The organism is Pseudomonas sp. Pme6b, assembly GCF_058129925.1.
Genome location: NZ_CM176704.1, coordinates 1,374,216 through 1,488,707, shown reverse-complemented (window position 1 = coordinate 1,488,707; position 114,492 = coordinate 1,374,216). Strand labels below are relative to the sequence as shown.

The 114,492-nt window shown below is 58.5% G+C and carries 106 protein-coding genes, 1 other RNA gene and 2 pseudogenes (2 of these 109 running past the window's edge); 40 read left to right on the top strand and 69 right to left on the bottom strand.

The window, feature by feature from the left end; translation table 11 throughout:
- From AC4ANE_RS06750 to AC4ANE_RS06730, 5 genes and pseudogenes are all read left to right on the top strand, one after another.
- A pseudogene (locus AC4ANE_RS06750) lies at positions 1-1,264 on the top strand (putative bifunctional diguanylate cyclase/phosphodiesterase); it begins 789 nt to the left of the window's first position.
- Between the two features lie 169 nt (positions 1,265-1,433).
- Positions 1,434-2,792, top strand: coding sequence for an imelysin family protein (locus AC4ANE_RS06745; RefSeq protein WP_002555009.1), 1,359 nt, complete (start codon positions 1,434-1,436; stop codon positions 2,790-2,792).
- Between the two features lie 199 nt (positions 2,793-2,991).
- On the top strand, positions 2,992-3,879 hold the full coding sequence (locus tag AC4ANE_RS06740; RefSeq protein WP_031597530.1) for a DUF4123 domain-containing protein: 888 nt from the start codon (positions 2,992-2,994) through the stop codon (positions 3,877-3,879).
- Positions 3,876-7,343, top strand: a complete 3,468-nt coding sequence (locus AC4ANE_RS06735) for a toxin VasX (protein WP_002555011.1) — start codon at positions 3,876-3,878, stop codon at positions 7,341-7,343. Before AC4ANE_RS06740 ends, AC4ANE_RS06735 begins: the two co-directional genes overlap by 4 nt.
- 352 nt (positions 7,344-7,695) lie before the next feature.
- Positions 7,696-8,385: a DUF6708 domain-containing protein gene (locus AC4ANE_RS06730; protein ID WP_306102558.1), complete on the top strand. Its 690-nt coding sequence runs from the start codon at positions 7,696-7,698 to the stop codon at positions 8,383-8,385.
- Between the two features lie 43 nt (positions 8,386-8,428).
- Here the strand turns inward: AC4ANE_RS06730 and AC4ANE_RS06725 are convergent, their stop codons facing one another.
- A complete protein-coding gene (locus AC4ANE_RS06725; RefSeq protein ID WP_002555012.1) occupies positions 8,429-9,058 on the bottom strand; it encodes a pyridoxamine 5'-phosphate oxidase family protein in 630 nt (209 codons plus the stop codon).
- A gap of 206 nt (positions 9,059-9,264) precedes the next feature.
- Here AC4ANE_RS06725 and AC4ANE_RS06720 point away from each other — a divergent pair, with 206 nt between their 5' ends.
- The 3 genes from AC4ANE_RS06720 to AC4ANE_RS06710 all read left to right on the top strand — a co-directional run bounded on the left by AC4ANE_RS06720 (position 9,265) and on the right by AC4ANE_RS06710 (position 12,958).
- Positions 9,265-10,692, top strand: coding sequence for a di-heme oxidoreductase family protein (locus tag AC4ANE_RS06720; protein WP_002555013.1), 1,428 nt, complete (start codon positions 9,265-9,267; stop codon positions 10,690-10,692).
- 78 nt (positions 10,693-10,770) lie between these two features.
- Entirely contained in the window at positions 10,771-11,835 is a 1,065-nt protein-coding gene (locus AC4ANE_RS06715; RefSeq protein ID WP_031594997.1) for an imelysin family protein, read from the top strand.
- Positions 11,836-11,851: 16 nt separating this feature from the next.
- Positions 11,852-12,958 carry a DUF1513 domain-containing protein gene (locus AC4ANE_RS06710; protein WP_002555015.1) on the top strand — a complete coding sequence of 369 codons (1,107 nt, stop codon included), beginning with the start codon at positions 11,852-11,854 and terminating at the stop codon, positions 12,956-12,958.
- A gap of 24 nt (positions 12,959-12,982) precedes the next feature.
- Here AC4ANE_RS06710 and AC4ANE_RS06705 read toward each other — a convergent pair whose 3' ends face one another.
- The 5 genes from AC4ANE_RS06705 to colR all read right to left on the bottom strand — a co-directional run bounded on the left by AC4ANE_RS06705 (position 12,983) and on the right by colR (position 16,777).
- Positions 12,983-13,210, bottom strand: coding sequence for a hypothetical protein (locus AC4ANE_RS06705; protein WP_002555016.1), 228 nt, complete (start codon positions 13,208-13,210; stop codon positions 12,983-12,985).
- Positions 13,207-13,929: a lipopolysaccharide kinase InaA family protein gene (locus tag AC4ANE_RS06700; RefSeq protein ID WP_002555017.1), complete on the bottom strand. Its 723-nt coding sequence runs from the start codon at positions 13,927-13,929 to the stop codon at positions 13,207-13,209. Before AC4ANE_RS06700 ends, AC4ANE_RS06705 begins: the two co-directional genes overlap by 4 nt.
- 4 nt (positions 13,930-13,933) lie before the next feature.
- Complete coding sequence (locus AC4ANE_RS06695; RefSeq protein WP_002555018.1) at positions 13,934-14,614, bottom strand: class I SAM-dependent methyltransferase; 681 nt, start codon at positions 14,612-14,614, stop codon at positions 13,934-13,936.
- 200 nt (positions 14,615-14,814) lie between these two features.
- Positions 14,815-16,104: a sensor histidine kinase gene (locus AC4ANE_RS06690; protein WP_002555019.1), complete on the bottom strand. Its 1,290-nt coding sequence runs from the start codon at positions 16,102-16,104 to the stop codon at positions 14,815-14,817.
- Positions 16,094-16,777: a two-component system response regulator ColR gene (gene colR / locus AC4ANE_RS06685; protein ID WP_002555020.1), complete on the bottom strand. Its 684-nt coding sequence runs from the start codon at positions 16,775-16,777 to the stop codon at positions 16,094-16,096. The genes AC4ANE_RS06690 and colR overlap by 11 nt, the downstream gene beginning before the upstream one ends.
- Before the next feature lie 177 nt (positions 16,778-16,954).
- Between colR and AC4ANE_RS06680 the strand changes: the two genes are divergently transcribed.
- A complete protein-coding gene (locus AC4ANE_RS06680) occupies positions 16,955-17,695 on the top strand; it encodes a phosphatase PAP2 family protein (protein ID WP_002555021.1) in 741 nt (246 codons plus the stop codon).
- Between the two features lie 80 nt (positions 17,696-17,775).
- Here the strand turns inward: AC4ANE_RS06680 and groL are convergent, their stop codons facing one another.
- From groL to AC4ANE_RS06665, 3 genes are all read right to left on the bottom strand, one after another.
- Entirely contained in the window at positions 17,776-19,419 is a 1,644-nt protein-coding gene (gene groL / locus AC4ANE_RS06675; protein ID WP_002555022.1) for a chaperonin GroEL, read from the bottom strand.
- A 49-nt stretch (positions 19,420-19,468) separates the two neighbouring features.
- Complete coding sequence (locus AC4ANE_RS06670; RefSeq protein WP_002555023.1) at positions 19,469-19,762, bottom strand: co-chaperone GroES; 294 nt, start codon at positions 19,760-19,762, stop codon at positions 19,469-19,471.
- Positions 19,763-20,016: 254 nt separating this feature from the next.
- Positions 20,017-20,511, bottom strand: a complete 495-nt coding sequence (locus AC4ANE_RS06665) for an FxsA family protein (RefSeq protein ID WP_002555024.1) — start codon at positions 20,509-20,511, stop codon at positions 20,017-20,019.
- A 278-nt stretch (positions 20,512-20,789) separates the two neighbouring features.
- On the opposite strand from AC4ANE_RS06665, the gene AC4ANE_RS06660 reads away from it, so the two are divergent.
- Positions 20,790-21,548, top strand: coding sequence for an SDR family oxidoreductase (locus tag AC4ANE_RS06660; RefSeq protein ID WP_002555025.1), 759 nt, complete (start codon positions 20,790-20,792; stop codon positions 21,546-21,548).
- Positions 21,549-21,601: 53 nt separating this feature from the next.
- Here AC4ANE_RS06660 and AC4ANE_RS06655 read toward each other — a convergent pair whose 3' ends face one another.
- Entirely contained in the window at positions 21,602-22,609 is a 1,008-nt protein-coding gene (locus AC4ANE_RS06655; RefSeq protein ID WP_002555026.1) for a DUF481 domain-containing protein, read from the bottom strand.
- Positions 22,610-22,773: 164 nt separating this feature from the next.
- Between AC4ANE_RS06655 and AC4ANE_RS06650 the strand changes: the two genes are divergently transcribed.
- Genes AC4ANE_RS06650 through AC4ANE_RS06640 form a run of 3 tightly spaced genes read left to right on the top strand, consistent with a single transcriptional unit; the run spans position 22,774 to position 25,096 of the window.
- A complete protein-coding gene (locus AC4ANE_RS06650) occupies positions 22,774-23,130 on the top strand; it encodes an MGMT family protein (RefSeq protein WP_002555027.1) in 357 nt (118 codons plus the stop codon).
- Positions 23,131-23,184: 54 nt separating this feature from the next.
- Complete coding sequence (locus AC4ANE_RS06645) at positions 23,185-24,735, top strand: AmpG family muropeptide MFS transporter (RefSeq protein WP_002555028.1); 1,551 nt, start codon at positions 23,185-23,187, stop codon at positions 24,733-24,735.
- Between the two features lie 28 nt (positions 24,736-24,763).
- Positions 24,764-25,096, top strand: coding sequence for a hypothetical protein (locus AC4ANE_RS06640; protein ID WP_002555029.1), 333 nt, complete (start codon positions 24,764-24,766; stop codon positions 25,094-25,096).
- 60 nt (positions 25,097-25,156) lie between these two features.
- Here the strand turns inward: AC4ANE_RS06640 and AC4ANE_RS06635 are convergent, their stop codons facing one another.
- The gene (locus tag AC4ANE_RS06635) at positions 25,157-25,987 is read right to left on the bottom strand and encodes a mechanosensitive ion channel family protein (protein ID WP_003363993.1); all 831 of its coding nucleotides are present in this window, start codon (positions 25,985-25,987) and stop codon (positions 25,157-25,159) included.
- Positions 25,988-26,112: 125 nt separating this feature from the next.
- Positions 26,113-26,592, bottom strand: a complete 480-nt coding sequence (locus AC4ANE_RS06630) for a YajQ family cyclic di-GMP-binding protein (RefSeq protein ID WP_002555031.1) — start codon at positions 26,590-26,592, stop codon at positions 26,113-26,115.
- 169 nt (positions 26,593-26,761) lie between these two features.
- On the opposite strand from AC4ANE_RS06630, the gene AC4ANE_RS06625 reads away from it, so the two are divergent.
- Genes AC4ANE_RS06625 through AC4ANE_RS06615 form a run of 3 tightly spaced genes read left to right on the top strand, consistent with a single transcriptional unit; the run spans position 26,762 to position 30,357 of the window.
- Positions 26,762-27,682, top strand: a complete 921-nt coding sequence (locus tag AC4ANE_RS06625) for a putative 2-dehydropantoate 2-reductase (RefSeq protein ID WP_002555032.1) — start codon at positions 26,762-26,764, stop codon at positions 27,680-27,682.
- A 44-nt stretch (positions 27,683-27,726) separates the two neighbouring features.
- Positions 27,727-29,763 (top strand): sensor histidine kinase, encoded by a 2,037-nt coding sequence (locus tag AC4ANE_RS06620; protein WP_002555033.1) that lies wholly within the window; start codon positions 27,727-27,729, stop codon positions 29,761-29,763.
- A gap of 15 nt (positions 29,764-29,778) precedes the next feature.
- Positions 29,779-30,357, top strand: a complete 579-nt coding sequence (locus AC4ANE_RS06615) for a cob(I)yrinic acid a,c-diamide adenosyltransferase (RefSeq protein ID WP_002555034.1) — start codon at positions 29,779-29,781, stop codon at positions 30,355-30,357.
- A gap of 182 nt (positions 30,358-30,539) precedes the next feature.
- Here the strand turns inward: AC4ANE_RS06615 and AC4ANE_RS06610 are convergent, their stop codons facing one another.
- The 4 genes from AC4ANE_RS06610 to secA all read right to left on the bottom strand — a co-directional run bounded on the left by AC4ANE_RS06610 (position 30,540) and on the right by secA (position 36,242).
- Complete coding sequence (locus AC4ANE_RS06610) at positions 30,540-31,490, bottom strand: Nudix family hydrolase (RefSeq protein ID WP_002555035.1); 951 nt, start codon at positions 31,488-31,490, stop codon at positions 30,540-30,542.
- A 2-nt stretch (positions 31,491-31,492) separates the two neighbouring features.
- The gene (locus AC4ANE_RS06605) at positions 31,493-32,119 is read right to left on the bottom strand and encodes a glutathione S-transferase family protein (RefSeq protein ID WP_002555036.1); all 627 of its coding nucleotides are present in this window, start codon (positions 32,117-32,119) and stop codon (positions 31,493-31,495) included.
- A gap of 57 nt (positions 32,120-32,176) precedes the next feature.
- A complete protein-coding gene (gene argJ / locus AC4ANE_RS06600; protein WP_002555037.1) occupies positions 32,177-33,394 on the bottom strand; it encodes a bifunctional glutamate N-acetyltransferase/amino-acid acetyltransferase ArgJ in 1,218 nt (405 codons plus the stop codon).
- Positions 33,395-33,503: 109 nt separating this feature from the next.
- A complete protein-coding gene (secA, locus tag AC4ANE_RS06595; RefSeq protein ID WP_460408759.1) occupies positions 33,504-36,242 on the bottom strand; it encodes a preprotein translocase subunit SecA in 2,739 nt (912 codons plus the stop codon).
- A gap of 305 nt (positions 36,243-36,547) precedes the next feature.
- On the opposite strand from secA, the gene AC4ANE_RS06590 reads away from it, so the two are divergent.
- Complete coding sequence (locus AC4ANE_RS06590) at positions 36,548-37,003, top strand: DUF721 domain-containing protein (protein WP_002555039.1); 456 nt, start codon at positions 36,548-36,550, stop codon at positions 37,001-37,003.
- Positions 37,004-37,120: 117 nt separating this feature from the next.
- Here the strand turns inward: AC4ANE_RS06590 and lpxC are convergent, their stop codons facing one another.
- From lpxC to rsmI, 18 genes are all read right to left on the bottom strand, one after another.
- Positions 37,121-38,032, bottom strand: coding sequence for a UDP-3-O-acyl-N-acetylglucosamine deacetylase (gene lpxC, locus AC4ANE_RS06585; RefSeq protein ID WP_460408758.1), 912 nt, complete (start codon positions 38,030-38,032; stop codon positions 37,121-37,123).
- A 112-nt stretch (positions 38,033-38,144) separates the two neighbouring features.
- Positions 38,145-39,332 carry a cell division protein FtsZ gene (ftsZ, locus tag AC4ANE_RS06580; RefSeq protein WP_002555041.1) on the bottom strand — a complete coding sequence of 396 codons (1,188 nt, stop codon included), beginning with the start codon at positions 39,330-39,332 and terminating at the stop codon, positions 38,145-38,147.
- Positions 39,333-39,432: 100 nt separating this feature from the next.
- Positions 39,433-40,689, bottom strand: a complete 1,257-nt coding sequence (gene ftsA / locus AC4ANE_RS06575; RefSeq protein ID WP_002555042.1) for a cell division protein FtsA — start codon at positions 40,687-40,689, stop codon at positions 39,433-39,435.
- Between the two features lie 14 nt (positions 40,690-40,703).
- A complete protein-coding gene (locus AC4ANE_RS06570) occupies positions 40,704-41,573 on the bottom strand; it encodes a cell division protein FtsQ/DivIB (RefSeq protein ID WP_002555043.1) in 870 nt (289 codons plus the stop codon).
- 3 nt (positions 41,574-41,576) lie between these two features.
- A complete protein-coding gene (locus tag AC4ANE_RS06565; protein ID WP_002555044.1) occupies positions 41,577-42,536 on the bottom strand; it encodes a D-alanine--D-alanine ligase in 960 nt (319 codons plus the stop codon).
- Positions 42,533-43,993 carry a UDP-N-acetylmuramate--L-alanine ligase gene (gene murC, locus AC4ANE_RS06560; RefSeq protein WP_002555045.1) on the bottom strand — a complete coding sequence of 487 codons (1,461 nt, stop codon included), beginning with the start codon at positions 43,991-43,993 and terminating at the stop codon, positions 42,533-42,535. Before murC ends, AC4ANE_RS06565 begins: the two co-directional genes overlap by 4 nt.
- The gene (gene murG, locus AC4ANE_RS06555) at positions 43,986-45,056 is read right to left on the bottom strand and encodes an undecaprenyldiphospho-muramoylpentapeptide beta-N-acetylglucosaminyltransferase (protein WP_002555046.1); all 1,071 of its coding nucleotides are present in this window, start codon (positions 45,054-45,056) and stop codon (positions 43,986-43,988) included. Before murG ends, murC begins: the two co-directional genes overlap by 8 nt.
- Positions 45,046-46,260, bottom strand: a complete 1,215-nt coding sequence (ftsW, locus tag AC4ANE_RS06550) for a putative lipid II flippase FtsW (protein ID WP_002555047.1) — start codon at positions 46,258-46,260, stop codon at positions 45,046-45,048. Before ftsW ends, murG begins: the two co-directional genes overlap by 11 nt.
- Positions 46,257-47,603 (bottom strand): UDP-N-acetylmuramoyl-L-alanine--D-glutamate ligase, encoded by a 1,347-nt coding sequence (gene murD, locus AC4ANE_RS06545; protein ID WP_002555048.1) that lies wholly within the window; start codon positions 47,601-47,603, stop codon positions 46,257-46,259. Before murD ends, ftsW begins: the two co-directional genes overlap by 4 nt.
- Before the next feature lie 5 nt (positions 47,604-47,608).
- Positions 47,609-48,691: a phospho-N-acetylmuramoyl-pentapeptide-transferase gene (mraY, locus tag AC4ANE_RS06540; protein WP_002555049.1), complete on the bottom strand. Its 1,083-nt coding sequence runs from the start codon at positions 48,689-48,691 to the stop codon at positions 47,609-47,611.
- Positions 48,691-50,061, bottom strand: coding sequence for a UDP-N-acetylmuramoyl-tripeptide--D-alanyl-D-alanine ligase (locus tag AC4ANE_RS06535; protein WP_002555050.1), 1,371 nt, complete (start codon positions 50,059-50,061; stop codon positions 48,691-48,693). Before AC4ANE_RS06535 ends, mraY begins: the two co-directional genes overlap by 1 nt.
- Positions 50,054-51,517: a UDP-N-acetylmuramoyl-L-alanyl-D-glutamate--2,6-diaminopimelate ligase gene (locus tag AC4ANE_RS06530; protein WP_002555051.1), complete on the bottom strand. Its 1,464-nt coding sequence runs from the start codon at positions 51,515-51,517 to the stop codon at positions 50,054-50,056. The genes AC4ANE_RS06535 and AC4ANE_RS06530 overlap by 8 nt, the downstream gene beginning before the upstream one ends.
- Positions 51,517-53,247, bottom strand: coding sequence for a peptidoglycan D,D-transpeptidase FtsI family protein (locus AC4ANE_RS06525; RefSeq protein ID WP_002555052.1), 1,731 nt, complete (start codon positions 53,245-53,247; stop codon positions 51,517-51,519). Before AC4ANE_RS06525 ends, AC4ANE_RS06530 begins: the two co-directional genes overlap by 1 nt.
- Positions 53,244-53,537: a cell division protein FtsL gene (ftsL, locus tag AC4ANE_RS06520; protein ID WP_002555053.1), complete on the bottom strand. Its 294-nt coding sequence runs from the start codon at positions 53,535-53,537 to the stop codon at positions 53,244-53,246. Before ftsL ends, AC4ANE_RS06525 begins: the two co-directional genes overlap by 4 nt.
- Positions 53,534-54,475, bottom strand: coding sequence for a 16S rRNA (cytosine(1402)-N(4))-methyltransferase RsmH (gene rsmH / locus AC4ANE_RS06515; RefSeq protein ID WP_002555054.1), 942 nt, complete (start codon positions 54,473-54,475; stop codon positions 53,534-53,536). The genes ftsL and rsmH overlap by 4 nt, the downstream gene beginning before the upstream one ends.
- 2 nt (positions 54,476-54,477) lie before the next feature.
- Positions 54,478-54,933 (bottom strand): division/cell wall cluster transcriptional repressor MraZ, encoded by a 456-nt coding sequence (gene mraZ, locus AC4ANE_RS06510; protein ID WP_002555055.1) that lies wholly within the window; start codon positions 54,931-54,933, stop codon positions 54,478-54,480.
- A 308-nt stretch (positions 54,934-55,241) separates the two neighbouring features.
- Positions 55,242-55,599: RNase P RNA component class A (gene rnpB, locus AC4ANE_RS06505), an RNA gene on the bottom strand.
- Positions 55,600-55,696: 97 nt separating this feature from the next.
- Positions 55,697-56,566: a 16S rRNA (cytidine(1402)-2'-O)-methyltransferase gene (rsmI, locus tag AC4ANE_RS06500; protein ID WP_002555056.1), complete on the bottom strand. Its 870-nt coding sequence runs from the start codon at positions 56,564-56,566 to the stop codon at positions 55,697-55,699.
- Positions 56,567-56,847: 281 nt separating this feature from the next.
- Here rsmI and AC4ANE_RS06495 point away from each other — a divergent pair, with 281 nt between their 5' ends.
- The 4 genes from AC4ANE_RS06495 to AC4ANE_RS06480 all read left to right on the top strand — a co-directional run bounded on the left by AC4ANE_RS06495 (position 56,848) and on the right by AC4ANE_RS06480 (position 60,371).
- Complete coding sequence (locus tag AC4ANE_RS06495) at positions 56,848-58,662, top strand: penicillin-binding protein activator (RefSeq protein WP_002555057.1); 1,815 nt, start codon at positions 56,848-56,850, stop codon at positions 58,660-58,662.
- A complete protein-coding gene (locus tag AC4ANE_RS06490) occupies positions 58,662-59,033 on the top strand; it encodes a YraN family protein (protein ID WP_005745001.1) in 372 nt (123 codons plus the stop codon). Before AC4ANE_RS06495 ends, AC4ANE_RS06490 begins: the two co-directional genes overlap by 1 nt.
- 169 nt (positions 59,034-59,202) lie before the next feature.
- Positions 59,203-59,796, top strand: a complete 594-nt coding sequence (locus tag AC4ANE_RS06485; RefSeq protein ID WP_002555059.1) for a phosphoheptose isomerase — start codon at positions 59,203-59,205, stop codon at positions 59,794-59,796.
- A complete protein-coding gene (locus tag AC4ANE_RS06480; protein WP_002555060.1) occupies positions 59,793-60,371 on the top strand; it encodes a BON domain-containing protein in 579 nt (192 codons plus the stop codon). Before AC4ANE_RS06485 ends, AC4ANE_RS06480 begins: the two co-directional genes overlap by 4 nt.
- Positions 60,372-60,431: 60 nt before the next feature.
- On the opposite strand, the gene AC4ANE_RS06475 is transcribed toward AC4ANE_RS06480, so the two are convergent.
- The 4 genes from AC4ANE_RS06475 to rplM form a co-directional block, all read right to left on the bottom strand.
- Positions 60,432-60,842, bottom strand: a complete 411-nt coding sequence (locus AC4ANE_RS06475) for a ClpXP protease specificity-enhancing factor (protein ID WP_002555061.1) — start codon at positions 60,840-60,842, stop codon at positions 60,432-60,434.
- Positions 60,843-60,859: 17 nt separating this feature from the next.
- Positions 60,860-61,477: a glutathione S-transferase N-terminal domain-containing protein gene (locus AC4ANE_RS06470; RefSeq protein WP_004656548.1), complete on the bottom strand. Its 618-nt coding sequence runs from the start codon at positions 61,475-61,477 to the stop codon at positions 60,860-60,862.
- Positions 61,478-61,758: 281 nt separating this feature from the next.
- Complete coding sequence (gene rpsI / locus AC4ANE_RS06465) at positions 61,759-62,151, bottom strand: 30S ribosomal protein S9 (protein WP_002555064.1); 393 nt, start codon at positions 62,149-62,151, stop codon at positions 61,759-61,761.
- A gap of 14 nt (positions 62,152-62,165) precedes the next feature.
- Positions 62,166-62,594 carry a 50S ribosomal protein L13 gene (gene rplM, locus AC4ANE_RS06460; protein ID WP_002555065.1) on the bottom strand — a complete coding sequence of 143 codons (429 nt, stop codon included), beginning with the start codon at positions 62,592-62,594 and terminating at the stop codon, positions 62,166-62,168.
- 454 nt (positions 62,595-63,048) lie between these two features.
- Between rplM and AC4ANE_RS06455 the strand changes: the two genes are divergently transcribed.
- Positions 63,049-63,996, top strand: coding sequence for a GlxA family transcriptional regulator (locus tag AC4ANE_RS06455; RefSeq protein ID WP_162836990.1), 948 nt, complete (start codon positions 63,049-63,051; stop codon positions 63,994-63,996).
- Between the two features lie 58 nt (positions 63,997-64,054).
- On the opposite strand, the gene zapE is transcribed toward AC4ANE_RS06455, so the two are convergent.
- The 3 genes from zapE to AC4ANE_RS06440 all read right to left on the bottom strand — a co-directional run bounded on the left by zapE (position 64,055) and on the right by AC4ANE_RS06440 (position 67,230).
- Positions 64,055-65,149 carry a cell division protein ZapE gene (gene zapE / locus AC4ANE_RS06450; protein ID WP_002555066.1) on the bottom strand — a complete coding sequence of 365 codons (1,095 nt, stop codon included), beginning with the start codon at positions 65,147-65,149 and terminating at the stop codon, positions 64,055-64,057.
- 62 nt (positions 65,150-65,211) lie between these two features.
- Positions 65,212-66,561 (bottom strand): tryptophan--tRNA ligase, encoded by a 1,350-nt coding sequence (locus AC4ANE_RS06445; RefSeq protein WP_002555067.1) that lies wholly within the window; start codon positions 66,559-66,561, stop codon positions 65,212-65,214.
- 39 nt (positions 66,562-66,600) lie between these two features.
- The gene (locus tag AC4ANE_RS06440) at positions 66,601-67,230 is read right to left on the bottom strand and encodes an alpha/beta hydrolase (RefSeq protein ID WP_031595000.1); all 630 of its coding nucleotides are present in this window, start codon (positions 67,228-67,230) and stop codon (positions 66,601-66,603) included.
- 145 nt (positions 67,231-67,375) lie between these two features.
- Here AC4ANE_RS06440 and AC4ANE_RS06435 point away from each other — a divergent pair, with 145 nt between their 5' ends.
- On the top strand, positions 67,376-67,819 hold the full coding sequence (locus tag AC4ANE_RS06435) for a Z-ring associated ZapG family protein (protein ID WP_002555069.1): 444 nt from the start codon (positions 67,376-67,378) through the stop codon (positions 67,817-67,819).
- A gap of 202 nt (positions 67,820-68,021) precedes the next feature.
- On the opposite strand, the gene cysN is transcribed toward AC4ANE_RS06435, so the two are convergent.
- From cysN to AC4ANE_RS06420, 3 genes are all read right to left on the bottom strand, one after another.
- Positions 68,022-69,920, bottom strand: coding sequence for a sulfate adenylyltransferase subunit CysN (gene cysN, locus AC4ANE_RS06430; RefSeq protein ID WP_002555070.1), 1,899 nt, complete (start codon positions 69,918-69,920; stop codon positions 68,022-68,024).
- 10 nt (positions 69,921-69,930) lie between these two features.
- Positions 69,931-70,848 carry a sulfate adenylyltransferase subunit CysD gene (cysD, locus tag AC4ANE_RS06425; RefSeq protein ID WP_002555071.1) on the bottom strand — a complete coding sequence of 306 codons (918 nt, stop codon included), beginning with the start codon at positions 70,846-70,848 and terminating at the stop codon, positions 69,931-69,933.
- A 153-nt stretch (positions 70,849-71,001) separates the two neighbouring features.
- Positions 71,002-71,760 (bottom strand): Nif3-like dinuclear metal center hexameric protein, encoded by a 759-nt coding sequence (locus AC4ANE_RS06420; protein WP_002555072.1) that lies wholly within the window; start codon positions 71,758-71,760, stop codon positions 71,002-71,004.
- A gap of 111 nt (positions 71,761-71,871) precedes the next feature.
- On the opposite strand from AC4ANE_RS06420, the gene algW reads away from it, so the two are divergent.
- Entirely contained in the window at positions 71,872-73,032 is a 1,161-nt protein-coding gene (algW, locus tag AC4ANE_RS06415; RefSeq protein WP_002555073.1) for a Do family serine endopeptidase AlgW, read from the top strand.
- Positions 73,033-74,218: 1,186 nt separating this feature from the next.
- On the opposite strand, the gene hisC is transcribed toward algW, so the two are convergent.
- The 10 genes from hisC to AC4ANE_RS06365 all read right to left on the bottom strand — a co-directional run bounded on the left by hisC (position 74,219) and on the right by AC4ANE_RS06365 (position 82,219).
- Positions 74,219-75,271: a histidinol-phosphate transaminase gene (hisC, locus tag AC4ANE_RS06410; protein ID WP_002555075.1), complete on the bottom strand. Its 1,053-nt coding sequence runs from the start codon at positions 75,269-75,271 to the stop codon at positions 74,219-74,221.
- Entirely contained in the window at positions 75,271-76,617 is a 1,347-nt protein-coding gene (gene hisD, locus AC4ANE_RS06405; protein WP_002555076.1) for a histidinol dehydrogenase, read from the bottom strand. Before hisD ends, hisC begins: the two co-directional genes overlap by 1 nt.
- A gap of 124 nt (positions 76,618-76,741) precedes the next feature.
- Positions 76,742-77,377: an ATP phosphoribosyltransferase gene (hisG, locus tag AC4ANE_RS06400; protein ID WP_002555077.1), complete on the bottom strand. Its 636-nt coding sequence runs from the start codon at positions 77,375-77,377 to the stop codon at positions 76,742-76,744.
- A gap of 154 nt (positions 77,378-77,531) precedes the next feature.
- Entirely contained in the window at positions 77,532-78,797 is a 1,266-nt protein-coding gene (gene murA / locus AC4ANE_RS06395) for a UDP-N-acetylglucosamine 1-carboxyvinyltransferase (protein WP_002555078.1), read from the bottom strand.
- Between the two features lie 22 nt (positions 78,798-78,819).
- A complete protein-coding gene (locus AC4ANE_RS06390; RefSeq protein ID WP_002555079.1) occupies positions 78,820-79,059 on the bottom strand; it encodes a BolA family protein in 240 nt (79 codons plus the stop codon).
- 114 nt (positions 79,060-79,173) lie between these two features.
- Complete coding sequence (locus tag AC4ANE_RS06385) at positions 79,174-79,479, bottom strand: STAS domain-containing protein (RefSeq protein WP_002555080.1); 306 nt, start codon at positions 79,477-79,479, stop codon at positions 79,174-79,176.
- The gene (locus AC4ANE_RS06380; protein WP_002555081.1) at positions 79,476-80,126 is read right to left on the bottom strand and encodes an MlaC/ttg2D family ABC transporter substrate-binding protein; all 651 of its coding nucleotides are present in this window, start codon (positions 80,124-80,126) and stop codon (positions 79,476-79,478) included. The genes AC4ANE_RS06385 and AC4ANE_RS06380 overlap by 4 nt, the downstream gene beginning before the upstream one ends.
- A 19-nt stretch (positions 80,127-80,145) precedes the next feature.
- Positions 80,146-80,613, bottom strand: coding sequence for an outer membrane lipid asymmetry maintenance protein MlaD (gene mlaD / locus AC4ANE_RS06375; RefSeq protein ID WP_002555082.1), 468 nt, complete (start codon positions 80,611-80,613; stop codon positions 80,146-80,148).
- Complete coding sequence (gene mlaE, locus AC4ANE_RS06370; RefSeq protein ID WP_002555083.1) at positions 80,613-81,410, bottom strand: lipid asymmetry maintenance ABC transporter permease subunit MlaE; 798 nt, start codon at positions 81,408-81,410, stop codon at positions 80,613-80,615. The genes mlaD and mlaE overlap by 1 nt, the downstream gene beginning before the upstream one ends.
- The gene (locus AC4ANE_RS06365; RefSeq protein WP_002555084.1) at positions 81,410-82,219 is read right to left on the bottom strand and encodes an ATP-binding cassette domain-containing protein; all 810 of its coding nucleotides are present in this window, start codon (positions 82,217-82,219) and stop codon (positions 81,410-81,412) included. Before AC4ANE_RS06365 ends, mlaE begins: the two co-directional genes overlap by 1 nt.
- Positions 82,220-82,523: 304 nt before the next feature.
- On the opposite strand from AC4ANE_RS06365, the gene AC4ANE_RS06360 reads away from it, so the two are divergent.
- The 10 genes from AC4ANE_RS06360 (at position 82,524) to AC4ANE_RS06315 (ending at position 89,564) form a co-directional block, all read left to right on the top strand.
- Positions 82,524-83,498 (top strand): KpsF/GutQ family sugar-phosphate isomerase, encoded by a 975-nt coding sequence (locus tag AC4ANE_RS06360; RefSeq protein ID WP_002555085.1) that lies wholly within the window; start codon positions 82,524-82,526, stop codon positions 83,496-83,498.
- Positions 83,498-84,037: a KdsC family phosphatase gene (locus AC4ANE_RS06355; protein WP_031595003.1), complete on the top strand. Its 540-nt coding sequence runs from the start codon at positions 83,498-83,500 to the stop codon at positions 84,035-84,037. The genes AC4ANE_RS06360 and AC4ANE_RS06355 overlap by 1 nt, the downstream gene beginning before the upstream one ends.
- A gap of 8 nt (positions 84,038-84,045) precedes the next feature.
- Positions 84,046-84,618 carry an LPS export ABC transporter periplasmic protein LptC gene (lptC, locus tag AC4ANE_RS06350; protein ID WP_002555087.1) on the top strand — a complete coding sequence of 191 codons (573 nt, stop codon included), beginning with the start codon at positions 84,046-84,048 and terminating at the stop codon, positions 84,616-84,618.
- Positions 84,605-85,153 (top strand): lipopolysaccharide transport periplasmic protein LptA, encoded by a 549-nt coding sequence (gene lptA, locus AC4ANE_RS06345; protein ID WP_002555088.1) that lies wholly within the window; start codon positions 84,605-84,607, stop codon positions 85,151-85,153. The genes lptC and lptA overlap by 14 nt, the downstream gene beginning before the upstream one ends.
- Positions 85,154-85,879, top strand: coding sequence for an LPS export ABC transporter ATP-binding protein (gene lptB, locus AC4ANE_RS06340; protein ID WP_002555089.1), 726 nt, complete (start codon positions 85,154-85,156; stop codon positions 85,877-85,879).
- A gap of 182 nt (positions 85,880-86,061) precedes the next feature.
- The gene (locus AC4ANE_RS06335) at positions 86,062-87,555 is read left to right on the top strand and encodes an RNA polymerase factor sigma-54 (RefSeq protein WP_002555090.1); all 1,494 of its coding nucleotides are present in this window, start codon (positions 86,062-86,064) and stop codon (positions 87,553-87,555) included.
- Positions 87,556-87,630: 75 nt separating this feature from the next.
- The gene (gene hpf, locus AC4ANE_RS06330) at positions 87,631-87,939 is read left to right on the top strand and encodes a ribosome hibernation-promoting factor, HPF/YfiA family (protein ID WP_002555091.1); all 309 of its coding nucleotides are present in this window, start codon (positions 87,631-87,633) and stop codon (positions 87,937-87,939) included.
- An 11-nt stretch (positions 87,940-87,950) separates the two neighbouring features.
- A complete protein-coding gene (gene ptsN / locus AC4ANE_RS06325; protein WP_002555092.1) occupies positions 87,951-88,415 on the top strand; it encodes a PTS IIA-like nitrogen regulatory protein PtsN in 465 nt (154 codons plus the stop codon).
- A 2-nt stretch (positions 88,416-88,417) separates the two neighbouring features.
- Positions 88,418-89,275 (top strand): RNase adapter RapZ, encoded by an 858-nt coding sequence (rapZ, locus tag AC4ANE_RS06320; protein WP_002555093.1) that lies wholly within the window; start codon positions 88,418-88,420, stop codon positions 89,273-89,275.
- A gap of 16 nt (positions 89,276-89,291) precedes the next feature.
- Positions 89,292-89,564 (top strand): HPr family phosphocarrier protein, encoded by a 273-nt coding sequence (locus tag AC4ANE_RS06315; RefSeq protein ID WP_002555094.1) that lies wholly within the window; start codon positions 89,292-89,294, stop codon positions 89,562-89,564.
- Positions 89,565-89,748: 184 nt separating this feature from the next.
- Here AC4ANE_RS06315 and AC4ANE_RS06310 read toward each other — a convergent pair whose 3' ends face one another.
- The 7 genes and pseudogenes from AC4ANE_RS06310 to pmbA form a co-directional block, all read right to left on the bottom strand.
- The gene (locus AC4ANE_RS06310) at positions 89,749-90,360 is read right to left on the bottom strand and encodes a superoxide dismutase (RefSeq protein WP_002555095.1); all 612 of its coding nucleotides are present in this window, start codon (positions 90,358-90,360) and stop codon (positions 89,749-89,751) included.
- 1 nt (position 90,361) lies between these two features.
- On the bottom strand, positions 90,362-90,823 hold the full coding sequence (locus tag AC4ANE_RS06305; RefSeq protein WP_002555096.1) for a DUF2753 family protein: 462 nt from the start codon (positions 90,821-90,823) through the stop codon (positions 90,362-90,364).
- Positions 90,824-90,857: 34 nt separating this feature from the next.
- Positions 90,858-92,234, bottom strand: coding sequence for a class II fumarate hydratase (locus AC4ANE_RS06300; protein WP_002555097.1), 1,377 nt, complete (start codon positions 92,232-92,234; stop codon positions 90,858-90,860).
- A pseudogene (locus AC4ANE_RS06295) lies at positions 92,227-92,630 on the bottom strand (FagA protein). The gene AC4ANE_RS06300 and the pseudogene AC4ANE_RS06295 overlap by 8 nt, the downstream one beginning before the upstream one ends.
- A 562-nt stretch (positions 92,631-93,192) precedes the next feature.
- On the bottom strand, positions 93,193-93,948 hold the full coding sequence (gene istB, locus AC4ANE_RS06290) for an IS21-like element ISPsy14 family helper ATPase IstB (protein WP_002552598.1): 756 nt from the start codon (positions 93,946-93,948) through the stop codon (positions 93,193-93,195).
- A 20-nt stretch (positions 93,949-93,968) separates the two neighbouring features.
- Positions 93,969-95,483, bottom strand: a complete 1,515-nt coding sequence (gene istA / locus AC4ANE_RS06285; RefSeq protein ID WP_054082386.1) for an IS21 family transposase — start codon at positions 95,481-95,483, stop codon at positions 93,969-93,971.
- Positions 95,484-96,301: 818 nt separating this feature from the next.
- Positions 96,302-97,648 (bottom strand): metalloprotease PmbA, encoded by a 1,347-nt coding sequence (gene pmbA, locus AC4ANE_RS06280; RefSeq protein ID WP_002555099.1) that lies wholly within the window; start codon positions 97,646-97,648, stop codon positions 96,302-96,304.
- Positions 97,649-97,755: 107 nt separating this feature from the next.
- On the opposite strand from pmbA, the gene yjgA reads away from it, so the two are divergent.
- Positions 97,756-98,277 carry a ribosome biogenesis factor YjgA gene (gene yjgA, locus AC4ANE_RS06275; RefSeq protein ID WP_003364101.1) on the top strand — a complete coding sequence of 174 codons (522 nt, stop codon included), beginning with the start codon at positions 97,756-97,758 and terminating at the stop codon, positions 98,275-98,277.
- Between the two features lie 48 nt (positions 98,278-98,325).
- Here the strand turns inward: yjgA and tldD are convergent, their stop codons facing one another.
- The 8 genes from tldD to mreB all read right to left on the bottom strand — a co-directional run bounded on the left by tldD (position 98,326) and on the right by mreB (position 109,603).
- Positions 98,326-99,765, bottom strand: coding sequence for a metalloprotease TldD (tldD, locus tag AC4ANE_RS06270; protein WP_002555101.1), 1,440 nt, complete (start codon positions 99,763-99,765; stop codon positions 98,326-98,328).
- A gap of 2 nt (positions 99,766-99,767) precedes the next feature.
- Complete coding sequence (locus tag AC4ANE_RS06265) at positions 99,768-100,613, bottom strand: carbon-nitrogen hydrolase family protein (RefSeq protein ID WP_031596785.1); 846 nt, start codon at positions 100,611-100,613, stop codon at positions 99,768-99,770.
- Between the two features lie 48 nt (positions 100,614-100,661).
- On the bottom strand, positions 100,662-104,477 hold the full coding sequence (locus tag AC4ANE_RS06260; protein WP_002555103.1) for a YhdP family protein: 3,816 nt from the start codon (positions 104,475-104,477) through the stop codon (positions 100,662-100,664).
- Positions 104,478-104,658: 181 nt separating this feature from the next.
- The gene (rng, locus tag AC4ANE_RS06255) at positions 104,659-106,116 is read right to left on the bottom strand and encodes a ribonuclease G (protein ID WP_002555104.1); all 1,458 of its coding nucleotides are present in this window, start codon (positions 106,114-106,116) and stop codon (positions 104,659-104,661) included.
- A complete protein-coding gene (locus AC4ANE_RS06250; protein WP_002555105.1) occupies positions 106,113-106,715 on the bottom strand; it encodes a Maf family protein in 603 nt (200 codons plus the stop codon). The genes rng and AC4ANE_RS06250 overlap by 4 nt, the downstream gene beginning before the upstream one ends.
- Before the next feature lie 67 nt (positions 106,716-106,782).
- Positions 106,783-107,274, bottom strand: a complete 492-nt coding sequence (gene mreD / locus AC4ANE_RS06245; protein ID WP_002555106.1) for a rod shape-determining protein MreD — start codon at positions 107,272-107,274, stop codon at positions 106,783-106,785.
- Positions 107,267-108,334, bottom strand: a complete 1,068-nt coding sequence (mreC, locus tag AC4ANE_RS06240; RefSeq protein WP_002555107.1) for a rod shape-determining protein MreC — start codon at positions 108,332-108,334, stop codon at positions 107,267-107,269. The genes mreD and mreC overlap by 8 nt, the downstream gene beginning before the upstream one ends.
- Positions 108,335-108,565: 231 nt before the next feature.
- On the bottom strand, positions 108,566-109,603 hold the full coding sequence (gene mreB / locus AC4ANE_RS06235; protein WP_002555108.1) for a rod shape-determining protein MreB: 1,038 nt from the start codon (positions 109,601-109,603) through the stop codon (positions 108,566-108,568).
- 205 nt (positions 109,604-109,808) lie between these two features.
- Between mreB and gatC the strand changes: the two genes are divergently transcribed.
- From gatC to AC4ANE_RS06210, 5 genes are all read left to right on the top strand, one after another.
- Positions 109,809-110,096 (top strand): Asp-tRNA(Asn)/Glu-tRNA(Gln) amidotransferase subunit GatC, encoded by a 288-nt coding sequence (gene gatC, locus AC4ANE_RS06230; RefSeq protein ID WP_002555109.1) that lies wholly within the window; start codon positions 109,809-109,811, stop codon positions 110,094-110,096.
- Between the two features lie 14 nt (positions 110,097-110,110).
- A complete protein-coding gene (gene gatA, locus AC4ANE_RS06225; RefSeq protein ID WP_004666201.1) occupies positions 110,111-111,562 on the top strand; it encodes an Asp-tRNA(Asn)/Glu-tRNA(Gln) amidotransferase subunit GatA in 1,452 nt (483 codons plus the stop codon).
- 10 nt (positions 111,563-111,572) lie between these two features.
- The gene (gatB, locus tag AC4ANE_RS06220; RefSeq protein WP_002555110.1) at positions 111,573-113,018 is read left to right on the top strand and encodes an Asp-tRNA(Asn)/Glu-tRNA(Gln) amidotransferase subunit GatB; all 1,446 of its coding nucleotides are present in this window, start codon (positions 111,573-111,575) and stop codon (positions 113,016-113,018) included.
- A gap of 267 nt (positions 113,019-113,285) precedes the next feature.
- A complete protein-coding gene (locus AC4ANE_RS06215) occupies positions 113,286-113,654 on the top strand; it encodes a septal ring lytic transglycosylase RlpA family protein (protein WP_002555111.1) in 369 nt (122 codons plus the stop codon).
- Positions 113,655-113,731: 77 nt separating this feature from the next.
- On the top strand, positions 113,732-114,492 hold the 5' portion of the coding sequence (locus AC4ANE_RS06210) for a calcium/sodium antiporter (protein WP_002555112.1). The gene runs 271 nt beyond the window's last position; only the first 761 of its 1,032 coding nucleotides appear in the window; the start codon lies at positions 113,732-113,734; its stop codon lies beyond the right edge, outside the window.

Here is a 114,492-nt window from a genome sequence, read left to right as displayed (position 1 = left end):
GTTGCAGATCGGTCTGGACAGAATTCTCGAAGATGCGGGGCGTCAGCAGCACCGGGTCGCGATTCTCTGCGTTGGCCTGGATGACTTCAAAGGTATCAACGAACAGTTCAGCTATCAGGCAGGCGATCAACTGTTACTCGCGCTGGCTGACCGGCTACGCGCCCACAGCGGGCGACTCGGCGCTCTGGCGCGATTGGGCGGCGATCAGTTTGCACTGGTGCAGGCCAAAATCGAGCAACCCTATGAGGCAGCAGAGCTGGCGCAGAATATTCTGGATGAGCTGGAGGCCCCGTTTATAGTCGGTGAACAGCAGATCCGCTTACGAGCGACCATTGGCATCACGCTATTTCCCGAAGACGGCGACAACACCGAGAAACTGCTGCAAAAAGCTGAACAGACCATGACGCTGGCCAAAGCCCGCTCGCGTAACCGGTATCAGTTCTACATCGCCAGCGTCGACAGCGAAATGCGCCGCCGTCGTGAACTCGAAAAAGATCTGCGCGAAGCCTTGCCGGGCAATCAGTTGTACCTGGTCTATCAGCCGCAGATCAGCTATCGCGATCACCGCATCGTCGGCGTGGAAGCCTTGATCCGCTGGCAACATCCAGAGCATGGTCTGGTGCCGCCGGATGTATTCATCCCGTTGGCCGAGCAGAATGGCACCATCATCGCCATCGGCGAATGGGTGCTTGATCAGGCCTGCCGCCAGTTACGCGAATGGCTTGATCAAGGCTTCACCGACTTGCGCATGGCGGTCAACCTGTCGACCGTGCAACTGCACCACGCGGAACTGCCGCGCGTGGTCAACAACCTGTTGCAGATCTACCGCCTGCCACCGCGTAGCCTGGAACTGGAAGTGACCGAAACCGGCCTGATGGAAGATATCAATACCGCCGCCCAGCACCTGCTGAGCCTGCGACGCTCCGGCGCCTTGATCGCCATCGATGATTTCGGTACCGGTTACTCTTCACTGAGTTATCTGAAAAGCCTGCCGCTGGACAAGATCAAGATCGACCGGAGTTTCGTTCAGGACCTGATTGACGACGACGATGACGCCACCATCGTGCGGGCCATTATCCAGCTGGGTAAAAGCCTTGGCATGCAGGTCATCGCCGAGGGTGTGGAGACGCTCGAGCAGGAAGCCTATATCGTCACCCAGGGCTGTCACGAAGGCCAGGGCTACCTGTACAGCAAGCCGCTGCCCGGTCGGGAATTGCTGGCCTACCTGAAACAGTCGAGAGAGCATAACGCCGCCAGCCTTTGAACGGCAGTGCTCTTTCGAGCCATCTTGAAACCGACTGTTACAACCTGCTGAATACCTGAACACGACCGCAAAGGCGTTTTGCCTTTACATCGAATGCAAATCTTTCGCATCATGTCGCAGATTTTCTGGGCGCACCCCGCCATCAACTTTATCGACGCAGGATTCCGTCATGATTCGTATGCCTCTGGCAACCGCTAGTCTGTTGGCCATCGCTATCTCTCTCGCCGGTTGTGGCGAAGGCAAGGACAAGGCTGCCGCCCCGGCACCCGCGCCAGCCGCTGCTCCTGCGACTCCCGCGGCGACGCCTGCTGCCCCTGCTCCGGCCGCAGCCTCCCAGACTGACGACGCGGCGGCCAAGGCTGTGGTCGCGAATTACGCCAACATGGTGTCTGCGGTGTTCGACGACGCCGAAGCTGGTGCGAAAAAACTGAGCACCGCCGTCGACGCATTCCTGGCAAAACCCAACGATGAAACTTTGAAAGCCGCACGGGATGCGTGGGTAGCTGCGCGTGTGCCTTACATGCAGAGCGAAGTCTTCCGCTTCGGCAACACCATCATCGACGACTGGGAAGGACAGGTTAACGCCTGGCCCCTGGACGAAGGCCTGATCGACTATGTCGCCAAGGATTACCAGCACGCGCTGGGCAACCCTGGCGCGACTGCCAATATCATCGCCAACACCGAAATTCAGGTCGGCGAAGACAAGGTCGACGTGAAGGAAATCACCTCCGAAAAACTTGCCAGCCTGAACGAGCTGGGCGGCTCCGAAGCGAACGTTGCTACCGGCTACCACGCCATTGAATTTCTGCTGTGGGGCCAGGACCTGAACGGCACCGGTCCTGGTGCCGGGGCTCGTCCAGCCAGTGACTACCTTGAAGGCGCCGGTGCGACCGGCGGCCACAACGACCGCCGCCGCGCCTACCTCAAGGCCGTTACCGATCTGCTGGTCAGCGATCTGGAAGAAATGTCCGGCAACTGGAAGGCCGGCGTTGCCGACAACTACCGTGCCACGCTGGAAGCCGAATCCGGCGAAAGCGGTCTGCGCAAAATGCTCTTCGGCATGGGCAGCCTGTCGCTAGGTGAACTGGCGGGCGAGCGTATGAAAGTCGCACTGGAAGCCAACTCCAGCGAAGACGAACACGACTGCTTCAGCGACAACACGCACAACTCGCACTTCTACAACGGCAAGGGTATTCGCAACGTTTACCTGGGCGAATATACGCGCACCGATGGCAGCAAAGTCAGCGGCCCGAGCCTTTCGTCTCTGGTTGCCAAGGTAGACCCTGCCACCGACGCCACCTTGCGCGCCGATCTGGACGACACCCAGGCCAAGCTACAGGTCATCGTTGATCACGCCAACAAGGGTGAGCACTTCGACCAGTTGATCGCTGCCGGCAACACGGCAGGCAATCAAGTGGTGCGTGACGCCATTGCTGCGCTGGTCAAACAGACGGGGGCTATCGAACAGGCCGCTGGCAAGCTCGGCATCACCGACCTGAACCCGGACAACGCTGATCACGAGTTCTGACAGGTACTGTTTGCGGTAACAACCAATGCCGGTCAGTTCGCTGACCGGCATTTTTTATGCCTGACCGATATGCGCATCAGGTCTGGCCAGCGATATTTCGGCGATCTTTGTAGGGCCTTTCCCAAAGTCATTTCTGCGTATTGAAAACGTTTCCCATACCGCCGAATATCCGCGCCCCTTGCCCCATCAAAGCGCGCACATGTTTGAATTTGAATCAGGCCCTGGCGGTCTGTCATGGTCGAAAAACGCTTATCTGCTGCTCAACGCCATCAATCTCCCACAGTTGAGAAGAAAGCTTTTCGAGTGGAATCCAGCGCCGATCTGCGCGCTGCTTTTTCTGCAAACCCGCTTCAGCGAATTACTGGATCACTCGCCCGCCCTGGTTCAGATCGACGGCCCACACGACCCGACTTTTTCAAATTTTTTGACTTGCGCGCGCGAAGAATGGGGTCTGCTGCTGTTCAGCGACGCCGACCACAAGACAGTGGCTGATCACCTGCGCTGGCTGGTGTTCGTTGATAAACCAACAGGCAGGGCCTGCCACTTGAACCTTTCCGACCCGCCTGTCGCCAACGCGCTGTTCGGGCTTCATCCGGAGCACACCGACAATAGGCTGTTTGGCCCTATCGACAGCGTTTATGCAGTAGATGTCATTACTGAACACTGGGTCCAGCACGAGCGCCGTGGGGAGCCAGCCGGTCATGACAAAACTGTTCTGTATCGGATGAACGACCGGCAGATGGAGGCCATGAATGACGTCGCGTTTCGCCTGATCGTGATCAGTCTTGACCAGCACTTGCGCACATTTTTTCCGGCCTACCTCACATCCACGGGTTTGAAGTCGCGATACAGCCATGTGCATGCGCTGGCCGTCACAGCCTATGAAGCAGGCTTCAACAGCGAAGCGGATATTTTCCACTACGCCAACGTCACCTGCTTTCTGGCTACCCAGCCGGTCGAGTCGCATCTCGATATCAGATCGCTGATGAATGAAAAGTCCTCATTGACGCCATCCCGGCGTATTCAACAGGCCAACTGGCTGGCAGTGAAACGCAGTCGCGAACCGCACGGAGCAACCCGGCCATGAGTCGCAAGACACTTTCCCCTGTGGACAAAGCCTATTGGGAGTCCAGAGCAAAAAGCCATATTGATGCCCGCAACAGTACGAGCAACTGCCCGTTGATGGGCACCAAAGTCCAGCTATTGCCACTGCGTTACGGCCGCGTGGAACGGCTTCATAACCTGCCGGATACCTCGGGTTACAGAGACTTGAAACGACCGCTCGGCTTGCGCCTGGTGCGTGACGGCTATCTGTATGTGATTGATGAAAGCAGTGGTTACCTGCATGAGTATCGCCTAGACAACGGCGTGCCGACCAAACTGCTCTGGCAGGACCGGGAAGTCGCTCAGGATGTCAGGCAGACCACAATTGGCGAGCACACCCTGATCTTTGCCCGCGATACAACATTGCATGTTGCCTATGCCGAACTGCAATGGACCGCCGCCAAATGCACCCATGTGCTGGCCAGCGCTGCAGACCGTTTCTATTTCATGCAAAAAGTGAATCTGGCTGCAGCCGATTGCCAGCAAGGCGGTGTCCACCTTCGCGTCGAACAGCAGGTCAGAGAGCAACTTGCCGAGCTCGCCGAGTTGCCGGCACAGCAATGCACTACACCCGAGATGCCCGAAGGAGAACGCCAGGACTATGTCTGGGAGCATCTGCCACTGTTTCGCGAGGCGCACATCGGCGAGTTGAAAAATACACTCAACCCGTTCTACGAACTGAATCACCTGTATCTGGTGCTCGACGACAGCATCGGCATTCTGCGTGACCTTGCGCAGGAGCAGGACGAGGTAGTGGGCTGGCTCAACCAGTGGCGTGAGCGCAACAACAATGAAATGCGTTACATCACCGCCAGCTACATTGACACACTGATGAGCGTTGGCGAAAACACTGCCCGGCAGACAAGCCCTGACTCGAAACTGCTGAAGAACACAACGCCCGAACAACGCACGCGCATTTACGATTACCTGAATGCGCGCAATGACTGGCATCGGGAACACCATCAAGGGCCTGTGCCAGCCACTACTTCAGCGGGGCAGTATTCCGCCATGCGCGGGGGTGCGCACGCCGAGCGGCCGCAAACCAGGTTTGCCAGACTCGACGTGGAAAACAAGCACTCACAGATGGTGCTCATACTTGGCAAACCACTCCATGAAGAACTGAAAGACGACATTGAAGCGCTGGAAGAGAACAGCCAAGGCACGCTAAATGGTGTGGGCCTCGGCTCACGAGGTATTTACGACCTTGTTCGTCACCAGGAAATGCAAGCCTATCTGACTCAGGAGCGCTCGCACCTTCAACGCTGGACGCAGCGCCTGGACGATATCACCCATGATCGCGTGCGCCTGTTCACTCAAGGGGAGCTCTTTCGAAGTGCCTGGTACTTCGACCCAGACCATCCCGACCAGTTGAAAAGCGCCTTGGCGATGGAGCTCAACTGCACCCGCGACCTGTGCCGCACCGACGAAAGCCTGCGCAGGGTCAGCGACTACTTTCACGACAACCCCCACTACATTCTGCCGGTGTTCTACGGGCGTCTGGACATGGACTTTCTGCGCGCCAAATCAGGCAGCCTGCTCAAGTGGCTGGATGATATTCACAACTTCAGCGACGGACTGGCCGATGCGCAAAGGCGCGTCGCTGATATCAGCCACATCATGGGCAATCACTGGACCAACAGTCTGAACCTGGCCCCCGCCGCCCTACCCTTTCATCAAGCCGTCAATGCCAGTTACATCCCGGCCGTCGCCCTGCACCTGGAGCGCTGGCTGATTGAAATGCAAAAGCAGTTGAACAGCCCGCAGCTACGCCAACACCTGGATAACTTCAGCAAGGCAAGCAATCGAGCACAACGACTGGGCATGCTGGTGGCGCTGCAACAGGAAGCCGTCACCCTGAGAGTTGCAAACGAAACCGACGTGACAAAATTTCGCGACAACTTCGTGCGCTTGAATCAGCTGCTTGCTACCGAAGACGACCTCATCAGAGAGCGCAACCGCCTCACCAAACTTATCAACCGCCGCACACTGACAGCGGATCAACATCAAGGTCTGCTTTACGAAAGGCAATACACCAACAAACGGCTGCTGCAGACCCGCAACACGCGCGACGCGCTGCGCCGAGACCTGGAAAAAGCCATTACCCCGACCGGTAACCCGCACAACGGCGCGATTGGCGTTCGACTGGATATCACTGACCCGCAACTGCACGCGCTCAATGCCGAAATTGACAGGCTGCGTGCTGGTGCGTTTGGGGGGTATGCGACTCAGGGGGCGGCTGCAGCGGCGTTGAAGGGTAGTTTCTTTCCTTTACTGGCGGTGTATTTACAGGTTGGGAATCTGGGGGAGGCTTGGAGTGTTTGGAAAGCATCAAAGGGAAATAGATCTGTAAAAGAAAACTTTATATGGGCAAGTACACTATCTTCAGTTGCCTCAGCCTCTATTTCAGTATTCCAAGCTGTATATCTAGCGATGACCAGCGAAGCTTTTAAGGCAATAACCGAAAACAGTTCCGAAACAAGAGGTATGCTGTTCGGAGTTCGTATGGGACAGTGGGGCATGGGGTTAGGAGCTATCATTGCCCCCTTAAGCCTCGTAGGTGCCGCAGGAACAACTTGGAATAACGTTGAAAAGTGGAAGAGCGGTTTGATAAGCGGCAACTCTGGAGAAAAGTCAGGTGCTTTCACCGCAATGAGCGGCGATATTGGAGGAACCGGAATTAGTGCTGTGTTGACAGGGCATGCAGGCAAAGAGCTGATAGGCTTTCTAAAAGACATTTACCCTGAAACCGGAGATGCCAGGAAGAAGGCCGCAAGCATTGCTTGGGCAACCCGTGGATCACGCTTTCTGCAGCTTTCGATGCGACTTACTCCATGGGGACTTATTTTCACAGCCCTGCAACTTGGCGGTGAAGCACTTTACAACTACTCGAACCTGGACGAAGAGCAGCGATGGCTACTCCATTGTCTATGGGGTAACGAGCCCCTGGGTTGGGACTGGAGCACGCACTCACAAAAACTTGCCGAGACTACTCTGCTGCCCACGGTTCTCGATCAAGGCATTAGCAGGTGCCAGCTGGATGGACAAGCTGTACGCAGCCTGCATCTGATATTACCGGGACTTACCGAGTCCAGCTTTGACGACACTTCCTTGCGCTGGTTGGCCGAGTTAATAGAAGCCCCCCATAGGCAGGATGTCAGCAAAGGACTTCGCCAAGGACTGTCCGTTGCCTCTGCATCACCTTTGACACTGGCGCTGGAGATCCCCGAGGACTGGCAGGGACATAACGTACTGCTGTTATTGCGGCTCGCCGTCAAACCGGCATTAGCCAACACTTACCTGAAAGCGGATCAGGGATACCTGAATTACCGTATTCCACTGAGCATGGGCTCACTAAGCAAACCCATCCATGCATCGTCAAGCGTTACCGACGAGGGTATGACATTACCTGTTTTACCTATCGAGAGAGACCATCTTTTTGAATTCTAGCAAATACGAGCAATCTCCATGTGCAGGCGATACAGAGCATGAGGCCGACACAGAAGTCTTCTACCTTGCACCACGTCCCTTGCCTACCGGGGTATCGGCGTCAAACTTACAGAACGTCGACAGAATGGCTGCCGACACTTATCTAGACTTCCATTTGACCTCTGCGTCACTGGAGTTCGCAGTGCGCTGCTACACGGCTTCAGTAGCAAGCATTATCATGATGTTCCTTTTGACCGGCATTGGTACAGGCATTGCCGAATATTTTATTTCCAACACCCCCATTCTTGAAACAGCAATACCTTTCATTTTTCCCAATTGGGCTCTGTGGCTGTTTGTGTTCCTTCTGGCATCAATGTATGGCTACTTTTTCTTCAAGGCAGTGTACCAACTCACCAGCACGCCCCCCATCCGCTTCAACCGTCAGCGCCGCGAGGTGGCCTATGTCGCCAAGCATGGCCAACCGCCCCGGTTTATCCCTTGGGAAGAAATAATTGCCTGCGTCAGCAGCACAGTTGCAACGCAATACGGCACTCAGCAGAAATTCGCTCTGATGATCGGCTTCGTAGACGCCTCGGACGGCCAGGTGATGTGGCTCACGTTGCCTACTTCCACGCTTGGTATGGCAGTCAGCGAGTGGGAAGCGATCCGCGCCTACATGGAAGAAGGCCCGAGCGCCCTGCGAAAGTCCATGATGGGCACTGACCTAGAGGAAGGCACTGTGGAGTTTTTCCACATGTGTCGCCGTGACTACCTGCTTGACCACGGCTGCTTGCGCTACCTGTTCGGCTTTCTGCTGATCCAGTTTTTCAGCGGCTGGACTTTGCCCTGCCACGTCGCCAGTTGGGTCAAGCGACTGCCGAAAACGGCATTTCCAAAAGCAGTACAAGACTGGTCCAAACCCCTACCCCGCGAACAATGGCAAGCCCCCAGCGCCGAACTGATCGCGCAAAGCGAAGAAGTTCGCAAAATCCTGCGCAAGGGCATGAGTATCTTTGACTACTTTCTTGAGAAGGAAAGAAATCAGAACAAAACCGGTAGCTGATCGAGCCATGACCACAAGAAGCGCAATACGGTATCAGCCATGATCAATACAACGTATCCGCAATGCGTCCCGGCAAAGCCTTGTCATAGGCGTCACCGTCGATCTGCTCGGCCGAAACCGCTTTTAGTATTTGCCCGGCAGTCGGCAGCGTGCTGCGTTCGATATGCCGGGTTGCATCCCATAAACCGGACCTGATGGTTGCCCTGCTGCATTGGAAGTACACGCTGGTCACGAAGATGCGCAGCACTGACCTGGGCAGTTGGCCGTTCACCTCGAAACGCGACAACAGTTCGGGCTGAACCGATATCTGCGCTGTTCCGTTGACCCGCAAGGTCTCACCTACTCCTGGTACGAGGAACAGCAACGCGACGCGTGGGTCGCTGATGATATTGCGCAGGGTATCGATGCGGTTGTTGCCGCGCCGGTCAGGCAGATAAAGCGTCTTGCTGTCCTCGATATGCACGAAGCCCGCCTGATCACCACGCGGGGACGCATCAAGGCCGTCAGGCCCGGCAGAGGCCAGCACAACAAAGGGTGCCGACTCGATGAAGGGCCGGTAAACCGCGTGAATATGGTCAACTTCCTTGATCATGGAAGGAGGAGCAATCGGGCCATAGAGCGCTTCCAGCGTCTCGATTGTGGTCACGAGCGCGCTGTTTTCCGGGTTATCCATTGATGTGGCCTCTGCTGGGCATGTTGTCTGTGTGTGCTGTCAACTTCGACATGTGCAGCATAGGCAAAAATGCCGGGACCGGACCAGCCTCAGAGATTCGTAACAACGCATTACGTCAGAGCGGGCAAACGATAATCCCTCTTATTCAAACCGCACGAGGCTGATAAGCTTGCACGCCCCGATTTTCGCCTCGTTGCAGGATGTGTATGAGTACGCGGCTCCGTCTATCCCTCGCCTTGCTTACGACTCTGGCCGTGAGTGCATGCGATGACGCCCCGCGTTTCACTCATGCCGAGCCGGGAGAAGCCTTGTCCGGAGGCAGTGCGACGGTCAGGAAGAGCGATCAAAATGCCTTTTCCATGCCCTCGGCCAACTTGTCGCCCGTGCGGCGGCTGGACTTCAGTGTCGGCAACAGTTTTTTCCGCAGTCCGTGGGTGATTGCGCCATCGACCACGACCGCTCGCGACGGGCTTGGGCCGTTGTTCAACACCAACGCTTGCCAGAACTGCCACATCAAGGACGGTCGTGGTCATCCGCCAGAAACTGGCGACAGCAACGCCGTGTCGATGCTGGTCAGGCTGTCGATTCCTGATGACCCGGCCTACGCCGATCTTGTGCAGCGCAATGGCGTGCTGCCTGAGCCGACTTACGGTGGGCAGTTGCAGGACATGTCGAACCCCGGCGTGGCCCCCGAGGGCAAGGTGCGGGTCGAGTACGATGCGCTGGCGGTCGAGTTTCGCGATGGCACCTCAGTCGAGCTGCGCCAGCCGACCCTCCGAATCACCCAGTTGGGTTACGGACCAATGCACCCCGATACCCACATCTCGGCGCGCATAGCCCCGCCGATGATCGGGCTGGGGTTGCTTGAGGCGATTGCCGATGAAGCAATTCTTGCCAATGCCGACCCGGATGACAAGAACGCCGATGGCATATCGGGACGCCCAAACTGGGTCTGGGACGATGCACAGCAAAAAGTCGTCATGGGCCGATTCGGCTGGAAAGCCGGGCAACCCAACCTGAATCAGCAGAACGTGCACGCTTTTTCCGGCGACATGGGGCTGACTACCAGCCTGCGCCGCTTTGATGACTGCACGCCAGCCCAGACCGACTGCCTGGCAGCGCCCAACGGCAATGGCCCGAACGGCGAGCCGGAGGTCAGCGACAACATCCTGCGTCTGGTGGAGTTCTACACACGCAACCTGGGGGTTCCGGCACGCCGCAAGGTCGATGACCCTCGGGTGCTGGCGGGCAAGAATCTGTTTTTTCAGGCGGGTTGCCAGCAATGCCACACGCCCTCGTTCAAGACTCGTAGCGACGCCGTCGAACCTGAGCTGGCCAATCAGGATATTCGCCCTTACAGCGATTTGCTGCTGCACGACATGGGCGAAGGGCTGGCCGATAACCGTACCGAGTTCCAGGCCACTGGCCGCGAGTGGCGCACGCCCCCACTGTGGGGGCTGGGCCTGACCGGAACGGTGAGCGGGCACACCCAACTGTTGCACGATGGTCGCGCCCGCAATGTACTTGAGGCGATACTGTGGCATGGCGGCGAAGCCCAGGCAGCGCAGCGGCAGGTTCTTGCATTTGACGCGCAACAGCGTGAAGCGCTGTTGGCGTTTCTGAATTCGTTATGATTGCTCCCATTCCAGAATCGTCTCGTTCAACATTATTTTTTCAAAATCATCTTTCGAAAATAAAATAAGGAGCCGGACATGTTCCGACCCAAGTTGTTGCTGACCAGCCTTGCGGCGCTTGCATTGGGTGCCTGCTCGCCATCCGACCCTCAGGCGGTCACGTCCGCAGCCATTGCCAGACAGGTAATCCTGCCGACCTACAGCCGTTGGGTCGATGCTGATCGTCAGTTGGCAACCAGCGCACTGGCGTTCTGTCAGGGCAAGACTGATCTGGCCACAGCACGCGCCGACTTTCTCAAGGCGCAGAAGACCTGGGCCGAGCTGCAACCGCTGCTGATCGGCCCTCTGGCCGAGGGCAATCGCGCCTGGCAAATACAGTTCTGGCCAGACAAGAAGAACCTGGTTGGCCGGCAGGTCGAGCAACTGGTGACGGCACAGCCGCAGATCACTGCTCAGGAGCTGTCCAAGGCCAGCGTCGTGGTGCAAGGTTTGTCCGCTTACGAATACATTCTGTTCGACGCGGAAATCGACATGGCCAATACCGAACAGAAAGCCCGCTACTGCCCGCTGCTGATGGCAATCGGCGAGCGTCAAAAGCAGCTTGCCGAGGAAATCCTCAGCAGCTGGAACAGTACCGACGGCATGCTTGCGCAACTGAGCAAATTCCCCAACCAGCGCTACGCCGATTCTCATGAAGCCATCGCCGAACTGCTGCGGGTTCAGGTCACGGCCCTCGACAGTCTGAAGAAGAAACTGGGCACGCCACTGGGTCGCCAGAGCAAGGGCCAGCCGCAACCCTTCCAGGCAGATGCATGGCGCAGCAAATCGTCGCTCAGCAGCCTGGAAGCCAGCCTGATCAGCGCCGAAACGGTCTGGACCGGTGTCGACAACAAGGGCCTGCGCAGCTTGCTGCCAGCCGAGCAGAAACCGCTGGCTGACAAAATCGATGCGGCCTACGCTACCAGCCGCAAATTACTGTCGGAACTCAAGCCGCCACTCGCCGACCTGCTGGCCACCGAAACAGGACGTCAGCAACTCAATGCGTTCTACGACAGCCTCAATGCGGTGCACCGCCTGCACGAAGGCGAGCTGGCCAAGGCATTGGGCATACAGTTGGGCTTCAACGCCAACGACGGCGATTGATCAAGAGGTACACGTGATGTTGCGACGTCAGGCCATGGCCCTCGGCAGTCTCTTGCTCAGCGCTTTCACGCTGGGCGGCTGGACGCTGTTCAGGCAAAAAGACGCACCCCCTCTGCTGCTCTCCGCTCGCGACGATGGCGAAGGCAAACACTACGCGGTGGGTTTCCATCTCGACGGAACGCAGGTATTTGCCACCCAGGTGGGCCAGCGCTGCCACGACATCATCAATCATCCCGACCTGCCGATTGCAGTGTTCATCGCACGTCGTCCAGGTACTGAAAGCTATCTGATCGATTTGCGCGATGGCCGCTTGCTGCAAACCATCGCTTCGCAGCCGAATCGACACTTCTATGGTCATGCGGTGATTCACCGCGATGGCGAATGGCTATATGCGACGGAAAACGACACCCTTGACCCAGGCCGAGGGCTACTGGGCGTCTATCGATTCGTTGATCAGCGACTGGTGCACTCGGCTGAAATTCCTACGCACGGTATCGGTCCGCATCAGGTTTCGTGGATGCCGGATGGCGAAACGCTGGTAGTCGCGAACGGCGGTATTCGCACCGAAGCGGAAAGCCGGGTAGAGATGAACCTGAATGCCATGCAGCCCAGCCTGGTGATCATGCAGCGTGACGGTACATTGCTGAGCAAGGAGACTCTTTCCCAGCAGATGAACAGCGTGCGTCACATGGGCATCGCCAGCGACGGCACCATCGTGGCAGGCCAGCAGTTCATGGGCGACAGCCACGAAGTAGCCGAGTTGCTGGCAATCAAACGGCCGGGGCAGCCCTTTCAGGCCTTTCCGGTGGCAGAAGAACAACTGCGGGCGATGGCTCATTACACTGCAAGCGTTGCAGTGCACAGTGATCTGCGCCTGGTAGCCCTGACAGCGCCGCGTGGCAACCGGTTCTTTATCTGGGATCTGGACAGCGGTGCATTGAAGCTGGATGCGCCGCTACCGGACTGCGCAGGCGTGGGTGCGGTAGCCGATGGGTTTGTCGTGACTTCGGGCCAAGGGCGTTGCCGCTTCTATGATTGTCGCAAAGCGCAACTGCTGGCCAAACCGCTGGACCTGCCAGCAGGGCTGTGGGACAACCACCTTCATCTGGCTCAAGCAGGATAGTCAGAAGTCAGGCAGCAAAGCGCCTCAGTTCCTGACCCCAGCCCCTTGCGCCAGGCTGTACATGAACAGCAACAGGTCATGATCAGGCTGCACGCTCACCAGACTCTTGGCCACACGCGGCAACGGGCAATATCCCTCGCCGTGCTGTGTCGTGAGTATCTGGGTAGACGGTTGTTCAAGCGCTGCCACTGCGACGGTGGCAATTGCCAATGCACCGAAGATAAACAGACCTCTTGCCATTTCTAGCTTCATGACTCTAAACCTTTGATAGAGCTGCCAAACGCTGCTTGATAAAAGTAGATCAACTTTTGCCAGTCTGCAGCGCTGAATGACGAATGGCGTCGTAGCTGTTTCATATCATGCTGGGCCGCCCCTTGCGCTGTCAGGCGGCGCCGGCCTTTTTCGAGGTCCAGCAAGGCAACCTCGACTTTGGCATCCGGCCCCTCACCGGTCACACGTACAAATATGTGCTTGATATACAGGCAGCTATGCTGCCAGCGGCCAAGGTGCATGCGGGCCAGGGTGGCCGCCACTTCCTTGAGCACGAGCTCATAGAACAGCTCGCCATGCCGCTCGCGTCCTCCGCCAGCCTGCCACTTTTCTATCTCTTCGAAACCTTCCAGCGCAACCGTGACCAGCAATGCCCGCCAGGCATTGTCCTCGCCACGCTCGGCACCACAAAACACCACTTCCGGCACGACTACGCCAAGCTTGCGCAGACCTTCAAGCGCTTCACGCTCACGCAATACAGTCGGTCGCCCCAAAGGGTGCAGCAAACTGCGGTATATATGCCCTGTCTGACGCTTGGCATAAAGCGTTTGCCCGTTGTCCATCGTGAGCCGCTGTACACCACTTTCTCCACCTCGACGGGAATTGGGTTCTTCAACCCATTCGCCGTGCTGACTCCAGAAATGGTTGAACTCATCCTGCACCGAGTTCACAACTGGCTCTTTCAAGGACTGCAAACCCATCTGTTTACCTTTTACGTAAGACGTAGACACGCCACATGGCGTACATCGGCAGAAAATCCATCCGGTTCTGGATACGAAATCCTGCCTGTTCAAATTCGGATTCTGCGGTAGCAACCGGTAACACAAAACGATTCTGGTAACTTTCCTGCCCGTTTTTCTGCAGGCGCTGTTTCTCAAGGCGTGCACGCTTCCATGCTTTGAAATTGCCATCGACCCACAATGAGACAATCACACTGTCACGGGTTACGCGCTGGAACTCACGCAATAGAGCCATCCGGTCGCTTGATTGGCCGACATGGTGCAGCAGGCGCATGCAGAAGATGCTGTCTACTGCGTTATCAGGCAGGTCGATGTCAAAGGCAGATGTCTGCAAAGGTTGTACCCTTTTTACAACTTCTGCCGGCTGTGATGCACAAGCGGTACTGAGCATGTCTGCGGAGTTGTCAGCACCGATGATCGAGCGGTTCGGTTTCTCGGCCAACAATGGCCAGAAACGCCCCGCACCGCAAGGCAGGTCCAGCACCAGGCCAGGGTCACCGGCTAGGTGAAGCGCTTTTCTCGCCAGTTGTTCATCGCGATGATGCGACAACTTGCGCCAAAGACCGTCCTGATGCTTTTCAAGGTACTGACGAGCATGCGACTTGTCGTACTTGCGGGAAAACTCGAGTTCTATACGGTCGCTCATGGGAGCCGCTCCTGACGTTGATGCGGGCCAAACTAAAGGCACCGCTGTCACTGTCAGGTCATCTGAATGTGAAAATATTGTTACCTTTGTACTTCAGATGTTTCGAGATTTTACAGAGAGTTAAACGCCAAGTGTGACTCATCGACGAAGTGCGGTCGATTTACCGCCACACACTGAGGTGGATTTGCTCAAAATGAACGTCAGGTTTTGTTCAGGTTCAGTGTCACTTCGAACCGGCAACCGTGCGGCTCCATGGGCGTGAGATCGACGCTCCATCCCTGGTTGGCGCAGATGCGCTGCACCAGTGACAAACCAAGGCCCAGGCCTTCCCCGCGCTGCTCATTGCCACGCACAAATGGCTCGAACATGGCCTCGCGTTTTTCCTCTGGAATACCGACGCCACTGTCTTCCACGGTGAAACTTTCGGCGTGCAGGGTCAGCGCAATGAATCCGTAATCGGTGTAGTGCAGCGCGTTGCGCAGCAAGTTGCCCATCACGGCATGGAGGAAGGTCGCGTTGTAACGAATTTCGGACAGCTGGTCATCGGCAGGTGGCGTGTAGGTCAGTTGCAGCCCCTTGCCTTCTATTGGATCACGCCATTGAGAGATCAACTGTTCAGCCACCCCGACCAGCGTGGCCTTGGGCGTCATGGCCGGATCCTCACGCTGTGTGCGGGCGAGCATGAGGAACGTTTGCACCAGATCACGCATCTCCTCGCAGGCGCGGCCAATACGCTCGACCTGACGACGCCCTCGCAGGTCGAGCGCAGGGTTTTCCAGCAGCAGCTCGCAGGAGCTGGCCAGCACCATCAACGGGGTGCGCAACTCATGACTCACGTCACTGGTGAACATGCGTTCACGAATCAACGCTTGCCTCAGACGCCCCAGCGTTGCATCGAACGCCACCGCCAGCTCGCCGACCTCATCAGCGGCGTAGTCAGGCGCCAGTGGCGGTGCCAGCCCCAGCAACTGGTCACGGTGACGAACCTGCCTGGCCAAACGCACTACCGGCGCCATCACCCGGCGGGCCAATACCCAGCCGAGAAATACCGCCAGTGCCAACGCCAGAACAAAACCAACCAGCACGACCGCGAACAGGACCCGCTCACGCTCTTCAAAATCGCTCTGATCCTGAAGCAGAGCGTAATGCCGACCGTCCACCACCTCGATCATGGCGTGGTACGACAGTGGCCCACGGAAGACCTCATGAAAACCGGGTTCAAGGTGCCGAAGGTCTTTGGGCAGATCGAAATCGCCCGGACCGTTGCTGAAGTAGAACAACTGATCGGGCTTGGGCCGGTGGCTCCAGTCACTGACACTGTCCATCAGCATCAGGCGATTAAGATCGCCGCCGAGGCCGGCAGAAATCAGTTTTTCTTCGACCAGATGGACCGTGGAGATGATTCCGATGGCGAAAGACCCGGCGACCAGTGCGCTCATCAATGCAAAGGCAATTATGATCCGTTGGGCAAGACTCTGTTTAAACTCCATCCCGGCCCTCGGCCAAGCGATAGCCCACACCGTGCACGGTCTGCAACAGCGGTTTGCCGAACGGTTTGTCGATCACCTGACGCAACTGATGCACATGGCTGCGCAGGCTGTCGCTGTCCGGGCAGTCGTCGCCCCACAGAGCCTCTTCCAGAATCTCGCGGCGCAATACATGCGGGCTTTTCTGCATCAGGACGGCGAGCAGTTTGAGCCCGACCGGGTTGAGCTTGAGCATCCGGCCTTCACGCGTAACCTCAAGGGTGTCGAGGTCATAGACCAGATCGGCCACCTGCAAGGTACGCCGTCCGCCGCCCTGGGCACGGCGCAACACCGCTTCGATGCGCGCGGCCAGTTCGGACAGGGCGAACGGCTTGAGCAGGTAGTCATCAGCGCCAGAGCGGAAGCCTTGCAGACGGTCGTCCAGTTGATCGCGTGCGGTCAGCATGATGACCGGGGTATCACGACGGGCATCTTCGCGCAGACGCTTGCACAGCGTGTAGCCGTCGATGCCCGGCAGCATGATGTCGAGGACAATCAGGTCATAGTGCTCGGTGGCTGCCAGGTGCAGTCCTGAGAGGCCATCCTGAGCGCAGTCGACGGTATAGCCTTTCATGCCCAGGTAATCGGCCATGTTCGCCAGGATGTCGCGGTTGTCTTCAACCAGAAGAATTCGCATAACGCACTCTCATATGCAGTTTGGGCTGGCGCAGCTTAAGACGAAGTGAGCTTCAGGGCCAGCGCCGATATGGTATGACGATTTTTTCACCTATGATTTACAAAGCACATGACACACTTTGAGACAAACCGTCGCACACAATGAACGCGGCATGCCTTTCACCGATCTGGATTCGATATGTCGAAAACCGTCGCCCCACCCTACTCTCGCCCAATCAATCCGTGGATTTATCTGGGTATCCCCGCTGTTGTCGCGCTGATCCTCGTACTCCTTGAGCTGACTTCGCTGGACATGGACATCGCCAGGCTTGCCTTCGATCCCGTCAGTGGGCAATTCATTGGCAGGCACAGCTATTTTCTGGAAGACGTCCTTCACGACCGCGCCAAACAACTGGTGATGGTTTTCGGCGTACTGGCCATGATCGGCTTTGCTGCGTCGTTCAAGGTAGAACGTCTGATCCCCTGGCGCAGAGAACTGGGTTGTCTGGTGTTGTCCATGGCGCTTTCAACCGCCTTCGTGACGCCAGTAAAAGTGATGACCTCGGTGCAATGCCCCTGGAGCCTCACCGAGTTCGGCGGCCAGGAAACCTACAGCGAATTGTTGAGCCCGCGCCCTGCCACCGACAAGCCAGGGCGTTGCTGGCCAGGTGGTCATGCAGCCACCGGTTTTACCCTGTTTGCCCTGTTCTTCGCCTTGCGCGACCGCCGCCCGAGAATGGCGAAAATGGGGCTGGCCCTGGCCTTCGGTTTGGGAACAGTGTTCTCTATCGGCCGAATGCTGCAAGGCGCGCACTTCTTTTCCCATAACATCTGGACTGCAGTGTTTTGCTGGTTGATCTGTCTGGGGGTTTACTACTTTGTACTTTACCGCCCCGAACCCAAGGGCCTCGATAACAGCAAAGTACAACCGACGCACTGATTGATCCGGAACAGCAAGACAAAAAAACCCCGCACAAGGCGGGGTTCTTTATGGGTGTGGCTTTTCGGGGTAAAGCCGGCTTACATCATGCCGCCCATACCACCCATGCCGCCCATGTCCGGCATGCCGCCGCCTGCTGGCTTGTCTTCAGGCACGTCAGCGATCATCGCTTCGGTGGTGATCATCAAGCTGGCGATGGAGGACGCCGCCTGCAGAGCAGAGCGAGTCACTTTGGCCGGGTCCAGGATACCCATTTCAATCATGTCGCCGTATTCGCCGGAAGCAGCGTTGTAACCGAAGTTACCCGAACCCTGCTTGACCTTGTCGACAACAACGCTTGGCTCGTCACCGGAGTTGGCAACGATCTGGCGCAGAGGTGCTTCAACGGCGCGACGCAGCAGAGCAATACCGACGTCCTGATCAGCGTTGTCGCCTTTCAGACCTTCGATAGCTTGCAGGGAGCGAACCAGTGCTACGCCACCGCCAGGTACCACGCCTTCTTCGACGGCTGCGCGGGTTGCGTGCAGGGCGTCTTCAACGCGGGCTTTCTTCTCTTTCATTTCAACTTCGGAACCGGCACCGACCTTGATCACTGCAACGCCGCCAGACAGCTTGGCCAGACGCTCTTGCAGTTTTTCCTTGTCGTAGTCCGAGCTGGTGTCGCCGATTTGCTGACGGATCTGGGAGATACGCGAGTCGATATCGGTTTTGACGCCAGCACCATCGATGATGGTGGTGTTTTCTTTGTTCAGGATGACGCGCTTGGCATTACCCAGGTGTTCCAGGGTAGTGGTTTCCAGGCTCAGGCCGATCTCTTCGGAGATAACGGTACCGCCGGTCAGAACAGCGATGTCCTGCAGCATGGCCTTGCGACGATCGCCGAAACCTGGAGCCTTGACAGCTGCAACTTTCACGATACCGCGCATGTTGTTGACAACCAGAGTTGCCAGCGCTTCGCCTTCAACGTCTTCAGCGACGATCAGCAGAGGACGGCCAGCCTTGGCGACTGCTTCCAGAACCGGCAGCATTTCGCGAATGTTGGAGATCTTCTTGTCGACCAGCAACAGCAGCGGGCTGTCCAGCTCGGCAACCATGGTGTCTGGCTTGTTGATGAAGTACGGAGACAGGTAACCGCGGTCAAACTGCATGCCTTCTACAACAGACAGCTCGTTTTCCAGGCCCGAACCTTCTTCAACGGTGATAACGCCGTCTTTGGTCACTTTTTCCATGGCTTCGGCAATGATGTCGCCGATGGAGTGATCAGAGTTGGCCGAAATGGTGCCGACCTGAGCAATTGCCTTGGTGTCGGTGCAAGGCTTGGACAGCTTCTTCAGCTCTGCAACGATGGCGATGGTCGCCTTGTCGATGCCGCGCTTGAGGTCCATCGGGTTCATGCCGGCAGCGACAGCCTTCAGGCCTTCGTTGACGATAGCCTGAGCCAGAACGGTAGCGGTGGTAGTACCGTCACCGGCGTCATCGTTGGCACGGGAGGCAACGTCTTTGACCAGCTGCGCGCCCATGTTTTCGAAACGGTCTTTAAGCTCGATTTCCTTGGCAACCGACACACCGTCTTTGGTGATCAGCGGAGCGCCAAAGCTTTTCTCGATGATAACGTTACGGCCTTTAGGGCCCAGGGTCGCTTTAACTGCGTCAGCCAGGACGTTTACACCGGCGAGCATTTTTTTGCGGCCAGAATCGCCGAATTTAACTTCTTTAGCAGCCATGATCATTATTCCTTGAATACTTTGTAGTAACGGAAATCAGCGGGAGCACTCAGCCTTCGACGACAGCAAGAATCTCGTTCTCGCTCATCACCAGCAGGTCTTCGCCGTCTCCTTTCACTGTGTTGCTGCCGGAATAAGGGCCGAACACAACCTTGTCACCCACTTTCACAGCCAGCGCACGTACTTCGCCGTTGTCCAGCACGCGGCCGGTACCCACAGCAACGATCTCGCCGCGGTTAGGCTTTTCAGCAGCCGAACCTGGCAGAACGATACCGCCGGCAGTTTTCGTTTCTTCTTCACTGCGACGGATTACGACGCGGTCATGCAGAGGACGAAGCTTCATTGTCGATCTCCTGATTATGTTTGTTTGATCGTCCGGTGAGTGCACCGGCCGGTTTAAATCCGGACTTGCCGGTTACGGTTCGACGCGCGAACCGCAGAATACGGTCTGGCCTTCATGCCAGAAACCTTGCGGTGACCCATACATAAGGGCGAGCAAAGTGATTACAAGTCTTGGGCAAAAAAATTTTACAGCCCAATTGCCACCCCAAAACGAGCGCGGCACCCGAAGGTGCCGCGCTGCCGGGGGTGTAACGGCTACTTGTCGCGATGTTCGAACTCGCCTTCGATCACATCCGGCTCGCGGGTCGGCTGGTGAATGGCATTCGGGCGATGGCTGGCAGGTCCCTGATTGGCCTGAGTCTGCAGATCATCGGCGAAGGCGCGCTGACGCATAGCCTGATCCTCTGCACGGCGACGAACCTTGTTGATCAGCAAACGACGAGTAATCGGCAGCAGACAGATCACACCCAGAATGTCACTGATGAAGCCGGGCAACAGCAGTAGACCGCCACCGACGGCGACCATCAGGCCTTCAAGCATTTCCTGGGCAGGCAGCTCGCCACGCGCCAGGCTTTCGCGCGCACGCAGCGCCGTGGCAAAACCGGCTACCCGCATGACGAACAAGCCGAGCATGGACGTCGCGACGACCAGCAAGAAGGTCCAGAGAAAGCCGATGGACATCCCGACACGAACCAGCAGAAACAGCTCAAGTACCGGGAATAATAAAAACAGCAGCAAAAAAACACGCATCAAATGAGTTCCTCAAGGGAAGAATGCCTTCCGAGTAGACCGTATGTGATGTCAGAAGGTCGTTAATTCAAGCTCCCTGCGCTTGGGTAACAGCTCAATTATGCGCATAAGTCAGCTGAACCTGGGCTTCACAAACGTGTATCGGTGTATTTCAGGGCTGGGTGGCAGAGGCGAGACGAACGGGCGAAAACAGCCTATAACGTGCTCTGGCTATGGCATAAGCACTCGCATCAAGCCAGTGATGCCATGGAAACGATCAACTGTGATTGGGCACGCACATGGAATTGAAAGACAAGCTGATAATTATCACCGGCGGATGCCAGGGGCTAGGCAGAGCCATGGCCGAATATCTGGCTGGCAAGGGCGCGAACCTGGCACTGCTGGACCTGAATCAGGACAAACTTGATCAGGCCGTCGTAGCCTGTGAGGCGCTCGGGGTCAAGGCTCGCGCCTATCTATGCAATGTCGCCAATGAAGAACAGGTCGTCGACACGGTCAATAAGGTCGCCGAGGATTTCGGGGCCATTCATGGCCTGGTCAACAACGCCGGTATTTTGCGTGACGGCCTGCTGGTCAAGGTCAAGGATGGCGTGATGACCAAACTGAGCCTGGCGCAATGGCAATCGGTGATTGACGTCAATCTGACCGGCGTATTCCTCTGCACGCGCGAGGTGGCGGCGAAAATGATCGAGCAGAAGAGCCAGGGCGCGATCATCAATATCTCGTCGATTTCACGGGCGGGGAATATCGGACAAACCAACTACTCGGCAGCCAAGGCCGGCGTTGCCGCCGCGACCGTTACCTGGGCAAGGGAACTGGCACGCTACGGAATCCGCGTGGCGGGCGTGGCACCTGGGTTCATTGAAACCGAAATGACCGGCAGCATGCGCCCCGAAGCACTTGAGAAAATGACCTCGGCCATCCCGCTCAAGCGTATGGGCAAGCCCGACGAAATCGCCCACTCGGTGGCTTACATTCTTGAAAACGATTATTTCAGTGGCCGCATACTGGAGCTGGACGGCGCGATGAGAATCTAGTCAACGCATCCTGGCAGAACGATGCACACGGTGTGCATCGCTCGCCACATTGTTTACCAGCTCACACCGAAACCGGCGGTGTAGCGGGTCTTGTCCACGTCGCCGTTATCCGAGCCACTGATGATGTTTTTCTCGGCTTTCAGGTTAAGCGACGCCCAGTCGGTAACCTTGTAGCGCAGCCCGGCTTCGACATCCATGGAGTAATCGGCAACGCCGCTTAACGGTTTGCCCAGCTCGCCGTTGCTAAAGAACTCGAACTTCTTGCCGATCAGGTAGCGGTTGTAATCCCAGGTACCTGCGACCGAATAGAAGTTTTCCTTCTGGCCATTGGAGAATTCGAAATCTGTGCGGTTAAGCAGCGCACCGACCTTGAAGGCTCCCAGCTCGTCATCCCACAGCTGGTAACCAGGACCTGTACCGACAACACGCTGACGCGACAGGTCTTCGATCTTGTCGCGCTTGTAGGTGACACGAGCATCCCAGAAGAATTTCTCGGTCAGGAAGCGATCCAGCGAGTATTCGGCGCTCCAGTTGTCGGTGCCGACCACATCATCGGTCGTTTCGCGGTTGTAATCGCCTTTGGCGTTATGGCGCCATTGGCCGTGACGCGCCGAAGTCTTGAAGGCAATGTTGTAGTCATTGGTGTCGTTTTCTGCCTGCTGGAAATCCAGCGCCGCATCGATATTGCCTTTCCAGACAAGATCAGTGATAACCGGCTTGGGCTTGATGATCTGATGAATGCTTGCCAGTTCGACGGTCTTGGGTGCATCGCCATTAGCCAGCACGACCTTGCCATCATCGGCAGCCTGCAACGACTTGGAGACTTCGCCTGTGTGCTCATCCTGCTTTACCAGCAGTGGCTGATCGCTTTGCAGGGTTTTGACCTGCTTCCAGTCCAACGGAATAGCGCCGCCGTATTCGGTCTGCAATAGCAGCTTGCCACCGTCGAACACTTTGATTGTGCCAGTCAGCCTATCACCGTTCTTCAACCAGACAGTGTCGGCAAGCAATGGAGTGGAAACAGTAGTAATTGCGAGGCACAGCAGGGTTCTGGACAACATAAGCGGTAATCAGGCTCTGTTTGGCGGGAAGGCGGGCATCATCCTGCAGAAAAACATCAAGGCGATCTCAATCCATGGAGCGCCGGACACGGTGGTAACAGACAGCAGCGATCGACCAAAGTTCCGCGAACGACAATCAATATCGTTTTATACAGGATAAACGCGTGACCGACCCGGACTTGACACTTCTTTACCCTGGCGAGCCGTCAGCTGCCGAAATGCGACGTACGGCCCTCTACCTGACGATGGCGCAAATACCGGAGGGCAAAGTGGTCGCCTACGGTCAACTGGCTGAACTGGCAGGGCTGGGCAAAGCTGCGCGCTGGGTGGGCCGTACATTGAGTCAGTTGCCGGACGGCTCTTCCCTGCCCTGGCATCGGGTGTTGGGGGCCGGCGGTCGGCTCAGCCTGCCCGCTGGCAGTGTGTCCGGTGACGAACAGCGAGCCCGTTTACGCGCCGAGGGCGTTACCATTCGGAATAATCGGGTGGATATGCAGCGCCATGGCTGGCGTCCCCTATAGCACAGCGGTTAGAGTGCGCCCTTTGTTTTCGTAACCTGAGGCAGATTCCAGCCCATGCCCCGTAAAACCTGGCGCGCCGCGCTCGCCGCATATGCCAGCCCGTCGACATTAGTGTTACTGCTGCTCGGATTCGCTGCGGGCATGCCTTATATGCTGGTCTTTTCGACCTTATCCGTGTGGTTGCGCGAAGCCGGTGTTGCTCGCGAGACCATCGGCTATGCGAGCCTGATCGGTCTTGCCTACGCCTTTAAATGGGTCTGGTCGCCCTTACTCGACCAATGGCGCCTGCCGTTTCTGGGCAAGCTGGGGCGGCGGCGCTCCTGGTTGGTGCTTGCACAGAGCCTGGTGATTCTCGGCCTGATCGGTATGGGTTTCTGCGATCCGCAGAAGCATTTGTCCTGGCTGATCGCAATTGCCGTAGTAGTGGCCTTCGCCTCCGCAACGCAAGACATCGCCATCGACGCCTATCGCCTTGAAATCGCCCAGGACACCCAGCAGGCCGCCCTCGCCGCCAGCTATATGTCCGGCTATCGGGTGGCCGCACTGTTGGCGACCGCGGGCGCGCTGTACTTCGCTGAAGGTTTCGGCTCAACAGGCTTTGCCTACAAGCATTCGGCGTGGACCGGCACCTATGTGCTGTTTGGCCTGCTGATGCTGCCAGCGCTGGTCACTACGCTGATCATGCGCGAGCCACCCGTACCGTTGCGCACCCAACTGTCGGCAGCGCGCTATGGTTTTACCCACCAGTTGGCCTCGGTGTTCGTGCTCATTGTGCTGCTGGTTTCAGTACCGGCAATGTTTACCCAGCTTTACAACACCGACTTCGCCAGCGTGCTGTTCAACGGCACCAGCTGGATGGACCTGTTGCTGGAAGACCGGGCTTTCCTGCGCGCCATTCTCTACACGCTTCTGACCTTCGCCTGTCTGTCGTCAATGGGTCGTCGCGGGCTGGCACCGGTGCTTACGCCGATCAACGACTTCATCATGCGTTATCGCTGGCAGGCCCTGCTGTTACTGGGCCTGATTGCGACCTATCGAATGTCGGACACGGTGATGGGCGTCATGGCCAACGTGTTCTACATCGACCAGGGCTTCACCAAGGACCAGATCGCCAGTGTCAGCAAGATCTTCGGCCTGATCATGACCCTGCTGGGCGCTGGTGCCGGTGGTCTGCTGATCGTACGCTTCGGTATCATGCCGATCCTGTTCATCGGCGGCTTCACCTCGGCAGCGACCAACATCCTGTTCCTGTTGCTGGCGGACATGGGCCCGAACGTGAAGATGCTGATCCTGACCATCTCACTGGACAACCTCAGCTCAGGGCTGGCGACATCAGCGTTTGTCGCCTACCTGTCGAGCCTCACCAACCTTAAGTTTTCCGCCACTCAATACGCACTGCTCAGCTCAATCATGCTGCTGTTGCCGCGTTTGCTGGGCGGTTATTCCGGCGTGGTGGTGGAGAAATTCGGTTATCACAATTTCTTCCTGATCACCGCTTTACTGGGCATTCCAACGCTGGTGATGATCATCCTGCAATGGAGCCGCGAGATACGCACCGCGAAGGCCGAGGCACCGACAGCAGTTTCAGAGATTGAGAAGCCCTGATCGCCGGATCACTCATCAAGGAAAAAAAGTGGACACCGAAAACCAAACACGCCCTTTCAACCCCATCCCACTGATTCTTATCAGCCTGGGGATCTGGCTACCCATCATCGGCACTCTGCTGACATATTATCTGTCGCGAGACGCTGATGGCCTGTCCGGATCAATGGCCTTGGGCAGTGCGGTAGTCCTACTCGCGCAGGTGGAAATCTTCGCGATCATCTTTCTGCTGATTTATGCGTTCGCCGTAAAGCCATGGAGACTGTCCAGAAAGATACGCACAGTGTTCTCCATCAACGCAGTAGCCGCCACTGTCGCGGGCATCGGCATTATCATCACGCTGGCCAATATAAGCCTGCAGTAATCGCCGAATAAAAAAGCCCCGACTCTCACGAGCCAGGGCTTTGTCTTACCGCACAAACCACTATTCCTGAACCACCCGAACAATCCGTTGCGGCAATGGAATCTCGATGCCTGCGTCCTTCAAGCGGTCGCGCGCTTCGATGTTGAACATCGACGTCACGTCGCCCATATCGCCACTGCTGGTCCAGACACGCAGGGACAAGGTAATTGCGTTCTCCCCCAGCGCTGCCACCACGGCCTGTGGGGCCGGGTCCTTGAGTACGCGTGGGTCGTCTGCCATGTCCAGCAGGACCTGCAATGCTTTTCTCAAATCCGCATCGTGGCTGACGCCGATATCGAAGGTGATCTTGCGGGTTGGCTGACGGTTGGTGTTGGTGATGATGCCGTTGGACAGGTTGCCGTTGGGAATGATCACCGTACGGTTGTCGCCGGTGCGCAGCACGGTGTGGAAGATCTGGATGTTGTCGACAGTTCCCGACACACCCTGGGCTTCGATCCAGTCACCGATGCGAAACGGACGGAACAACAGAATCAGCACACCACCCGCGAAGTTCGCCAGGCTGCCTTGTAATGCCAGACCAATCGCCAGGCCGGCAGCACCGATAGCGGCCACGAACGAGGTAGTTTCGACGCCGATCATCGACGCGACGCTGACCACCAGCAGGATTTTCAGAATGATGTTCGCCAGGTTGCTGACGAAGCCCTGCAAGGCCAGGTCGGCGTGTCGCAAGGCCAGCAACGCGCCCAGTTTTCCGGTCAGCCGGTTGATCAGCCACCAGCCCACACACAGCGTTACGACTGCCAGCAGCAAGCGGCTGCCGTACTCCATGATCATCGGAATCCAGGCCTGTGACGCTTGCCACAGATGACCGACTTCTGCGTTTAAATCCATCGTTATCTCCTTACCCGCCATGAACTGCCATCGAAACCACGGCGGCCTGCCGTCATTTCAATGCTCAAGGCGATTCGGACTGGCCGGGGGACGCAGGGTTCCCCGGCTTTCAGTGCAAATAAATATTAGTCGCGGAAGTTGTTGAATTGCAGCGGCATGCCCGAATCATAGGCACGCAGCGCTGCGATCGCTTCTTGCAGGTCGTCGCGCTTCTTGCCGGTAACCCGCACTTGCTCGCCCTGAATGGCGGCCTGGACCTTGAGTTTGGCCTCTTTGATATGGGCGACGATTTTTTTCGCCAGTTCCTTGTCGATGCCTTCGCGCAGGGTGACTTCCTGCTTCATCAGTTTACCCGAAGCGTAGGCATCCTTGATCTCGAGGCATTTTGCGTCGATCTTGCGTTTGACCAGCGCCAGCTTGAGGATTTCGATCATGGCCTCCAGCTGAAAGTCTGCTTCTGCGGTCAGCGTGACAGTCAGTTCCTTGAACTCGAAAGTACCTTTGCCTTTGAGGTCGTAGCGACGGTCCAGCTCTTTGATGGCATTGTCGACGGCATTCGTGACTTCGTGTTTATCCAATTCGGACACTACGTCGAACGAGGGCATGTATGTTCTCCAGATAAACGGCGTGCGCACGATTCGGGCACGCGTGACTTGACGGTTTGAAAGAACGCTCATTATAACGAGACTTTTCCTGCATTCACTGTGAGCCTTTCATGCACATCCTTGTTTTCACCTTCAGCAGACCGCTTCAACGCCTTAACGTGCCTCACTGATGGGGGTGACATGGCATGTTCTCGGCGCGGGAAGTCTGGGCACTCTGTGGGCGGCGCGACTGGCGCGCGCAGGTCTGCCGGTGCGGTTGATTCTTCGCAATGCTGAACGGCTGGCGGCGTATAACACCAGTGGCGGTAGCGTGACACTGGTCGAAAACGATATCGCCTACACGTACTCGGCCGAAGCACAGACCGCCGAACATCACCAACCCATCGAGCGGCTGCTGGTCGCCTGCAAGGCCTACGACGCTGAGCAGGCTGTTGCGCAGTTGGCACCGCATCTGGCGGCACATGCCGACGTCATCCTGCTACAAAACGGCCTGGGCAGTCAGGACGCTGTGGCTGCAAGAATCCCCCACATCCGCTGCGTGTTCGCCTCCAGCACTGAAGGCGCGTTTCTGGAGTCGGACTGGCGTGTCAGGTTCGCTGGCCACGGCTTCAACTGGCTTGGCGATGTATCGAACCCGACGGCACCCGCACTTCTGCAGGACTTGCACGCCAGTGGCATTCCCCACGAATGGACACCGGACATCCTGACGCGGCTGTGGCGCAAGCTGGCCCTGAACTGCGCGATCAACCCGCTGACGGTCCTGCACGACTGCCGTAATGGTGGCCTGCTCGAGCACGCCTGCGAGGTCGCAACACTGTGCGCCGAGCTGAGCGATTTGCTGGGCCGCTGCGGCCAGCCAGCGGCAGCGCATGACTTGCATGCTGAAGTGCTGCGGGTCATTCATGCGACCGCCGCCAATTACTCATCCATGTATCAGGACGTGCTTCACGGGCGACGCACCGAAATCAGCTACCTGCTGGGTTACACGTGTGCGGCAGCCATGCGTCATCGCTGTCCGGCAGCACACCTGCAGCAATTGCAGACACGTCTGACAGCCCATCTGGCACACAAGGGTTTGCGTACTGACTAGCGCGCGCTACCCTGCTCGCATCACACGTCACTGCGACCTTCCCAATGCCTTTGCGCCAACGCCTGGAAAACCTGCCGGTAGGTCAGAAACTGCTGGCCGCCCTGCTGGTCCTGATGACCACCGTGCTGCTGGTTGCGAACCTGACCTTCATCAGCGCGGCTTATTACATCTCTCAGGAAGCGATGGCCCCGCAGGCCCTGCAGACCATTGGCCGTCTGATCAGCAGCGCCAATCTCAACGAGCGCGCCTTGAACTCGCCTGCCGATGCGCGTGCCTTGCTCAAGGAACTCAAAAGCTACGGCCCGCTACGTGCAGCGGCCATATACGACAACGACGGAGAGCGACTTGAGCAGATGCAACAGGGCGAGGGCCTGCAACTGCCCAGGCACTACAAGGACCTCGAAAGCTGGCGGCTTACCGAGTTTCGCAGCACGCAGGTCATTACCGTACCGAAAGGCGACGAACCGCCCGGGCACATGTTACTGGTTGCCAGCAGCGAGCTGCCTCCCGCGTTCTACACCGGCACACTGACCGCGAGTCTGGGCATTCTGGTGTTCAGCGTGTTGCTGTGGCTGGTGGTGGCCCGGCAGATCCGGCGCTTGATCACAGAGCCCATTTATCAGTTGGAAGAACTGTCGCGGCAGGTCACCCGCGAAGAAAACTACGCACTGCGCGCAGAGCCCGGCAACGAGGATGAAATCGGCAGTCTGGCCGAGGCATTCAATACCATGCTGTCGCGTATCGAAGCGCGTGAGCAACAACTCAAGCGCGCTCGAGATGACTCCCAGGAAGCTTACGATCAAGCACAGGGGCTGGCCGAGGAAACCCGCCACACCAACCGCAAACTGGAACTGGAAGTCCAGGTGCGCAGCAAGATCGAGAAGAAGCTCACCGGCTTTCAGAACTACCTCAACAGCATCATTGATTCGATGCCCTCGGCGATGATCGCGCTGGACGAGCAGCTGTACGTCACCCAGTGGAATCAGGAGGCGACAGCGCTGTCCGGAACCACGCTGGACGAAGCGTTGAACCAGCCGATCTTTCTGGCCTTCGAGCCGATGCGCTCGTTTCTGCCGCAAATCAAGCACACCGTCGAGCGCCACAGCGTGACCAAGATCGAGCGCGTGACCTGGATCAAAAACGACGAGTCGCGCCACTATGCGCTGACGTTCTACCCGCTGACCGGCGATGCCGGGCGTGGCGTGGTGATCCGTATCGATGACATCACCCAGCGTATATCGCTGGAAGAAATGATGGTGCAGTCGGAGAAGATGTTGTCTGTCGGCGGTCTGGCAGCGGGCATGGCCCACGAGATCAACAACCCGTTGGGCGCCATTCTGCACAATGTGCAGAACATCAGGCGGCGTCTGTCCCCGGAACTGCCGAAGAACATTGAGCAGGCCGAAGCCGACGGTATCAATCTGGCGCAGGTCAATCATTACCTGGAAAGCCGCGAAGTACCAAAACTGCTCGATGGCATCCAGCAAGCGGGTGCCAGGGCAGCAAAGATTGTCAGCCACATGCTCAATTTCAGCCGCTTGAGCAGTCGTCAGCTGTCAGCCTGCGACTTACCGGCATTGATCGATCAGGCAGTGGAAATTGCCAGCAACGATTTTGACCTTACCGTCGGTTTCGACTTCAAGGGCCAGCACATCATCCGTCAGTTCGACCCGGAACTGGGTCCGGTACCGTGCATCGCCAACGAACTGGAGCAGGTGCTGCTGAACCTGCTGAAGAACGCCGCCCAGGCCATTCACCAGCGCCCGGAGAGCGAGGAGCCTGGACGCATCATCCTGCGTACCCGTCTCAACCCGCCCTGGGCCGAAATTCAGGTGGAGGACAACGGCATCGGCATGTCCGAAAACGTCCGAAAACGTACTTTCGAACCGTTCTTTACCACCAAGGAAATCGGCCAGGGCACCGGGCTGGGTCTGTCGGTGTCGTATTTCATTGTTACCAATAATCATAAAGGCCAGATGGAGGTGCATTCCTCTCTCGGCACAGGCACCTGCTTTACGCTGCGTCTACCGCTGGTGGCCAACCAGGTAAGCGTTCAGCAGCAGGTTATTTCCAAGTCTTGATCAGGAATCGCAGCAATGGGCTTTCGTTTGTCGAAGATTTACACACGCACCGGTGATGCCGGAGAGACCGGTCTGGGCGACGGTCGACGGGTGTCCAAGGATCATCCGCGCGTCGAGGCCATTGGCGAGGTCGATACGCTCAACAGCCAGCTCGGCCTGTTGCTGGCCGGGCTGATCGATGAGGCCAAAAGCGTGCCGGCTCTCAACGAAGTGATCGAGGTGCTCGCGCCTTGCCAGCATCGGCTGTTCGATCTGGGGGGCGAACTGGCAATGCCGACTTACAAAGCGCTGAAGGACGCTGAGGTTGAGCGGCTGGAAGCGGCAATCGATGTGTGGAATGAAGAGCTGGGGCCGTTGGAAAATTTCATCTTGCCAGGCGGATCATCACTGATCGCTCAAGCGCACATCTGCCGCAGCCTGGCGCGCAGTGCCGAACGCCGTTGCCAGCATTTGAATGCGGTCGAGCCACTGGAAGGCGCCGGGCTGGCGTATATCAACAGGCTGTCGGATTTGTTGTTCGTCGCAGCTCGGTTGATCGCCAGAAGACAGGGCATCGCGGAAATACTCTGGCAGCCCGCGCCCAAGCCGGTTTGATGAGCATCCGAATGGCTGCGCGGCGCAGATTTGTGACGCGGAGCGTTTTCACGTTGAAGCGTAGGGGCATTTGTGGGGAGCGGACCGGGCGACGCTTCGCGGACAAGTCCGCTCCCACGGCCTTCGGCCATAGTCAAAAGCGGACGTGTATAACGATGAGTGCTCTGGGTCAGCTGTGCGACTCAGACGATTTCGTCAGGCCAGAACGCGCGGATCCCGGCCACGCCCTGTGCGCCGCTTTCCCAGGCCTGCTGACGCTCGGAAGGGCCAACGCCGCCCAGCAGAAAAACCGGTTTGTTAAAGCCTGCAATCAGTTGCGCCGCCTGCTGCCAGCCCAGCGGCTGTGCATCGGGATGAGTCAGGGTGGGCTGAACCGGTGACAGGGTGACGAAATCCACGCCCATCTGCTCTGCCAGGGCCAGCTCTTCGGCGTTATGGCACGACGCCGCCAGCCAGCGGTTCTCAGGGAACGGACGTCCACGACTGGCGTACTTGCGCAGTTGCTCCGCCGTCAGGTGCCAACCGGCGGACGGAAAGTCGCCCAGCCACTCCAGAGGCCCTTTGAGCATGAGCTGCGCCTTGCCGGCACACAGCCCGGCCGCATCCACGGCCAGGTCACGGTACTTGGGGTCGTAACCACCCGGCGCACGCAACTGGACCAGTTTGATGCCGCCTGCGATGGCTTTCTGCATACCGCGCAACAGCTCGATATTGTCCAGCCCGTCAGGCGTGATCAGATACTCGCCGGGCAAACGTGCCGCTGCAACAATTGGCTGGTTGGCGGCCGGAAAGTCGTAGTCAGGCAGCTCTCGCGGAGCCGCCCAGACCAGTGGCTGCCCTTCAGCACCATGCGGCTCGCCGGTAAATGCCGAAACTTCCCAGACATCCAGCAATACCTGCTTGTCCGCATAATCGTGACCGACCTTGATCAACGGACGCGCTGCCGTGACCTGAATCCCCAACTCTTCCTGAAGCTCACGTGCGAGTGCGGCCTGAACGGTCTCACCCTCTTCGACCTTGCCACCGGGAAACTCCCAGAGGCCACCTTGATGCTGAGTGTCGGCACGTCGGGCAATCAATACACTGCCGTCAGCGCCACGAATGACGGCGGCAGCCACATGAACTCGTTTCACGATCAGGACTCCTGCAGGCCTGCCTGCTGCCAGCGCTTGAAGGCGGGCCACTGGTAGATGGTTTCGATATACGCCAGTGCCTCTGCTGGCAACTGGACGTGATAGCCGCGCAGACGAATAGCCACCGGTGCGAAGAACGCATCAGCAATGCTCGGCTTGCCAAACAGAAAAGGACCACTTTCGGCAGCAGCAGCGCGACATTCGGCCCACAGCTCGACGATACGGTCGATATCGTTCTGGGTATCAACGGTGATCACTTCCAGCGCCTTATCCTGACGCAGGTCCATTGGCATGTTCGAGCGCAGATTGACGAAACCGCTGTGCATCTGCGCACACGCCGAACGGGCCTGGGCACGGGCAGCGATATCACGCGGCCACAGCTCGACGTCCGGGAAGCGCTCGACCAGATATTCACAGATCGCCAGCGAATCGATGATCGTGCCGTGCTCACACTGAAGCGCAGGCACCTTGCCGGTCGGCGAATACTTGAGAATATTCTCGCGGGTGTCCGGCAGGTTCAGGCGGATGACCTGATCGGTGAACGCAGCACCGGTCATTTCCAGCACCAGCCAGGGACGCAGCGACCAGGAGGAATAGCGTTTGTCGCCGATAATCAGATGCAGGCTCATGGTTCAGCTCCATTGAGCCCGGCGCGAGGGCAGGATGCCCGCGCGCCGGGCATTGAATCAAGTGCGATATTCCGCGTTGATCTTCACGTATTCGTGAGAAAGGTCGGTGGTCCAGATGGTTTCGCTGCAATCACCGCGACCCAGCTCGATACGAATGGTGATCTCTTCTTCAGCCATTACCGCCGAGCCCTGCTCTTCGGTGTAGGTCGTGGCGCGGCAGCCCTGGCTGGCAATGCATACGCCGCCGAGGAATACGTCGATCTTGCTCACGTCCAGGTCCGGCACGCCAGCGCGGCCGACAGCCGCCAGAATACGTCCCCAGTTCGGATCGGAGGCGAACAGCGCGGTCTTGATCAGCGGCGAGTGGGCCACGGCATAACCGACATCCAGGCACTCCTGATGATTGCCGCCACCGTTGACTTCTACCGTCACGAACTTGGTCGCACCTTCGCCATCACGCACGATGGCCTGAGCGACATCCATGCACACGTCGAACACGGCTTTCTTCAACGCGTCGAACAACGGGCCCTTGGCCTCGGTGATCTCGGGCAGATCAGCCTGACCGGTGGCAATCAGCATGCAGCAATCGTTGGTCGAGGTATCGCCATCGATAGTGATGCGATTGAAGGATTTGTTGGCTCCGTCGCGAATCAGGTCCTGCAGTACGCTCTGCGACACTTTGGCGTCGGTAGCGATGTAGCCAAGCATGGTCGCCATGTTCGGGCGAATCATGCCTGCGCCTTTGCTGATGCCGGTTACTGTAATGGTTACGCCATCGTGGGTGAACTGACGGCTCGCGCCTTTGGGCAGGGTGTCGGTGGTCATGATGCCGGTCGCCGCAGCGGCCCAGTTATCCACAGACAGATCATCAAGCGCGGCTTGCAGCGCGCCTTCGATTTTTTCCACAGGCAACGGCTCGCCGATCACGCCCGTTGAGTAAGGCAGCACTGCTGATGCATCGACGCCGGTCAGTTGCGCCAGCTTTTCGCAAGTACGTCGCGCAGAAACCAGACCTGGTTCGCCCGTGCCCGCGTTGGCATTGCCGGTGTTGGTCAGCAAATAACGCACCGTCCCCTGAACACGCTGTTTGGCCAGAATGACCGGCGCGGCGCAGAACGCATTCAAGGTGAATACACCGGCAACGCTGGAGCCTTCGGCACAGCGCATGACCACAACATCCTTGCGCCCCGGGCGTTTGATGCCGGCAGAAGAAATGCCAAGTTCAAAACCGGGAACCGGGTGCAACGCAGGCAAAGGACCAAGACCAACAGCCATCGGGGTGCTCCTCAAGGAGTATGGCGCCGTCCGCATCGGTACGGCGATCAATGAAAAAACGCCGCGACGGGCAAGCCGGTCGCGGCGCAGGTATTACACAGTCAAAGGCTTAGTTGATCTGGCCGTGACAGTGTTTGAATTTCTTGCCCGAACCACACCAGCACAGCTCGTTGCGACCCAGCTTCTGGTCGTTGCGAACCGGCTCGGATGCGACGGCCACAGGCGCTTCGCCACCCTCTTCATCCGGCAGCGGCTGGTCGATGCCCGGCGCAGGAGCGTGTTCGAACTGCATACGACTGGCCAGTTCTTCGGCTTCCTGACGCAGGCGCGCCTCTTCTTCCTCTGGATCTTCGCGACGAACCTGAACATGCGAAAGCACACGGATGGTGTCGCGCTTGATCGAATCCAGCAGCTCCTGAAACAGCGTGAAGGACTCGCGCTTGTATTCCTGCTTCGGGTTCTTCTGAGCGTAGCCGCGCAGGTGGATACCGTGACGCAGGTGGTCCATGGTCGACAGGTGATCTTTCCACAGGTCGTCCAGCACGCGCAGGAGGATCTGCTTCTCGAAGGAACGCAGGGCTTCGGCGCTGGCCTGGTCTTCCTTCTCGTTGTACGCCACCAGCAACTGCGCCATGATTTTTTCGCGCAGGCTGTCTTCGTGCAGGTTGTCGTCTTCGTCCAGCCACTGCTTGACGGGCAGTTTGACGGCAAAGTCGGTGTTCAGCGCGGCTTCCAGACCGGCAACGTTCCACTGCTCCGGCAGGGATTGCGGCGGAATATGCTGACTGATGAGATTGTTGAGCACTTCCTCACGGAAGTCAGCGATGGTCTCACCAATGTTCTCGGCAGCCAGCAGCGTGTTACGCATGTGATAGATCACTTTGCGCTGCTCGTTGGCCACGTCATCGAACTCGAGCAATTGCTTGCGGATGTCGAAGTTGCGACCTTCCACTTTGCGCTGCGCTTTTTCGATGGCGTTGGTCACCATGCGGTGCTCGATAGCCTCACCGGACTGCATGCCCAGCGCCTTCATGAAATTCTTCACGCGGTCCGAGGCGAAGATACGCATCAGGCTGTCTTCGAGCGACAGGTAGAAACGGCTGGAACCGGTGTCACCCTGGCGGCCGGCACGGCCACGCAGCTGGTTGTCGATACGGCGCGATTCGTGGCGCTCGGAGGCAATAACGTGCAAGCCACCCGCTTCGATCACCTGCTGATGGCGTTTCTGCCAGTCAGCCTTGATCTGTGCGATCTGCTCAGGGGTCGGATCTTCCAGATTGGCGACCTCTACTTCCCAGTTACCGCCCAACAGGATGTCGGTACCGCGACCCGCCATGTTGGTAGCAATGGTCAAAGCACCCGGACGACCGGCCTGCGCGATGATTTCTGCTTCTTTTTCGTGGAACTTGGCGTTCAGAACCTTGTGATCGATGCCTTCCTGCTTGAGCAGGTTGGACATGTGTTCGGAGGTTTCGATGGTCGCCGTACCTACCAGCACCGGACGGTTCTCTGCAATGCAGGCCTTGATGTCGGTAACGATGGCTGCGTACTTCTCTTCCGCCGTCAGATAGACAAGGTCGTTGAAGTCTTTACGCGCCAACGGCTTGTTCGGCGGGATGACCATGACGGCCAGGTTGTAGATCTGGTGGAATTCGAACGCTTCGGTGTCAGCCGTACCGGTCATGCCGGACAGTTTGTTGTACAGACGGAAGTAGTTCTGGAACGTGGTCGATGCCAGGGTCTGGCTTTCGGCCTGAATGTTCAGGTTTTCCTTGGCTTCGATGGCCTGATGCAGGCCCTCGGACAAGCGACGGCCCGGCATGGTGCGGCCGGTATGCTCGTCGACCAGCAGAACCTGGCCGTCTGCAACGATGTACTCGACGTTGCGGTTGAACAGTTTGTGCGCACGCAGACCGGCATAAACGTGAGTCAGCAGGCCCAGGTTGTGCGCCGAGTACAGGCTCTCGCCTTCAGCCAGCAAACCGACTTCGGTGAGCATTTCCTCGATGAACTGGTGACCGGCTTCGTTCAGCTCAACCTGACGGGTTTTCTCGTCAACGGTGAAGTGGCCCGGTTTGGTGACTTCGCCTTCCACTTCCTCGATATGCTGCTCGAGCTTGGGGATCAGGCGGTTGATTTCGGTGTACAGCTTGGAGCTGTCTTCGGCCTGACCAGAGATGATCAGCGGCGTACGCGCTTCGTCGATCAGAATCGAGTCGACTTCGTCGATTACGGCGAAATTGAGTTCGCGCTGGAACTTGTCGTCCATGCTGAACGCCATGTTGTCGCGCAGGTAATCGAAACCGTATTCGTTGTTGGTGCCGTAAGTGATATCGGCAGCGTAGGCGGCGCGCTTCTCTTCCGGCGGCTGGAATGGCGTGACAATGCCTACGGTCAGGCCGAGGAATTCGTACAGCGGACGCATCCAGTTGGCATCGCGGCGAGCGAGGTAATCGTTCACGGTAACCACGTGAACGCCCTTGCCGGACAATGCGTTGAGGTAGACAGCCAGCGTACCGACCAGGGTTTTACCTTCACCGGTACGCATTTCCGCGATCTGACCTTCGTGCAGGGTCATACCGCCGATCAACTGAACGTCGAAGTGGCGCATGCCCATGACACGCTTGCCCGCTTCACGAGCGACAGCAAAGGCTTCAGGGAGCAATTGATCGAGGGTCTCGTTGGCTATGCGGGCCTTGAACTCTTCGGTCTTGGCGCGCAGTTGCTCGTCCGAAAGGGCCACCATTTGCTCTTCGAAGGCATTGACGATCTGTACCGTCTTGAGCATGCGTTTTACTTCACGCTCGTTCTTGCTTCCAAAAAGTTTTTTCAACAAAGGCGCAAACATATCGACAGGATCTTCCACACATAGGAATGGAGGGCGGCCCCGTGAGTCGCCCGTGCAGCCCAGATGGCCGCATGCGAACGAGCATTCTACCCGGAAACGATGGTGAGGAAAGTGGCGTTATTCCACGATGCTGGCACAGCGCTGTGACGGGGCAGGTTTACAATGGGGCCATTTTCAAGCACTTCAACCCGTTATCCGGGGAAGTTACTCATTGATTTGCATATGAAAGCACGGAAATGCCCTGAAAAGCAGCCGTCAGAACGCTTTCTGTTAAGATGTTCATCTTGTTACCCAGGCATCCCTCCATGGCCTTTCGTCCTCTGAACGCCCGCCCGCCCGCGGTTTTGCTGCGTGAAGCCAAGCCCCTGAAGGCTATATTTCGTCACGCCGAGCGACTCAGCCACTTGCAGCGCCTGCTCGAAAGCCAGCTGCAACCAGCGGCCCGGGAGCATTGTCGCGTGGCATCGTGGCGCGAAGGTACCTTGTTGCTGATCGTGACAGACGGTCACTGGGCCACGCGCCTGCGCTACCAGCAGAAACGCCTGCACCGGCAAATGATGGCCTTCGACGAATTCATCAACCTGACCCGCATTGTGTTCAAGGTGCAGCCGCCTGAAGCGCCACGCGGAGCTGCCACGCACACCATCGACCTGTCTTCGATTGCCGCCGAGAACATTCAGGCCACCGCCGATGGCATCACTGATCCCAAGCTGCGGGCAGCACTTGAGCGGCTTGCCAGCCATGCCAAGGACAAGAAATAACGTCTGAGTGATTTTCGCCAGATCCTCTGCGCAACTGGCTTTGCCCAATGAAGCCGATAAAAAAAGGCCACCCGAGGGCAGCCTTTAAAGAACAAAAGGAAAGAGAGTAAAGCTTGCCTACACGGCCGCGACAGGGCGCATGTAGGAAATAGGTGCCGTACTGGCATCCTCGAAAGTCACCACTTCCCAAGCGTCTTTCTGCTCGATCAACGTGCGCAGGAGACGATTGTTCAGTGCATGCCCCGATTTGAAGCCACGGAACTCACCGATCAGGCTATTGCCCAGCAGGTAAAGGTCACCGATGGCGTCGAGGATTTTGTGTTTGACGAATTCGTCCTCGTAACGCAGGCCGTCTTCGTTCAGTACGCCGTCCTTGTCGACCACGATGACGTTTTCCACACTGCCGCCGAGTGCGAGGTTGTGCTTGCGCAGGTACTCGATGTCACTCATGAACCCGAAGGTCCGGGCACGGCTGACTTCCTTCACGAAGGAAGTGCTGGAAAAGTCCACGCTTGCACTCTGGGTGCGATCACGGAAGACGGGGTGATCGAAATCGATCTCGAAACTGACCTTGAACCCTTCGAAAGGCACGAAAGTAGCGCGTTTACCGCCCTCCTCCACTGTGACTTCACGCAGGATGCGGATGAATTTCTTCGGCGCGTCCTGTTCTTCCAGGCCAGCCGATTGAATCAGGAATACGAAAGGGCCTGCGCTGCCGTCCATGATAGGAACTTCGGAGGCAGAGAGCTCGACGTAGGCGTTATCGATGCCAAGGCCAGCCATGGCCGAGAGCAGGTGTTCTACCGTGTCAACTTTGACATCACCATTGACCAGAGTGGTCGACAGAGTGGTGTCGCCGACGTTTTCCGCACGCGCAGGGATCTGCACGACGGGGTCAAGGTCAGCTCGGCAAAACACAATGCCGGTATTCACAGGTGCGGGCTTGAGGGTCAGGTAAACCTTCTCCCCGGAGTGCAGGCCTACACCTGTGGCACGGATAATATTTTTCAGGGTGCGTTGTTTAATCATGGCATGGGCCGCTTCAGCGCAAGTTGCGAACTGGTATCAACAAAGGCTGGCGATGATAGCAGACCATGCCTTTGCTGAACACCAATCACCCTAATACCCCTGATACATTTCATCAATCGGCCTGACGACGCAGGAAAGCCGGGATATCCAGGTAATCCAGATCATCGTTAGGGTTCATCTTCGCCGCTGCCGTAGCGCCTGCGTGTGCCTGATTGCGCATCACGGTAGGACGGTCCAGATCGCGGTAGTTGACAGAAGGTGCTTCCTGGCGCGACGCCTGCTGGGCAGGAGCCTGCTGGGTGGTCTGCAGCGTGTTGTCGATGACCTTGACCGGCTTCTCGATTTTCGCGCCCAGGCCGGTGGCAACCACAGTCACGTGCAACTCGTCACGCATGTCCGGATCGATAACCGTACCGACCTTGACCATCGCGTGCTCGGAAGCGAACGCTTCGATGATGCTACCCACGTCCGAGTACTCACCCAGCGACAGGTCAGGACCGGCAGTGATGTTGACCAGGATGCCGCGAGCGCCCTGCAGGTTGACGTCTTCGAGCAACGGGTTGCGAATGGCCGCTTCGGTGGCTTCACGCGCACGGTTAGGACCGCTGGCGCAGCCAGTACCCATCATCGCCATGCCCATTTCGCTCATCACGGTGCGGACGTCGGCGAAGTCGACGTTGATCATGCCCGGACGCTTGATGATGTCGGAGATACCGCGAACGGCACCGGCCAGTACATCGTCAGCCTTGGCGAAAGCCGACAGCAGGCTGGCGTCCTTGCCCAGGATGGTCAGCAGCTTCTCGTTGGGGATGGTGATCAACGAGTCGACGCTTTCGGACAGCATGCGGATGCCTTCATCGGCGATCTGCATACGCTTGCGACCTTCGAACGGGAACGGACGGGTCACGACTGCGACCGTCAGAATGCCCATTTCCTTGGCCACTTCAGCAATGATCGGTGCTGCACCGGTACCGGTACCGCCGCCCATGCCAGTGGTGATGAAAACCATGTTGGTGCCCTGCAGAACTTCTGCAATGCGCTCACGATCTTCCAGTGCGGCCTGACGACCGACTTCAGGGTTGGCGCCAGCGCCAAGGCCCTTGGTCACGCCGGTGCCCAGCTGCAGAATGGTCCGCGCGCCGATGTTTTTCAGCGCCTGAGCATCGGTGTTGGCGCAGATGAATTCCACGCCTTCGATGTTGCTCTTGACCATGTGATTGACAGCGTTTCCGCCACCACCGCCTACACCGATAACTTTGATAACCGGGCTTTGCGGGACGTTGTCTACGAGTTCGAACATTTCTCTCTCCTTCCGCTTTCTAGTTAGTTTTGCCTACTGCCTGCCGATATTGCTTTTGAAGCCCTGAATCTGAAGCTGTGAAACTTTTAAACGTTGAAACTTAGAAATTGCCCTGCACCCAACGCTTGATACGCTCAAGCACCGGTGCCTTGGTTTCGTCGCTGTAACTGCTGTTGCCGACCATCCCGGACAGCGAAATGCCGTCCGACTGTTTTTGCAGCCCGTACATCAACAGGCCTACGCCGGTCGAGTAGATCGGGTTGCGCACGACATCAGCGAGCCCTTTGACGCTGTGCGGCACGCCAAGGCGCACCGGCATGTGGAAGATTTCCTCGGCCAGTTCGACCGCACCTTCCATTTTCGCTGTGCCCCCGGTCAGCACGATGCCAGCCGGGATCAGGTCTTCGTAACCGCTGCGGCGCAGCTCGGCCTGGATCAGGGTGAACAGCTCGTCGTAACGAGGCTCTACCACTTCGGCCAGGGCCTGACGCGACAGCTCGCGAGGTGGACGGTCGCCCACACTCGGTACTTTGATGGTTTCACCGGCACCGGCCAGTTTGGCCAGGGCGCAGGCGTAGCGAATCTTGATTTCTTCGGCGTACTGGGTCGGGGTACGCAACGCCATGGCGATGTCGTTGGTGACCTGATCGCCCGCAATCGGGATAACCGCCGTGTGACGAATGGCGCCTTCGGTGAAGATCGCGATGTCGGTCGTACCGCCACCGATATCCACCAGGCACACGCCCAGCTCTTTCTCGTCATCGGTCAGTACGGAATACGCCGACGCCAGTTGTTCAAGAATGATGTCGTCGACTTCCAGACCGCAGCGACGCACGCACTTCTCGATGTTCTGCGCGGCATTCACTGCGCAGGTCACGACGTGAACCTTGGCTTCCAGACGTACACCGGACATGCCCAAAGGCTCACGCACGCCTTCCTGGTTATCGATCACGTAATCCTGAGGGAGGGTGTGCAGCACGCGCTGGTCGGCAGGAATGGCCACCGCCTGAGCAGCATCGAGCACACGCTCCAGGTCCGCAGAACTGACTTCGCGATCACGAATCGCCACGATGCCGTGCGAGTTCAGGCTGCGAATATGGCTGCCTGCAACGCCGACAAATGCCGAGTGAATACGGCAACCCGCCATCAGCTGCGCTTCTTCGATTGCGCGCTGGATCGACTGCACGGTCGACTCGATATTCACTACCACGCCCTTCTTCAGGCCGCGGGAGGGATGGGTACCGATACCCACGATTTCCAGCGAGCCATCGGCCGCGACTTCGCCTACCAGTGCCACCACCTTGGAGGTACCGATATCCAGCCCGACGATCATTTTGCCGCTTTGCACGTTTGCCATGGTCCTGCCTCTTATCAATTCTTCGCGACGGCGGGTTTGTCCGTCGTTGCCGCTGCCTGTTCGCGCCAACCGACCGCAAGGCCGTTGGAGTAACGCAAGTCGACGCGCGCGATATTCGTGATTTGTTCTTTCAGCGTTTTGTCGTAAATCGCGATGAAACGGCGCATTTTTTCGACGAGGTGGTCGCGTCCAAGCAACAATTCGATTCCCGGGCCAGCACTACCGGCGCCTGTCGTCAGGAACCAGCTGCCGCGCTCGCGCAGCTCCAGGCGCACGATGGAGAAGCCCAGCGGGCGCAACATCTGACTCAACACCTGATACTGCTGCATCACCTGCTGCTGGGCCCGCTGCGGGCCAAACAACTGGGGAAGATGTTCGTAATTGGACAGTTCACGCGGCGTGAAAGCCTGCCCCTGGTTATTCAACAGCGCTTCATCACCCCAACGGGCAACCGGCAACTGCTCCTCAAGACGAATCACAACCTGATCCGGCCATACACGACGAACTTCGGCGTGGGCGATCCAGGGCATCTGCTCAAGCTCGGTGCGCATGCCGGTCAGATCGATCTTGAAAAAGCTCGACGCCACATAAGGCGCAATCCGCTGTTGCACAGCCTGCTGGCTGATGTAACTCAAATCGCCCTGCACATTGATGCGGGTAATCGGACGGTCGGCGTACGGCAGCAGACGTTGCGCTGCCTCATAAGTGCCGAAGCCCAGAACCACCAGCAACACAGGCCAGAGCAAACGCTTCAGAAAACTGAAGTTGGCCTTGGGCAGGCGCGCCGACAAGGGCTCCTTGGCCACCATACGGCTGGCGCCGCGCGGCACCGGCTTGTTGCGGCCGGGAGCAGGTGGCTGAGGACGTGTCGACGCGCCGTACATGCCTTACCCTCTCGCCTGAACACTGTCGGCCAGAATCGCCAACACCAGTTGTTGAAAATCCAGACCTGCAGCACGCGCAGCCATTGGCACCAGACTGTGATCGGTCATGCCGGGCACGGTATTCACTTCCAGTAACCAGAACTTGCCTTGTGCGTCCTGCATGACATCCGTGCGCGCCCACCCTGCAATACCGATGGCGTCGCAAGCGCGTGCTGCAAGTTGTTTGAGTTCCTGTTCCTGCGCATCGCCAAGCCCGCAAGGGATCCGGTACTGAGTATCGGACGCCAGGTACTTGGCATCGTAATCATAAAAACTGTGAGGAGTGCCCAGGCCAATGGGAGGCAACACCTGGCCACGCAGAGACGCCACAGTGAACTCAGGTCCCTGAATCCACTGTTCGACTAATACTTGCGAATCGTAGGTACTGGCGGCTTTCCAGGCGGCGATCAATTCATCGACGCTGTTCACCTTTGCCATACCGATACTTGAACCTTCATGGGCCGGTTTGACGATCAAAGGGAAGCCCAGTTCCGTCGCTGCGCAAATACAATCGCTCTCGTTTCCAAGAACAGCATGCAAGGGCGTTGCAAGGCCGAGACTCTGCCAGACCTGCTTGGTGCGCAACTTGTCCATCGCCAGCGCGGAAGCCAGTACACCACTGCCGGTATAAGGGATTTCCAGGCATTCCAACAGGCCTTGCATGCTGCCGTCTTCGCCGCCTCGCCCGTGCAGAACAATGAAGGCACGGTCGATCTTTTCACTGACCAGTCGCTGCAGGAAGTCATCGCCCACATCAATGCCGAACGCATCCACGCCAGCATCGAGCAGTGCCTTGAGCACGGCATTACCCGAGTTCAGGGAGACTGCACGCTCGGCACTCTTGCCACCAAAGAGCACGGCGACACGGCCGAAGCTTTTCGGCTCGAGTGTCGAGCGCAGGGACGGCTGGGCGACGGCTGTCATTTCAGCTTCCCTTCGGTGGGGGCCACTTTGGCACCGGCGAACAGTGGGCTTTTCAGCAGCTGTGGCGCAAGACCAGCGATGTCGCCAGCGCCCTGACACAACAGGATGTCGCCGGCACGCAACAGCGGCTTGACCAGCGGCGCCAGCTCGACACCACGCTCGATGTAGATCGGGTCCAGCTGGCCACGCTGACGAATGCTGTGGCACAGGTTGCGGCTGTCCGCACCAGGAATCGGTTCTTCACCGGCCGGGTAGACTTCCATCAGCAGCAGCACATTGGCGTCTGCCAGCACCTGGACGAAATCGTCGTACAGGTCACGGGTGCGGCTGAAACGGTGTGGCTGGTAAACCATCACCAGACGACGGTCAGGCCAGCCGCCACGCACAGCGTTGATAACGGCAGCGACTTCGCGCGGATGGTGACCGTAGTCATCGACCAGCATCACGTTGCCGCCGTCAACCGGCAGCTCGCCGTAGACCTGGAAGCGCCGACCGACGCCCTGGAACCCGGAAAGGCCCTGAACGATGGCCTCGTCGCTGACGCCCTCGTCGGTGGCGATAGCGATGGTCGCCAGCGAGTTGAGTACGTTGTGATTGCCGGGCATGTTCACCGACACATCCAGCGGCTCGCGGTCGCGGCGCAGTACGGTGAAGAATGTCAGCATGCCGTCCTGACGCACATTGATTGCACGTATATCGGCAGACTCGCTGAAGCCATAGGTCAGCGTCGGACGCTTGACCAGCGGCAGAATTTCACGCACCACCGGATCGTCGATGCACATCACCGCCAGCCCGTAGAACGGCAGGTTGTGCAGGAACTCGACAAAGGTCTTCTTCAGTTTGTTGAAGTCGCCTTCGTAGGTCGCCATGTGATCGGCGTCGATATTGGTGACCACAGCGACCAGAGGCTGCAGGTGCAGGAAGCTGGCGTCGCTCTCATCGGCTTCGGCGATCAGGTAGCGGCTGGTGCCCAGCTGCGCATTGGTGCCCGCCGCGTTGAGACGGCCGCCAATCACGAAGGTCGGGTCCAGGCCGCCGGCAGCGAATACCGAAGCGATCAGGCTGGTGGTGGTGGTCTTGCCGTGCGTACCGGCAACAGCGATGCCGTGGCGATAACGCATCAGCTCGGCGAGCATCTCGGCACGCGGTACGACCGGAATGCGGCGCTCCAGCGCGGTGGCCACTTCCGGGTTGGAGGTGTTGACGGCACTGGACACTACCAGCACGTCGGCACCGATGGTGTTCTCGGCACGATGGCCGATAAAAATCTGTGCGCCGAACGATTCCAGGCGCTCGGTCACGGCCGAGCCCTTCAGGTCGGAGCCCGAGACTTCGTAACCCAGGTTCAACAACACCTCGGCGATCCCGCACATGCCGACACCGCCGATACCGACGAAGTGGACACGACGGATACGGCGCATTTCAGGTTGTGGCATGGCGCGTTGATTCTCAACCATGGGCCACCTCCACGCAGACGTTGACGACGGTGTTGGTTGCATCAGGCTTGGCCAGGCTACGTGCAGTGCGGGCCATGCTGTTCAATTGTTCGGGTTGCATCAAAACCTCTTTCAGGCGTGCTGCCATCTCGGCGGCGCCAGTTATCGCTTGCGGCATGACGAAGGCTGCGCCTTCGCGAGCCAGATAGTCAGCGTTACGTGACTGATGGTCATCAATCGCGTGGGGCAGCGGTATCAGCAACGACGGCAGACCGGCGGCGGCCAGTTCGCTGATGGTCAATGCGCCTGCGCGGCAGACCACCAGATCGGCCCAGCTATAGGCTTGGGCCATGTTCTGGATGAACGGCGCAACCTGCGCCTCGACGCCCACGTTGCGATAACGCTCGGCGGTGACTGCGTCGTGATTCTTGCCCGACTGATGAAACACTTCGGGCTGGATGTCCTGAGGCAACCGGGCCAGCGCCTCAGGCAGCAATTTGTTCAACGGCTCCGCGCCCAGGCTGCCGCCCAGTACCAGCAGACGAGCCTTGCGTCCGGCCAGCGCCTGACGCGGTGTTTCCAGAAACAGTTCGACACGCACCGGGTTGCCGGTGGTGCGGCGTTTGGACGAGGCCGCAAAGGTGTTCGGGAACGCCTCGCACACGCGGCTGGCGAACGACGCCAGGCTGCGATTGGCTGTACCGGCGACGGCATTCTGCTCGTGAATGATCAAAGGTACGCCTGCCAGCTTCGCCGCCAGACCGCCAGGGCCGGTGACGTAGCCACCGAAGCCAACCACGCAGACCGGCTTCACCTGACGCACAACCTTGCGCGCCTGCATCAGGGCCTTGAGCAACATGAAAGGCGCCTTGAGCAGCGACAGCCGGCCTTTGCCACGCAGCCCGGTGACATTGATCAGGTGCAACGTCAGACCGGCCTGCGGGACCAGTTCGTTTTCGATTCCGCGTGGAGTGCCCAGCCAGTGGACCTTGTAGCCACGTGCCTGAAACTCGCGCGCACAAGCCAGCGCCGGGAATACATGCCCGCCGGTGCCGCCAGCCATGATCAGCACATTAGCGTCCATGGGGCGTCTCCTCGGCGAAGTCGCTTTCCTTGAACTCGGCTTCTTCACTGCCCATGTTGTTGCGCGATTCCCACTCGATGCGCAGCAGCAGGCCAAGACTCGCGCAGCAGATCACCAGCGAGCTGCCGCCGTAGCTGAGGAATGGCAGAGTCAGACCCTTGGTCGGCAGCAGACCGACGTTCACACCGATGTTGATCAGGAACTGGCCGATCCACAGGAACGATAGACCGTAGGCCACATAGGCACCGAAGAACTGCTTGGCACGCTCGGCCCACATACCTATGTACATACCGCGAATACTGACAAACAGAAACAGTGCGACGGTGATCAGCGAACCCACCACGCCCAGCTCTTCTGCAAGCACCGAGAACACGAAGTCGGTGTGCGCTTCCGGCAGATAGAACTGCTTCTGCACGCTGTTGCCCAGCCCGACACCGAACCACTCGCCACGACCGAAGGCGATCAGCGCCTGGGTCAATTGATAACCGGAACCGAACTGGTCAGCCCACGGGTCGGTAAAGTTGGTAAGACGCGCCATCCGGTAGGGCTGGGCCTGGACCAGAACAACGACCGACGCCACAGCCAGAACCACCATCAGCGAGAAGCGGAACAGACCGACACCACCGAGAAACAGCATGGCTGCGGCCGAGCCCATCATTACCACGGTCGCACCGAAGTCAGGCTCCATGAGCAGCAGACCTGCCATCGGCAAAAGCACAATGAACGGCTTGAAAAAGCCCATCCAGCTTTCGCGAACTTCCTGCTGCTGACGAATCAGATAGCCCGCAAGAAAGATCACCACAAACACCTTGGCGATTTCCGACGGCTGCACGTTGAACGCGCCGAAGCCGATCCAGCGCATCGAACCGTTTACCTCGCGCCCGATTCCCGGCACCAGTACCAGCAGCAACAGGCCGAACGCGCCAAGCAGCATCATCCAGCCCAGGCGTTGCCAGGTGGCGACCGGAATCATCATGGTCACGCCGCAGGCACCCAGACCGATCAGCAGATAAACCAGGTGACGGGTCATCATGTACAGCGTGTTGCCCGACTGAACTGCAGCAACTTCCGACGAGGCGGAAGTAATCATTACCAGCCCAAGGCCCAGCAGCGCCAGGCAGCCGACCAGCATCGGGAAGTCGAGGTCAATGCCGCGCCCGCTGATCAGTGGCGATGGATAAGGCTTGATCACACCGAAGATCATGACAAGCACTCCACTGCCTGCGCGAACACACGTCCGCGCTCTTCATAATTCTTGAACATGTCCAGGCTGGCGCATGCAGGCGAAAGCAATACCGCATCGCCCCGCTGCGCCAGCTTTGCACTGTGCTCGACAGCAGCCTGGACGGTGTCGACACGCACCAGAGGAACGGCATCACCCAATGCCTGGGCAATCAGCTCGGCGTCGCGGCCCAGTAACACCGCAGCGCGGCAATGCTCAGCGACTGGCGCACGCAATGCGCTGAAGTCAGCGCCTTTGCCATCGCCGCCAGCGATCAGCACCAGCTTGCCGTCGATATCCGAACCCAGACCTTCGATGGCAGCCAGTGCGGCACCGACGTTGGTGGCCTTGGAGTCGTTGTAGTAATGAACGCCGCCATGCTCACGCAGCCACTGGCAGCGATGCTCCAGGCCGGTGAATTCGCGCAGGCTTGCAAGCATCGCATCGGACGGCAGGCCAACCGCATGCCCAAGCGCCAATGCAGCAAGGGCGTTGGCCTGATTGTGAGCACCACGAACTTTCAGCTCACGTACCGGCATCAGGTTTTCGAACTGGAACGCCAGGTATTTTTCGCCGTTTTCTTCACGCAGACCAAAGCCGTGGAAATCAGGCTTGTTGAGACCAAACGTCCAGCAAGGCAGGCCTTCACCGATCAGCGGACGTGACAGCGCATCCTGACGATTGACCACCACTTGCCGCGCGCCACGGAAAATCCGGTGCTTGGCCAGGTGATAAGCCGGCAGGCCGCTGTAGCGGTCCATATGGTCTTCGCTGATGTTCAGCACGGTTGCCACTTCAGCATTGAGCTGGTCGGTGGTTTCGAGCTGAAAGCTGGACAGCTCCATTACGTACAGTTCGACATCGTCGCTGAGCAGGTCCAGCGCCGGAGTACCGAGGTTGCCCCCGACCGCAACGCGTTTGCCTGCAGCGACGGCCATTTCACCCACCAGCGTTGTCACGGTGCTTTTCGCATTCGAACCGGTGATGGCGATGACCGGTGCCTTCGCGTAACGCGCGAACAGCTCGATGTCACCGGACAGCTTGACGCCACGCGCGTGCGCCTGCTGGAGGGCCGGTGTGGCCAGCGCCAGACCGGGGCTGACATACAACTCGTCGGCACGGCAGAGGAAATCCACGTCCAGCTCGCCACAACGCACTTCCACCTGCGGATAGTCACGACGCAAGGTCGCCAGCTCAGGAGGATTCTCCCGCGTGTCGGCCACGGCAAAGGACACGCCCCGGTTCGCCAGGAAGCGAACCAGGGACATGCCACTTTTGCCAAGCCCCACAACAATGCGGAAGCGGTCGGAGACGATCAGGGACACTCGTTCTACCTCAGTTTCAGTGTGGCAAGGCCAATGAGCACCAGAATCACGGTGATGATCCAGAAACGGACGATCACGCGTGGCTCGGGCCAGCCTTTGAGTTCAAAGTGGTGGTGAATCGGCGCCATGCGGAACACGCGGCGACCGGTGAGTTTGAAAGACGCAACCTGAATGACCACTGAAAGGGTTTCCATCACGAACACGCCGCCCATGATGAACAGGACAATTTCCTGACGCACGATCACAGCCATGGTGCCCAGCGCAGCGCCCAGCGCCAGCGCACCGACGTCACCCATGAACACCTGAGCCGGATAGGTGTTGAACCAGAGAAAACCCAGTCCCGCGCCAATCAGTGCACCAGAGAAGACAATCAGCTCACCTGCCCCCGGTACGTAGGGAATCAGCAGGTATTCAGCAAACTTCACGTTACCCGACAGGTAGCAAAATATGCCCAGCGCACCGCCCACCATCACCGTCGGCATGATCGCCAGACCGTCCAGGCCGTCAGTCAGGTTGACTGCGTTGCTGGAGCCGACGATCACGAAATAGGTCAGCACGATGAAACCGATACCCAACGGAATGCGCACATCCTTGAGCATCGGCACGATCAGCGTGGTTTCGGTAGCCGACGGTGCAGTCGTATAAAGGAAGATCGCTGCACAGAGGCCGAATACCGACTGCCAGAAATACTTCCAGCGGCTCGGCAGGCCACGCGAGTTCTTTTCGATCACTTTGCGGTAGTCATCGACCCAGCCGATGGCCCCGAACAGCAGTGTCACCAGCAACACAACCCAAACGTAACGATTGCTCAGGTCAGCCCACAACAGCGTACTGATGCCAATGGACGAGAGGATCAGCGCGCCGCCCATGGTCGGCGTACCCGATTTGGACAAGTGCGACTGCGGACCGTCGTTGCGGACAGACTGGCCGATCTGGCGCATCTGCAAGGTACGAATCATCCAGGGGCCCAGGCACAGCGACAGTGTCAGCGCAGTGAGCACACCAAGGATCCCGCGCAAGGACAGGTACTGAAAGACCGCGAAGCCTTTGTAGAACTGTTGTAAGAACTCGGCCAACAGCAGCAGCATTAATGTTTCTCCAGGCTAGAACCGCACAAGGCAGCCACGACGTTTTCCATCGCAGCGCTACGCGAGCCCTTGATCAGTAAAGTGGTATTAGGGTCCTGCTCGGCGCCCAGCGCCGCGATCAGCTCTGCCTGACTGGCAAAGTGGTACGCATGTTCACCAAAGGCGCTGACGGCATGAGTCATCAACGGGCCGACGGCATACAGCGCCGAGACCTTGCCAGCGGCATAGGCCCCTACGTCGCGATGGCCTTGTTCGGCCCACTCGCCCAGCTCGCCGATATCGCCCAGCACCAGCACGGTACGACCGGTAAAACCGGTAAGGATGTCGACGGCTGCGTTGATCGAGGCAGGGTTGGCGTTATAGGTGTCATCAATGACGCGCGTGCCGTTGCTGGCGATTTGCACAACCGCACGGCCCTTGACCGGCTGCACGTTGTTCAAGCCCGCGACAATGCCTTCCAGCGTCACGCCCAGTGCGCAGGCTGCAGCCGCGGCCGCCAGGGCGTTGGTCACGTTAAGCGCGCCCAACAGATTCAACTGAACCTGGGCGACGCCGAGCGGGCTGTTGATGGTGAAGCCCGGGCAGCCGCGGGCATCATTACTAAGGTCGCTGGCGTGCAGATCCGCCGCAGGGTCAGCCAGTGCGAAGGTCAGAATGTTGCGATTGCCGGCACGCTTGCGCCAGACAGGGAAAGCCTTGTCCTCCAGATTCAGCACCGCGGTGCCGCTGGCATTGAGTCCTTCCAGAATCTCGCCCTTGGCCTCGACAATTTTGTCCGGCCCGCCAAACTCGCCGACATGGGCGGTTCCAGCGTTGGTAATGATGGCAACGTGTGGCTTGGTCAGGCTCACGGTGAAGGCAATTTCGCCCACCCGCGATGCGCCCAGTTCGATGACCGCCGCACTGTGCTCGGGAGCCAGCTCCAGTAACGTCAATGGCACGCCCAGCTCGTTGTTCAGATTGCCACGAGTGGCCAGCACAGTGCCGCGCGTACGCAGGATGCTCGCGAGCATTTCCTTGACCGTGGTCTTGCCGCTGGAACCGGTCATCGCTGCAACCGGCTTGTCGATGAACGCATTGCGGTTCATTGCGCCCAATTGCGCGAGCGCCTTGCGGGTATCGAGCACGACCAGTTGCGGCAGGCTTGCGCCCTGCACTTCGCGCTCGACCAGAGCACCGACCGCACCTTTGGCAGCCACCTGCTCAAGGTACTCATGGCCGTCGAAGCGCGGCCCGGTCAGGGCCACGAACAGCTGGCCCGGCTGGATACCACGGCTGTCGGTGCTCACACCGTCAAAGCTGCAGTCGCCAGCGACCAGACGGGCGTCAAGTGGCACGACCAGTTCGCTGAATGTCATTGACTTAATCATTCGCAGGCCCCCACGCAGCAAGCGCCTTGGCAGCTTCTTGCAGGTCAGAGAACGGATGGCGCTGACCGTCGATCTCCTGATAATCCTCATGCCCTTTACCGGCCAGGACTACGACATCATCGGCATTGGCGCTGGCGATCAACTCGGCAATGGCCTGGCCGCGACCTTCGATGAAGCGCACCTTGTCAGCAGCAGCGAAGCCAGGGCGGATATCGTCAAAAATAATGGCTGGCGATTCGGAGCGCGGGTTGTCGTCGGTGACCCACACACCGTCGGCCAGGCGTTCGACCACTTCAGCCATCAGCGAACGCTTGCCGCGATCACGATCACCGCCGCAGCCGAACAGGCACAACAGGCGGCCTTTGGCGTGCGGGCGCAGTGCCTCGAGGACTTTTTCCAGCGCATCCGGAGTATGCGCGTAGTCGACGACCACCAGCGGCTTGTCGGCACCGCCCAGACGTTGCATGCGCCCGACCGGGCCTTCGAGTTTCGGCAACACCTTGAGAATTTCGTCCAGCGCGTAATCCAGGCCCAGCAAAGCGCCGACCGCAGACAGCACGTTGCTCAGGTTGAAGCGACCCAGCAGGCTGCTGCGCAGGAAGTGCTCGCCCTGAGGCGTGACCAGCGTAGCGCGCACGCCATCGTCATCGAATTTCGCATCGCGGCAATACAGGTAGGCCGAGCTGTCCAGCTGGCTATAGGTGATCAACCGCGACTCTTGCTTGATACCGGCCAGTTCACGACCGAAAGCATCATCCAGATTGATTACCCGGCATTTCAGGTTGGACCACGCAAACAGCTTGGCCTTGGCGGCAGCGTACGCTTCCATGGTGCCGTGATAATCCAGATGATCACGGGACAGATTGGTCAGCACCGCCACATCAAACGCCAGCGCCGTCGCCCGCCCTTGATCCAGCCCATGAGACGACACTTCCATTGCCACTGCGCGCGCACCGGCCTTTTTCAGGTCGGTCAGCGTCGCCTGAACGGCTATCGGGTCGGGCGTGGTATGACGGCCGCTTTGCAACGCGCCGTAGAAGCCTGTGCCCAGCGTGCCGACGATGCCGCAGTGCTGACCCAGTGCATCAAGCGCCTGGGCAACCAGTTGAGTGACGCTGGTCTTGCCGTTGGTGCCGGTAACGCCTACCAGATTCAGGCTGCGGCTCGGATCGCCGTAGAAGCGGCCGGCAATATCGGACAACTGCGCGGCGAGCCCCTTGACCGGGATCAGCGGCACGTCGGTGATCGGCAGAACGGTCGAGCCTTCTACTTCGTAAGCCACAGCCGCAGCGCCACGCTTGAGCGCGTCGGCAATATGCGCACGGCCATCGACCTTGATACCCGGCACGGCCAGAAACAGATCACCCGGACGGACATTGCGGCTGTCGAGAGTCAACTCGCGAATCAAGGGGTCGCGATCGGTGTGAGCGAAAATCTTGCTCAGATTAAAGGCCATCAACCACGCCCTCCTTTGGCTGCCGGTGCTGCATTGACTTGTTCCGGTGGGGCAAGGTTGTCAGGCGTGACGTTCATCAGACGCAACGTACCGGACATGACCTTGCTGAATACCGGAGCCGAAACCAGACCACCGTAGTAACCGCCCTTGCTCGGCTCGTCGATGACCACGACGATGGCATAACGTGGGTTACTCATCGGGCCGAAACCGGCGAACAGGGAACGATAGGAGTTCTCTGCGTAGCCCTTGGTGCCGATGGACGTCTTACGCGCCGTACCACTCTTGCCGCCGACGTGATAGGACGGCACACGGGCGCGATACACACCGCGCGGGTCTTCGATAACCTGCTGCAACATGCCCTGCAAAGTCTTGGCGGTTTTCTCGGGAATGGCCTGGGTCGATTCCGGCTCTTTATCCGTTTTCAAAATGGTCAGTGGCACGATGCGGCCGTTATTGGCCAGCGCGCCATAGGCGTGTACCAATTGCAAAGCGGTAACTGACAGACCGTAGCCATAGGACAGCGTGGCGGTCTCGGCCTTGCGCCACTCGCGATAGTTGGGCAGGTTGCCAACGCGCTCGCCAGGGAAGCCGAGGCCGGTGTACTGACCAAAACCAACGCGTTGCATGGCACGGAAGATCGCTTCGCCGCCCACATCGAACGCGACCTTGCTCATGCCAACGTTACTGGAGTTGATCAGGATGCCGGTCAGATCGAGGATCGGGCCCTCGGTCTTGGTCACGTCACGAATCGTGTACTTACCGATCTGCAGTGTGCCTGGATAAACCTCGACCTTATCGGTGGGCTTCCAGCGGCCACTGTCCAGCGCTGCAGTCATGGAGATCGGTTTCATGGTCGAGCCCGGCTCGAACACGTCAATGATTGCCCGGTTGCGCATGGCAGCAGGCACCATAGTGCGGCGATTGTTCGGGTTATAGGTCGGCTGATTGACCATCGCCAGAACTTCACCGGTCTTGACGTCCATGATCACCATGCTGCCTGCCTTGGCCTCGTTTTCCACGATGGCGTTGCGCAGTTCACGGGTTGCCAGGTATTGCAGACGCAGGTCAATAGACAAAGCCAAGGTCTTTCCGGCCTTGGCATTCTTGCTCACCTGAACATCCTTGATCAGTCGGCCGCGCCGGTCCTTGATAACCTGACGCTTGCCGGGCACTCCCGCAAGCCAGTCGTCATAAGCCAACTCGACACCTTCGCGACCGTGGTCATCAAGGTCGGTAAAACCAACCATGTGCGCGGTAACATCCCCTGCCGGGTAGAAACGGCGGAATTCTTCGATGCCGTAAACGCCAGGGACTTTCAGATCCAGTGCTGCCTGGCCCTGCTCCGGCGTCATGCCACGAACAAGGTAGATAAATTCCTTGGTGGATTGCGATTCCAGGCGATCAGTCAACGCTTTCAGATCCTGCCCGGTAGCCGCTGCGAGCATCGGCCACTTGGACTTATCCTGCTGCATTTCGCGCGGGTTGGCCCACAGCGTCGTCACCGGAGTACTCACGGCAAGCGGCTCGCCGTTGCGGTCGGTGATCAGGCCACGGTGAGCCGGAATCGGGATATGCCGCAGGCTGCGGGCATCGCCCTGCTCCTTGAGAAAGGTGTGGTCGATAACCTGCAGGTCAACGATGCGCCAGCAAATGGCGAGCACAAGGGACACCAGCAGCCCCACGACCACGCGAAAACGCCACGGATAAAGCGCGCCTTCAAGTTTCATCATGGCGCCACCATCCGCACTTCGGCAGCGCTTGGAATGCGCATTTTCAGCTGTTCGGTGGCCAGATTCTCGATGCGGCTGTGTGCAGTCCAGGTGCTCTGCTCAAGGATCAGCCGGCCCCACTCTGCCTGCGCCTTGTCGCGCACGCTCATTTCCGAGTACAGCGAGTTGAGCAGTTGACGATTCCAATGTGCGCTATAGGAAACGCCAATCGCTGAAATCAGGACAGCAATGAACAGCAGCAGCATAATGAAGCTGCCGCCGGGCAAAGGTTTCAGAAACAGACGGCTCACCTGAGCTTCTCCGCTACGCGCATGACAGCGCTGCGCGAACGCGGGTTGGCTTTGGTTTCGGTATCCGAGGCGAATTGAGCCTTGCCGTGAATTTTGATTTTCGGTTCGAACGGTTTGAACTGGATCGGCAGATTGCGTGGCATGTTGTCGGCTTCGCCCTTGGCGAGCTTGCGCATGAACAATTTGACGATACGGTCTTCCAGCGAGTGAAAACTGATGACGACGAGGCGACCACCGACTTCAAGGGCATCCAGTGCGGCTTCAAGACCGGCTTCCAGATCACCCAGCTCGTTGTTCACGTGAATACGCAGCCCTTGAAAGGCTCGCGTTGCAGGATTCTTGCCCTTCTCCCAGGCAGGGTTGGCGACCTTGAGCACTTCTGCCAGATCAGCGGTACGCTCGAAAGGCTGGACTTCACGGCGCGCGACGACGGCATTAGCCATGCGCTTGGCAAACCGCTCTTCGCCGTATTCCTTGAATACGCGGGCAATTTCTTCAGCGGGTGCAGTCGCGATGAACTCGGCAGCGCTCACGCCACGGGTTGGGTCCATGCGCATGTCCAGCGGGCCGTCGTTCATGAAACTGAAGCCGCGCTCGGGGTCATCCAGCTGCGGGGACGAAACGCCCAGATCCAGCAGAATACCGCTGACCTTGCCCGCCAAACCGCGTTCCTGAGCCTCGGATCCCAATTCGGCAAAGCTGCGCTGCACAATGACAAAGCGGCCGTCTTCGGCCGCTAGCGCTTGCCCTGTGGCAATCGCTTGAGGGTCCTTGTCGAACCCAAGAAGCCGACCATCAGGGCCAAGCTGGCTCAATATCAGACGACTATGCCCGCCACGTCCGAACGTGCCGTCCAGATAGCAGCCATCGGCACGCACCGCGAGAGCCTCCACGGCTTCTTCAAGCAGCACGGTGATGTGGGTAAAGCCGCTGTTCATAGTCACAGGATCAAATCACGTAATTCGTCGGGCATAGCGCCAGGTTTTTGAATGGCAGCCAGGTCAGCATCAGCAAGAGCGTTCCAGGCGTCCTCGTCCCACAGTTGAAACTTGTTGAGCTGGCCCACCAGCATTACGCGCTTATCCAGCCTGGCGTATTCGCGCAAGCGTGGCGGCACCAGAAAACGCCCGCTGCCATCGAGTTCCAGATCGACAGCATTACCAATCAAAAGCCTTTGCAGACGACGGTTCTCTTCACGAAACGTCGCCAGATCACGAAGTTTTGCCTCTATCAGCTCCCATTCGGAAAGCGGGTACAGGCAAAGACAGGGATCAACGGCATCAATGGTCACGATAAGTTGCCCGGCACTACGCGAATCCAACTCGTCACGGTACCGGCTCGGCATAGCGAGACGGCCCTTGGCATCGAGATTGATCGCGTTGGCACCACGGAACACAGGCGCATTCTCCGAATTTTAGCTTTTTGCGCTGAAAAAACCCACTTCGTGCCACTTTCTGCCACTTGTGCACACTATAGGAACGCGCCCACCACACCGTCAAGGCACGGTCTTAAGGAAAACCCTTACATTTCGGAGATTTAGGAGAGGCATTGGGTATAAAAGGGTAATTTTACGAACGATCTGACAGATAAATCCCACACAACTCAAATCGTTGCGATTCAAAGTTAATGTGATTTATGAGCTGTAAGATTTTTTTGGTATTACGAGAGGGTTTTGCTGCTTGAAACGAAGGGTGAGAAATAAAGGTGGAGAGTCGATCTGTAAGCCGGGTTCTGTCGAGAACAGTCATTCCTCTACGACGGCCATCACTGGACGTCTTTAGCAACCTACCCGGTTCCAGCGCGGGCCACGCCTAGGAACCCTATTTGGTCTTGCTCCGAGTGGGGTTTACCTTGCCACGAACTGTTACCAGACGTGCGGTGCGCTCTTACCGCACCTTTTCACCCTTACCGGCACCGAAGTGCTTAGGCGGTTATTTTCTGTGGCACTTTCCGTAGGCTCACGCCTCCCAGGCGTTACCTGGCACTCCGCCCTATGGAGCCCGGACTTTCCTCCCCCCCCTGTTGCGGAACAACAAGAGGCAGCGACTGTCCAATCGACTCTCCGCCGCCAAGGTTAGCGGCACATGCCTTCAAGAACAAGCTTTAATAGCACGTGGGGCGCACTTGTCCCCGTTACCCCCCCCTTTAAAGGCAACCCATCATTCCTTCTGTTTCTCCAGTGCCACCTGATAAAGCAGGTTCTTGCGCACGCCGGTTATTTCGGCTGCCAAGGTTGCGGCGCGCTTGAGAGGCATCTCTGCAAGCAGTAAATCCAGTATGCGGCGCGCCTCCTCACCAATGACATCCTCGTCCTCGGGTGGCGTCCAGCCGGCTATCAGCACCACGCATTCGCCACGCTGCTGATTACTGTCAGCCTCGACAAAAGCCCGCAGCTCACCCAAAGGCAGACCCTTGAGCGTTTCAAAGGTTTTGGTTATTTCACGTGCCAGCAAGGCCTGACGGTCGGCACCGAAGACTTGCTCCATGTCTTGCAGACACTCAAGAATCCGGTGCGGCGCTTCATAATAAATAAGCGTGCGCGGCTCTTCCTTTACTCGCTCAAGCTTTGCCTTGCGCCCTGCAGCCTTGGCGGGAAGAAAGCCCTCGAAAATGAATCGGTCCGAAGGCAGCCCGGCCGCAGAAAGAGCGGCGATCAGGGCGCAAGCGCCCGGCACGGGCACAACCGGTACACCTACAGCACGCGCCTGACGTACAAGGTGATAACCGGGATCAGAAATCAGCGGCGTGCCCGCGTCGGAAATCAGCGCCACATCATCGCCAGCCAGCAGACGCGTTATGAACCGACTACCCTCATCACGTTCGTTATGCTCGTGACAGGCGGCCAACGGAGTGGATATCCCGAAGTGCTGCATCAGCCGTGCAGAATGGCGCGTGTCTTCAGCCGCAATCAGCGCGACTTCACGCAACACCTTCAATGCCCGCACGCTCATGTCGTCCAGATTGCCGATAGGAGTCGCCACTACATAAAGCGAGCCCGGAGTGGAATTCGAAACAACCGGAACAGTCAAAACGCAAACCTCACAGGTTAAAGCTGATACTTGGAAAGAATGCATTGTACAGGCTGAAGCACGGCCGAGCGGTTCGCGCATCAGGGATGCCGATAAAAAAGGAATAAATACATGATCAAGGCCGGACACAACACAACGCAGCCCCCTCGAATTGAACGATTTGGCCGCCAGATGCCCCTAACGCGACCAATATCACGGCTTTAAACACCTTCGACATCGCACCCCGGCCAGCGCTTGGGTACAATTCCCCGTTAATTCGCTCGAGTTTCAGGAACATACCAATGATCGCTTGTCTGCGGCTGCTCTCTGCCCTCTGCCTCGCTGCCCTTCTCGCAGCCTGTGCCAGCTCGCCCTCGTCCAGCCTTGGCGAGCTGCCTCAAACCCCTGACGCCAGCATCGAGCAGTTGCTTGATCAGGCCGCCACAGCCAAAACACCCGAGCAGGCTGCAACGCTGCGCTTGAGTGCAGCCGACCTGGCCGCCCGCCAGAATGACGCAGGACGCGCTGCGCAGATCCTCGGACAGGTGCAAATCGATCAACTCAAACCCGGACTGCAGGTTTTCGCCAGCACATTGTCCGCAGAGCTGGCGATGGGCCGCAATCAGCCCAAGGCAGCACTGACCGCACTGAACCACCCAAGCATGCAACGCCTGGGCGAACTGTCGGTCGAGCAGCAGGTTCGCACCCACATGGTCAAGGCGCGCGCCCTGGAGGCCGATGGCCAGGCCCTGGCGGCCGTCAATGAGCGAGTATTCGCCGGCCCTCTGCTGCAAGGCGCAGAGGCCAGCGCCAACAATGATGCAATCTGGACGCTGGTCTCCGCTCTGCCGGCCGAGCAGCTGCAAAGTACCGCCAGCGGCGATATGGGCGGCTGGCTGAATCTGGCCCGCTCGATCAAAGGCGCAGGCACACTTGAGCAGCAACAGGCGGCCATCGACAACTGGAAAGCCCAGAACCCGAAACACCCGGCAGCGCTGCAACTGCCTACCGCCCTCGCCCAACTGCGCGCCCTGACCAGCGAGCCGATTACCAAAATCGCTCTGCTGCTGCCGCAGGACGGTCAACTGGCCGCAGTTGCCAAAGCGTTGCGCGAAGGTTTCATGGCCGCGCACTTCCAGGCACAACAAGCAGGACAGAATCCACCCGCCATCCAGGTGTTCGACAGCTCGCGCGTTACCTCGATGGATGAGTTCTACCGTCAGGCCCAGGCCGCTGGCGTACAGCTGGTCGTAGGTCCGCTGGAAAAGAACCTCGTCAAACAACTGAACAGCCGCCAGCAGCTTCCGATCACTACCCTGGCGCTGAACTACAGCGACACCAGCAACGAAGGCCCCGCTCAGCTGTATCAGTTTGGTCTGGCTGCCGAAGACGAAGCCCGCGAAGTTGCCCGTCGCGCCTGGGCCGATGGCAAGCGCAGCGCCGTAGCAATGGTGCCGAAAGGCGAATGGGGCGACCGCGTACTGGATGCCTTCCGCAAGAGCTGGCAGGCCAAGGGCGGTACGCTGATCGCAGCCGAGCACGTTGACCAGCCCGTAGAACTGGCACAACAGGTCGCCGATCTGTTCCAGTTACGCAACAGTGAAGGCCGCGCCCAGCGCCTGCAGAGCACTGCCGGTACTCAGGTAGCCGCGCAGCCAAGCCGTCGCCAGGACATTGACTTCATGTTCCTCGCCGCGACGCCGCAACAAGCGCAGCAGATCAAGCCAACCATGGTTTTCCAGTACGCAGGCGATGTTCCGGTCTACGCCACCTCGCACCTGTTCACCAACAGCAACGATCATGCGCAGTACATGGACCTCAACGGTGTGCGCTTCTGCGAGACGCCGTGGCTGTTGAACGCTGAAGACCCACTGCGCCAGCAAGTCACCGCGCAATGGCCACAAGCTGCTGGCAGCCTTGGCCGCCTGTACGCAATGGGCATCGACGCCTACCGCCTGGCCCCACGCCTTGCGCAACTCAAGGCGATGCCTGACAGCCGTATCGATGGCCTGTCGGGCAGCCTGAGCATCAACCCTGGCCGTCGCGTCGAGCGCCAGCTGCCATGGGCGGAGTTCGTCGACGGCAAGATCCAACGCCTGCCGGACACAGCGCCTTGATGCCACGCAGCAGCCGCCAACAAGCAGGGCGCGAGGCTGAAGCCTTCGCCCTGCAGTTTTTGCAACAACAGGGGCTGCACCTGATTGAACAAAACTGGTTATGCAAACGCGGCGAGCTTGATCTAGTCATGCTTGACGGCGATACAGTAGTATTCGTCGAAGTTCGCTACCGGCGCCATTCAGGCTGGGGTGGAGCCACGGAAAGCGTTGATTTTCGCAAGCAGGCAAAACTTGTCACTGCCGCACAGCTTTTTCTGCAGCAAGCAACAGACTGGGCCAGTCACCCCTGCCGTTTCGACGTGATCGCCATTGAAGGCCAGCCTGGCAACGCTGCACCGCTGAACTGGATCAAGAGTGCTTTTGACAGCTGACCTTGCGCTCGAGCAAAGCAGCTCCGCCGTGCTGATGATCTGCAATAGCTTCTACGCTCACCGATTTCGCTATTTGTTTTGCCGGCTGCACACCTTGTGTGCCGGATAGCTCCCGGGAGAACCCGGCGCATCCGTCCCGCCGCCGTACGCTCTAATTAAGGTCACATTGATGGACATGCAATCCCGAATTCGCCGGCTGTTCCAGGCCAGCATCGAAACCAAGCAACAGTCGATGGAAGTCCTTGCACCCTATATCGAGCAAGCCAGTCAGGTCATGGTCAATGCCCTGCTCAACGAGGGCAAGATGCTCGCGTGTGGCAACGGCGGGTCGGCTGGCGATGCACAGCACTTTTCCTCGGAACTGCTCAACCGTTTCGAGCGCGAGCGGCCGAGCCTTCCAGCCATCGCCCTGACAACCGACAGCTCGACGATCACCTCGATCGCCAACGATTACAGCTACAACGAAATCTTTTCCAAGCAGATCCGCGCACTGGGCCAGCCAGGTGATGTGCTGCTGGCCATTTCCACCAGCGGTAACTCGGCAAATATTATTCAGGCCATCCAGGCCGCACATGATCGCGAAATGATTGTCGTAGCATTGACGGGACGCGACGGTGGCGGCATGGCTTCCCTGCTATTGCCCGAGGACGTGGAGATCCGCGTACCTGCCAATGTCACGGCACGCATACAAGAAGTCCATCTGCTGGCGATCCATTGCCTTTGCGATTTGATCGACAGCCAACTGTTCGGGAGTGAAGAATGACCCCTAATCGTCTCAGCCTATTGGTTCTGACACTGTGCCTGAGCGTCACCGGATGCAGCTCGGTGATCACGGCCACTCGCGACAAGCCGATCGAAGATGATCGCGGCACCCGCACCTTCGGCAGCAAGATCGATGACTCGCTGATCGAGACCAAGGCAGCCGTCAACATTTCCAAAGCCAACCCTGATCTCGCAGAAGGCTCGCACATCGTTGTGACCAGCTTCAACGGCATCGTGCTGCTGGCTGGCCAGACACCCCGCGCCGACCTCAAGGCAATTGCCGAACAGGCCGCCAGCTCGGTCCAGCGCGTCAAGAAGGTCAACAACGAGTTGCAGGTCATGGCGCCCTCTTCGCTGCTGGCGCGTAACAACGATGCCTGGCTGACCACCAAGATCAAGAGCCAGATGATTGCCGACGCATCCATCCCCGGCTCGCGCATCAAGGTGGTGACCGAGAACGGTATTGTGTTCCTGCTGGGTCTGGTGACTCAGGATGAAGCCAATCGCGCCACCAACCTGGTACAGGGCGTTTCCGGCGTGCAGAAGATCGTCAAACTGTTTGAGTACATCGACTGACGGGTAACTGGCAGGCGAAAAAAAGGCGATCCGGAGATCGCCTTTTTTATTGCGCATTTTTTACTTCACGACCTTCAGACTCGGCCGGCCACTCGGGCGCGGTGGCTCGCTGTCGGGCGGAGTATCATCTTCGATCTCGATTTCCTCACCATCGTCCATGGAAGGCTCCAGATCGAAAACCATACCCTGACCGTTCTCAAGGGCATAAATGCCCAGGATGGCAGCTACAGGCACATAAAGCGTGTGTGGCACACCGCCGAAGCGGCCTTCGAAGCTGACGGCCTCGTTATCCATATGCAGATGACGCACCGCACTTGGCGAAACATTCAGGACAATCTGCCCGTCATTGGCAAACCCTTGCGGGACCTGCACCGAGGGGTAATCCGCATTGACCAGCACGTGCGGGGTGCAATCGTTATCGACGATCCACTCATAGAGAGCGCGAACAAGATAAGGGCGACTGGAGTTCATTAACGGCTCCTTAAGCCTTAGCGCATTTCACGTTCGGCAGCAGACAGACTCGCCTGAAAAGCCTCACGCGCAAATTGGCGCTCCATATAATCAAGCAACGGCTTGGCAGGCCGCGGCAATTCAATACCCAAAATTGGCAAACGCCAGAGTATGGGGAGTAGACAGCAGTCAACAAGACTTAGCTCGTCGCTCATGAAAAAAGCTTTTTCCGCGAACAACGGTGAAACCCCGGTCAGACTTTCACGAAGCTCCTTGCGCGCCTGAACACGAGCAGGCTCTTTGCTGCGCGTATCAAGGATCAGGTCCACAAGGCCACACCAGTCTCGCTGGATGCGATGGATCAGCAGACGGCTGTTGGCGCGGGCCACGGGATAGACAGGCAGCAAGGGCGGATGCGGATAGCGCTCATCCAGGTATTCCATCACCACCGTCGACTCGTACAACGCCAGGTCACGATCAACAAGAGTCGGCAAGCTGCCATACGGATTTACTTCAATCAGCTGCGGCGGATGACGACCTGCCACAACCTCAATGATTTCGGCGCTGACACCCTTCTCGGCGAGCACAATACGCACACGATGAGAATAGTGGTCGGCGGGGTCGGAGTAGCAGGCCAACCGGTTGGTCACGCCCATGGCGATCCTCCTCGCTTGTTAAAATTTATCGGACAGACGAACGAATACGCCTTAAGGGCGCATCCGATAATGAACGCAACAGGACAGGTGTTCGTCGCGGGCCACAAGATAGCTCATTTACGCGATGTAAATTCTGTAATCTTCGCCGACAGGCTTATAAATCTCGCAATATCGACGTGACACGCCAAGCTTGAAAACACCTCGATCGCAAAAATCACACCCATAAAAAAACGCCCAGCCCCGCGAGGGGATGGACGTTCTTTCTTTGAACGAAGAACGAATTAACGCTTCGAGTACTGCGGACGCTTACGCGCTTTACGCAGACCGACTTTCTTACGTTCAACTTCACGAGCATCGCGAGTCACGAAGCCTGCTTTACGCAGAGCGCCACGCAGAGTCTCGTCGTATTGCATCAGAGCGCGAGTGATACCGTGGCGGATTGCGCCAGCCTGACCACTTACACCGCCACCGATAACGGTGACGTAGATGTCGAACTTTTCAACTGTCTCGGTCAGTTCCAGCGGCTGACGAACTACCATGCGGGCAGTTTCGCGGCCGAAGAAATTGTCCAGGGAGCGGTTGTTGATCGAGATGTTACCAGTACCCGGACGCAGGAAAACGCGAGCGGTTGCGGTCTTGCGACGGCCAGTGCCGTAATTTTGAGTCGCCGACATAATGAACTATTCCGTTAAAACTTCAGTTCTTGGGGCTGCTGAGCAGTATGAGGGTGTACAGCGCCCGCATAGACTTTCAGCTTACGATACATGTCGCGACCCAGCGGGTTCTTAGGCAGCATGCCTTTGACCGCGGTCTCGATCACGCGCTCAGGAGCTTTGGCGATCAGCTTTTCGAAGTTGATCGACTTGATCCCGCCCGGAAAACCGGAGTGTGAGTAGTAGATCTTGTCGGTAGTTTTGGCACCAGTAACGCGGATCTGCTCGGCATTGATCACGACGATGTAGTCGCCGGTATCAACGTGCGGAGTGTATTCCGGTTTGTGCTTGCCACGCAGACGGCTCGCGATTTCGGTGGCCAGACGACCCAGGGTCTGACCAGCAGCGTCGACGACGAACCAGTCGCGCTTAACTGTTTCCGGTTTAGCAGTAAAAGTTTTCATTCTTTATAGCCTCAGGGGCCGCCCTGAAAATTAGACGGCGGATCTTACTGAATAGTGCGTACTTTGACAAGTCAAAGGCAGCCGGAAACAGACGCTATCGGGGGCTCGGGTCAGCGCGTCCGTTATACGGCAAGATTCTTCGGCAGACGGCGCATCACTTCCACTGCAAAGAGCTGGCGGATTATACAGACTGTAAAAATAACCTCAACCGGATTTTTTGTTCACATTCTGTTTATTGCCTGCGAGGCGTGGATTGGCGGATATTTACCCGCTTAGCACAAAGCCATCATGCGCACCTCTCGCAGAGATCCTGGCATGAGGAGGCTGGACACACCCGACAAAAAATAAGACGATCCAGCCGTTGCTTGACCATTTACCCATAATAAGAATAACGATTATGCCGATCCAACACGCTACTCTGCTGCGCCGCGTAAGCATTCTGACCACCGACAAGATGTTTGCCTCGACGGTCATGCAGGCCAAAGACTTCTTCCACTTAGCCAGCCTGCGCTACAGCAAACAACTGGGCCAGGGCCTGGTGCCCGCTTTCGAAACCCGCCTCGTCAGCCCGGACGGACTCTCCGTCAGCAGCTTCAGCGACGTCACATTGCCAGTCGACGGCGTGCTGTGCCAAAGCGACATCATCGTTATCCCGGCCTTTTGGGATGATTTTGAAACCCTGTGCGAACGCTACCCGCAGATCCTGCCCTGGCTGCGTGAGCAACACGCCAACGGTGCCGTACTCTGCGCCGAAGCCACCGGGGTCTACTGGCTTGCCGAGGCAGGATTGCTCGACGGCAAGGAAGCGACTACCTACTGGCGCTTCTTCGGTGCATTTGCCGAACGCTACCCCAAGGTGCTGCTCAACCAGGAAAAGCACCTGACTGACGCCGATAACGTGTACTGCGCAGGGGGCACGACGTCAGCGTGCGACCTCTACATCTACCTGATCGAGCGGTTCTGCGGTGCCAACGTCGCGCAGGCCGTGGCCCGCGATATTCTTTACGAGGTACGCCGCACCTACTCACCGGGCCGCATAGGCTTTGGCGGGCAGAAACTGCATCAGGACGTGGTGATTCTGCAGATTCAGCACTGGCTGGAAGAGCACTTTGCCGACAAGTTCCGCTTTGAAGATGTGGCCCGAGAGCACGGTATGAGCATTCGCAATTTCATGCGCCGCTTTCAGACCGCAACCGGTGACAAGCCGCTGCATTACCTGCAACGGCTGCGGATCGAAACGGCAAAGGGATTGCTGTCAGGGTCTCGCAAAAGCATCAAGACCATCAGCTACGAGGTGGGCTATGACGACGCCAGCTTCTTCGCCCGGCTGTTTCGCCAACACACCGAGCTGTCACCCAACCAGTACCGGCAGCAGTTCGAGAGCCAGAAGGAAAAGCTGTGAGCTGCAGCATGGGCGAGCTTCAAGCGTGCAGCTTGAAACTTGCCGCTTGCAGTCGCTGCTAGGGCTTGTGCGCCCGCGAGAGGAATTCGTGGGATTGCATTTCCAGCAGACGGCTCAGGGTGCGTTGAAACTCGAACATCAACCGGCCACCGGTGTACAGGTCCTTCAACTCAACCTCGGCTGAAATGATCAGCTTGACGTTGCGATCGTAGAACTCGTCGACCATGTTGATAAAACGTCGGGCGATGTCATCGGTAGAAACGTCCATCTGCTCGACGCCACTGATCAGCACAGCATGAAAGATCTTGCCCAGCTCGATGTAGTCGTTCTGGCTGCGTGGCCCGTCGCACAGCTCGCGGAAGTCGAACCAGGCCACATCATCACAGGTACGCAGAGCACGGATCTCGCGGTTTTCGATCATCAACACATCGTTTTCGATGGTTTCGGCGCAATCCGGGGTCAGGGCCTTGAAGCTTTTGCGCAGGCTTTCCTGCGCAACTTCGTTAAGCGGGAAGTGAAACAGCTCAGCCTGTTCCAGGTGACGCAGACGGTAATCGACGCCGCTGTCGACGTTGACGATGTCGGTGTTCTGTTTGATCAGCGCAATTGCAGGCAGGAAACGCGCGCGTTGCAGGCCGTCCTTGTACAAACCGTCCGGAACGATATTGGAGGTTGCCACCAGCGTTACGCCATTTTTGAACAGTTCTTCCATCAGCGTGCCCAGAATCATGGCATCGGTGATGTCGGAAACAAAGAACTCGTCGAAACAGATAACCCGTGCCTCGTCGGAAAAACGCTTGGCGATGATCGTCAGCGGATTTCGCTCGCCCTTGAGGGTCTTCATCTCTTCGTGCACGCGCTTCATGAAGCGGTGGAAGTGCGTACGGACCTTGTCCTGAAACGGCAGCGCGTCAAAGAACGTGTCGACCAGGTAGGTCTTGCCACGGCCCACGCCACCCCAGAAGTACAACCCCTTGACCAGGGTCGGCTCTTTCTTGCCGAACAGCTTGCCGAACAGGCCGGGCTTGCTGTCGTGAGCGGCAACCAGATCGTCATACAGGCGCTGCAAATGGCGCACAGCGTTTTCCTGCGCGGCATCGTGAAAGAAGTCCGGGCGTTTCAGATCAGATTGATATCGTTCTAGGGGCGTCATAATTCGTTAGCAAGGCAACAAAAACGGGTCGTCACTGTAGCGACGACCCCGGGGATTGGCAATCAGTCCTGTTGAGGAGCAAGTGCCAGCTTAAGGGTTTGAATCGCGTTGTCGCGCGCAATGGCATCGGCGAACTCCGGGCTATCGGCTACACACTCGCCGTCCAGCCACAGCGTGAAACCATTGGCTTCACTGCGCAGATCCAGCTCACCGCCCTGCTGCAACTGCTTGCTGGCGATGCCGGCCGCCTTGCCGTCGGCAAAATTGCGCGACAACAGCAGCTGCTCGCCATCGGCGGCCAGCAGGCGGAAACGGAAGCTGCCGTCGTCTTCACGGAAACTGACGAAACGCGCGCCCTTGGTGGCCTTTTTCTTGCCGGTATCGGCGTTTTGCACCGTGGCGCGGAACGAGCGCAGGCCCACCGCCTCACGCAGTTCCTCCAGAAACGGCGTGGCAACCCGGCGTGCCTTCTGCGCGCCGGCGAGCAGGATATCTTCGAGATCGGCAGGACGCTCGATCAGCCTCAGATATTTTTCACGGGGCTCACTCAATTGCGCATCCAGCAAGGTGAACAGACGATTCTTCGCTTCGCCCCAGCCCAGCCCCTGCAATAGATCGGAACGGAATTCAGCGCACTGCTCTGCCGTCGAAAACGCTTGATACAGGGTGAACAGGTGCGAGGTGTCCGGATCCTTCGCTTCACCCGGCGCGCGCGAGTCGGTGACGATGCGCGATATGGCGCTTTTCATCTCCTTGGCGCTGCTGAACAACGGAATGGTGTTGTCGTAGCTTTTCGACATCTTGCGCCCGTCCAGACCGGGTAGCGTGGCGACGCTCTCTTCGATCAAGGCCTCGGGCATGACAAAGAATTCCTTGCCATTGCCAAACAGGTGGTTGAACCGCTGGCCGATGTCGCGGGCCATTTCAACGTGCTGGATCTGGTCGCGCCCCACAGGAACCTGATGCGCATTGAACATCAGAATGTCAGCGGCCATCAGTACCGGATAGCTGTACAGCCCCATGGTGATGCCCGCATCCGGGTCCTCGCCACCTTCGACGTTCTTGTCCACTGATGCCTTGTAGGCGTGCGCGCGGTTAAGCAGGCCCTTGGCCGCCACGCAGGTAAGCAGCCAGGTCAGTTCCGGGATCTCTGGAATGTCCGACTGGCGATAGAAGGTCACACGATCAACGTCCAGGCCAGCTGCCAGCCAGGTCGCAGCGATTTCCAGACGCGAGCGCTGAATGCGCAGCGGGTCATCGCATTTGATCAACGCGTGGTAGTCGGCCAGAAAGTAGAACGAGTCGAAATCGCTCTGACGGCTGGCGACAATGGCCGGGCGAATCGCGCCCGCGTAGTTACCCAGATGGGGAGTGCCGGTGGTCGTGATACCGGTCAGGATACGAGTGGTCATGGCAGGTCGCTTATCTAAAGGATGCAATACGGGCTGCAATCAGTTGGAAAGTCGCGGCAGAAGCAGATCTTTCAGATCGGTCAGCTTGCCGTGAAAAAAGTGTCCGCATTCTGCCACTTTCAGCAGCTCATGGGGGCGTTGCAGCGCGACCGACCACGCATAGACCGTTTCAGGATCGATCACTTCATCGTCTTCTGGCTGAATGATCGTCAGCGGACAACCTTGCGGCAAGACGCTTTGATCCTTGAGCCGCGAGGCCGCTGCAGCAATCAGAAACAAATGCGTCAGTTTTTCGCCCTGCCCTTCAAGGCGACCACCCAGGTTGGCGGCAACGTAGCCACCGAAAGAAAAACCGAACAGCGTCATGGGCAGATCAGGATGTTGCGCACGCAGCCACTTGGCGGCAGCCTGGGCATCATCGATCTCACCTGGCCCGGCGACCGACGTACCGGCACTGGCACCGACACCGCGATAATTGAAGCGTAAGGTGATCAGACCTTGATCCCTTGCGGTACGCTGCAACGTCGAGACGACTTTATTGAGCATCGTTCCGCCCTGTATCGGGTTAGGATGGCAGATCAGTGCAAGGCCTCGGGCGTCAGGTACATCCTGATACAGCGCTTCGAGCTGGCCTTCTGGGCCATCGATAAATAATGGGGTTTCACGCATGAGCAAAACAGAACTCCGTGACCTCGAAATGGGTCGACTCGTCTAGCTGATTGTCTGCGGCTTGCATATCAACGATACGTCGCGGGTATACAGCGCAGGTTCCAGCCGTTAACGTAAAGCAAAGCCGTTTATAGAGGAAGGACTCGTGGAACACTCGCTCTTAGTCTGGTTGTTGCCGACGCTCGCCCTGGTGGCCGGTGTCGTCATTGGTTTTCTGGTAGCACGCCTGCTGCCCAACACCGTTCCGAACAGCACCCAGCGCCAGCTGGATGACATTCAGGAGCGTTTCGACACCTATCAGAACGAGGTAGTCACGCACTTCAACAGCACGGCCAATCTGGTACAGAAGCTTTCGCAGAGCTATCAGGATGTTCAGGAACACCTTGCCGAGGGCGCCAACCGTCTGGCTCTCGACGAGCTGACCCGCCAACGCTTGCTGGCCGCCCTGCACCCTGAGGCCAATCATGCGCACCGCGATCATCGCGACCGCCTGACCCCTCCGCGCGACACCGAGACACCCAAGGACTACGCCCCCAAGTCGCCCAACACGCCTGGAATGCTGGATGAGCATTACGGCCTGAAAAGGTAAGGATTCACAGCCACACAAAAGCCCGCTACAGAGAACATCTGCAGCGGGCTTTTTTGTGCCCTACCCCTTCGCGAGCAATGCGGATTGCCACGCCGGTCGCTCCCACAAGATCGTGCGTGCGCACCATTGTGGGAGCGAGCTTGCTCGCGAAGAGGCCAATGCAGGCGCTGAAAACCATTGGGCTTTCACGCCTGCATGCGTATCAGATCACGCTGCGGCTGCGCAGCAGATCCAGCACCTGTTTAACGCTTTCTTCCAGGTTGAGTGTCTGCGTATCGATCACCAGATCGGCATTCAGCGGCACGTCATACGGAAAGGACTCGCCAGGAATGTTGTCGCCATCAGCGGCATACAGGCCTTGCGGGTCACGCTCGCGGCAGACTGCTGGCGACGCCTGAACATAGACGGTCAGCAGACGATCCTTGCCGATCAGCGCCTTGGCGCGCTCACGGCCCTCGGCATCCGGCGCCACAAAGGCAGCCAGGGTCAGCAGGCCCGCTTCGTTGAACTGGCGCGCCACGTGGGCGGCACGGCTCCAGTTCTCGGTACGCCCGGCACGGTCCTGTGGCAAGCCCTTGTTCAGGTCATGACGCAGGTTCTGACCGTCCAGCACATAGACCGCACGGCCCATGTCGAACAACTTACGCTCGACCGCATACGCCAACGTACTTTTGCCTGCGCCGGACAGGCCGCTGAACAATACGGTAGCCGGCTGCTGGCCGAAACGCTGCGCACGCTCTTCAGTCGAGACGTGGGCCAGCTCGCCATGATGCTGCGAGCCACCGCCTGAAACCGGCTTGGCAATGATCATGCCCGCTGCCACAGTGCCATTGGTCAGACGATCGATGACGATGAACGAGCCAGTGGTGGGGTTTCTGTCATAGCCGTCCAGCGCGATGGGCGCATCGAGGCTGACTTTGACGCGTCCGATCTCGTTCAACTGCAACGAGCTGGCAGGGCCTTCCTGCAGCGTGTTCACATCGACCCGATGAGTAATGCTGGCAATAGAGCCAGGCACATAGCTGGTAGCGCGCTTGATGTCGTACTTCTTGCCCGGCAGCATGGGCTCTTCGGCCATCCACACCAGCATCGCGTCGAACGCATCGCTGACCTGTGGGACGTTGTCGGCATGCACCAGCAGATCACCGCGGGAAATGTCGATCTCGTCTTCCATGGTCAGCGTCACGGCCTGCCCCGGACCGGCCTGCTCCAGCTCGCCTTCAAAAGTGACGATGGACTTCACACGGCTGCTCTTGCCCGACGGCAGCACGACGATCTCGTCGCCCTTGTGCACGATACCGCTGGCCAGCGTACCGGCGAAACCGCGGAAGTTCAGGTTTGGACGGTTGACGTACTGCACCGGGAAACGCAGGTCCGCATAGTTGCGGTCGCTGGCGATTTCGACGGTCTCGAGAATTTCCATCAGCGACTGGCCGGTGTACCAGGGCGAACGCTCGCTCTTGTTCACCACGTTGTCGCCCTTGAGCGCTGACATTGGAACAAACGCCATGGTGGTCGGCTTGAACGCGATACCCTCGGCGAACTTCAGGTAATCGGCCTTGATCGACTCGAACACGCCCTCATCGAAGCCGTTGAGGTCCATCTTGTTGATGGCGACGACGATGTGCTTGATACCCAGCAGAGAGGCGATATAGCTGTGACGACGGGTCTGGGTCTGCACGCCATAGCGCGCGTCCACCAGAATGATCGCCAGGTCACAGGTCGAAGCGCCGGTGGCCATGTTACGGGTGTACTGCTCATGGCCCGGTGTATCGGCAATGATGAACTTTCGCTTGGCCGTGGAGAAATAGCGATAGGCAACATCGATAGTGATGCCCTGCTCCCGCTCGGCCTGCAGACCATCCACCAGCAACGCCAGATCGACGTCATCGCCAGTGGTGCCGGACTTCTTCGAGTCCCGGGTGATGGCTTCAAGGTGATCTTCATAGATCATCTTCGAGTCATGCAGCAGACGCCCGATCAGCGTGCTCTTGCCGTCATCGACGTTGCCACAGGTAAGAAAGCGCAGCATTTCCTTGCGTTCGTGCTGGCCCAGGTAGGCGAGGATGTCCTCGCTGATCAAATCAGATTGATGCGACATGTGACACCCCTTAGAAATAACCCTGACGTTTCTTTTCTTCCATCGAGCCAGCGCCGTCATGGTCAATGACCCGGCCCTGGCGCTCGGAAGTTCGCGTCAGCAACATTTCCTGAATGATGTCGGTCAGGCTGGTCGCTTCGGACTCGACAGCACCGGTCAGCGGGTAGCAGCCGAGGGTGCGGAAACGGACCTTTTTCTTGACGATGCGCGACTTCTCTTCATCGGTGAGATGCTCGAGGATGCGCTCGTCGTCGATCATGATCAGCGTACCGTTCTTCTCGATCACGTCGCGCTCGGCGGCGAAGTACAGCGGCACGATAGGGATGCCTTCAAGGTAGATGTACTGCCAGATGTCCAGCTCGGTCCAGTTGGAGAGCGGGAACACCCGGATAGACTCGCCTTTGTTGACGTTGCCGTTATAGACATTCCACAGCTCGGGGCGCTGGTTTTTAGGGTCCCAGCGATGTTTGCTGTCGCGGAACGAATAGACGCGTTCCTTGGCCCGGGACTTTTCTTCGTCGCGCCGGGCACCGCCGAAAGCGGCATCGAAACCATGCTTGTCGAGCGCCTGCTTCAGGCCCTCGGTCTTCATGATGTCGGTATGTTTGGCGCTTCCGTGGGTGAAGGGGTTGATGCCCTGCGCCACACCATCGGGGTTGATGTGAGTGATCAGGTCCAGGCCCATTTCCTCGACCATCTTGTCGCGAAAACGATACATCTCCTGGAATTTCCAGCGAGTATCGACGTGCATGACCGGGAATGGCAATTTACCGGGGAAGAATGCCTTGCGCGCCAGGTGCAGCATCACGGCCGAATCCTTGCCGATCGAGTACAGCATCACCGGGTTATCGAACTCGGCGGCGACCTCGCGGATAATGTGGATGCTTTCCGCCTCCAGCTGTTTCAGATGCGTCAGTTTGTCAACCATGGCTACTCACGGATTGCGTTCGTTATGGACCGGGAAACCCCGGGGCGGCCTGCGGGCCGTATTCGAGCCGAGCACTTTAACATGCGTGATATCGCTAATCAGCGATGCAGCTAGATCGAAACGATCTATGCATATGCCCTGCTGTTTGATCGTTCAAATCGGGTTCGGGCAGTCGATGAAGATATGCTCGAGTGCAAAGCGTCGGGCCAGGTAGTCACCCAGGGCCTGAACGCCATATCGCTCGGTGGCGTGATGACCGGCCGCGATGAAGCTGATGTCGTTCTCCCGTGCGCTGTGGAATGTCTGCTCCGACGCTTCGCCACTCAGGAACAGATCGACGCCTTCCAGCACTGCCTGATCAATGTAGTTCTGACCACCGCCCGTGCACCAGCCGACACGGCGAATCATCTGACTGCCTTCGATAAGCAATGGCTCACGCCCCAGCGCATCCTGCACGCGACGGGCAAAATCCCGCGGCGTCATGGGTTCGGACAACGAACCGATCAAGCCGACCACTCGCGAATTTTCGGGGTCCAGCGGGCCTTCGACAGTGATGTCCAACTGACGTGCCAGCTGCACGTTATTGCCCACTTCAGGGTGCACGTCCAGCGGCAGGTGGTAGGCAAGCAGGCTGATGTCGTGCTTGAGCAGAGTTTTCAGGCGACGCTGCTTCATGCCGACAACACAGGGGTTTTCGCCTTTCCAGAAATAACCGTGATGGACCAGAATCAGATCAGCCTGAGCCTCTACGGCAGCGTCCAGCAATGCCTGGCTGGCCGTCACGCCGCTGACGATGCGCATCACTTGAGGCCGACCCTCGACCTGAAGGCCATTAGGGCAATAATCCTGAATCCGGGCACTGTTCAGATAGCGGTCGGCTTCTTCGACCAGGGTGCTCAGGGCAACAGCCATAAAAGACTCCTAAATATGCAGTTCAGAGCTGCGTTGTACTCGTATAATGCCCGCCATTATGGCGCACCCGTGGCAAAACTTTCTGCGCCTGCAACCATCAGGACTTGTTAAATGTTCAAGGCACTGCGTTTTTTCGGCTGGCCATTGCTGGCTGGCGTGCTTATCGCCATGCTGATTATTCAGCGCTATCCGCAGTGGGTCGGCCTGCCGAGCCTGGATGTCAATCTGCAACAGGCTCCGCAGACCACCAACGTCATGCAAGGTCCGTCGTCCTATGCCGATGCGGTCATTGCCGCAGCGCCCGCGGTGGTCAACCTCTACACCACCAAGATGGTCAACAAGGGCAACAACCCGCTTTTCGAAGACCCGCAGTTCCGGCGCTTCTTCGGCGACAACACGCCCAAGCAGAAGCGCATGGAGTCGAGCCTTGGCTCTGGCGTCATGATGAGCCCCGAAGGCTACATACTGACCAATAACCACGTCACCACAGGCGCGGACCAGATCGTGGTGGCGCTAAAAGACGGCCGCGAAACCATTGCCCGGGTCATCGGCAATGACCCGGAAACCGACCTGGCGGTGCTCAAGATCGATTTGAAAAACCTGCCCGCGATTACCATCGCGCGCTCTGACAGCATTCGCATCGGCGACGTTGCACTGGCGATCGGCAACCCGTTCGGGGTCGGTCAGACCGTGACCATGGGGATCATCAGTGCCACCGGGCGCAATCAATTGGGCCTCAACACTTATGAAGACTTCATTCAGACCGATGCGGCCATCAACCCGGGTAACTCGGGCGGTGCGCTGGTAGACGCCAGCGGCAATCTGATCGGTATCAATACCGCGATTTTTTCCAAGTCCGGCGGCTCCCAGGGCATCGGCTTCGCTATTCCGACCAAATTGGCAATGGATGTCATGAAGTCGATCATCGAGCACGGTCAGGTCATTCGTGGCTGGCTGGGCATCGAAGTTCAACCGCTGACCCAGGAACTGGCCGAATCCTTCGGGCTGAAGGATCGTCCAGGTATCGTTGTGGCCGGCATCTTCCGCGACGGACCGGCGCAGAAAGCCGGCCTGCAACTGGGCGACGTGATCCTGAGCATCAATGGCGAACCTGCCGGCGACGGTCGTCGCTCGATGAACCAGGTGGCGCGCACCAAACCCAAGGACAAGATTGCTATCGACGTGATGCGCAACGGCAAGGAGATGCGCCTGAGCGCCGAGGTCGGCCTGCGCCCACCACCCGCCCCGACACCCGCCGCAGCGCCGGAGTGATGCGCCATTACCTGAAAGTGCGGTACAGCACAGATCTGTGACGCCGGGAATAAAGGGCATCCGGGCTTCTGCCCGAAGGGCGTGGGGGGGCGAGCTTGCTCGCGAAGAAAGTGTTTCAATCGATGCATTTTCGGCGCTAGTGCAGGCCCTTTCGCGAGCAAGCTCGCTCCCACAGATCCGAGTGTTTTCAAACCATGCGAGACACTCACACAGGTCCTGGGTGTTTTCAAGCCATGTGAAACACTTACACAGGTCAGGGGTGTTTCAAGCCATGTGGATGCTCTGCGGCAGCGATGATCTGGTGGGAGCGAGCTTGCTCGCGAAGAAAGTGTTTCAATCGATGCATTTTCGGCGCTAGTGCAGGCCCTTTCGCGAGCAAGCTCGCTCCCACAGATCCGGAGTGTTTTCAAACCATGCGAGACACTCACACAGGTCCTGGGTGTTTTCAAGCCATGTGAAACACTTACACGGGTCAGGGGTGTTTCAAGCCATGTGGATGCTCTGCGGCAGCGATGATCTGGTGGGAGCGAGCTTGCTCGCGAATACGGTGTTTCAGTCGATGCATTTTCGGCGCTTGTGCAGGCCCTTTCGCGAGCAAGCTCGCTCCCACAGATCCGGAGTGTTTTCAAACCATGCGAGACACTCACACAGGTCCTGGGTGTTTTCAAGCCATGTGAAACACTTACACAGGTCAGGGGTGTTTCAAGCCATGTGGATGCTCTGCGGCAGCGATGATCTTGTGGGAGCGAGCTTGCTCGCGAATACGGTGTTTCAGTCGATGCATTTTCGGCGCTTGTGCAGGCCCTTTCGCGAGCAAGCTCGCTCCCACAGATCCGGAGTGTTTTCAAACCATGCGAGACACTCACACAGGTCCTGGGTGTTTTCAAGCCATGTGAAACACTTACACAGGTCAGGGGTGTTTCAAGCCATGTGGATGCTCTGCGGCAGCGATGATCTTGTGGGAGCGAGCTTGCTCGCGAAGGCGGATTACCTGATCAATGGAGTTTCAGCGGCTGCACGGGCTTCTTCGCGAGCAAGCTCGCTCCCGCAGACCCGGAATGTTTTCGAGCCATTTGGATTACTCACATAGGTCGGCGGTGTTTCCAGGCCATGCGGATGCTCTGCGGCATCGATGATCCTGTGGCAGCGCAAGGTCAGCCCGTTTTCGGGCTGACCGATCCGCGTCTCAGATATCGCTCAACCCTTCCAGCAACGCCTGATGCTGCTCTGGCGTGCCGATGCTGATGCGCAGGAACTGGGCGATTCGCTGCTGTTTGAAGTGGCGAACGATGACGCCCTGCTCGCGCAGTTTCGCAGCCAGGGCTGCAGCATCGTGTTGCGGGTGGCGGGCGAAGATGAAGTTGGCTGCCGATGGCAGCACTTCAAAGCCTTTGCCCTGCAACTGTTCGACCAGCGCCTCGCGGCTTTCGATGACCTTGTTGCGCGTCGACTCGAAGTGCTCGCGATCCTCGAAAGCTGCCGCACCACCCACATTGGCCATACGGTCCAGCGGATAGGAGTTGAAGCTGTTCTTGACCCTCTCCAGCGCTTCGATCAGATCAGGATGCCCCACCGCCAGGCCGACACGCAGACCGGCCAGCGAGCGCGACTTTGACAAGGTCTGAGTGACCAGCAGGTTCGGGTAGCGATCAACCAGCGTGATCGCGGTCTCGCCACCAAAGTCGATGTACGCTTCGTCAACGACGACCACTGAATCCGGGCTGGCCTTGATAATCTGCTCGACCTTGTCCAGACCGAGCAGGCAACCGGTCGGTGCATTCGGGTTAGGGAAAATGATCCCGGCATTGGGTCTGGCGTAGTCTTCGGCACGAATCTGGAACTGATCGTCCAGCGCGATCAGTTCGTAATCGATCCCGTACAGACCGCAGTAGACCGGATAGAAGCTGTAGCTGATGTCCGGAAACAGCAGCGGAGCATCGTGCTGAAACAAAGCGTGGAAAATGTGCGCCAGCACTTCATCCGAGCCATTGCCCAGGAACACCTGATTGGGCTGCACCTTGTAGTAATCGGCGACAGCGTGCTTGAGCAGGTCGCTGTTGGGGTCCGGGTACAGACGCAAGTCGTCGGTCAGCGCGGCACGCATGGCCTCGACAGCCTTGGGCGACGGGCCATACGGGTTTTCATTGGTATTGAGCTTGACCAGCCGGGTCAACTTCGGCTGCTCGCCCGGCACATAAGGCACCAGATCGCTGACGAAAGGACTCCAGAATTTGCTCATTATTTGCCGTCCTCTGTATTGCCTGCTTTCCAGTCGGGATCAGTAATTCGATATTCAGCACTGCGGGCATGGCCGCTAAGGGATTCGCCACGAGCCAGCACCGACGCTGTCTTACCCAGCTCGGACGCACCCTGCGGCGAGCAGTAGATGATAGACGAGCGCTTCTGAAAATCGTACACGCCCAGCGGCGAGGAAAAACGTGCCGTGCCGGAGGTCGGCAGTACGTGGTTGGGACCTGCGCAATAGTCGCCCAGTGCTTCGGAGGTGTGGCGCCCCATGAAGATCGCACCCGCATGGCGGATCTGTGGCAGCCAGGCTTCCGGATCGGCGACGGACAATTCAAGGTGCTCAGGCGCAATGCGATTGGCAACTTCGATGGCTTGCGCCATGTCTGCCACTTTTATCAATGCGCCGCGACCGTTGATCGACGTTTCGACGATAGCCGCGCGCTCCATGGTTGGCAGCAGACGCGTGATACTGGCGGCAACCTTGTCGAGAAAATCGGCATCCGGGCTGACCAGAATGGCCTGGGCATCTTCATCGTGCTCGGCCTGGGAGAACAGGTCCATGGCAATCCAGTCAGGATCGGTCTGGCCGTCACACGCCACAAGAATCTCGGAAGGACCGGCGATCATGTCGATCCCGACCTGACCGAATACGTGGCGCTTGGCGGTGGCCACATAAATATTCCCGGGGCCGACAACCTTATCGACCTTTGGCACGCTTTCAGTGCCGTAGGCCAGCGCTGCCACAGCTTGCGCACCGCCGATGGTGAACACCCGGTCGACACCCGCAATACAGGCAGCGGCCAGCACCAGTTCGTTGATTTCACCACGCGGTGTCGGCACGACCATGACCACCTCGGTCACGCCCGCCACTTTGGCCGGAATGGCATTCATCAATACCGAAGACGGGTACGAGGCTTTGCCACCGGGCACATACAGGCCTGCGCGGTCCAGCGGCGTAACCTTCTGGCCCAGCACCGTGCCATCGGCCTCGGTATAGCTCCAGGAATCCTGTTTCTGTTTCTCGTGGTAGCTGCGCACACGCTCGGCGGCTTTTTCCAGCGCCTCGCGCTGGACCGGCGTGATGCGGGTCAATGCCAGTTCCAAGCGCTCGCGAGGCAGAATCAGGTCGGCCATCGACGCGACCTGCAGCCCGTCAAACTTCTGGGTGAACTCGACCAACGCCTCGTCGCCGCGCTCACGTACCGCCTTGATGATGTCGAGCACGCGCTGGTTGACCGAGTCGTCAGACACGCTTTCCCAGCTCAGCAGGTGATCCAGATGTCGTGCGAAATCCGGGTCAGCAGCGTCGAGTCGGCGAATTGCAGTGGGCGTGGTCATAGCGGGGGCCTCAATAATTGGCGGATGCTCAGGAGCCTAAAGCTACCAAGCTATCCGCGCAGGCACCTGAGAAATTTGGCTATGACACGGATAGCTGGACGCAACTCAACGTTGCGTGAATGAATCAGCTACGGTGTCGCGACTCCACTGCCTTGCGCAGGGTGTCGATGAGGGCCTGAATGCGTGCGTGCTGCATCTTCATGGAAGCCTTGTTGACTACCAGACGCGAGCTGATGGTAGCGATCAGTTCCTGAGGCTCAAGGCCATTGGCTCGCAAGGTATTACCGGTGTCGACTACGTCGATGATCTTGTCTGCCAGACCGATCAGCGGTGCCAGCTCCATGGAACCGTACAGCTTGATGATATCGACCTGACGACCCTGTTCGGCGTAGTAACGCTTGGCAACGTTGACGAACTTGGTCGCCACGCGCAGACGGCCCTTGGGCTCGACCGCACCGATGGCACCGGCAGTCATCAGCTTGCACTTGGCAATCTGCAGGTCCAGAGGCTCGTAAAGGCCCTGGCCGGTATATTCCATCAACACATCCTTGCCCGCGACGCCCAGATCGGCGGCACCATGCTCGACATAGGTCGGCACATCGGTGGCACGCACGATCAGCAGGCGCACATCGGCCTGAGTCGTGGGGATGATGAGCTTGCGGCTCTTGTCCGGATTCTCGGTCGGCACGATGCCCGCTTCAGCGAGAAGCGGCAGGGTGTCGTCAAGAATGCGGCCCTTGGACAGTGCGATGGTCAACATGGGAAACGTAAGTCCTTATCAGGAAACTTTTGTCACGACGCAAGCGGCGCATGACAACCCTCAAGCGTGTTCGGCCTGAAGTGAAACGAATCAGAAATCACACCCGCGACAGAACAGGCGGCCCCGATGCCAGTGGCATCAGGGCCACGCGCTACTAGCCCGGAACGCGGCGGATCTTGGCGCCCAGCATTTGCAGCTTCTCTTCGATGCACTCGTAACCACGATCGATGTGGTAGATGCGGTCGATCAGCGTGTCGCCCTGGGCAACCAGCGCAGAGATCACCAGACTGGCCGATGCACGCAGGTCGGTCGCCATGACTGGCGCGCCCTTGAGCACTTCGGTGCCGGTGACAATGGCAGTGTTGCCTTCAACCTGGATCTGAGCGCCCATGCGGTGCATTTCATACACGTGCATGAAGCGGTTTTCAAAGATGGTCTCGATGACCGCACCCGTACCTTCGGCAATCGCATTGAGCGAGATGAACTGCGCCTGCATGTCGGTCGGAAACGCAGGATACGGCGCGGTACGCACGTTGACAGCCTTTGGACGCTTGCCGTGCATGTTCAGCTCGATCCAGTCTTCACCGGTCGTGACTTCGGCACCGGCTTCCTGAAGCTTGAGCAGCACCGCTTCAAGGATGGTCGGATCAGTGTCCTTGACCTTGACGCGACCACCGGTAACGGCAGCGGCTACCAGATAGGTGCCGGTCTCGATACGGTCAGGCATGACCTTGTAGGTGGCCGGGCCCAGACGCTTGACGCCATCGATAGTGATGGTGTCGGTGCCTGCGCCGTGAATTTTTGCGCCCATCGCGATCAGGAAGTTGGCCAGATCGACAACCTCGGGCTCGCGAGCAGCGTTCTGCAGAACGCTGCGGCCGTTGGCGAGGCTGGCGGCCATCATGATGTTTTCAGTACCGGTCACACTCACGGTATCGAAGAAGAAGTTGGCACCACGCAGGCCACCCTCGGGTGCCTTGGCCTTGATGTAGCCACCCTCGACATCGATGATCGCGCCCATGGCCTCAAGACCGCGGATATGCAGATCAACCGGACGCGAACCAATGGCGCAGCCGCCTGGCAGCGCCACTTCGGCCTCGCCGAAGCGAGCGACCATCGGGCCCAATACCAGAATCGACGCACGCATGGTTTTCACCAGTTCGTACGGGGCGACCAGAGTCTTGATGGTGCGCGGGTCGATCTCGACGCTGAGCTTTTCATCGATCACAGGCTCGATGCCCATGCGACCGAACAGCTCGATCATGGTGGTGATGTCGTGCAGGTGGGGCAGGTTCTGAACAGTAACCGGCCCGTCAGCCAGCAATGTGGCGGCAAGGATCGGCAAGGCAGAGTTCTTTGCCCCGGAGATGCGAATTTCGCCATCAAGACGAACGCCGCCGGTAATAATCAATTTATCCATTAGAGTCTCGACACCAATTGGCTCAGGAACGCTCGGCCCATGCAGCGCGGCTGAAAAATTTCATGGTCACCGCGTGGATGCTGCCATCGGCAATCCAGGGGTTCAGATGGGTATAAATCTGTTGCTGACGCTTGACCGGACTCAGGCCGGCCAACTCGTCGCTGATAATATTCAGCTGGAAGTTGCAGCCTTCGCCTTCGACTTCCACTTTGATTTCCGGCAGCTTTCCTTCAAGGAAGCTTTTAACTTCTACGGCCTGCATGCTTAACCTCGATCGGCGCTGTACGCGCGCGGGTCGGCCATCATACAAAAAAGCCCATGTTATGCGAAGCCCGACAAGCAGGTCCCGGATAAAGGGCTTTTTCGATGACGCCTGTCAGTGGGTGTCCAGTAGCTCGGTCAGACCTGATACACGGGCTATCTGACGCATGTCTTCAGGCATCGAGCGGACAGTGATCGACTTGCCTGCCTCCTGTGCATCACGCATGAAAGCCAGCAGCAAGGCGAGGCCTACACTGCTGGATTTCTCGACGCCCGAGCAATCAAGTGTCAGATCGGCCAGATCACCCGACTTGATCAGCGCCGCACCCTGCTTGCGCAGCTGTGGCCCGGTGCGGTAATCCAGCACACCAATCAGCCTGAGCTCGCCAGGCCCGACGAGGCGGACGGCGGACTCTGTCATTGTGCAGGCTTCTGCGCAGCGTCTACGGTGGACTTGGTCTTGGCCACTTCGCCAGCCCAGTTGTTGATGGTGGTATCCAGGTTGTTGCCGTTGCGCTGCATGGCATCGGCGAACTGATCACGGAACAGCTTGCCGATATTGATACCGTTGATGACAACGTTACGCACTTTCCACTCGCCGTTCAGCTTGACCAGCGTGTAGGAAACCGGATAGATCGCGCCGTTATTGCCTTTGACCTGCATGTCAACGCTGGTGCGGTCATCGCCTTCGTCCTTGGCAGGTGCGACGGTGATGCCCTGGTTGTTGAATTCAAGCAAGGCATTGCCGTAGAACTGCATCAGGCTGCGCTTGAAGTTTTCCTCGAAACGCTTCACCTGTTCAGGGCTCGCCTTGCGGGAGTACTTCACGGTCATGATGCTTTTGGAAATGCCATCGGCATCCACGACAGGACCGACAATGCGGTTCAGTGCATCGTAGAAGGCACTCGGATTCGACTTGTACTGCTCACGGTTGGTCGCCAGGTCACTCAACAGCTCCTTGGTGGTACGTTCCACCAGATCGTGAGCTGAGGGCGTTGCCGCAGCGTTGGCCAGCATCGGCAAGGTGGCCAGCAATATCAACAGACCACGGCGCAGGATAGAGATCATTTAAAGCTCCTTACTTGGCTTACTTGGCGTCTTTGCTTACGGTATTGAGCAGGAATTTCCCGATCAGGTCTTCCAGCACAAGCGACGACTGCGTGTCATGAATGGTTGCACCGTCTTTGAGCAGCTTGTCATCGCCACCGACGCTGAGACCAATGTACTTCTCACCCAGCAGGCCAGCAGTCAGGATCGACGCCGTGGAATCGGAAGGCAGGTTATCGACCTTCTTTTGAATCTCCAGCGTGACGCGACCGGTGAAGGTGTCGTGATCCAGATCGATCGCCGTCACCTTGCCGATCGTGACGCCAGCCATGCTTACCTTGGCTCTGACAGTCAAACCGGCAATATTGTCGAAGTAGGCATAAAGTTTATAAGTGTCGGTGCTCGCGCTCGTGCTCAGACCACTGACTCGCAGGGCCAGCAGGAGCAGAGCCAGTATCCCCGCCAGCAGGAACAGACCGACTCCGGTTTCGATGGCACGGTTTTGCATCAGAAATCTCCAAACATCAATGCGGTCAAAATAAAGTCCAGTCCCAGCACGGCCAACGAGGCGTAAACGACGGTTCTGGTCGTCGCGCGGCTGATCCCCTCGGAAGTAGGATCGCAATCGTACCCCTGGAAAACGGCAATCCATGTCACCACGAAGGCAAATACGACGCTTTTGATCACCCCATTGAGCACATCGTTCGTGAAAGAAACGCTGTTCTGCATGTTCGACCAGAAAGAACCGTCATAGACGCCCAGCCAATCGATCGCTACCCAGGAAGCGCCCCAGATACCGACCACACTGAAAATCATCGCCAGAATCGGCATCGAGATGAAACCTGCCCACAGGCGTGGCGCAACGATGTACTTGAGTGGATCGACACCGATCATCTCAAGGCTCGACAACTGCTCGGTGGATTTCATGTTGCCGATCTCGGCGGTCAGCGCAGAACCTGCACGCCCGGCGAACAGCAGGGCTGTAACCACAGGCCCCAGCTCACGCAGCAGGGTCAGTGCGACCATCTGGCCAACGGCCTGCTCGGAGCCGTACTTGGTCAGAATGCTGAAGCCCTGCAGCGCCAGCACCATGCCGATGAACATGCCGGACACCACGATGATGACCAGCGACATGACACCGACCGAATACAGCTGCCTTACCAGCAGTTGAAAACTGCTGCCCGCACCGCCGCGGCCAAGCAGGGCGTTTACCAGAAACAGACCGGAACGGCCCAGAACAGTAACAATATCAATGGCCGAACGCCCTAACAGGCGTACCCGGTCCATCAGTGACTTATTGCGCATCAGCGCTTCCCCAATAGATCTTCGCGAAAATCCAGCGCCGGATAGTGGAACGGTACAGGGCCATCAGGCTCGCCGGTCATGAATTGACGAATGCGTGGGTTGTCCGAGGACATCAGTTCTTCAGGCGTGCCCTGCCCCAGCACCTGCCCGTCACCCACTACATAGAGATAGTCGGCAATGCTCGCTGTCTCGCTGAGGTCATGGGACACCACGATACTGGTGATGCCCAATGCGTCGTTGAGCAAGCGGATCAGGCGTACCAGCACGCCCATCGCAATCGGGTCCTGCCCTACGAAGGGCTCGTCATACATGAGAATCTGCGGATCGAGAGCGATGGCCCGGGCCAGCGCGACACGACGCTTCATACCACCCGACAGTTCGTCGGGCATCAGTTCGACCGCACCGCGCAGGCCCACAGCCTGAAGCTTGAGCAGCACGATGTCGCGGATCATTTCTTCCGGCAGTTCAGTGTGCACGCGCAAGGGAAAAGCGACGTTTTCGAAAACGTCCAGATCGGTAAACAGTGCTCCGCTCTGAAACAACACGCCCATCTGCTTGCGAGCATCGAACAGATCACTGCGCGACAGCTCAGGCAGGTTCTGACCATTGACCCACACCTGCCCTTCGCTTGGACGCAACTGAGCCCCCATCAAGCGCAGCAAGGTAGTCTTGCCACAACCGGACGGCCCCATGATCCCGGTGACCTTGCCCCGCGGAATACGAATATCAACGTTATTGAAAATGCTGCGCGTACCGCGTTTGAAAGACACACCTTTCAACTCGACCGCATAGGCGTCATCAGGACTCATCTAAACTCCTTGCGATACAGCCTCCGCCCTCAGCCGTCGGTTCTTGGAGGCCGACCAGCTGTCCAGGCGCGCCGAACAGGCCGCGAACTATACCACCGCCGCCACCCGCCCCCAAGAAGAGAACCGAGCGGTTCAGGTAATCGTTGAATTATTCTGTACCACAATGTTATGGCATCAGGCGTGGATACAGACCCTCAAGTGCGTAGGAAATTCGTTTAAAAACAACACAACGACGATCAGACGTGAGGGAATCGTTCATTACCGCTATAATCGCCGCCTTTCAGCAGGCTGACCCTTTCCAGACATGAACCAATCCAGTGACCTGATCCAATCGGCGCAACGCACCATTCGCCTTGAGATAGAAGCCATACAAGGCTTGCTTGAACGTCTTGACGGCGATTTCGTGCGCGCGTGCGAAATGATCCTCGCCAGCAAGGGCCGAGTTGTTGTGGTCGGCATGGGCAAGTCCGGACACATCGGCAACAAGATTGCCGCCACACTGGCGAGCACGGGCACTACCTCTTTTTTCGTGCATCCAGCTGAAGCCAGTCATGGCGACATGGGCATGATCACCCGCGATGACATTATCCTGGCCCTGTCGAACTCCGGCAGCACCCACGAGATCGTGACCCTGCTGCCACTGATCAAGCGTCTGGGCATAAAGATGATCAGCCTGACCGGCGACCCCGAGTCCATTCTGGCCAAGGCTGCCGACATCAATCTCAACGCTCATGTCGTGCACGAGGCCTGCCCGCTCAATCTGGCACCGACCTCTTCGACCACCGCCGCACTGGTCATGGGCGACGCGCTGGCCGTGGCGCTGCTGGACGCACGGGGTTTCACCGCTGAAGACTTTGCATTCTCCCATCCGGGTGGCGCGCTGGGCCGTCGCCTGTTGCTCAAGGTCGAGAATGTCATGCACTCCGGCGACGCACTGCCCAGCGTTCAACGCGGCACGCTGCTCAGGGATGCGCTGCTGGAAATGACCCGCAAGGGCCTGGGCATGACCGCGATTGTCGAAGCTGACGGCACACTGGCCGGTATCTTCACCGACGGCGATTTGCGCAGAACGCTGGACCGCCCCGTCGATATTCGCCAGACCATCATTGATGAAGTCATGACCCTTCACGGCAAGACGGCCCATGCAGAAATGCTGGCCGCCGAAGCGCTGAAAATCATGGAGGACAACAAAATCAGTGCGCTTGTTGTCGTAGACCAGTACGACCGGCCGGTTGGCGCGTTCAACTTGCAGGATCTTTTGCGCGCAGGCGTCATGTAATGGAAACCGAAACGATGACCCAGGACCTCATGCAACGCGGCAAGGCTATCAAGCTGGCCGTTTTCGACGTCGATGGCGTACTGACCGACGGCCGCCTTTACTTCATGGAAGATGGCCGCGAGATCAAGACATTCAACACTCTCGACGGCCAAGGCATAAAAATGCTGATAGCCTCAGGCGTCACAACAGCCATTATCAGCGGCCGCAAGACTGCGATAGTCGAGCGCCGGGCAAAGAGCCTGGGCATTGAACACCTGTTTCAGGGACGTGAAGACAAGTTGGTAGTACTGGACAAACTGCTCGCAGAACTCCAGCTTGGTTACGAACAAGTCGCCTATCTGGGTGATGATCTGCCAGACTTGCCAGTCATCAGGCGCGTCGGTCTGGGCATGGCGGTTGCCAATGCCGCGAGTTTTGTACGCGAGCATGCACATGGAATAACCAGAGCGCGGGGCGGCGAAGGTGCGGCACGCGAATTCTGCGAACTGATTCTGAGTGCGCAAGGCAACCTTGAAGCGGCTCACTCCGTCTATTTATAGAAGCCATTATGTTCACTAAAAAAATTCGCAAGTTCCTGCTGCTCGGGGTACTGGCGCTGCTGCTGGCAGCGGTCGGTTACTGGAACATCAGCCCGGAAAGTTTTATGGATCAGCCGGTGTCGACCGTTGACGACACGGTCATCGACTACTATGCGATCAATGCCCACAGCGTGCAGTACCTGCCCGATGGCACGCTTCAGTACGACATGACCTCCGACAAGGTCGAGCACGTGAAAGCCACTGACGTGACCCTGTTGACCACGCCCGACCTGCACATGTACCGCGGTGGCGAGTTTCCATGGCACGTACAGAGCAAGAAAGGCGAAGTTTCGTCCGGCGGCGACCAGGTCGAGCTGATCGATTCCGTTCGTGTCGAGCGTACCGATGAAAAACAACGTACGACTATTATCACTACCAGTCGAATGACCGTATTCCCTCAGAAGCAATATGCGCAGACCGAGCAAGACGTTAGAATCGACGGCGCCGGCGGTGTGACTACGGCCAAGGGAATGAAAGCATATTTGAAAGACAGCAGGATGGACCTGCTGTCCAACGTAAGAGGACAGTATGAGGCTCGTTAAAACTCTTCCTTTATTGCTCGGCCTGGGCGCAGCACTGGGAAGCGCGAGCGCCTGGTCCCTGCCAACCGACCGCGATCAGCCGATCCACATCCAGTCTGACGATGCTCAGCTCGATGACAAGAAAGGCGTAGCAACCTACAAGGGCAACGTCATCATCACCCAGGGCTCGATGAAGATCACCGGTAACACTGTGACGATCACGCGTAATGCCCAGGGCGAAGTGGATGTGTTCACCTCTGTCGGCAATCTGGCCTATTACGAGCAGAAGCCTGCCGTAGACAAACCGATTGTGCAGGCCTATGCCGTCACTATTCAGTACTACGCCGGGCAGGACCGTATCGTCCTCATCGACAAGGCCAAGGTCATCAATGATGGCAATACTTCCGAAGGCGAGAAAATCGTTTATGACACGGTCAGACAGGTCGTCAGCGCCGGTCGGGCCAATGGCGGTGCCAAGGTGACCACACCACGTCCGCGTATCGACATGGTCATCCAGCCGAAAAAGAAAACCGACCAACCTCAGAAGGCCCAGTAAATGGCGACGCTCAAAGCCCAGCATCTGGCTAAAAGCTACAAAAGCCGGCAGGTCGTGCGCGATGTGAGCATTTCCATCGACAGCGGCCAGATCGTCGGCCTGCTGGGCCCCAACGGTGCCGGCAAGACCACCTGCTTCTACATGATCGTAGGTCTGGTCCAGGCTGATCAGGGTCGCGTGCTGATTGACGATCTGGATGTCAGCCATCAACCCATGCACGGTCGCGCCCGAGCCGGCATCGGCTACCTGCCGCAGGAAGCCTCGATTTTCCGCAAGCTTTCAGTGTCCGACAACATCATGGCGATTCTCGAGACCCGCAAGGAACTCGATGCCGGAGCACGCCGCAAGGAGCTCGAAAGCCTCTTGCAGGAGTTTCACATCACCCACATTCGCGACAACCTGGGCATGAGCCTGTCGGGCGGCGAGCGCCGCCGCGTGGAAATTGCCCGCGCCCTGGCCACTGCGCCGAAATTCATCCTGCTGGATGAACCTTTCGCAGGCGTAGACCCTATTTCGGTAGGTGATATCAAGCAGATCATTCACCACCTCAAGGCCAAGGGTATCGGCGTACTGATCACCGACCACAACGTCCGTGAAACGCTGGACATCTGCGAAACTGCCTACATCGTCAACGATGGACAGCTGATCGCAGAAGGCGATTCCGAGACCATTCTGGCGAATCAACTGGTGAAAGAGGTCTACCTCGGCCACGAATTCCGCCTTTAATCGACTGCCCTTTGCGCTTAGCGGCCGATTGATGCCAGTGCAGTGTGTTGACAATATTTTATTTGTCATACCACTCTAGGCAAAGGTACAGGTTTCAGGCATATAATTTGCTTAAGTTGGCGCTCCGGCGCCTGTAGTAGATGGCGCATGAGCGCCGGCGAATAAGGTGTTTAGCCCCTGCCATGAAACCATCGCTAGTCTTGAGAATGGGCCAGCAGCTGACGATGACACCGCAGCTGCAACAGGCAATCCGCTTACTCCAGCTTTCCACACTGGACCTCCAGCAGGAGATCCAGGAGGCGCTGGAATCGAACCCCATGCTGGAACGGCAGGAAGAAGGCGACGACTTCGACAACTCCGACCCGCTTGCCGACAACATCGAACAAAAGCCCAACCCCGACGTTCAGGAACCGACCTACCAGGAATCCGCGCCTACCGTGGATAACCTTGAAGACGGCGAATGGAACGAGCGCATTCCCAACGAACTGCCCGTCGATACCGCATGGGAAGACATCTACCAGACCAGCGCCAGCAGCCTGCCAAGCAACGATGATGACGAGTGGGACTTCACCACACGCACATCTGCAGGCGAAAGCCTGCAAAGCCACCTGCTGTGGCAATTGAACGTCGCCCCGATGTCCGACAAGGACCGCCTGGTGGCGGTTACGCTGATCGACTGCATCAACAACCAGGGCTATCTGGACGAAACCCTCGAGGAGATTCTCGAGTCTTTCGATCCCGAGCTGGACATCGAACTCGACGAAATCGAAGCCGTACTGCACCGCATCCAGCAGTTTGAGCCGGCAGGCATCGGCGCCCGAAACCTGAGCGAATGCCTGCTCCTGCAGCTTCGCCAGTTGCCAGCCAAAACACCTTGGCTGATGGAAGCGCAACGGTTGGTCACCGACTACATCGACCTGCTGGGAAGTCGCGATTACGGCCAGTTGATGCGGCGCATGAAGCTCAAGGAAGACGAGCTGCGCCAGGTCATCGAGCTGGTCCAGAGCCTCAACCCGCGCCCTGGCTCACAAATCGAATCCACAGAAGCCGAGTACGTCATTCCCGATGTAATCGTGCGCAAGGACAACGAGCGCTGGCTGGTCGAGCTCAATCAGGAGTCCGTACCGCGCCTGCGCGTCAATCCGCAATACGCAGGTTTTGTACGCCGGGCCGATACCAGCGCAGACAACACCTTCATGCGCAATCAGTTGCAAGAGGCGCGCTGGTTCATCAAGAGCCTGCAAAGCCGCAACGAGACACTGATGAAGGTCGCCACCCAGATCGTCGAACATCAGCGCGGCTTTCTTGAGTACGGCGACGAGGCGATGAAGCCGCTTGTCCTGCACGACATTGCCGAGGCAGTGGGCATGCATGAATCGACCATCTCGCGCGTGACCACCCAGAAGTTCATGCACACGCCACGCGGCATTTACGAGCTGAAATACTTCTTCTCGAGCCATGTGAGCACTTCCGAGGGCGGTGAATGCTCGTCCACGGCAATTCGCGCAATCATCAAAAAACTGGTTGCGGCGGAAAATCAGAAAAAGCCGTTGAGTGATAGCAAGATCGCTGGTTTACTGGAGGCACAAGGCATTCAAGTAGCCCGTCGCACAGTCGCCAAGTACCGCGAGTCACTCGGGATAGCGCCTTCCAGTGAGCGTAAGCGGCTGATGTGATGCAGGCCCAGCCACAGCGTCCCAGAGACAGGCGCCATGCCTGCCTCTTTATGCACTGGCAAAGGAGAAAGCTGTATGCAAGTCAACATCAGTGGACACCAACTGGAAGTGACCAAACCCCTTCGTGAATACGTTGAGCTCAAGCTCAAAAAGCTCGAGGGGCATTTTGACAAGATTACCAACGTGCAGGTCACGATGACGGTCGAAAAGCTCAAGCAGAAGATCGAAGCCACGTTGCACATCCATGGTGGAGAGGTCGTTGCCAATGCTGAACATGACGACATGTATGCTGCCATCGACCTGCTCACTGACAAGCTAGACCGACAATTGCTCAAGCATAAGGAAAAGCAGCAAAGCATCCTCAAAGGTGCGGCCGCTCGCTAACGCCCATTTAAATGATCCGAATCGAAAATATCCTGACCCCCGGCCGCTCCCTTGTGAACGTGCCGGGTGGCAGTAAAAAGCGTGTACTCGAAGAAATTGCCAACCTGATCGGTCGTGAAGTACCGGGCATGGTTCCGGACACAGTATTCGCAAGTCTTGTTGCCCGCGAAAAACTGGGTTCAACCGGTTTCGGCAACGGTATTGCCATCCCTCATTGCCGCCTTGCTGACTGCAGCGAGCCTGTCAGTGCAGTCATTCACCTCGCTACCCCCGTGGATTTCGACGCCATCGATGGCGCGCCGGTTGACCTGCTGTTTGTATTGCTGGTCCCGCAAGCCGCTACTGATGAGCACCTGGAGTTATTGCGCCAGATCGCCAGCATGCTTGATGACAAAGATGTGCGTAAGCGCCTGCGCAGTGCCAAAAGTGCCGAAGCGCTTTATCAAGTGGTGCTGGACGTGCAGAACGGAAACTGAACATGCGCATGATCATCGTCAGCGGCCGTTCCGGCTCGGGTAAAAGTACAGCCCTCGACGTGCTGGAAGACAACGGTTTTTACTGTGTCGACAACCTGCCTGCCGGACTGCTGCCGGAACTGGCCGAGCGAGCGCTGATCAATACTGAACTGGCCGAGCCCTTGCTGGCGGTGTCCATCGATGCGCGAAACCTGCCCAGTCACCTGACCCGCTTTCCGCAAATGCTGGATGAAGTCCGCTCACGCAACATCCAGTGCGACGTGCTTTACCTTGATGCGGATGAAGCAACCCTTCTCAAACGCTTCTCGGAAACCAGGCGTCGTCATCCTTTGAGCACGGCAGATCGTTCGCTTGCCGAGGCGATACGCGACGAGACAACGCTGCTGGGCCCGATCATCGATCTGGCCGACCTGAAAATCAACACCACCCACCTGAACCTCTATCAGTTGCGCGACGCACTCAAGCTTCGCCTGCTGAACAAGCCCGAGCCAGGCACTGCGTTTCTGATCGAATCCTTTGGTTTCAAGCGTGGCATGCCCGTCGACGCAGATCTGGTATTCGATGTGCGCTGCCTGCCCAACCCGTACTGGAAGCCTGAACTGCGCGACCATTCCGGGCTTGAACAACCGGTTATCGACTACCTGTCGGTGCAACCCGATGTTGAAGAGATGTTTCAGGACATCTTCGCTTATCTGAACAAATGGTTGCCCCGGTTTGCAGCCAGCAACCGTTCTTACGTTACCATTGCCATTGGCTGCACCGGCGGACATCACCGCTCCGTCTACCTGACCGAACGGCTCGGCCAGGTCTTGCAACAATCACTCAAGAACGTTCAGGTTCGCCACCGCGACCTTAGCTGAAAGGATTTTCACTGCGATGCCCGCTCGTCAAATCACCATCATCAACAAATTGGGCCTGCATGCCCGCGCTGCCGCCAAATTCGTCGGCGTCGCAGGCAAGTTCCCTTGCACGATCAGGGTTGGCCGCTCTGAGCAGACCATGGTCGATGGTAAAAGCATCATGGCCGTGATGATGCTGGCGGCAGGCAAAGGCACCGAAATCCATCTGAAAACCGAAGGCGAATTCGAGCAGGAAGCGCTCGATGGCCTGGTTGAACTGATCAACAACAAGTTTGATGAGGGCGAGTAAGCCCTCAAATACGCCCCTTCCAAGGTCACCAGCAGTGCATCCGCAACCAGCTCAAACCGTGAGCAATCAGTAACGACATACCTGCCAACAGCAGCCCGGTGCCTACGACGAGCCGCAACAACCGCACACCGCTGAGAGCGAATATTCCTGAGCGCATAAGCTGCCTTGAGCCCGGTTACGGGAGTCAGGCCAGAGCGGCCTGATAACGTCGAGACACTTCATCCCAATTGATCACGTTGTAGAACGCGTTGATGTATTCGGGGCGACGGTTCTGATAGCGCAGGTAGTAAGCGTGCTCCCATACATCCAGACCCAGAATCGGCGTATTGCCATTCATCAACGGGCTGTCCTGATTACCGCTGCTTTCAACCACCAGCTTTTTGTCGGGGGTGACGCTCAGCCATGCCCAGCCGCTGCCGAAACGGGTCAATGCGGCTTTGGTAAACGCTTCCTTGAATCTGTCGTAGCCACCCAGCTGCTCGTCGATGGCCAAAGCGACAGGGCCTTTGGGCAAACCGCCTCCGCCTGGCACCATCACCTCCCAGAACAACGAATGATTCGCGTGACCGCCACCCTGGTTGATGACCGCCGGACGCAGGTTTTCAGGCAACTGCTTGATGCTGGCCACCAGCTTCTCGATGGACCAGTCAGCAAACTCGGTGCCTTCGATCGCAGCATTAAGGTTGTTGATGTAGGTCTGGTGATGCTTGGTGTAATGGATCTCCATGGTTTGCGCATCGATGTGCGGCTCCAGGGCATCGTATGCGTAAGGCAGTGCAGGCAAGGTATAAGGCATTTCAATGTGCTCCGTAGAAAAGTCCGGAAGTGGCTGCCGAGTGGCGCTGCAACGATGAGCGCGTGTGCTCGCTGCTGCTGTTCAACAACCGATGAGTGCGCGGGTATTCGCCGTGTTCACTGATAAAGCTCAGCAACTCGGCGTAGGTTTTGCTGCTGTGGCGCAAGGCTGCCTCACGGAGCGCCGGAGGAAGACGCTGATCCTGCATGGTCCGCAACAGATGTTGATGAATGGCACACAGGTATTCAGCGCTTTCCTCAGGCTGATCGAGGCTCAGGTGCAGGTCCGCCAGGTTGTGGTGAGAAATCACACAGGCCGCGACGGCCTCGTCGACATCCGCCCAACGCTCGAACAACACTTGCGCCAACGCCAGCGCCTGAAGGTAAAGCTCGCGGGCTTCGACCCACTCGCCCAGATTGAAACAGCGATTGGCCTGCTCGATAGTGCGTTTCCAATGCTGCATGGTCATACCTCCAGGGGACGTTGGCTGGCTGGAATCAAATACCGCCAGCGGTGAGTTTTTCAGGGTTGAGCAACACTTCCAGTTCGCTACGTTGCAAATCAGTGTGCTCAAGGGCGACGTCAATGACCGGACGGCCCTGCTTGTAAGCGGTCTTGGCGATTTCGGCGGCTTTCTGATAGCCAATGATCGGGTTGAGGGCCGTCACCAGAATCGGATTACGCGACAGCGCTTCCTTGAGCTTGGATTCATTGACCTTGAAGCTCGCAATCGCTTTGTCAGCCAGCAGCCGACTGGAATTGGCCAGCAGCTCGATGCTGCTGAGCAGGTTCTGGGCGATGATCGGTAGCATCACGTTAAGTTCGAAGTTGCCGGACTGCCCCGCCACGGTAATCGTCGCGTCGTTGCCGATCACTTGCGCGGCAACCATGGCGGTGGCTTCCGGAATGACCGGGTTGACCTTACCCGGCATGATCGATGAGCCCGGCTGCAATGCCTCCAGCTCGATCTCACCCAGCCCTGCCAGTGGCCCCGAATTCATCCAGCGCAGGTCGTTGGCAATTTTCATCAGCGATACCGCCGTGGCCTTGAGCTGGCCGGATACCGCGACCGCGGTGTCCTGCGAACCGATCAACGCGAACAGGTTCTTGCCAGGTGCGAATTGCACACCGGTCAACGTGCTCAACTGACGACTGAAACGAGCCGAAAACTCAGGATGCGCGTTGATCCCGGTACCGACTGCGGTGCCGCCCTGTGCTAGTGACTGAAGGCTCGGCTGGAGACCTTGCAGATGCTCGACGTTGGCGCGAATCTGCTGTGACCAACCGTTGAGCACCTGGCTCATGCGCACGGGCATGGCGTCCATCAGATGCGTACGACCAGTCTTGACGAAGGCATGGACCTGCTCGGCTTTGTGTTCGGTCACTTGCACCAGATGGGCCAGCGCAGGCAGCAGTTGTTCGTGCAGAGCCAGTGCAGCGCTCACATGAATCGTGGTCGGGATAATGTCGTTGCTGCTCTGCCCGCAGTTGACGTGGTCATTGGGGTTGACCTCTTCGCCCAGCACACGCGTGGCCAGCGTGGCGATCACCTCGTTGGCGTTCATGTTGGTACTGGTGCCGGAACCGGTCTGAAAGATATCCACCGGAAAATGCGCCATGTAGTCACTGGCCAGCAGGTCTTTCACGGCACTGACAATCGCCCTGCTCTGCCCCTCGCTGATCTGCTCCAGCTCCAGGTTCGCCTGCGCTGCAGCCGCCTTGGCCAGCAACAGGGCACGAATGAATTGGCGGGGCATGCGTTGATGGCTGATCGGAAAGTTTTCCACCGCACGCTGAGTCTGCGCGCCGTAAAGGGCCTCGACCGGGACCTGTAGCTGGCCCATGCTGTCGCGTTCGATACGGGTATTACTCATCGCAATGTCCTTGCACCAGTTCAGAGAGGGAAATCGAGGGCTGTAGCACGCAGGTCGCCAGTTGATGAACACAGGCTTGCCAGCGCTGACGCCGCGCAGGCGTGGAGGCGTGGAGGCGATTGCCTGTAAATCACGCAGCGGACGCCAGGCCTGATCCAGACACAGGCAGCGCCAGTGCCACGGCAATGCCGTATCGCGTGCGGTGTCTATCAAAAGACGGAAAGTGGTTTCGGCAATCATGGGCTGGGGCGCGGCGGTAAAACGCGCCAGATAGCGCCCTTCGGCGAGGTAATGCTCGATCAGCCGAGGCTCGTCGGGCTCAAGGGCGCAACGAATCCGCAGACTCAATCCACGCCAGTTTTCCAGATAAGACAGCTCGTGCAGAACGGACCCCATGACCACAGCTCATCTTAATAATGATATTCATTATTAAATGATATAAAGAATCATTACAAGCGCGATCTTGAGCGAGTGCGTCATACACAGGTGCTGAGATGCCCGCTTTGCTGCCGGTTCCCGGCAGTTCGCGGACGAGTCCGCTCCTACAAAACCTGGATATCGCGGACCAGCGTAGGGCTGCTTCGGCCCGGAGGGCGTGGGAGCGGACTTGTCCGCGATAGGCTGCAAAGCGGCCTTAAAACAGGCCACCTTGGCTGTATCTGGTGCACCGAGGCGCTTGGTTTTGCTGCCGGTTCCCGGCAGTTCGCGGACGAGTCCGCTCCTACAAAACCTGGATATCGCGGACCAGCGTAGGGCTGCTTCGGCCCGGAGGGCGTGGGAGCGGACTTGTCCGCGATGGGCTGCAAAGCGGCCCTAAAACAGGCCACCTTGGCTGTATCTGGTGCACCGAGGCGTGCGAATTCCACGTCATCCGGACACTCAGCCCACCAACATCCGGACACTCGTTCCACGCTTATCCGGACAGGCAGTCGGAGCGCAGCGACGCAGGTTTGCATTGTTAGTCTGAAGCCCCTGCCGCCGTCAATTTCGTTGCGCGCCTGCGCATCGATTCACCCTTCAGTTCAATTCGATAAGCGTTATGCACCAGCCGGTCGAGGATCGCATCGCCCAAGGTCGGATCGCCGATCAACGCATGCCATTTGTCCACTGGCATTTGGCTGGTCACCAGCGTCGAGCGGTTGCCGTAGCGGTCGTCCAGCAGCTCAAGCATGTCGCGCCGTTGCGCGGCGGTAAACGGTGCCAGGCCCCAGTCGTCCAGGATCAGCAGGTCAGTCTTGGCGTAGCCGGCCATCAATTTGGCGAAGCGGCCATCGCCGTGGGCCAGGCCTAGTTCTTCCATCAAGCGCGGCAGACGCAGATAGCGCACGCTGTAACCGTCGCGGCAGGCTTTGTGAGCCAGCGCGCAGGCAAGCCAGGTTTTACCTACGCCCGTCGGCCCGCCGATGATCAGGTTCAGGCCATCGCGCAGCCATTGGCCGCTGCCCAGTTGCAGGATCAAGGCCTTATCCAGGCCACGCGGGCTGCGGTAGTCGATGTCTTCCAGGCAGGCGTTGTGGCGCAACCGCGCGGCTTTGAGGCGGGTGGTCAGGCGGGCGTCTTCGCGCTCGGTCAGCTCGCGATCGACCATCAGACCGAAGCGTTCGTCGAAGCTCAGATCATTGATATCAGGCGTTGCGTGTTGTTCGCCCAGCGACTTGATCATGCCGTGCAGGCGCAAGGTTTGTAGCTTGTCGAGCGTTGGATTCGGTAGCATTTCGAAGCTCCTTTCTCAGGTCAGTGGTAGTAGCCCGGGCCACGCAGGTTGATGTGCTCGTCAGGCAGCAGCGGCAGGTTTTGCTGGGCCAGCGGCAGGCGCTCCAGCCCTTGGCGCAGGATCGACTCGAGGCTTTTGTAGCTGCATGCGCCCAGTGCCAGCGCACGCTGGCACGCGGCTTCCAGCCGCGCTTCGCCGTGCTGTTTGCTCAGGCGCAGGATGCCCAGGCAGGCGCGGAAGCCGTGTTGCGGATGGATTCGGCGTTCGAGGATGTAGGTGATGACGCCGGCGGTGTTAGGCCCGGTCTGCTCTGCCCAGCGGATCAGCCGTTGCGGTGTCCATTCGGCGTGCTCGCGGTGGCTCTTGGGCATGTGCTCGGTTTGGGTGGTGTGGCGGCCTTTGTGCTGCGAGCGAAGGTGGCTGGCCACGCGCTGGTTGGCGTGGAAGCACTCGACGGTCTGGGCCGTGAGCCGCACTTCGACTTGGTGCTTCACCAGCTGGTACGGCACCGAGTAAAAGTGGCCATCGACCTCAACGTGATAGTCGATATGGACGCGTACCTTTTTCCATTCGGCATAGACGTACGGGTGTTCCGGCAGGCCTTCCAGGGCCGGTTGGTCGATGGCCTCGAAGGCTGACCGGCGTGAGCCGGGCAGCTTTTTGAAGGGCTTGTGGTTGAGGCGATCCAGCAGTAGCGCGATGGCTGTGTTGAGTTCGCCAAGCGAGAAGAACTGGCGGTTGCGCAGCACCGCCAGGATCCAGCGTTCGACCACTTGCACGCCGACTTCGACCTTGGCTTTGTCCTTGGGCTTGCGCGAGCGAGCAGGCAAGACGGCGACGCCGTAATGCTCGGCCAGATCGCGGTAGCTGGGGTTGATATCCGGCTCGTAACGGTGCGCTTTAGTCACGCCACTGCGCAGATTATCGGGCACCAGGATCTGCGTTGTGCCGCCGAAAAAAGCAAAGCATCGGACGTGCGAGCCCAGCCAGTCGGGCAGTTTCTGCGACCAGGTGGCCTCGGCAAAGGTGTAGCTGGACGCGCCGAGAACGGCGACGAAGATCTGAGCCTGACGGATCTCGCCGGTTTGTCGGTCGATGACCGGCGCTGTTTGCCCGGCGTAATCGACGAACAGCTTTTCGCCAGCACGATGCTCCTGGCGCATGACCACGTCGACCTTGGCGGTCCAAAGGCGGTAGTGCTCGCAGAACCAGCTGTATTGGAAGCCTTGCGGGTGAGCGAGTCGATATTCCTGCCAGAGCAAGGCCAAAGTGACGCCGGGGCGGCGCAACTCCGCGTGTACCCATGCCCAGTCAGGCATTGGGCGCTGGTCGGTCGGCACTGGCACTGCCGGTGGAAACAGCCGTCGATTCAACTCCGCGTCAGAAATATCGATGGGCCACTGAAGCCCACTGGCGGCGAACCGGCAAAGGTAATCCCCTGCACTCGAATGGCCGATGGATAAGCTGGCGGCGATCTTGCGCACGGACAGGCCAGCGTCGAACTTTAGGCGTAGTACCTCTCGGATTTTACGCATGGATAAACGCTCCACGACGACCTCTTCGCTTCGAAAAAAGAGGTCGATAGTAGTGAATAGTCCTGCGTTGCTGCCTGCCTGAAAGTGTCCGGATGGCCGTGGAATCGGTGTCCAGATGCTTGTGGAATGAGTGTCCGGATCAGCATGGAATCAGTGTCCGGATGTTGGTGGAATGGGTGTCCGGATAGTCGTGGAATCCGCAACCGAGGCGCTTGGTTTTGCTGCCGGTTCCCGGCAGTTCGCGGACGAGTCCGCTCCTACAAAACCTGAATATCGCGGACCAGCGTAGGGCTACTTCGGCCCGGAGGGCGTGGGAACGGACTTGTCCGCGAAGGGCTGCAAAGCGGCCCTAAAACAGGCCACCTTGGCTGTATCTGGTGCACCGAGGCGCTTGGTTTTGCTGCCGGTTCCCGGCAGTTCGCGGACGAGTCCGCTCCTACAAAACCTGGATATCGCGAACCAGCGAAGCGTCGCTTCGGCCCGGAGGGCGTGGGAGCGGACTTGTCCGCGAAGGGCTGCAAAGCGGCCCTAAAACAGGCCACCTTGGCTGTATCTGGTGCACCGAGGCGCTTGGTTTTGCTGCCGGTTCCCGGCAGTTCGGACGAGTCCGCTCCTACAAAACCTGGATATCGCGGACCAGCGTAGGGCTGCTTCGGCCCGGAGGGCGTGGATGGGCTGCAAAGCGGCCCTAAAACAGGCTACCTTGGCTGTATCTGGTGCACCGAGGCGCTTGGTTTTGCTGCCGGTTCCCGGCAGTTCGCGGACGAGCCCGCTCCTACAAAACCTGGATATCACGGACCAGTGAAGCGTCGCTAGGCTCAGCTACCCGCTACGGTCATACGCTCGATCAGCACCGAGCCGGTGCGGATGTTGCTGCGCAGTTCAAGATCGCTACCAACGGCGACGATCTGCTTGAACATGTCACGCATGTTGCCGGCAATCGTCACTTCCTGAACCGGAAATTGTATTTCCCCGTTCTCGACCCAGAAACCTGCTGCGCCCCGCGAATAGTCACCGGTAACCATGTTCAGGCCGCTGCCCATCAATTCGGTTACCAGCAAGCCACGGCCCATACGTCGAATCAGCGCGGCCTGATCTTCCGAACCATGGGTGACGAACAGGTTATGCACCCCGCCCGCATTGGCAGTGCTCGGCATGCCCAGCTTGCGACCGGAATAAGTGCTCAGCACATAGGAAACCAGATCGCCGCCTTCCACGAACGGTTTGGCAAACGTCGCCAGACCGTCGCTGTCGAACGCCGAACTGCCCATTGCGTGCTTCAAGTGCGGACGCTCATCAATGGTCATCCACTCCGGGAACAGCCGCTGACCCAGGGCCCCCTCCAGAAATGACGATTTACGGTACAGGTTGCCACCGGAAATGGCACCGAGAAAGCTGCCGAACAGGCCACCTGCCAGTTCTGCGGCAAACAGCACCGGCACTTCACAGGTCGGCACAGGACGCGCACCCAGACGGCTCGCCGCACGCAACGCAGCCTTGCGACCAATGCTCTGGGCATCAGCCAGCAGCTCACCCTGGCGATTGACGTCGTACCAGTAATCACGCTGCATCTGGCCTTCGCCCTCGGCGATCATCACGCAACTGAGGCTGTGCCGCGTTGATGCATAACCGCCGATGAAGCCGTTGCTGTTGCCATACACACGGCAGCCCTGATGGGTATTGAGCGTGGTGCCATCGGCGTTCTTGATCCGGCTGTCGGCGTCGAAGGCCGCGGCTTCGCAGATCAGCGCTTTCTCGATGGCCTGCTCGGGCGTTATATCCCAGGTGTGATAAAGATCGAAATCCATGATCTCTTTGGCCATCAGCGCAGCATCAGCCAGCCCGGAGCTTTCGTCTTCGGAGGTGTGCTCGGCAATCGCCAATGCAGCGGCAACGGTTTCACGAATGGCATCGGCACCTGTGGCCGAGGTGCTGGCCGAGCCCTTGCGCTGCCCGACATACAGGGTGATACCGAAACCCTGGTCGCGGTTGAACTCTACGGTTTCAACTTCACGCTGACGGACCGATGTCGACAGTCCCTGATCCACCGACACTGCGACTTCGCAGGCGCTGGCGCCCTGACGCCGGGCTTCGGCGATAATCTGCTCGACCTGTTCCTGCAGTTCGGGCAAGGCTTGCGGACCGACGCTTTGGGTTGCACTCATGACTTTCTCCATCAAATTCTTCTTTCAGCACAGGCCGAATACCGACCGGGCCGGACAAGCGGCCCACGACTGGTTATCATGGCGGCGTTTCTTTGCGGACTGCCCCCATGGTTGATTCTTACGACGACTCCCTCGACGGGGAGAAAAGCAAAACCCAGGTCAAACGAGAGCTGCATGCTCTGGTCGACCTCGGCGAGCGACTGACAACACTCAAAGCCGATGTGCTGGCCAAGTTGCCGCTGACCGACGCTTTGCGCAAGGCCCTGGCCGAAGCGCCCAAGCACACGGCGAACATCGCGCGAAAGCGGCATATTCTGTTCATTGGCAAGCTGATGCGCGATCAGGACCAGGAAGCCATTCTGGTGTTGCTGGACCAACTCGATGCCTCCACTCGCCAATACAACGAACGTTTTCACAATCTGGAGCGCTGGCGTGATCGCCTGATCGCGGGTGATGACGCCGACCTCGAGAAATTCGTTGTCGAATACCCCGATGCCGACCGTCAGCAGCTGCGCTCGCTGATTCGTCAGGCGCAACACGAAGTTGCACGTAACAAACCGCCGGCCACCAGCCGCAAAATCTTCAAATACATCCGTGAGCTGGACGAACTTCAACGCGGTCTGCGTTGATTTCAACCGCGGGGCCGGCAGCAGCAAGCGGCCAGCCCCGACTCACCTTCAGCTACCCGTACCACCCACTGTGATCGCATCGATTTTCAGCGTGGGCTGACCCACACCGACCGGCAGAGACTGGCCGTCCTTCCCGCACGTCCCCACGCCGCTATCGAGCGACAGGTCGTTGCCCACCATCGATACCCTGCTCATGGCTTCCGGCCCGTTACCGATCAAGGTCGCACCCTTGACCGGCGCAGTGATTTTGCCGTCCTCGATCAAATAAGCCTCGCTGGTCGAAAACACGAATTTGCCGCTGGTGATATCCACCTGACCGCCACCCAGATTGGCGCAGTAAATACCGCGCTTCACCGAGGCGATGATTTCCTGCGGGTCGCTCTGCCCGCCCAGCATGTAGGTATTGGTCATACGTGGCATCGGCAGGTGAGCGTAGGACTCTCGACGACCGTTACCAGTCCGTGCGACACCCATCAAGCGGGCATTGAGCTTGTCCTGCATGTAGCCCTTGAGCACGCCGTTCTCAATCAGTGTGGTGCACTCGGTCGGTGTGCCTTCGTCATCGACACTCAGCGAGCCGCGACGCCCTGCAAGGGTACCGTCGTCAACAATCGTGCAAAGTTTCGATGCAACCATCTCGCCCATGCGCCCGCTGTAAGCCGAACTGCCCTTGCGATTGAAGTCACCTTCAAGGCCGTGACCAACCGCCTCGTGCAGCAGCACGCCTGACCAACCGGAACCCAGCACCACCGGCAATGTGCCTGCCGGAGCAGGAATCGCTTCCAGGTTGACCAGCGCCTGACGCAGCGCTTCACGCGCGTAGCCCATGGCACGATCATCGGTCAGAAAATAACGGTAGTCCGTACGCCCGCCACCGCCATGCCCGCCCCGCTCGCGGCGGCCGTTCTGCTCGACGATGACACTGACGTTGAAGCGCACCAGCGGACGCACATCGGCGGCCAGACTGCCATCGGCTGCGGCCACCAGAATGCGCTCCCAGACACCGGCCATGCTCACAGACACCTGCTGGATACGCGAGTCCAGCGCGCGCGTCGCGACGTCAATGCGTTTGAGCAGTTCGACCTTCTCGGCGCGGCTCAGCACTTCCAGAGGATTATCCGGGGCGTACAACTGGGCCACATCCTGCGAGGTAAAAGCCTGCACCCGGCCATTCTGCCCAGCGCGGGAGATGGAACGGGCAGCACGGGCAGCGGTGCGCAGTGCGTCCTCAGTGATGGCATTGCTGTAAGCGAAACCAGTCTTTTCGCCCGATTGAGCGCGCACGCCCACGCCTTGATCGAGATTGAAACTGCCTTCCTTGACGATGCCGTCTTCGAGCGACCAGGACTCGGAGATCATGCCCTGAAAATACAGATCAGCCGCGTCGATACCCGGCCCGGCAAGCTCTCCGAGCACCGATTGCAGGCTGTCGAGGCTCAGGCCACCAGGGGCCAGAAGGTGTTCGCTGACTGAGGACAGATCACTCATATTCACTCCGAAGCAGGCCGCATGGCGTCCTGCGAAAAAAAGCGCCGGTGACTGGACACCGGCATCCGCGCCCGTATGGACGCCTGTTCTTCACTGTCGCGCCTGGCCAGCAGCACGGCTTCACCCTGTGCCTGCTCGGCCAGTACGCGGCCCCATGGATCAACGATGGCCGCGTGCCCGTAAGTCTCGCGAGGCCCCGGATGGACCCCGCCCTGTGCCGCCGCCAGCACGTAACACTGGGTTTCGATGGCGCGCGCCCGGATCAGAATGTCCCAGTGCGCAGCACCCGTTACCGCAGTAAAAGCTGACGGCGCGGTAATCAGTTCAGCACCGGCCTCCCGCAGCGCGGTGTACAGCTCGGGGAAGCGCAAGTCATAACAGACTGTCAGCCCCACGCGCCCTACAGGTGTATCGGCCACCACCACATTGTTTCCGTGAGCATAGTCATCGGATTCACGGTAGCGGCCCCGATTGTCAGCAACATCCACATCAAACAGATGCAGCTTGTCATACCGGGCCACCTGCTCACCGTGTTCATCGATCAGCAACGAACACGCCGTCACCTTGCCATCGGGTCGCTCATCCGGCGGCAGTGGCAAGGTTCCGGCAACAATCCATAACTTGAGGTCGCGAGCGGCCAGTTTCAACCATGGCAGGATCGGCCCGTGCCCATGAGCTTCGGCACGACCGATGTCGGCCACGTCACGCCGCCCCATGGCAACAAAGTTTTCGGGCAGCACCGCGAGCCGCGCGCCACCTTCGGCTGCCTGCTCCAGCAAGCGGCGAGCGCTGACCAGATTAGCCTGGACATCGCTTTGGCTGACCATCTGAATCACAGCAAAGGACATGGCGACCCGCTCCTTGATGACCTGGCCACCACTGTACTCCATGCGGCGCTATTGGGGCTTTTCAAATGGCTTGTCGAACGTGATCTTCGGCTCTTTCCAGGGCCCTTCGACCTTGTATTGCACGCTGGCGAAGCGGGCAACCCTGTCGCCCAGCAGCTTGTCGACCAGGAACAGCGCGCCGCCAATGGCGGGCGCACCGACAATCAGTGCCGCGATCGGCAGGTTGTTGGTCACCGGCAAGGTCACCAGCAGCTTCGCATCAACGCGGTCGCGGACCATGTCCAGCGTACCGTTGAGCTCAAGATTACTCGACGGCCCGGTCAGGGTAATCGGGTTGCGCGTCACATAAACACCGTCGCTGGCGACCAGCAGCCCTTTGACCCGGTCGTAACTGAGCCCTTTGCCCAGCAGGTCGGAGAAGTCCAGGCGCAAGCGACGGCCGATGGAGTTGAAATTCAACAATCCAAACACCCGCAGCGCCTGAGCACCGCCTTCTACCTCGACAAACTGGCCTCTGTTCAACGTCGCATCCAGGCTGCCGGAATAGCGCTTGAGGCCCACCCAGGCAGGCGAACCCGGCCAGCGTCCGTCGACATTCATTTCGAAACTTTCACTGGTGACCGTCGGCGCGAAGTTCCAGGCCTTGAGCACGTCTGCCAGATTCTTGCCTGCCACACGCCCCTTGAACGAGCTGCTGCTGGACCCCGGAGTGCCCTCCCAGGCACCATCGCCCTCGAGCAAAATACCTTTGAGCCCCAGACTCAGGTCGGACATGCGCATACCGGTCGCCGTCGGGCGGGTTTTCAGCGACCAGGCACCCAGTAACTGGTCGCCCTGAAACAGCTGGGCAATCTTCACGTCCAGCGCAGGAATATTGTGCGGGTCGATATCCGCCAGAGGGTCAGGCGCGTTCTCGACGACCGCCGCATTCGGATCAGAGGCAGGCAGTCGCACGTAGAGCATGTTAATACCGATCGGCGCGGACTTCGCGTCGGGCAGCACGGCAGTGCCCTTGGCCAGCGCGCTGTCCAGCGACAAGGCCCAAGCCGCAGCATTGCGCTGCAATTGAACACGTACGTTATCCAGCGTGGTGCCCATCGCCGTCAGCTTGCCGATCTGCAGGTCGACGCTGTTGAGCAGTTGTTTTGCGCTGCCGCCCGGATCATTGCCGGTATATCGTCCAGCCAGCTCCTGCCAGGGCGCTACGTCCAGCTCAGACAATTCGCCACGAATCCGCAGCCCTTTGGCGTCCGGCACTATCGCCCCGCCGCGCCCGAGATAAAGCTCGCCGCGACCGTCGGCAAACTTGCCATTCGGTGCGGCAAAAGCAAAGTTGGCCTGATCGTTATACGCCGCGCCAAGCCTGCGCTCCGCGCCTTGCAGGGTCATGCGGAACTCGCTGAGACGCTCCTCCTCGGCAATCTTGCCAAACGGTGCAGGCAGATCGATTGCCACGCCTTTGAGCGTGGAATTGATCACCAGCGGGCTGTCCTTGCTGTCCAGAGTCAATTGCAGCTGATACGGCAAGTCACCCGACACCGGCAGTGGCTGGGTAACGCTCAGCCAGTCGGTCAGCCGCTTCACGGTGATCTGCCCGTTTGCCACAATGCGTGTCACGTTGTCGCCTGGCTTGCCTTCGGCAGCGATTTCTGCGGTCACGGGACGATCAAATGCCTGCGCCTTGATGCCCTTGCCGCTCAGCCCTTTGGCGCTGTCAAAGCGGAAATCGCCCTTGAGGCGAGTCAATTCCAGCACCGGGTCAGCCAGTTTCAAACGCGCATTGTCGGTACTGAAATCCACCACAACCTTTGGCTCGACGCCCTTGGCCAGCGGAATATCCAGCTTCAGCTTGCCATCCAGCGGACCATCGCCGGTCCAGCCGGCAAACGTGCTGGCCGTGCCGATAGGCGCTTGCTGGAGAATCTTAAGGCCATCGATCAGATTGCCGGAGAAACTGCCATCGACCAGCAGGTGGCTGTCCTGACCTGCCGGGACGTGGGGAATATTGACCAGCACGTTGCTTATTTTGGTATCGAGCAACTGCCCTTTGCTTGCCTTGACTCGCACGCCGCTGTTTTCGACGTAAACCTTGCCGTCGACTCCGGTCAACGAAGGCCAGCCCGGCTGGAACGCCAGCGTTGCGTTGCTGACATCGAAAAACAGGCTGATGACGCGTGCGGTGTCGGGCGAACTCTTGTTCAGCGACCCTTGATACTGAAAGAAACCCTGCTTGACCGCACCACTCACCACGGCGGTGCGCAGCCAGTGATCAAGCTCGGGACTGAGGGCTGTAGGCAAATACTTGCTGGTGTAACGACCATCGCCGTCGACCATGCCGACCCGCAGGTCCATGTAGTCTTCCTGCTCATGGCTGAGATGAATCCTGATCAGAAAGTCTGCCGCGATCTTGCCTTCGTCGCCGAGCACTTTGATATACGGCGCGATCAGGGTGAATGCCTGATCATCGAGCTTCCAGGTCAGACGGGCATTGGCCTTCTGGTAGCGCCAGGGCTTGGCGAAGATAGGGTCCAGATGAAGCATAAAGTCATTGGTGTCGAGCCGCAGTTCGCCCTGGCCCAGATCGCCGCTGATGGCCCCGGTGACATTTCCGGCCGCCGGGGCCCCGCGATAGGCGTTGAACCCCACTTTGTCCAGATTGGCGGCAAAGCTCAGGCGCTTGTCGCCGGCTGCCTGTGGCCGGTAATCCAGCAACACGTTACGCAGCCCGCCTGTCACCTTGAGACCGTCGACCACTGCCATGGCTTTCTCCGGCAACGGTGCGAGGGAATCAATAAGCGGCGTGAGCGGCGTCAGGTCCAGGCGATCGGCCTGCACATGCCAGAGTTCTTCGCTGTCGGGCGTCGCAGCGGTTTGCGTGAGTTGTAGGCGGCTTTCCCAGCGCTTGTCGCCCAGGCTCATCGCCAGTGAATCGAGGTTCAGGTCGAAACCTGTGTCAGTGCGCGCAAACCAGGCGTTGAGCGCGAGGTTGTCGACAGTCGAGGGTTTGCGACCGGCATAAACGCCTTTGACATGCGGCGCATTAAGCCGCGCAGTCGCGCTTTGCACAGTGCCCTTGCCCCAGCTCATCCACAGCTCGCCACCGGCCTGCAGCTTCGACAGTGTCCATTCCCGGGTGAGGCTTTTTGGCAACCACCTGGCCCAGTCGCTTTGCGGCAGGCTGGCGTAGACATCTGCCTCGCCGTCCTTCCACTGACTGGCCTGGATACGTGAACGCACATTCAGGGCAAACGGCTGGCCATCCGGCAGCGTCAGGCGTGCATCAAGGCGCTGGTGATAACTGCCTGTGGCCAGACTGAGGTTTACATAGGTCAGGGTCAGCGGCGCGGCGTCAAACGGTTGCACAGTGACCTGGCTGTCGAGCAGCGACAAGTGCGAGACCATCTGCATCTGCTCAAGCACTTGCCCGGGGTCGAACGGGCTGTCGTTGCGCACTGGCAAGCCCTGTACCGACCAGTTGCCCTCCTTGTCCTGCCTGAGCATGAACTGCAGGCCGTCCACCTCGAGATGAGCGATGCGCACTTGACGCGCCAGCAGGCTTTCCCAGAGGTCGGGAACAACCCTTACACGATCAAGACGCACAGCACTGGAACCCTCTCCGACCATGACGTCGTGAGCCAGAAAAACCGGGGCAAACCGGCTCCAGCTACCTTCCAGACTGCCAATGCTCAACGGCATGCCAAGCGCGCTGCTGGCCCTGGTTTCCACATCCACACGGTATTCGGCAACCAGCGGCGTGAGCTGACGCCCGAGGCTTACGTACAACGCCGCGAGCACCAAAACCAGTGCGCACAGGCTCAAACCCCAACGAGTCAGGGTTGCAACAAGGCGAGGAAGACGACCCATATCAGGATGCCCTCCGCTGCGGGATACAAGCAGCGGAATCGGCGAATCGATTCCGGCTCAGGTGTGCAGGTGCGTTCAGGTACAGGTTTTGCTCATTTCCCACGCATCATTCTCGATAAAACGGCATACCTGCCGGAAACCCGAAGGGCACTTGTCATCATATTTCAAACGATCAGCACCCTCAGAGCAGCACCACGTCGTATTGTTCCTGCGAGTACATGGTTTCTACCTGAAAACGGATGGTCCGGCCAATGAAGCTCTCCAGTTCAGCCACGTTGCCCGACTCCTCGTCGAGCAAGCGATCGACCACGCGCTGATTGGCCAGAACCCGATAACCCACCGCCTGATAGGCTCGGGCTTCTCGCAGGATCTCGCGAAAGATTTCATAGCAAATGGTCTCGGGGGTTTTCAGCTTGCCCCGACCCGCGCAGCAATGGCAGGGCTCGCAGAGCACTTGCTCAAGACTTTCACGGGTGCGCTTGCGGGTCATCTGCACCAGGCCAAGCTCGGTGATACCGATGATATTGGTCTTGGCGTGATCGCGTTCCAGCTGTTTCTCCAGCGTGCGTAACACCTGACGCTGATGCTCACCGTCTTCCATGTCGATGAAATCGATAATGATGATGCCGCCCAGATTGCGCAGGCGCAGCTGCCGGGCAATGGCTGTAGCGGCTTCCAGGTTGGTTTTGAAGATGGTTTCTTCAAGGTTGCGATGCCCCACAAACGCGCCGGTATTGACGTCGATGGTGCTCATCGCCTCGGCCGGATCGACCACCAGATAACCACCGGACTTGAGCGGCACCTTGCGTTCGAGAGCTTTCTGGATTTCATCCTCGACCCCATAGAGGTCGAAGATCGGCCGTTCGCCCGGATAATGCTCCAGCCTGTCGGCAATCTCCGGCATCAATTCGGCCACGAACTGGGTGGTCTTCTGAAAGGTTTCCCGCGAGTCGATGCGGATTTTTTCGATACGCGGGCTGACCAGGTCACGCAAGGTACGCAGGGCCAGGCCCAGGTCCTCGTAAATCACCGTGGGCGGGCTGACGGTCTTGATCTGCTCGCCGAGCTGATCCCAGAGCCTGCGCAGATAGCGGATATCCATGAGGATTTCATCAGCACCGGCACCCTCGGCCGCGGTACGCAGAATAAAGCCTCCGGCCTCTTTGATACCTTCCAGGGCGACACAATCGCTGACAACTTTTTTCAGTCGTTCACGCTCTGCCTCGTCCTCGATTTTCAGGGAAATGCCTACATGCGCAGTGCGCGGCATGTACACCAGATACCGTGACGGAATGGAGAGCTGGGTAGTCAGCCGCGCGCCTTTGCTGCCGATGGGGTCCTTGGTGACTTGCACCACAAGGCTCTGGCCGTCATGCACCAGCGACGCAATGCTCTCGACGGCAGGCCCTTCACGCATGGATATTTCCGAGGCATGAATGAATGCAGCGCGGTCCAGACCGATATCGATGAACGCCGCCTGCATGCCGGGAAGCACCCGCACTACCTTGCCTTTGTAGATATTGCCGACGATGCCGCGGCGCTGGGTACGCTCGACGTGCACCTCTTGCAGAACACCGTTTTCTACCACTGCCACCCGTGATTCCATCGGGGTGATGTTGATCAGGATCTCTTCACTCATGACTCGTCACCTTCCAGGCATTGCCAGCAGGGTATGCCGAAATGGCCAAGCAGTTCTGCGGTTTCACACAGAGGCAGACCAACCACCCCAGAATAGCTGCCTTGCAGGCCCTCGACGAAAATCGCCGCCAGCCCTTGAATGGCATAGCCTCCGGCCTTGTCGGCAGGCTCGCCACTGGCCCAGTAGGCTTGGGCCTCGTGGGGTTGAATCGGGCGAAAGCGCACGCGACTGGTCACAATACGGGTTTCACTGCGATGCCGATCACTCAGCGCGACGGCGGTCATCACTTCGTGCTCGCGCCCGGACAGGGCCGTCAGCATGGCCAGAGCATCCGCCTCATCGGCCGGCTTGCCGAGAATGCGCCCATCAAGCACCACCGCCGTGTCAGCGCCCATCACGCAGGCCTGTTGTTCGGCCGCCAGCACAGACAGCCCGGCCTGGGCCTTGCCGAGCGCAAGACGCTCGACATAGGCAGCCGGGGTTTCGTGGTCGAAGGGAGTTTCGTCAATCTGAGCGTTCAGTACGGTAAAGGACACACCGATCTGAGTCAGAAGTTCGCGGCGGCGCGGCGAGCCAGAAGCCAGATAAAGCGAGGGCATAAGGACATCTCCGTGTCTGTTCGGGTGAGCGCCAGGGACGCAGCGGGGCGTCGCGCTCACCTTGCGCTTAATTGATTTTCAAACGTTTGCGCAATCCACGCAGGCCATAGCTGATCCAGGGCCACAACAGGGCACTGACCAGCGCGGGTAGAACCAGCGCCAGCGTAGGCTGACGGTTGCCGGTCAATGCACTCAGCCAGAGCTGCGCAAGCTGCGCCAGACCGAATACGACCAACAGCACCAGACATTGCTGCCACATGGGGAACATACGCATACGCTGCTGCAGGGACATCACCAGAAACGTGATCAGGCTGAGGATCAGCGCATTCTGGCCAAGCAATGTGCCATACAGCACATCTTCCATCAGCCCCAGTATCCACGCAGTGGTCATACCATATTTGTGCGGCAGCGCCAGAACCCAGAAGGTCAGCAACAGGGCCAGCCACAAGGGCCGGAAGATTTCCATGAATTGCGGCAGCGGCGAAACGCTCAGCAACAGACCGATCGCAAACGTCAGCCAGACCACCCAGCCATTGCGCCCGGAAACATGACTAACCATCGATAGGCTCCCGAGCAGTGGAAGGTCTTGAAGCAGGCGGCTGTGAAGCAGCAGGCCGGGCGGCAGGCCTTGCCGGTGTCACAGGCGCTGCAGCCGGCGCAGGCGTTGTCGATTGCGCAGCAGGCTTGTGCGTTGCAGTGCTGCCCGGGAATACCGGAACAGTTGCTTGCGGCCACATCGGGAAAGCAGGTGTCGGCGGCGGCAGGGTCGCCATCACTGAAGGCTCGATACCCTTGTCGATGGATTCCTGCGCTTGCGCCGCGTCGGCAGCCCGCTCTTCCGGCGAACGACCGTCCGAGAACACCAGCAGCAGATAACGGCTGCGATTCAATGCGGCGGTTGGCACGGCACGCACGATTGCGAACGGCTGGCCGGAGTCGTGAATCACTTCCTTGACCGTAGCCACCGGGTAGCCAGCCGGGAAGCGCTGCCCCAGGCCGGAACTGACCAGCAGATCACCCTCTTTGATGTCGGCAGTATCTGCCACATGCCGAAGCTCAAGCCGTTCAGGGTTGCCGGTGCCGCTGGCGATAGCACGCAGGCCGTTGCGATTCACCTGCACCGGAATGCTGTGGGTCGTATCAGTCAGCAGCAGGACCCGCGAGGTGTACGGCATCAGCTCGACAACCTGGCCCATCAGGCCACGCGCATCGAGCACCGGCTGGCCCAGCACAACGCCGTCGCGCTCGCCCTTGTTGATGATGATGCGATGGGTGAAGGGGTTCGGGTCCATGCCGATCAACTCGGCGACCTCGACCTTTTCGTTGACCAGCGCAGAAGAGTTCAGCAACTCACGCAAACGAACGTTCTGCTCGGTCAGTGCCGCCAGCTTTTGCAAGCGACCTTGCAGGAGCAACGCTTCGGTCTTGAGTTTTTCGTTTTCGGCGATCAGCTCTGTGCGGCTGCCGAACTGACTGGCAACGCCTTGATACAAACGTTGTGGCAGATCAACGATCCAGTAGGACTGCATGAGCACCATCGACATCTGGCTGCGCACGGGCTTGAGGATCGTAAAGCGGGCGTCGACAACCATCAACGCAACCGACAGAACGGCCAGCACCAGCAGACGTACGCCCAGCGAAGGGCCTTTTGCGAAAAGCGGTTTAATAGGCCGCTCCTCCGGGGCATGCGATCGTTGGATCGAACTTCGATTGGCAATTATTCATGCGGTATGTAACCGGCCTGGACAAATGAAAGAGATAGGCACCCTGTTTCGGTGTCAGCACGATGCATACAGGTAGCACATACGCCACCTGCATACAAAAGACTCCGTGAAAGGCACTCCGGCGAATTACTCGCTGGAGAGCAGATCCATGGTGTGCTTATCCATCATTTCCAGCGCACGGCCACCGCCGCGGGCTACGCAGGTCAGCGGGTCTTCGGCAACGATCACCGGCAGACCTGTTTCCTGAGCCAGCAATTTGTCCAGATCACGCAGCAATGCACCGCCACCGGTCAGGACCAGACCACGCTCGGCGATGTCCGAGGCCAGTTCCGGAGGCGACTGCTCCAGAGCGCTCTTGACCGCCTGAACGATGGTCGCCAATGACTCTTGAAGCGCTTCAAGCACTTCGTTGGAGTTCAGGGTGAACGCACGTGGCACGCCTTCAGCCAGGTTGCGGCCGCGGACGTCGACTTCACGCACTTCACCGCCCGGGTAGGCCGTACCGATTTCCTGCTTGATGCGCTCGGCGGTGGATTCGCCGATCAGGCTGCCGTAGTTACGACGCACATAGGTGATGATCGCTTCATCGAAACGGTCGCCGCCTACACGTACGGATTCGGCATACACCACACCGTTCAGGGAAATCAGCGCGATCTCGGTGGTGCCGCCGCCGATGTCGACAACCATCGAACCGCGAGCTTCTTCCACCGGCAGACCGGCACCGATTGCAGCGGCCATTGGCTCTTCGATTAGGAATACTTCGCGTGCACCTGCACCCAGGGCAGATTCGCGAATGGCACGACGCTCAACCTGGGTGGATTTGCACGGAACGCAGATCAGCACACGAGGACTGGGCTGCAGAAAGCTGTTTTCGTGGACCTTGTTGATGAAGTACTGCAACATTTTTTCGCAGACGCTGAAGTCGGCGATAACGCCGTCTTTCATTGGACGAATGGCTGCGATGTTGCCTGGAGTACGGCCCAGCATGCGCTTGGCTTCGGTACCGACGGCCACGACACTCTTCTGGTTGCCGTGAGTACGAATTGCAACGACAGAGGGTTCATTCAGAACGATACCGCGCTCACGCACGTAGATAAGGGTGTTGGCAGTGCCCAGGTCGATGGATAGATCACTGGAAAACATGCCACGCAGTTTCTTGAACATGGGAAAGGGACCCTAGGGAACGCGTGGTAAAAAAAGTGCGGCAAACTCTAACAACGACAGGGATTTTGGGCAAGGAGCCAATATGCTAAATTGGCGGTTTTCCGAACATGACCCTCGACGTTAGCGGCTTGAGACAGTAATAACGCGATAGTGTTCCGCAATTGGCAACAAAGCAAATCCATAAGCATTCCACTGGAGATACCCCATGGCGCTTGAACGCTCCGACGTGGAAAAGATCGCTCATCTGGCCCGACTGGGTCTCAATGACGCCGATATCCCGCGTACCACCGAAGCACTTAACAGCATTCTCGGACTGGTCGATCAGATGCAAGCGGTCGACACCACTGGCATCGAACCTCTGGCCCATCCGCTGGAAGCCACCCAGCGCCTGCGCGAAGACGCCGTCACCGAGCGAAATCGTCGTGACACTTACCAAGCCATCGCACCAGCGGTCCAAGACGGCCTCTATCTGGTTCCGAAAGTCATCGAGTAAGGGAAAGCGCCTGCATGCATCAAATGACTCTGGCCGAGATCGCTCGCGGACTCGCCGAAAAAAAGTTTTCTTCTGAAGAGCTGACCCGCGTTCTGCTGTCGCGTATCGCGACGCTCGACCCGCAGCTCAACAGCTTCATCAGCCTCACCGAAGACCTGGCCATCACTCAGGCCCAGGCGGCAGACGCTCGGCGCGCCGCCGGTGAGAACGGCCCGCTGCTCGGCGCCCCGCTGGCGCACAAGGACCTGTTCTGCACCCAGGGCATTCGTACCAGTTGCGGCTCCCGGATGCTCGACAACTTCAAGGCGCCGTACGACGCCACGGTTGTGTCGAAACTGGCTTCGGCAGGCACGGTAACGCTGGGCAAGACCAACATGGACGAATTCGCCATGGGTTCGGCCAACGAATCCAGCCATTACGGCGCGGTGAAAAACCCGTGGAATCTGCAATGCGTGCCCGGTGGCTCTTCCGGTGGTTCGGCAGCGGCGGTTGCTGCACGCCTGCTGCCTGCCGCAACCGGCACCGACACCGGCGGCTCGATTCGCCAGCCTGCGGCACTGACCAACCTCACCGGCCTCAAGCCTACCTACGGCCGTGTTTCGCGCTGGGGCATGATCGCCTACGCTTCAAGCCTCGATCAGGCAGGGCCAATGGCGCGCACCGCCGAAGATTGCGCACTGCTGCTGCAAGGCATGGCCGGCTTCGACCCGCAGGACTCGACCAGCATCGACGAGCCGGTTCCGGACTACTCCGCCAGCCTCAATACCTCGCTCAAGGGGCTGCGTATTGGCGTACCGAAAGAGTATTTCAGCGCAGGCCTGGACCCGCGTATCGCGCAATTGGTGCATGAAAGCGTCAAGGAGCTGGAAAAACTCGGTGCGGTCGTCAAGGAAGTCAGCCTGCCAAACCTGCAACACGCAATCCCGGCCTACTACGTCATCGCGCCGGCTGAGGCCTCGTCCAACCTGTCGCGCTTCGACGGCGTGCGTTTCGGCTACCGCTGCGAAGACCCGAAAGACCTGACCGACCTTTACAAGCGTTCCCGCGCTGAAGGCTTTGGCCCGGAAGTCCAGCGCCGCATCATGGTGGGCGCCTATGCGCTGTCGGCGGGCTACTACGACGCTTATTACCTGCAAGCGCAGAAGATCCGTCGCCTGATCAAGAACGATTTCATGAGTGCATTTGCCGAAGTCGACGTAATCCTCGGCCCGACCACGCCCAACCCGGCCTGGAAAATCGGCGCCAAGACCAACGATCCGATTGCCGAATACCTGGAAGACTTCTACACCATCACCGCCAACCTGGCGGGCCTGCCCGGCTTGTCCATGCCCGCAGGCTTTGTCGATGGCCTGCCGGTCGGCGTGCAGTTGCTCGCTCCGTATTTCCAGGAAGGCCGTCTCTTGAATGTGGCGCATCAGTATCAGCAAGTCACCGACTGGCACACTCGCGCACCTGAAGGCTTCTGAGGAGAAACACATGCAATGGGAAGTCGTCATCGGGCTGGAGATTCATACCCAGCTTTCGACCCAATCAAAGATTTTTTCCGGTAGCGCCACCACGTTCGGCTCCGAGCCCAACACCCAGGCCAGCCTCGTCGATCTGGGCATGCCCGGCGTTCTGCCGGTGCTGAACAAGGAAGCCGTGCGCATGGCCGTCAAGTTCGGCCTGGCGGTGGATGCCGAAATCGGCCAGCACAACGTGTTTGCCCGCAAGAACTACTTCTACCCCGACCTGCCCAAGGGCTACCAGATCAGCCAGATGGAGCTGCCGATTGTCGGCAAGGGCCACCTGGACATCACTCTGGAAGACGGCACAGTCAAGCGCATCGGCATCACCCGCGCGCACCTTGAGGAAGATGCAGGCAAAAGCCTGCACGAAGACTTCCAGGGCATGACCGGTATCGACCTGAACCGTGCCGGCACGCCGCTGCTGGAAATCGTTTCCGAGCCGGACATGCGCAGTGCCAAGGAAGCCGTGGCCTATGTAAAAGCCATTCATGCGATTGTCCGTTATCTGGGCATCTGTGACGGCAATATGGCCGAAGGCTCGTTGCGTTGCGACTGCAACGTGTCGATTCGCCCGAAGGGCCAGGTCGAGTTCGGCACACGTTGCGAGATCAAGAACGTCAACTCGTTCCGCTTCATCGAGAAGGCGATCAACAGCGAGATCCAGCGCCAGATCGATCTGATCGAAGACGGTGGCAAGGTTATCCAGCAGACCCGCCTGTACGATCCGAACACCAACGAAACCCGCGCCATGCGCAGCAAGGAGGAAGCCAACGACTACCGTTACTTCCCCGACCCGGACCTGTTGCCGGTGATCATCGAGGATTCGTTCCTCGAAGAAACCCGCGCCACATTGCCGGAACTGCCGCCGCAGAAGCGCGAACGTTTCCAGAGCCAGTTCGGCCTGTCGACCTACGATGCCAGTGTGCTGGCCTCCAGCCGCGAGCAGGCCGACTACTTCGAGCAGGTGGTCAGCATCAGCGGTGACGCCAAGCTGGCCGCCAACTGGGTCATGGTCGAACTGGGCAGCCTGCTGAACAAACAGGGCCTGGAAATCGAACAGTCGCCGGTCAGTGCCGAGCAACTGGGCGGCATGCTCAAGCGCATCACCGACAACACCATTTCCGGCAAGATCGCGAAAATGGTTTTCGAGGCGATGGCCAATGGCGAAGGCAGTGCCGATGAAGTCATCGACAAGCGCGGCCTGAAGCAGGTAACCGACAGCGGTGCCATCGAATCGATGCTCGACGAGATGCTGGCTGCCAATGCGGAGCAGGTCGAACAATATCGCGCCGCCGATGAAGCCAAGCGCGGCAAGATGTTCGGTTTCTTCGTCGGTCAGGCAATGAAAGCCTCCAAAGGCAAGGCCAACCCGCAGCAGGTCAACGAGTTGCTGAAGGCCAAGCTGGAGGGCTGATACCGAGCACGCGGTGCAACACCAAGTTGTGACGCGGAGCGTCACGAAATGCATGCCAACGCGGAGCATTGGCACGATAGGTGTTCTCGCGCGCACCTATCGTTCCTCACGCTCCGCGTGGGAATGCAGTTCTGGACGCTCTGCGTCCGCTGTTGCGTGCGCGCTGCGACACCGAGTTGCGACGCGGAGCGTCAGGAAATGCATGCCAGCATGGAGGATTGGCATGAGAGTCAACCACACCTACTCCGACACTCAGGAACCCAACCCATGCGCCGCCTTATTTTTGCCTGCAGCCTGCTGACGTTACTGGCAGGCTGCGCCAATCACATCATCGACCCTCACGGTTATGACGAGACCGGCACAGCCGCTTATTACGGTGCCCGCCATCATGGCAATCGCACAGCCAGTGGCGAACCCTTCAATCAGAACGCGCTGACTGCCGCACACAGGCAGTTGCCATTCGGCACGCGCGTCAAGGTCACTAACCTGGACAACGACAGGTCAGTGGTCGTACGCATCAATGATCGCGGCCCTCACACGCGTGGTCGATTGATCGATGTCTCTCGCGAAGCAGCCGAACAACTGGGTATGCTACGTAGCGGCACCGCGCCAGTGCGTGTTCAGGCCCTTGATTAGCCTTAATCCCGTTCAACACTAACAAGGACATTCGTATTCTCCAGCTATCGGCCCTGCCCGCCCCCGCGCTCATTCAAATGTTCAGCGGCCTGCTATTGCTGCTGATAGGGGCAGAACTTTCAGTGCGTGCGGCAGTGCATCTGGCGGCGATTTTCAAGGTCAGGCCATTGCTCATTGGCCTGACCGTGGTGGCGATGGGCACCAGCGCGCCGCAAATGGCGGTAAGCCTGCAAGCTGCGTTTGCCGATAACACCGACATCGCCGTAGGCAGCGTCATCGGTGGCAACATCTTCAATGTCCTGGTGATTCTTGGCCTATGCGCGCTGATCATCCCGTTACGCGTTGCCCGCCAGGTGCTGCACATCGATATTCCGCTGATGATCGGTGCCTGCCTGCTGGCCATCGGCCTGTCATGGAACGGCGAATTCAGCAAATTTGACGGTGCACTGCTGCTTGCAGGTTTGCTGGTCTGCCTGATTGTCATCATCCGCCAGGGCGGTCACACGCCGCGCCACGGCCATGCCGAAACAACAGAGAAACCACGCACCTTCACGCGCATCCTCATGCTTGCCGCAGGCTTGCTGCTGCTGACCGCTGGCGGGCACTTGCTGGTTGACGCGTCGGTCGTGATCGCCATCCATCTGGGGCTTTCCGAGCGCATCGTCGGCCTGACCATCATCGCCATCGGCACCTCACTGCCGGCCCTGATGACCTCGCTGATCGCGGCGTTTCGTGGCGAACGGGATATTGCAGTGGGGAATGTGATCGGCAGCAATCTGTTCAACCTGCTGGGGGTATTGGGAGTGACTGCACTGTTCGCCCCGGTGCCGCTGACGAT

Excerpts from the sequence above, each read along its gene's own strand:
- AC4ANE_RS06745 (WP_002555009.1), top strand. The coding sequence starts at position 1,434 with ATGATTCGTATGCCTCTGGCAACCGCTAGTCTGTTGGCCATCGCTATC.
- AC4ANE_RS06740 (WP_031597530.1), top strand. The coding sequence starts at position 2,992 with ATGTTTGAATTTGAATCAGGCCCTGGCGGTCTGTCATGGTCGAAAAAC.
- AC4ANE_RS06735 (WP_002555011.1), top strand. The coding sequence starts at position 3,876 with ATGAGTCGCAAGACACTTTCCCCTGTGGACAAAGCCTATTGGGAGTCC.
- AC4ANE_RS06730 (WP_306102558.1), top strand. The coding sequence starts at position 7,696 with ATGTATGGCTACTTTTTCTTCAAGGCAGTGTACCAACTCACCAGCACG.
- AC4ANE_RS06725 (WP_002555012.1), bottom strand. The coding sequence starts at position 9,058 with ATGGATAACCCGGAAAACAGCGCGCTCGTGACCACAATCGAGACGCTG.
- AC4ANE_RS06720 (WP_002555013.1), top strand. The coding sequence starts at position 9,265 with ATGAGTACGCGGCTCCGTCTATCCCTCGCCTTGCTTACGACTCTGGCC.
- AC4ANE_RS06715 (WP_031594997.1), top strand. The coding sequence starts at position 10,771 with ATGTTCCGACCCAAGTTGTTGCTGACCAGCCTTGCGGCGCTTGCATTG.
- AC4ANE_RS06710 (WP_002555015.1), top strand. The coding sequence starts at position 11,852 with ATGTTGCGACGTCAGGCCATGGCCCTCGGCAGTCTCTTGCTCAGCGCT.
- AC4ANE_RS06705 (WP_002555016.1), bottom strand. The coding sequence starts at position 13,210 with ATGAAGCTAGAAATGGCAAGAGGTCTGTTTATCTTCGGTGCATTGGCA.
- AC4ANE_RS06700 (WP_002555017.1), bottom strand. The coding sequence starts at position 13,929 with ATGGGTTTGCAGTCCTTGAAAGAGCCAGTTGTGAACTCGGTGCAGGAT.
- AC4ANE_RS06695 (WP_002555018.1), bottom strand. The coding sequence starts at position 14,614 with ATGAGCGACCGTATAGAACTCGAGTTTTCCCGCAAGTACGACAAGTCG.
- AC4ANE_RS06690 (WP_002555019.1), bottom strand. The coding sequence starts at position 16,104 with ATGGAGTTTAAACAGAGTCTTGCCCAACGGATCATAATTGCCTTTGCA.
- colR (WP_002555020.1), bottom strand. The coding sequence starts at position 16,777 with ATGCGAATTCTTCTGGTTGAAGACAACCGCGACATCCTGGCGAACATG.
- AC4ANE_RS06680 (WP_002555021.1), top strand. The coding sequence starts at position 16,955 with ATGTCGAAAACCGTCGCCCCACCCTACTCTCGCCCAATCAATCCGTGG.
- groL (WP_002555022.1), bottom strand. The coding sequence starts at position 19,419 with ATGGCTGCTAAAGAAGTTAAATTCGGCGATTCTGGCCGCAAAAAAATG.
- AC4ANE_RS06670 (WP_002555023.1), bottom strand. The coding sequence starts at position 19,762 with ATGAAGCTTCGTCCTCTGCATGACCGCGTCGTAATCCGTCGCAGTGAA.
- AC4ANE_RS06665 (WP_002555024.1), bottom strand. The coding sequence starts at position 20,511 with ATGCGTGTTTTTTTGCTGCTGTTTTTATTATTCCCGGTACTTGAGCTG.
- AC4ANE_RS06660 (WP_002555025.1), top strand. The coding sequence starts at position 20,790 with ATGGAATTGAAAGACAAGCTGATAATTATCACCGGCGGATGCCAGGGG.
- AC4ANE_RS06655 (WP_002555026.1), bottom strand. The coding sequence starts at position 22,609 with ATGTTGTCCAGAACCCTGCTGTGCCTCGCAATTACTACTGTTTCCACT.
- AC4ANE_RS06645 (WP_002555028.1), top strand. The coding sequence starts at position 23,185 with ATGCCCCGTAAAACCTGGCGCGCCGCGCTCGCCGCATATGCCAGCCCG.
- AC4ANE_RS06635 (WP_003363993.1), bottom strand. The coding sequence starts at position 25,987 with ATGGATTTAAACGCAGAAGTCGGTCATCTGTGGCAAGCGTCACAGGCC.
- AC4ANE_RS06630 (WP_002555031.1), bottom strand. The coding sequence starts at position 26,592 with ATGCCCTCGTTCGACGTAGTGTCCGAATTGGATAAACACGAAGTCACG.
- AC4ANE_RS06625 (WP_002555032.1), top strand. The coding sequence starts at position 26,762 with ATGGGGGTGACATGGCATGTTCTCGGCGCGGGAAGTCTGGGCACTCTG.
- AC4ANE_RS06620 (WP_002555033.1), top strand. The coding sequence starts at position 27,727 with ATGCCTTTGCGCCAACGCCTGGAAAACCTGCCGGTAGGTCAGAAACTG.
- AC4ANE_RS06615 (WP_002555034.1), top strand. The coding sequence starts at position 29,779 with ATGGGCTTTCGTTTGTCGAAGATTTACACACGCACCGGTGATGCCGGA.
- AC4ANE_RS06605 (WP_002555036.1), bottom strand. The coding sequence starts at position 32,119 with ATGAGCCTGCATCTGATTATCGGCGACAAACGCTATTCCTCCTGGTCG.
- argJ (WP_002555037.1), bottom strand. The coding sequence starts at position 33,394 with ATGGCTGTTGGTCTTGGTCCTTTGCCTGCGTTGCACCCGGTTCCCGGT.
- secA (WP_460408759.1), bottom strand. The coding sequence starts at position 36,242 with ATGTTTGCGCCTTTGTTGAAAAAACTTTTTGGAAGCAAGAACGAGCGT.
- AC4ANE_RS06590 (WP_002555039.1), top strand. The coding sequence starts at position 36,548 with ATGGCCTTTCGTCCTCTGAACGCCCGCCCGCCCGCGGTTTTGCTGCGT.
- lpxC (WP_460408758.1), bottom strand. The coding sequence starts at position 38,032 with ATGATTAAACAACGCACCCTGAAAAATATTATCCGTGCCACAGGTGTA.
- ftsZ (WP_002555041.1), bottom strand. The coding sequence starts at position 39,332 with ATGTTCGAACTCGTAGACAACGTCCCGCAAAGCCCGGTTATCAAAGTT.
- ftsA (WP_002555042.1), bottom strand. The coding sequence starts at position 40,689 with ATGGCAAACGTGCAAAGCGGCAAAATGATCGTCGGGCTGGATATCGGT.
- AC4ANE_RS06570 (WP_002555043.1), bottom strand. The coding sequence starts at position 41,573 with ATGTACGGCGCGTCGACACGTCCTCAGCCACCTGCTCCCGGCCGCAAC.
- AC4ANE_RS06565 (WP_002555044.1), bottom strand. The coding sequence starts at position 42,536 with ATGACAGCCGTCGCCCAGCCGTCCCTGCGCTCGACACTCGAGCCGAAA.
- murC (WP_002555045.1), bottom strand. The coding sequence starts at position 43,993 with ATGGTTGAGAATCAACGCGCCATGCCACAACCTGAAATGCGCCGTATC.
- murG (WP_002555046.1), bottom strand. The coding sequence starts at position 45,056 with ATGGACGCTAATGTGCTGATCATGGCTGGCGGCACCGGCGGGCATGTA.
- ftsW (WP_002555047.1), bottom strand. The coding sequence starts at position 46,260 with ATGATCTTCGGTGTGATCAAGCCTTATCCATCGCCACTGATCAGCGGG.
- mraY (WP_002555049.1), bottom strand. The coding sequence starts at position 48,691 with ATGCTGCTGCTGTTGGCCGAGTTCTTACAACAGTTCTACAAAGGCTTC.
- AC4ANE_RS06535 (WP_002555050.1), bottom strand. The coding sequence starts at position 50,061 with ATGATTAAGTCAATGACATTCAGCGAACTGGTCGTGCCACTTGACGCC.
- AC4ANE_RS06530 (WP_002555051.1), bottom strand. The coding sequence starts at position 51,517 with ATGGCCTTTAATCTGAGCAAGATTTTCGCTCACACCGATCGCGACCCC.
- AC4ANE_RS06525 (WP_002555052.1), bottom strand. The coding sequence starts at position 53,247 with ATGATGAAACTTGAAGGCGCGCTTTATCCGTGGCGTTTTCGCGTGGTC.
- rsmH (WP_002555054.1), bottom strand. The coding sequence starts at position 54,475 with ATGAACAGCGGCTTTACCCACATCACCGTGCTGCTTGAAGAAGCCGTG.
- AC4ANE_RS06495 (WP_002555057.1), top strand. The coding sequence starts at position 56,848 with ATGATCGCTTGTCTGCGGCTGCTCTCTGCCCTCTGCCTCGCTGCCCTT.
- AC4ANE_RS06490 (WP_005745001.1), top strand. The coding sequence starts at position 58,662 with ATGCCACGCAGCAGCCGCCAACAAGCAGGGCGCGAGGCTGAAGCCTTC.
- AC4ANE_RS06485 (WP_002555059.1), top strand. The coding sequence starts at position 59,203 with ATGGACATGCAATCCCGAATTCGCCGGCTGTTCCAGGCCAGCATCGAA.
- AC4ANE_RS06480 (WP_002555060.1), top strand. The coding sequence starts at position 59,793 with ATGACCCCTAATCGTCTCAGCCTATTGGTTCTGACACTGTGCCTGAGC.
- AC4ANE_RS06475 (WP_002555061.1), bottom strand. The coding sequence starts at position 60,842 with ATGAACTCCAGTCGCCCTTATCTTGTTCGCGCTCTCTATGAGTGGATC.
- AC4ANE_RS06470 (WP_004656548.1), bottom strand. The coding sequence starts at position 61,477 with ATGGGCGTGACCAACCGGTTGGCCTGCTACTCCGACCCCGCCGACCAC.
- rpsI (WP_002555064.1), bottom strand. The coding sequence starts at position 62,151 with ATGTCGGCGACTCAAAATTACGGCACTGGCCGTCGCAAGACCGCAACC.
- rplM (WP_002555065.1), bottom strand. The coding sequence starts at position 62,594 with ATGAAAACTTTTACTGCTAAACCGGAAACAGTTAAGCGCGACTGGTTC.
- AC4ANE_RS06455 (WP_162836990.1), top strand. The coding sequence starts at position 63,049 with ATGTTTGCCTCGACGGTCATGCAGGCCAAAGACTTCTTCCACTTAGCC.
- zapE (WP_002555066.1), bottom strand. The coding sequence starts at position 65,149 with ATGACGCCCCTAGAACGATATCAATCTGATCTGAAACGCCCGGACTTC.
- AC4ANE_RS06445 (WP_002555067.1), bottom strand. The coding sequence starts at position 66,561 with ATGACCACTCGTATCCTGACCGGTATCACGACCACCGGCACTCCCCAT.
- AC4ANE_RS06440 (WP_031595000.1), bottom strand. The coding sequence starts at position 67,230 with ATGCGTGAAACCCCATTATTTATCGATGGCCCAGAAGGCCAGCTCGAA.
- cysN (WP_002555070.1), bottom strand. The coding sequence starts at position 69,920 with ATGTCGCATCAATCTGATTTGATCAGCGAGGACATCCTCGCCTACCTG.
- cysD (WP_002555071.1), bottom strand. The coding sequence starts at position 70,848 with ATGGTTGACAAACTGACGCATCTGAAACAGCTGGAGGCGGAAAGCATC.
- AC4ANE_RS06420 (WP_002555072.1), bottom strand. The coding sequence starts at position 71,760 with ATGGCTGTTGCCCTGAGCACCCTGGTCGAAGAAGCCGACCGCTATCTG.
- algW (WP_002555073.1), top strand. The coding sequence starts at position 71,872 with ATGTTCAAGGCACTGCGTTTTTTCGGCTGGCCATTGCTGGCTGGCGTG.
- hisC (WP_002555075.1), bottom strand. The coding sequence starts at position 75,271 with ATGAGCAAATTCTGGAGTCCTTTCGTCAGCGATCTGGTGCCTTATGTG.
- hisD (WP_002555076.1), bottom strand. The coding sequence starts at position 76,617 with ATGACCACGCCCACTGCAATTCGCCGACTCGACGCTGCTGACCCGGAT.
- hisG (WP_002555077.1), bottom strand. The coding sequence starts at position 77,377 with ATGTTGACCATCGCACTGTCCAAGGGCCGCATTCTTGACGACACCCTG.
- murA (WP_002555078.1), bottom strand. The coding sequence starts at position 78,797 with ATGGATAAATTGATTATTACCGGCGGCGTTCGTCTTGATGGCGAAATT.
- AC4ANE_RS06390 (WP_002555079.1), bottom strand. The coding sequence starts at position 79,059 with ATGCAGGCCGTAGAAGTTAAAAGCTTCCTTGAAGGAAAGCTGCCGGAA.
- AC4ANE_RS06385 (WP_002555080.1), bottom strand. The coding sequence starts at position 79,479 with ATGACAGAGTCCGCCGTCCGCCTCGTCGGGCCTGGCGAGCTCAGGCTG.
- AC4ANE_RS06380 (WP_002555081.1), bottom strand. The coding sequence starts at position 80,126 with ATGATCTCTATCCTGCGCCGTGGTCTGTTGATATTGCTGGCCACCTTG.
- mlaD (WP_002555082.1), bottom strand. The coding sequence starts at position 80,613 with ATGCAAAACCGTGCCATCGAAACCGGAGTCGGTCTGTTCCTGCTGGCG.
- mlaE (WP_002555083.1), bottom strand. The coding sequence starts at position 81,410 with ATGCGCAATAAGTCACTGATGGACCGGGTACGCCTGTTAGGGCGTTCG.
- AC4ANE_RS06365 (WP_002555084.1), bottom strand. The coding sequence starts at position 82,219 with ATGAGTCCTGATGACGCCTATGCGGTCGAGTTGAAAGGTGTGTCTTTC.
- AC4ANE_RS06360 (WP_002555085.1), top strand. The coding sequence starts at position 82,524 with ATGAACCAATCCAGTGACCTGATCCAATCGGCGCAACGCACCATTCGC.
- AC4ANE_RS06355 (WP_031595003.1), top strand. The coding sequence starts at position 83,498 with ATGGAAACCGAAACGATGACCCAGGACCTCATGCAACGCGGCAAGGCT.
- lptC (WP_002555087.1), top strand. The coding sequence starts at position 84,046 with ATGTTCACTAAAAAAATTCGCAAGTTCCTGCTGCTCGGGGTACTGGCG.
- lptA (WP_002555088.1), top strand. The coding sequence starts at position 84,605 with ATGAGGCTCGTTAAAACTCTTCCTTTATTGCTCGGCCTGGGCGCAGCA.
- lptB (WP_002555089.1), top strand. The coding sequence starts at position 85,154 with ATGGCGACGCTCAAAGCCCAGCATCTGGCTAAAAGCTACAAAAGCCGG.
- AC4ANE_RS06335 (WP_002555090.1), top strand. The coding sequence starts at position 86,062 with ATGAAACCATCGCTAGTCTTGAGAATGGGCCAGCAGCTGACGATGACA.
- hpf (WP_002555091.1), top strand. The coding sequence starts at position 87,631 with ATGCAAGTCAACATCAGTGGACACCAACTGGAAGTGACCAAACCCCTT.
- ptsN (WP_002555092.1), top strand. The coding sequence starts at position 87,951 with ATGATCCGAATCGAAAATATCCTGACCCCCGGCCGCTCCCTTGTGAAC.
- rapZ (WP_002555093.1), top strand. The coding sequence starts at position 88,418 with ATGCGCATGATCATCGTCAGCGGCCGTTCCGGCTCGGGTAAAAGTACA.
- AC4ANE_RS06315 (WP_002555094.1), top strand. The coding sequence starts at position 89,292 with ATGCCCGCTCGTCAAATCACCATCATCAACAAATTGGGCCTGCATGCC.
- AC4ANE_RS06310 (WP_002555095.1), bottom strand. The coding sequence starts at position 90,360 with ATGCCTTATACCTTGCCTGCACTGCCTTACGCATACGATGCCCTGGAG.
- AC4ANE_RS06305 (WP_002555096.1), bottom strand. The coding sequence starts at position 90,823 with ATGCAGCATTGGAAACGCACTATCGAGCAGGCCAATCGCTGTTTCAAT.
- AC4ANE_RS06300 (WP_002555097.1), bottom strand. The coding sequence starts at position 92,234 with ATGAGTAATACCCGTATCGAACGCGACAGCATGGGCCAGCTACAGGTC.
- istB (WP_002552598.1), bottom strand. The coding sequence starts at position 93,948 with ATGCTACCGAATCCAACGCTCGACAAGCTACAAACCTTGCGCCTGCAC.
- istA (WP_054082386.1), bottom strand. The coding sequence starts at position 95,483 with ATGCGTAAAATCCGAGAGGTACTACGCCTAAAGTTCGACGCTGGCCTG.
- pmbA (WP_002555099.1), bottom strand. The coding sequence starts at position 97,648 with ATGAGTGCAACCCAAAGCGTCGGTCCGCAAGCCTTGCCCGAACTGCAG.
- yjgA (WP_003364101.1), top strand. The coding sequence starts at position 97,756 with ATGGTTGATTCTTACGACGACTCCCTCGACGGGGAGAAAAGCAAAACC.
- tldD (WP_002555101.1), bottom strand. The coding sequence starts at position 99,765 with ATGAGTGATCTGTCCTCAGTCAGCGAACACCTTCTGGCCCCTGGTGGC.
- AC4ANE_RS06265 (WP_031596785.1), bottom strand. The coding sequence starts at position 100,613 with ATGTCCTTTGCTGTGATTCAGATGGTCAGCCAAAGCGATGTCCAGGCT.
- AC4ANE_RS06260 (WP_002555103.1), bottom strand. The coding sequence starts at position 104,477 with ATGGGTCGTCTTCCTCGCCTTGTTGCAACCCTGACTCGTTGGGGTTTG.
- rng (WP_002555104.1), bottom strand. The coding sequence starts at position 106,116 with ATGAGTGAAGAGATCCTGATCAACATCACCCCGATGGAATCACGGGTG.
- AC4ANE_RS06250 (WP_002555105.1), bottom strand. The coding sequence starts at position 106,715 with ATGCCCTCGCTTTATCTGGCTTCTGGCTCGCCGCGCCGCCGCGAACTT.
- mreD (WP_002555106.1), bottom strand. The coding sequence starts at position 107,274 with ATGGTTAGTCATGTTTCCGGGCGCAATGGCTGGGTGGTCTGGCTGACG.
- mreB (WP_002555108.1), bottom strand. The coding sequence starts at position 109,603 with ATGTTCAAGAAACTGCGTGGCATGTTTTCCAGTGATCTATCCATCGAC.
- gatC (WP_002555109.1), top strand. The coding sequence starts at position 109,809 with ATGGCGCTTGAACGCTCCGACGTGGAAAAGATCGCTCATCTGGCCCGA.
- gatA (WP_004666201.1), top strand. The coding sequence starts at position 110,111 with ATGCATCAAATGACTCTGGCCGAGATCGCTCGCGGACTCGCCGAAAAA.
- gatB (WP_002555110.1), top strand. The coding sequence starts at position 111,573 with ATGCAATGGGAAGTCGTCATCGGGCTGGAGATTCATACCCAGCTTTCG.
- AC4ANE_RS06215 (WP_002555111.1), top strand. The coding sequence starts at position 113,286 with ATGCGCCGCCTTATTTTTGCCTGCAGCCTGCTGACGTTACTGGCAGGC.